At 66.1% G+C, this 86980-nt stretch carries 85 protein-coding genes, 1 tRNA gene and 1 pseudogene; 39 read left to right on the forward strand and 48 right to left on the reverse strand.

Annotated features, from left to right (window positions below):
• The 7 genes from ABY44_RS30785 to ABY44_RS30815 all read left to right on the forward strand — a co-directional run.
• The coding region (locus ABY44_RS30785) for a hypothetical protein (protein ID WP_431643074.1) at positions 1 to 1086 on the forward strand (1086 nt) is incomplete at its 5' end.
• 194 nt (positions 1087 to 1280) lie between these two features.
• Positions 1281 to 1859, forward strand: coding sequence for a YqgE/AlgH family protein (locus tag ABY44_RS30790; RefSeq protein ID WP_027788202.1), 579 nt, complete (start codon positions 1281 to 1283; stop codon positions 1857 to 1859).
• Positions 1856 to 2305 (forward strand): Holliday junction resolvase RuvX, encoded by a 450-nt coding sequence (gene ruvX / locus ABY44_RS30795; RefSeq protein WP_027788201.1) that lies wholly within the window; start codon positions 1856 to 1858, stop codon positions 2303 to 2305. The genes ABY44_RS30790 and ruvX overlap by 4 nt, the downstream gene beginning before the upstream one ends.
• A complete protein-coding gene (pyrR, locus tag ABY44_RS30800; RefSeq protein ID WP_059695976.1) occupies positions 2292 to 2804 on the forward strand; it encodes a bifunctional pyr operon transcriptional regulator/uracil phosphoribosyltransferase PyrR in 513 nt (170 codons plus the stop codon). The genes ruvX and pyrR overlap by 14 nt, the downstream gene beginning before the upstream one ends.
• A gap of 73 nt (positions 2805 to 2877) precedes the next feature.
• On the forward strand, positions 2878 to 3909 hold the full coding sequence (locus tag ABY44_RS30805; protein WP_006476735.1) for an aspartate carbamoyltransferase catalytic subunit: 1032 nt from the start codon (positions 2878 to 2880) through the stop codon (positions 3907 to 3909).
• 61 nt (positions 3910 to 3970) lie between these two features.
• Positions 3971 to 5260 (forward strand): dihydroorotase, encoded by a 1290-nt coding sequence (locus ABY44_RS30810; protein ID WP_431643077.1) that lies wholly within the window; start codon positions 3971 to 3973, stop codon positions 5258 to 5260.
• A 19-nt stretch (positions 5261 to 5279) separates the two neighbouring features.
• Positions 5280 to 6137, forward strand: a complete 858-nt coding sequence (locus ABY44_RS30815) for a lysophospholipid acyltransferase family protein (RefSeq protein ID WP_059695972.1) — start codon at positions 5280 to 5282, stop codon at positions 6135 to 6137.
• Between the two features lie 45 nt (positions 6138 to 6182).
• On the opposite strand, the gene ABY44_RS30820 is transcribed toward ABY44_RS30815, so the two are convergent.
• Entirely contained in the window at positions 6183 to 7022 is an 840-nt protein-coding gene (locus ABY44_RS30820) for a symmetrical bis(5'-nucleosyl)-tetraphosphatase (protein WP_060084000.1), read from the reverse strand.
• 340 nt (positions 7023 to 7362) lie between these two features.
• Between ABY44_RS30820 and rfbB the strand changes: the two genes are divergently transcribed.
• Genes rfbB through rfbD form a run of 4 tightly spaced genes read left to right on the forward strand, consistent with a single transcriptional unit; the run spans position 7363 to position 10757 of the window.
• On the forward strand, positions 7363 to 8424 hold the full coding sequence (rfbB, locus tag ABY44_RS30825) for a dTDP-glucose 4,6-dehydratase (protein ID WP_060206475.1): 1062 nt from the start codon (positions 7363 to 7365) through the stop codon (positions 8422 to 8424).
• 11 nt (positions 8425 to 8435) lie between these two features.
• Positions 8436 to 9329 (forward strand): glucose-1-phosphate thymidylyltransferase RfbA, encoded by an 894-nt coding sequence (gene rfbA / locus ABY44_RS30830; RefSeq protein WP_027788194.1) that lies wholly within the window; start codon positions 8436 to 8438, stop codon positions 9327 to 9329.
• Complete coding sequence (rfbC, locus tag ABY44_RS30835) at positions 9314 to 9865, forward strand: dTDP-4-dehydrorhamnose 3,5-epimerase (protein ID WP_027788193.1); 552 nt, start codon at positions 9314 to 9316, stop codon at positions 9863 to 9865. Before rfbA ends, rfbC begins: the two co-directional genes overlap by 16 nt.
• 7 nt (positions 9866 to 9872) lie before the next feature.
• Positions 9873 to 10757 (forward strand): dTDP-4-dehydrorhamnose reductase, encoded by an 885-nt coding sequence (gene rfbD / locus ABY44_RS30840; RefSeq protein ID WP_027788192.1) that lies wholly within the window; start codon positions 9873 to 9875, stop codon positions 10755 to 10757.
• 165 nt (positions 10758 to 10922) lie between these two features.
• Here rfbD and ABY44_RS30845 read toward each other — a convergent pair whose 3' ends face one another.
• The 8 genes from ABY44_RS30845 to ABY44_RS30880 form a co-directional block, all read right to left on the reverse strand.
• Positions 10923 to 12041: a glycosyl transferase gene (locus ABY44_RS30845; RefSeq protein WP_027788191.1), complete on the reverse strand. Its 1119-nt coding sequence runs from the start codon at positions 12039 to 12041 to the stop codon at positions 10923 to 10925.
• Entirely contained in the window at positions 12032 to 13132 is a 1101-nt protein-coding gene (wecB, locus tag ABY44_RS30850; RefSeq protein ID WP_431643078.1) for a non-hydrolyzing UDP-N-acetylglucosamine 2-epimerase, read from the reverse strand. The genes ABY44_RS30845 and wecB overlap by 10 nt, the downstream gene beginning before the upstream one ends.
• 14 nt (positions 13133 to 13146) lie before the next feature.
• Positions 13147 to 16824 carry a polysaccharide pyruvyl transferase family protein gene (locus ABY44_RS30855; RefSeq protein ID WP_431643080.1) on the reverse strand — a complete coding sequence of 1226 codons (3678 nt, stop codon included), beginning with the start codon at positions 16822 to 16824 and terminating at the stop codon, positions 13147 to 13149.
• Positions 16821 to 18128, reverse strand: coding sequence for an ABC transporter ATP-binding protein (locus ABY44_RS30860; protein WP_059695960.1), 1308 nt, complete (start codon positions 18126 to 18128; stop codon positions 16821 to 16823). Before ABY44_RS30860 ends, ABY44_RS30855 begins: the two co-directional genes overlap by 4 nt.
• Positions 18129 to 18260: 132 nt before the next feature.
• Positions 18261 to 19499 (reverse strand): glycosyltransferase family 4 protein, encoded by a 1239-nt coding sequence (locus ABY44_RS30865; protein WP_059695957.1) that lies wholly within the window; start codon positions 19497 to 19499, stop codon positions 18261 to 18263.
• A 1-nt stretch (position 19500) separates the two neighbouring features.
• Positions 19501 to 20109, reverse strand: coding sequence for an acyltransferase (locus ABY44_RS30870; RefSeq protein ID WP_027788186.1), 609 nt, complete (start codon positions 20107 to 20109; stop codon positions 19501 to 19503).
• A gap of 116 nt (positions 20110 to 20225) precedes the next feature.
• Positions 20226 to 21653: a mannose-1-phosphate guanylyltransferase/mannose-6-phosphate isomerase gene (locus ABY44_RS30875; RefSeq protein ID WP_059695955.1), complete on the reverse strand. Its 1428-nt coding sequence runs from the start codon at positions 21651 to 21653 to the stop codon at positions 20226 to 20228.
• A 117-nt stretch (positions 21654 to 21770) separates the two neighbouring features.
• On the reverse strand, positions 21771 to 22598 hold the full coding sequence (locus tag ABY44_RS30880) for an ABC transporter permease (RefSeq protein ID WP_027788184.1): 828 nt from the start codon (positions 22596 to 22598) through the stop codon (positions 21771 to 21773).
• 745 nt (positions 22599 to 23343) lie between these two features.
• On the opposite strand from ABY44_RS30880, the gene ABY44_RS30885 reads away from it, so the two are divergent.
• From ABY44_RS30885 to ABY44_RS30900, 4 genes are read left to right on the forward strand one after another with little or no spacing between them, the layout of a single operon-like run.
• Positions 23344 to 24198: a glycosyltransferase family 2 protein gene (locus ABY44_RS30885; protein WP_060372249.1), complete on the forward strand. Its 855-nt coding sequence runs from the start codon at positions 23344 to 23346 to the stop codon at positions 24196 to 24198.
• Positions 24195 to 25157: a UDP-glucose 4-epimerase family protein gene (locus ABY44_RS30890; RefSeq protein WP_059695994.1), complete on the forward strand. Its 963-nt coding sequence runs from the start codon at positions 24195 to 24197 to the stop codon at positions 25155 to 25157. Before ABY44_RS30885 ends, ABY44_RS30890 begins: the two co-directional genes overlap by 4 nt.
• A 5-nt stretch (positions 25158 to 25162) precedes the next feature.
• A complete protein-coding gene (locus tag ABY44_RS30895) occupies positions 25163 to 26179 on the forward strand; it encodes an MraY family glycosyltransferase (protein WP_176113580.1) in 1017 nt (338 codons plus the stop codon).
• 12 nt (positions 26180 to 26191) lie between these two features.
• Complete coding sequence (locus ABY44_RS30900) at positions 26192 to 28075, forward strand: polysaccharide biosynthesis protein (protein ID WP_027788180.1); 1884 nt, start codon at positions 26192 to 26194, stop codon at positions 28073 to 28075.
• An 86-nt stretch (positions 28076 to 28161) separates the two neighbouring features.
• Here the strand turns inward: ABY44_RS30900 and ABY44_RS30905 are convergent, their stop codons facing one another.
• Genes ABY44_RS30905 through ABY44_RS30925 form a run of 5 tightly spaced genes read right to left on the reverse strand, consistent with a single transcriptional unit; the run spans position 28162 to position 33599 of the window.
• Positions 28162 to 29268 carry an MraY family glycosyltransferase gene (locus ABY44_RS30905; RefSeq protein ID WP_027788179.1) on the reverse strand — a complete coding sequence of 369 codons (1107 nt, stop codon included), beginning with the start codon at positions 29266 to 29268 and terminating at the stop codon, positions 28162 to 28164.
• A gap of 27 nt (positions 29269 to 29295) precedes the next feature.
• Positions 29296 to 30318, reverse strand: coding sequence for a UDP-glucose 4-epimerase GalE (gene galE / locus ABY44_RS30910; RefSeq protein WP_027788178.1), 1023 nt, complete (start codon positions 30316 to 30318; stop codon positions 29296 to 29298).
• Positions 30319 to 30333: 15 nt separating this feature from the next.
• Complete coding sequence (locus ABY44_RS30915) at positions 30334 to 31470, reverse strand: glycosyltransferase family 4 protein (protein ID WP_059695949.1); 1137 nt, start codon at positions 31468 to 31470, stop codon at positions 30334 to 30336.
• Positions 31471 to 31521: 51 nt separating this feature from the next.
• Positions 31522 to 32346 carry a glycosyltransferase gene (locus ABY44_RS30920; protein ID WP_027788176.1) on the reverse strand — a complete coding sequence of 275 codons (825 nt, stop codon included), beginning with the start codon at positions 32344 to 32346 and terminating at the stop codon, positions 31522 to 31524.
• Positions 32343 to 33599 (reverse strand): lipopolysaccharide biosynthesis protein, encoded by a 1257-nt coding sequence (locus ABY44_RS30925; RefSeq protein WP_060174661.1) that lies wholly within the window; start codon positions 33597 to 33599, stop codon positions 32343 to 32345. The genes ABY44_RS30920 and ABY44_RS30925 overlap by 4 nt, the downstream gene beginning before the upstream one ends.
• A 263-nt stretch (positions 33600 to 33862) precedes the next feature.
• Between ABY44_RS30925 and ABY44_RS30930 the strand changes: the two genes are divergently transcribed.
• The 3 genes from ABY44_RS30930 to ABY44_RS30940 all read left to right on the forward strand — a co-directional run bounded on the left by ABY44_RS30930 (position 33863) and on the right by ABY44_RS30940 (position 38358).
• Positions 33863 to 35257 (forward strand): phosphomannomutase/phosphoglucomutase, encoded by a 1395-nt coding sequence (locus ABY44_RS30930; RefSeq protein ID WP_021161706.1) that lies wholly within the window; start codon positions 33863 to 33865, stop codon positions 35255 to 35257.
• A 922-nt stretch (positions 35258 to 36179) separates the two neighbouring features.
• Complete coding sequence (locus ABY44_RS30935; RefSeq protein ID WP_431643084.1) at positions 36180 to 37058, forward strand: class I SAM-dependent methyltransferase; 879 nt, start codon at positions 36180 to 36182, stop codon at positions 37056 to 37058.
• 253 nt (positions 37059 to 37311) lie between these two features.
• Positions 37312 to 38358: an acyltransferase family protein gene (locus tag ABY44_RS30940; RefSeq protein ID WP_431643086.1), complete on the forward strand. Its 1047-nt coding sequence runs from the start codon at positions 37312 to 37314 to the stop codon at positions 38356 to 38358.
• Positions 38359 to 38360: 2 nt separating this feature from the next.
• Here the strand turns inward: ABY44_RS30940 and ABY44_RS30945 are convergent, their stop codons facing one another.
• Both ABY44_RS30945 and ABY44_RS30950 read right to left on the reverse strand, forming a co-directional pair.
• Complete coding sequence (locus ABY44_RS30945; RefSeq protein WP_431643105.1) at positions 38361 to 38567, reverse strand: hypothetical protein; 207 nt, start codon at positions 38565 to 38567, stop codon at positions 38361 to 38363.
• 168 nt (positions 38568 to 38735) lie between these two features.
• Entirely contained in the window at positions 38736 to 40385 is a 1650-nt protein-coding gene (locus tag ABY44_RS30950; RefSeq protein WP_081084643.1) for an FAD-dependent oxidoreductase, read from the reverse strand.
• 251 nt (positions 40386 to 40636) lie between these two features.
• Between ABY44_RS30950 and ABY44_RS30955 the strand changes: the two are divergent.
• The 4 genes and pseudogenes from ABY44_RS30955 to waaA form a co-directional block, all read left to right on the forward strand.
• Positions 40637 to 41347: pseudogene (locus tag ABY44_RS30955) on the forward strand (DDE-type integrase/transposase/recombinase); the annotation flags it as partial.
• A 151-nt stretch (positions 41348 to 41498) separates the two neighbouring features.
• Positions 41499 to 42494: a lipopolysaccharide heptosyltransferase I gene (gene waaC / locus ABY44_RS30960; RefSeq protein WP_021161705.1), complete on the forward strand. Its 996-nt coding sequence runs from the start codon at positions 41499 to 41501 to the stop codon at positions 42492 to 42494.
• 57 nt (positions 42495 to 42551) lie between these two features.
• Positions 42552 to 43436 (forward strand): Kdo hydroxylase family protein, encoded by an 885-nt coding sequence (locus tag ABY44_RS30965; RefSeq protein WP_021161704.1) that lies wholly within the window; start codon positions 42552 to 42554, stop codon positions 43434 to 43436.
• A 37-nt stretch (positions 43437 to 43473) separates the two neighbouring features.
• Entirely contained in the window at positions 43474 to 44832 is a 1359-nt protein-coding gene (gene waaA, locus ABY44_RS30970) for a lipid IV(A) 3-deoxy-D-manno-octulosonic acid transferase (protein ID WP_431643088.1), read from the forward strand.
• A 63-nt stretch (positions 44833 to 44895) separates the two neighbouring features.
• On the opposite strand, the gene ureG is transcribed toward waaA, so the two are convergent.
• The 16 genes from ureG to hemN form a co-directional block, all read right to left on the reverse strand.
• Positions 44896 to 45543 (reverse strand): urease accessory protein UreG, encoded by a 648-nt coding sequence (gene ureG / locus ABY44_RS30975; RefSeq protein WP_027788168.1) that lies wholly within the window; start codon positions 45541 to 45543, stop codon positions 44896 to 44898.
• A 14-nt stretch (positions 45544 to 45557) separates the two neighbouring features.
• The gene (locus ABY44_RS30980; RefSeq protein ID WP_060174740.1) at positions 45558 to 46238 is read right to left on the reverse strand and encodes an urease accessory protein UreF; all 681 of its coding nucleotides are present in this window, start codon (positions 46236 to 46238) and stop codon (positions 45558 to 45560) included.
• Positions 46225 to 46854 carry an urease accessory protein UreE gene (gene ureE, locus ABY44_RS30985; protein ID WP_431643089.1) on the reverse strand — a complete coding sequence of 210 codons (630 nt, stop codon included), beginning with the start codon at positions 46852 to 46854 and terminating at the stop codon, positions 46225 to 46227. The genes ABY44_RS30980 and ureE overlap by 14 nt, the downstream gene beginning before the upstream one ends.
• A 24-nt stretch (positions 46855 to 46878) precedes the next feature.
• Positions 46879 to 48585: an urease subunit alpha gene (gene ureC / locus ABY44_RS30990; RefSeq protein ID WP_431643092.1), complete on the reverse strand. Its 1707-nt coding sequence runs from the start codon at positions 48583 to 48585 to the stop codon at positions 46879 to 46881.
• 28 nt (positions 48586 to 48613) lie between these two features.
• The gene (locus ABY44_RS30995) at positions 48614 to 48919 is read right to left on the reverse strand and encodes an urease subunit beta (RefSeq protein WP_021161917.1); all 306 of its coding nucleotides are present in this window, start codon (positions 48917 to 48919) and stop codon (positions 48614 to 48616) included.
• Positions 48920 to 48927: 8 nt separating this feature from the next.
• Entirely contained in the window at positions 48928 to 49230 is a 303-nt protein-coding gene (locus ABY44_RS31000; RefSeq protein WP_006491064.1) for an urease subunit gamma, read from the reverse strand.
• Positions 49231 to 49466: 236 nt separating this feature from the next.
• Positions 49467 to 50342 carry an urease accessory protein UreD gene (locus tag ABY44_RS31005; protein ID WP_060174666.1) on the reverse strand — a complete coding sequence of 292 codons (876 nt, stop codon included), beginning with the start codon at positions 50340 to 50342 and terminating at the stop codon, positions 49467 to 49469.
• Positions 50343 to 50506: 164 nt separating this feature from the next.
• Positions 50507 to 51199, reverse strand: a complete 693-nt coding sequence (gene urtE, locus ABY44_RS31010; RefSeq protein ID WP_060174667.1) for an urea ABC transporter ATP-binding subunit UrtE — start codon at positions 51197 to 51199, stop codon at positions 50507 to 50509.
• Positions 51200 to 51203: 4 nt separating this feature from the next.
• Positions 51204 to 52061 carry an urea ABC transporter ATP-binding protein UrtD gene (gene urtD, locus ABY44_RS31015; RefSeq protein WP_027788161.1) on the reverse strand — a complete coding sequence of 286 codons (858 nt, stop codon included), beginning with the start codon at positions 52059 to 52061 and terminating at the stop codon, positions 51204 to 51206.
• Positions 52058 to 53245 carry an urea ABC transporter permease subunit UrtC gene (gene urtC, locus ABY44_RS31020; protein WP_021161913.1) on the reverse strand — a complete coding sequence of 396 codons (1188 nt, stop codon included), beginning with the start codon at positions 53243 to 53245 and terminating at the stop codon, positions 52058 to 52060. The genes urtD and urtC overlap by 4 nt, the downstream gene beginning before the upstream one ends.
• Before the next feature lies 1 nt (position 53246).
• Entirely contained in the window at positions 53247 to 54866 is a 1620-nt protein-coding gene (gene urtB / locus ABY44_RS31025) for an urea ABC transporter permease subunit UrtB (protein WP_059695927.1), read from the reverse strand.
• 139 nt (positions 54867 to 55005) lie between these two features.
• Positions 55006 to 56313, reverse strand: coding sequence for an urea ABC transporter substrate-binding protein (urtA, locus tag ABY44_RS31030; RefSeq protein WP_059685649.1), 1308 nt, complete (start codon positions 56311 to 56313; stop codon positions 55006 to 55008).
• Between the two features lie 437 nt (positions 56314 to 56750).
• Positions 56751 to 57074, reverse strand: a complete 324-nt coding sequence (locus ABY44_RS31035) for a rhodanese-like domain-containing protein (protein WP_011351193.1) — start codon at positions 57072 to 57074, stop codon at positions 56751 to 56753.
• Between the two features lie 14 nt (positions 57075 to 57088).
• Positions 57089 to 57745, reverse strand: a complete 657-nt coding sequence (locus ABY44_RS31040; protein WP_021157052.1) for a protein-L-isoaspartate O-methyltransferase family protein — start codon at positions 57743 to 57745, stop codon at positions 57089 to 57091.
• A gap of 104 nt (positions 57746 to 57849) precedes the next feature.
• Positions 57850 to 58107, reverse strand: coding sequence for a hypothetical protein (locus tag ABY44_RS31045; protein WP_060174668.1), 258 nt, complete (start codon positions 58105 to 58107; stop codon positions 57850 to 57852).
• A gap of 70 nt (positions 58108 to 58177) precedes the next feature.
• On the reverse strand, positions 58178 to 59569 hold the full coding sequence (gene hemN / locus ABY44_RS31050; protein WP_027788157.1) for an oxygen-independent coproporphyrinogen III oxidase: 1392 nt from the start codon (positions 59567 to 59569) through the stop codon (positions 58178 to 58180).
• Positions 59570 to 59741: 172 nt separating this feature from the next.
• Here hemN and ABY44_RS31055 point away from each other — a divergent pair, with 172 nt between their 5' ends.
• The 3 genes from ABY44_RS31055 to ABY44_RS31065 all read left to right on the forward strand — a co-directional run bounded on the left by ABY44_RS31055 (position 59742) and on the right by ABY44_RS31065 (position 61549).
• The gene (locus tag ABY44_RS31055) at positions 59742 to 60059 is read left to right on the forward strand and encodes a YkgJ family cysteine cluster protein (RefSeq protein WP_034195806.1); all 318 of its coding nucleotides are present in this window, start codon (positions 59742 to 59744) and stop codon (positions 60057 to 60059) included.
• Positions 60056 to 60637, forward strand: a complete 582-nt coding sequence (locus ABY44_RS31060) for a DUF1439 domain-containing protein (RefSeq protein ID WP_060174669.1) — start codon at positions 60056 to 60058, stop codon at positions 60635 to 60637. The genes ABY44_RS31055 and ABY44_RS31060 overlap by 4 nt, the downstream gene beginning before the upstream one ends.
• 81 nt (positions 60638 to 60718) lie before the next feature.
• Positions 60719 to 61549, forward strand: coding sequence for an undecaprenyl-diphosphate phosphatase (locus tag ABY44_RS31065; RefSeq protein WP_060174670.1), 831 nt, complete (start codon positions 60719 to 60721; stop codon positions 61547 to 61549).
• A 111-nt stretch (positions 61550 to 61660) separates the two neighbouring features.
• Here ABY44_RS31065 and trmB read toward each other — a convergent pair whose 3' ends face one another.
• Together trmB and ABY44_RS31075 are read right to left on the reverse strand one after the other, a co-directional pair.
• Positions 61661 to 62428, reverse strand: a complete 768-nt coding sequence (trmB, locus tag ABY44_RS31070) for a tRNA (guanosine(46)-N7)-methyltransferase TrmB (RefSeq protein WP_021157058.1) — start codon at positions 62426 to 62428, stop codon at positions 61661 to 61663.
• A gap of 133 nt (positions 62429 to 62561) precedes the next feature.
• Positions 62562 to 62636, reverse strand: a tRNA-Gly gene (locus tag ABY44_RS31075).
• A 256-nt stretch (positions 62637 to 62892) separates the two neighbouring features.
• Between ABY44_RS31075 and ABY44_RS31080 the strand changes: the two genes are divergently transcribed.
• The 3 genes from ABY44_RS31080 to ABY44_RS31090 all read left to right on the forward strand — a co-directional run bounded on the left by ABY44_RS31080 (position 62893) and on the right by ABY44_RS31090 (position 65910).
• Complete coding sequence (locus tag ABY44_RS31080; protein ID WP_060174671.1) at positions 62893 to 63798, forward strand: Imm72 family immunity protein; 906 nt, start codon at positions 62893 to 62895, stop codon at positions 63796 to 63798.
• A gap of 235 nt (positions 63799 to 64033) precedes the next feature.
• Positions 64034 to 64378, forward strand: a complete 345-nt coding sequence (locus ABY44_RS31085) for a cupin domain-containing protein (RefSeq protein WP_027788152.1) — start codon at positions 64034 to 64036, stop codon at positions 64376 to 64378.
• A 371-nt stretch (positions 64379 to 64749) separates the two neighbouring features.
• Complete coding sequence (locus ABY44_RS31090; RefSeq protein WP_060174672.1) at positions 64750 to 65910, forward strand: enolase C-terminal domain-like protein; 1161 nt, start codon at positions 64750 to 64752, stop codon at positions 65908 to 65910.
• An 11-nt stretch (positions 65911 to 65921) separates the two neighbouring features.
• Here ABY44_RS31090 and ABY44_RS31095 read toward each other — a convergent pair whose 3' ends face one another.
• The 3 genes from ABY44_RS31095 to ABY44_RS31105 form a co-directional block, all read right to left on the reverse strand.
• Positions 65922 to 66548 (reverse strand): LysE/ArgO family amino acid transporter, encoded by a 627-nt coding sequence (locus tag ABY44_RS31095; protein ID WP_060174673.1) that lies wholly within the window; start codon positions 66546 to 66548, stop codon positions 65922 to 65924.
• A 124-nt stretch (positions 66549 to 66672) separates the two neighbouring features.
• Entirely contained in the window at positions 66673 to 67014 is a 342-nt protein-coding gene (locus tag ABY44_RS31100; protein WP_027788149.1) for a DMT family transporter, read from the reverse strand.
• Positions 67015 to 67137: 123 nt separating this feature from the next.
• Positions 67138 to 68058, reverse strand: coding sequence for a LysR substrate-binding domain-containing protein (locus tag ABY44_RS31105; protein ID WP_060174674.1), 921 nt, complete (start codon positions 68056 to 68058; stop codon positions 67138 to 67140).
• Positions 68059 to 68228: 170 nt separating this feature from the next.
• On the opposite strand from ABY44_RS31105, the gene ABY44_RS31110 reads away from it, so the two are divergent.
• The 3 genes from ABY44_RS31110 (at position 68229) to scpB (ending at position 71642) form a co-directional block, all read left to right on the forward strand.
• Entirely contained in the window at positions 68229 to 69551 is a 1323-nt protein-coding gene (locus tag ABY44_RS31110) for an MFS transporter (RefSeq protein WP_021157066.1), read from the forward strand.
• Positions 69552 to 69612: 61 nt separating this feature from the next.
• Complete coding sequence (locus ABY44_RS31115) at positions 69613 to 70836, forward strand: CaiB/BaiF CoA transferase family protein (protein ID WP_060058332.1); 1224 nt, start codon at positions 69613 to 69615, stop codon at positions 70834 to 70836.
• Positions 70833 to 71642: a methylmalonyl-CoA decarboxylase gene (gene scpB, locus ABY44_RS31120; RefSeq protein ID WP_060174675.1), complete on the forward strand. Its 810-nt coding sequence runs from the start codon at positions 70833 to 70835 to the stop codon at positions 71640 to 71642. The genes ABY44_RS31115 and scpB overlap by 4 nt, the downstream gene beginning before the upstream one ends.
• Positions 71643 to 71725: 83 nt before the next feature.
• On the opposite strand, the gene ABY44_RS31125 is transcribed toward scpB, so the two are convergent.
• The 3 genes from ABY44_RS31125 to ABY44_RS31135 all read right to left on the reverse strand — a co-directional run bounded on the left by ABY44_RS31125 (position 71726) and on the right by ABY44_RS31135 (position 73782).
• Positions 71726 to 72268 carry a chromate transporter gene (locus ABY44_RS31125; protein WP_060174676.1) on the reverse strand — a complete coding sequence of 181 codons (543 nt, stop codon included), beginning with the start codon at positions 72266 to 72268 and terminating at the stop codon, positions 71726 to 71728.
• Positions 72265 to 72876 (reverse strand): chromate transporter, encoded by a 612-nt coding sequence (locus ABY44_RS31130; protein WP_060174677.1) that lies wholly within the window; start codon positions 72874 to 72876, stop codon positions 72265 to 72267. Before ABY44_RS31130 ends, ABY44_RS31125 begins: the two co-directional genes overlap by 4 nt.
• A gap of 150 nt (positions 72877 to 73026) precedes the next feature.
• The gene (locus ABY44_RS31135; protein ID WP_059685625.1) at positions 73027 to 73782 is read right to left on the reverse strand and encodes a DeoR/GlpR family DNA-binding transcription regulator; all 756 of its coding nucleotides are present in this window, start codon (positions 73780 to 73782) and stop codon (positions 73027 to 73029) included.
• Between the two features lie 81 nt (positions 73783 to 73863).
• Here ABY44_RS31135 and ABY44_RS31140 point away from each other — a divergent pair, with 81 nt between their 5' ends.
• The 5 genes from ABY44_RS31140 (at position 73864) to ABY44_RS31160 (ending at position 76824) form a co-directional block, all read left to right on the forward strand.
• A complete protein-coding gene (locus ABY44_RS31140) occupies positions 73864 to 74463 on the forward strand; it encodes an NUDIX domain-containing protein (RefSeq protein WP_060174678.1) in 600 nt (199 codons plus the stop codon).
• A complete protein-coding gene (locus tag ABY44_RS31145; protein WP_060174679.1) occupies positions 74460 to 74840 on the forward strand; it encodes a hypothetical protein in 381 nt (126 codons plus the stop codon). Before ABY44_RS31140 ends, ABY44_RS31145 begins: the two co-directional genes overlap by 4 nt.
• 189 nt (positions 74841 to 75029) lie before the next feature.
• Complete coding sequence (locus tag ABY44_RS31150) at positions 75030 to 75902, forward strand: SIR2 family NAD-dependent protein deacylase (protein WP_059695910.1); 873 nt, start codon at positions 75030 to 75032, stop codon at positions 75900 to 75902.
• 161 nt (positions 75903 to 76063) lie between these two features.
• Positions 76064 to 76450 carry a fluoride efflux transporter CrcB gene (gene crcB, locus ABY44_RS31155; RefSeq protein WP_027788140.1) on the forward strand — a complete coding sequence of 129 codons (387 nt, stop codon included), beginning with the start codon at positions 76064 to 76066 and terminating at the stop codon, positions 76448 to 76450.
• A gap of 23 nt (positions 76451 to 76473) precedes the next feature.
• A complete protein-coding gene (locus ABY44_RS31160) occupies positions 76474 to 76824 on the forward strand; it encodes a DUF190 domain-containing protein (RefSeq protein WP_059695990.1) in 351 nt (116 codons plus the stop codon).
• A gap of 12 nt (positions 76825 to 76836) precedes the next feature.
• On the opposite strand, the gene ABY44_RS31165 is transcribed toward ABY44_RS31160, so the two are convergent.
• Together ABY44_RS31165 and ABY44_RS31170 are read right to left on the reverse strand one after the other, a co-directional pair.
• Positions 76837 to 77400: a YggT family protein gene (locus ABY44_RS31165; protein ID WP_027788138.1), complete on the reverse strand. Its 564-nt coding sequence runs from the start codon at positions 77398 to 77400 to the stop codon at positions 76837 to 76839.
• 75 nt (positions 77401 to 77475) lie between these two features.
• Positions 77476 to 78405, reverse strand: coding sequence for a Rossmann-like and DUF2520 domain-containing protein (locus tag ABY44_RS31170; RefSeq protein ID WP_027788137.1), 930 nt, complete (start codon positions 78403 to 78405; stop codon positions 77476 to 77478).
• A gap of 527 nt (positions 78406 to 78932) precedes the next feature.
• Between ABY44_RS31170 and ABY44_RS31175 the strand changes: the two genes are divergently transcribed.
• Complete coding sequence (locus tag ABY44_RS31175) at positions 78933 to 79235, forward strand: hypothetical protein (RefSeq protein ID WP_021157078.1); 303 nt, start codon at positions 78933 to 78935, stop codon at positions 79233 to 79235.
• Positions 79236 to 79359: 124 nt separating this feature from the next.
• Here the strand turns inward: ABY44_RS31175 and ABY44_RS31180 are convergent, their stop codons facing one another.
• On the reverse strand, positions 79360 to 80028 hold the full coding sequence (locus tag ABY44_RS31180) for a LysE family translocator (RefSeq protein WP_059695907.1): 669 nt from the start codon (positions 80026 to 80028) through the stop codon (positions 79360 to 79362).
• Between the two features lie 58 nt (positions 80029 to 80086).
• Positions 80087 to 81643: a UbiD family decarboxylase gene (locus ABY44_RS31185; RefSeq protein WP_027788135.1), complete on the reverse strand. Its 1557-nt coding sequence runs from the start codon at positions 81641 to 81643 to the stop codon at positions 80087 to 80089.
• Between ABY44_RS31185 and ABY44_RS31190 the strand changes: the two genes are divergently transcribed.
• Both ABY44_RS31190 and ABY44_RS31195 read left to right on the forward strand, forming a co-directional pair.
• A complete protein-coding gene (locus ABY44_RS31190) occupies positions 81615 to 81809 on the forward strand; it encodes a hypothetical protein (protein WP_124535574.1) in 195 nt (64 codons plus the stop codon). The two genes, ABY44_RS31185 and ABY44_RS31190, sit on opposite strands and share 29 nt — an antisense overlap.
• A 430-nt stretch (positions 81810 to 82239) precedes the next feature.
• Positions 82240 to 83349: a lytic transglycosylase domain-containing protein gene (locus ABY44_RS31195; protein ID WP_060083971.1), complete on the forward strand. Its 1110-nt coding sequence runs from the start codon at positions 82240 to 82242 to the stop codon at positions 83347 to 83349.
• A gap of 128 nt (positions 83350 to 83477) precedes the next feature.
• On the opposite strand, the gene ABY44_RS31200 is transcribed toward ABY44_RS31195, so the two are convergent.
• The 4 genes from ABY44_RS31200 to ribBA all read right to left on the reverse strand — a co-directional run bounded on the left by ABY44_RS31200 (position 83478) and on the right by ribBA (position 86896).
• Positions 83478 to 84674 carry a pyridoxal phosphate-dependent aminotransferase gene (locus ABY44_RS31200; protein ID WP_027788133.1) on the reverse strand — a complete coding sequence of 399 codons (1197 nt, stop codon included), beginning with the start codon at positions 84672 to 84674 and terminating at the stop codon, positions 83478 to 83480.
• Positions 84675 to 84747: 73 nt separating this feature from the next.
• Positions 84748 to 85185 carry a transcription antitermination factor NusB gene (gene nusB / locus ABY44_RS31205; protein WP_027788132.1) on the reverse strand — a complete coding sequence of 146 codons (438 nt, stop codon included), beginning with the start codon at positions 85183 to 85185 and terminating at the stop codon, positions 84748 to 84750.
• Positions 85182 to 85700: a 6,7-dimethyl-8-ribityllumazine synthase gene (gene ribH / locus ABY44_RS31210; protein ID WP_011351235.1), complete on the reverse strand. Its 519-nt coding sequence runs from the start codon at positions 85698 to 85700 to the stop codon at positions 85182 to 85184. Before ribH ends, nusB begins: the two co-directional genes overlap by 4 nt.
• A 53-nt stretch (positions 85701 to 85753) precedes the next feature.
• Entirely contained in the window at positions 85754 to 86896 is a 1143-nt protein-coding gene (gene ribBA / locus ABY44_RS31215; protein ID WP_027788131.1) for a bifunctional 3,4-dihydroxy-2-butanone-4-phosphate synthase/GTP cyclohydrolase II, read from the reverse strand.
• Positions 86897 to 86980 lie beyond the last annotated feature (84 nt).

The raw sequence follows: 86980 nt of genomic DNA on the forward strand, positions 1-86980 counted from the left end.
CCGCTCGTCTCCGTCGAGCCGACTTCGGCCGGCTGGCGGGCCGCGCTGCGCGATTTCCGCGCGGCCGTCGGCCGCCACAACCTGCGCGAGCTCGCCTGCTCGCCCGTTCTCTTCGAGCATTTCCGTGCCTTGCGCGCGCAAAGCGCCGCCGACCTGCGCGCGAGCGCGCCGCTCGACGCGCTCGCGCTCGTCGGCCGTGCGGTGCCGCCGGCCACGCTGCGCGCGTTGCCCGATGCGTTTGCGACCCGGATTCGTGCCCGCTACGAACAGGCGCTGCTTGGCGTGCTGCGCGCGGGACACGGCGCGCCTGATGCGGCACTCGCCGAACTCGACGCGATGCTGGCCGTGCTGGCGAGCGACGATCCCTACGATTTCTGGCGGCTCGCGGCCGCGTGCGTGCGCGCGCTGCGCGCCAGCGGCGCGCCGGAGCTGAAGCGCTTTCTCGCGCGGACGAATTTGCTGCTCGGCGAGCACGCGCAGGGCCGGCGCAGTGCGCCGCCGGAACTCGTGCGCGAGACGGTGGCGCTGCTGTGGCGCGATTTCGCGCTGTTCGGCGCCGCAGCCGAGGATGTCGCACTCGTCGACGTACTGCACGACTACGGGCTGACGGTCGACTGGCACGTCGCCGGTACGCCCGCATCGGAGGCGCTGTGGGAGGCCGATGCCGCCCGGGCCGAGCACGATGCGGTTGCCGCCGCGCCGACCCGCGCGCTTGGCGTCGTGACGGTCAATGCGCATGCCTATGAGGATTTCCTGCAGACGGCCGATGCGTCCATGGCCGACCTCGCTGCCGATCCGGCCGCGGCCGACGCGGGGGCCGCATGGCACGCGTCCGGCGCTGCCTACCGGGTCGGTACGGCCGCATGCGCGCTCGGGCTCGGCCATGCGGCGCTCCTGGCCGACACGCTGGGCCTGGCGTGGCGGCGTGCGGCGCACGGCGTGCCGCTCGCCGACGGCGGCCTCGATGCGCACGGCCACGCGTCCGACATGCTTCGCGCGGCGCTGCTGAAGATCGCCGCCGGCGTGGCGCCGCCGGACCTCACCGCGGCGTCCGGCGCGCTCGGCGCGGCGCTCGGCCGGGCCTGACGAACAGGGGGGCGAGCAAGGGGACGAACACGCGGCGGCGGCCCTTGCCGCGCGGGCCTGCAACACGCTGCCGACAGCGCCCGCGCGCGTGTTAGAGTGCCGTGTGATCCGCGCGCGCCGTTGCCAGCGCGGCGCGGCGTTGCTTGTTGATCGCGGCCCGGTCAGGCCGCGGCGTCTTTGCTAAAATTCAAACCATGTCAAAGCCTTCCGATCGCATCAATCTCACCAACCAGTTCCTGATCGCCATGCCGAACATGGCGGATCCGACGTTTTCAGGAACGGTGGTCTATCTTTGCGATCACAGCGAGCGCGGTGCGCTCGGCCTCGTCATCAATCGTCCTACCGACATCGACCTCGAATCGCTGTTCAACCGCATCGACCTGAAGCTCGACATCGAGCCGCTGCTGCACATCCCGGTGTATTTCGGCGGCCCGGTCCAGACCGAGCGCGGTTTCGTGCTGCATGAACCGGTGGAGGGCGCGAGCTACAACTCGTCGATGTCCGTCGAGGGCGGGCTGGAGATGACCACGTCGAAGGACGTGCTCGAGGCGGTCGCGACGGGCAACGGCCCGAAACGCTTCCTGCTGACGCTCGGGCATGCGGGCTGGGGGGCCGGGCAGCTCGAGGAAGAAATTTCCCGCAACGGCTGGCTGACCGTGGCCGCCGATCCGCGCATCGTGTTCGACACGCCGGCCGAAGAGCGCTTCGAAGCCGCGCTCGGCCTGCTCGGCGTCAGTTCGTCGATGCTGTCCGGCGAAGCAGGGCACGCATGAGTGGCGCGAGCGCGCGCGATGCGACGCTGCTCGCGTTCGACTACGGCGAAAAACGTATCGGCGTCGCGATCGGCAATGCGCTGACGCGCTCGGCCCGTGCGCTCGTCGTGATCCAGAACCTGAACCGCGAACACCGCTTCAAGGCGGTCGGCGACCTGCTGGCCGAATGGCGGCCGGACGCGCTCGTCGTCGGCCTGCCGATGCATCCGGACGGCACGCCGCACGACATGACGCAGCAGGCGAAGCGCTTCGGCAACCAGCTGAACGGCCGCTTCGGGCTGCCCGTCACCTGGGTCGACGAGCGTTATTCGTCGGTCGAGGCCGAGGCCGGGCTGCGCGAGCGCAACGTGCGCGGCCGTGCCCGGGCCGAGATGCTCGATGCCGAAGCCGCGCGCGTCATCCTTCAACAGTATCTCGATCAATTGTCCGACCATGAGCACCATTGACGCCGAGGCGCTTTACCGCGTCCTGCTCGACCAGATCCGCGCCGCGTACGGCACGGCTTTCGCCGAACCGGGCGGCCCTCGGCTCGCCGGCATTCACAGCGGCGGCGCATGGCTCGCCGAGCGCCTCGCGCGCGATCTCGGCGCGCCGGCGTTCGGCGTCGTGAACGTCGCGCTGCACCGCGACGATTACGCGAAAAAGGGGCTGCACAGCCAGGCCAGCCCGACGTCGCTGCCGTTCGAAATCGACGGCGCGCGCATCGTGCTCGTCGACGACGTGTTGTATACCGGGCGCACCGTGCGCGCGGCGCTCAACGAGCTGTTCGACTACGGCCGTCCGGCCGCGGTCGAGCTCGCGGTGCTCGCCGATCGCGGCGGCCGCGAGCTGCCGGTCGCCGCGCGCTTCGCGGGCGGCACGCTGGACGTGCCGGCCGGCGCGACGCTCGTGCTCGCGCGCGACGACGCGCAGTTCACGCTGCGCGTCGAGGCGCACGGCGCCTGAACGGCACGCGAACCGTATCCCGGGCCGCTGGTTTGCACCGCGGCCCGTTTGCATAGTTGGAATCACGCACACCATGACCACCGACACCACTGGCCGCACCGGCAATCCCGCTGCGGCCGCGAGCCCCGACCGGTTCCGCTACGGCTTCCTGAAGGGCAATCCGCAGCTCACGAAAAACGGCGAGCTGAAGCACCTGCTGTCGATCGAGGGCCTGCCGCGCTCGATCGTCAATCACATCCTCGATACGGCCGAGCAGTTCGTCAGCGTGACGGACCGTGAAGTGAAGAAGGTGCCGCTGCTGCGCGGCAAGTCCGTGTTCAACCTGTTCTTCGAGAACTCGACGCGTACCCGCACGACCTTCGAGATCGCCGCGACGCGCCTGTCGGCCGACGTGCTGAACCTGAACATCAATGCGTCGTCGACGAGCAAGGGCGAATCGCTGCTCGACACGATCAACAACCTGTCGGCGATGCATGCCGACCTGTTCGTCGTCCGTCACGCGTCGAGCGGCGCGCCGTACCTGATCGCCGAGCACTGCGCACCGCACGTGCACGTGATCAACGCGGGCGACGGCCGTCATGCGCACCCGACGCAGGGCCTGCTCGACATGTACACGATCCGTCACTACAAGCGCGACTTCACGAAGCTGCGCGTGGCGATCGTCGGCGACATCCTGCATTCGCGCGTCGCCCGCTCCGACATCCACGCGCTCACCACGCTCGGCGTGCCGGAAGTGCGCGCGATCGGCCCGCGCACGCTGCTGCCGGGCGGCCTCGAGCAGATGGGCGTGAAGGTGTTCCACAACCTCGACGAAGGGCTGAAGGGCGTCGACGTGATCATCATGCTGCGCCTGCAGAACGAGCGGATGAGCGGCGCGCTGCTGCCGTCGGCGCAGGAGTACTTCAAGACCTGGGGCCTGACGCCCGAGCGCCTCGCGCTCGCCGCGCCCGACGCGATCGTGATGCACCCCGGCCCGATGAACCGCGGCGTCGAGATCGACTCGCAGGTCGCCGACGGCCCGCAGTCGGTGATCCTCAACCAGGTCACGTTCGGCATCGCCGTGCGGATGGCGGTGATGGGCATCGTCGCCGGCAACAGCGACTGAGCCCGCTTTCGCACATCCTGATCCAGGCACTCAACGCAATCAACGCATTCACAGACAGCGCATGAAGATTCATATCAAAGGCGGCACGCTGATCGACCCGGTCGCCGGCACCGACCGGCAGGCCGACGTTTTCGTCGCGGACGGCAAGGTCGCCGCGATTGCCGACGCTGGCACCACCGCGCCGGCCGGTTTCAACGCCGAGAAGACCATCGACGCATCGGGCCTGATCGTCGCGCCCGGCCTCGTCGACCTGTGCGCGCGGCTGCGCGAGCCGGGCTACGAGCACAAGGCGACGCTCGCGTCCGAGATGGCCGCGGCCGTCGCGGGCGGCGTCACGACCCTCGTCTGCCCGCCGGATACCGACCCCGTGCTCGACGAGCCGGGCCTCGTCGAGATGCTCAAGTTCCGCGCACGCAACCTCCACCAGGCGAACGTGCATCCGCTCGGCGCACTGACGGTCGGCCTCAAGGGTGAAGTGATCACCGAGATGGTCGCGCTGACCGAGTCCGGCTGCGTCGGCTTCACGCATGCCAACGTGCCGGTGCGCGACACGCAGGTGCTGCTGCGTGCGCTGCAGTACGCGAGCACCTACGGCTACACGACGTGGCTGCGCCCGCAGGACGCATTCATCGGCCGTGGCGGCGTTGCCGCGAGCGGCGCGCTTGCGTCGCGGCTCGGGCTGTCCGGCGTGCCGGTCGCGGCCGAGACGATCGCGCTGCACACGATCTTCGAACTGATGCGCGTGACGGGCGCACGCGTGCACCTCGCGCGGCTGTCGTCGGCGGCCGGCCTCGCACTCGTGCGCGCGGCGAAAGCCGAGGGGCTGCCCGTGACGTGCGACGTCGGCGTGAATCACGTGCACCTGATCGATGTCGACATCGGCTACTTCGATTCGCAGTTCCGGCTCGATCCGCCGCTGCGCAGCGAGCGCGATCGCGAAGCGATTCGCGTGGCGCTCGCCGACGGGACGATCGACGCGATCTGCTCCGACCACACGCCGGTCGACGACGACGAGAAGCTGCTGCCGTTCGGCGAAGCGACGCCGGGCGCGACGGGGCTCGAGCTGCTGCTGTCGCTGACGCTGAAGTGGGCGGATGAAACGCGTACGCCGCTCGCGCAGGCGCTGCGCCGCATCACGTCCGCGCCGGCCGACGTGCTGCAGCTGCCGGCCGGCCGCCTCGCCGAAGGCGGCGCGGCCGACCTGTGCGTGTTCGACCCGCGCGCGCACTGGCGCGTCGAGCCGCGTGCGCTGAAGAGCCAGGGCCACAACTCGCCGTTCCTCGGCTACGAACTGCCCGCCTGCGTGCGCACGACGCTCGTCGCCGGACAGATCGCGTTCGAGCGCCCCTGAACCACGCCGGACCTTCGCCATGATTGCCCTTCGCAAGCTGCGTCTCGTCTTTCACCTGTTGCGCGGCATGGCGATCGTCGCGCTGCGTTTTTCGCACGTCACGCCCGCGCGGCGTGCCGAGATGACGCGCCGCTGGTCGCTCAAGCTGCTGCGGATCTGCGGGATGCGCCTCGTCGTCCACAACGACGGCGCGCGGCTTGACGCGAGCGCGCTCGTGGTCGGCAATCACGTGTCCTGGCTCGACATCTACACGATCAACGCGTGGCGGCCGACGCCGTTCGTGTCGAAGGCCGAGGTGCGGCAATGGCCGGTCGTCGGCTGGCTCGCCGAGAAGCTCGACACGGTGTTCCTGCAGCGCGAGAAGCGCACCGAGGCGATGCGGGTCATGCACGAAATGGCCGAGCGCCTGCGCAACGGCGGGCTGATGTGCGTGTTTCCGGAAGGCACGACGACCGACGGGCAGGAGCTGCTGCCGTTTCATGCGAACCTGTTCCAGGCCGCGGTATCGGCGGGCTGCGCGGTGCAGCCGATCTGCCTGATGTACGAGGACGCGCAGCGGCGGCAGTCGGTCGCGCCGGCCTACACGGGCGAGCTGGCGCTCGGCAAGTCGCTCGACATGGTGTTGCGCGGTGGCCCGATCGTCGCGCATCTTTACGTGTGCGAGCCGATCGCGCCGGGCGGCGACCGGCGGGCGACGTCCGCCGCGGCGCGCGATGCGATCGCGGCCGCGCTCGCGACGCTGCAGGAGAAGGTCGGCAAGCCGTCGGCCGAGTCGCTCGCGGAACTGGCGAAGCATGCGTATCCGGCGACCGAGGTCGGCACCGGTGCGGCGCGCAACGAGGCGGCCGACGCACCCGTGCCGGGGCGAGAGGGCTGACGCGTTGGGGCCGACCCACCTCCGGCCCCGCGAATCAGTCTCTCGTCACTCTCCGCCCGGCGAGCGGCACGCTTCGCACTGCACCTGCGTGACCGTGCGCTGCGCCGGATCGGCCGTCAGCCGCACGGCCGACAGCTGGTTACCCCACACACATCCCGAATCGAGCGCGACGAGGTTCTCTCGCAGCATCAGGCCGAGCGCGGCCCAGTGCCCGAACACGACCGTGACGTCCTCCGTGCGGCGCCCCGGTACGTCGAACCACGGCAGGTAGCCGGGCGGCGCGCTGTCGGGGCCGCCGTTCGCCTTGAATTCCATCGCGCCGTCGGGCGTGCAGAAGCGCACGCGCGTGAATGCGTTGAACGCGACGCGCATCCGGTCGCGTTTCTTCAGATCCGGGCTCCATCGATTCGGCTCGTTGCCGTACAGCTGCTGCAGCGTGTCGCGCCAGTCGGGCGCGCGCAGCGCGCGCTGGAGTTCGTCGGCGAGTTCGAGCACCAGCGTGGTGTCCCACTGCGGCAGCACGCCCGCGTGCACGAGCAGCATTCCGTTTTCCGCATGCACGAACGGGCGATGGCGGACCCAGTCGAGCAGCGCGTCGGCGTCGGGGTCGTCGAGGATTTCGCCAATCGTGTCGCCCGGGCGCTCGGTGCGCAGGCCGGCGGAGACCGCAAGCAGGTGGAGGTCGTGATTGCCGAGCACGACGGTCGCGCGCGGGCCGAGGTCGACGAGCGCACGCAGCGCGGCGAGGGAGCCGGGGCCGCGATTGACGACGTCGCCGGCGATCCAGAGCGGGGTGTCGGCAGGCGGGGACAGCTTGTCGAGCAGCGACTGGAGAGCGGAATGACAGCCCTGGATGTCGCCGATTGCGATGGGGGTGCGGGTCATGAGAGGTAGGTTGTTACAAATCCTGACGCGGGTCGAAAAAGGATGCGATCGCTGCAACTCAACTGCGAGCGTATTCGGGGAATTTTAACGTATTGATTTGAATGAATATTTTTTCGGGGGAGGGTCCGGGGCGCTGTTTCAAGTTGTTAGCGACGTGGATTTTGACCCAACCCGCTTCTTATAATTGGTGGCCCCTCAACAAAATTAGCATTTCATGGTTTTGAGGGTTACGGTCAGCAGTTAGAATGCCCGCCTTGGGGGGACGTGCACGTCATCGTCGCGTCCGGAGTTCGTGGCGGCTCGCGCTTGAGGCACGCCATGCATGACTAGAGGGAGCCTCATGATTCTGGTGACGGGCGGCGCGGGTTTTATCGGCGCCAATTTCGTAATCGACTGGCTTAGTCAATCCGACGAGGCCGTGCTCAATGTCGATAAATTGACCTATGCAGGCAACCTTCGCACGCTGCAATCGCTGAACGGAAGCCCGAAGCACGTATTCGCCCGCGTGGACATCTGCGACCGCGCGGCACTCGACGCGCTGTTGGCCGAGCACCGGCCGCGCGCGATCCTGCATTTCGCGGCGGAAAGTCACGTCGATCGCTCGATTCACGGTCCGGCCGAGTTCGTTCAGACCAACGTCGTCGGCACCTTCACGCTGCTCGAGGCCGCGCGCCAGTACTGGAGCGCGTTACCCGACGCGGAGCAGGCCGGCTTCCGGTTCCTGCACGTGTCGACCGACGAAGTGTTCGGTTCGCTGTCCGCGACGGATCCGCAGTTCTCTGAAACGACACCGTACGCGCCCAACAGCCCGTACTCGGCGACGAAGGCGGGCTCCGATCACCTGGTGCGTGCGTATCACCATACGTATGGCCTGCCGACGCTCACGACCAACTGCTCGAACAACTACGGCCCGTACCAGTTCCCCGAAAAGCTGATTCCGCTGATGATTGCGAATGCACTCGCGGGCAAGCCGTTGCCGGTCTACGGCGATGGCCAGAACGTGCGCGACTGGCTGTATGTCGGCGATCACTGCAGCGCGATTCGCGAAGTGCTCGCACGCGGCACGCCGGGCGAGACCTACAACGTCGGCGGCTGGAACGAAATGACGAACCTCGACGTCGTGCATACGCTGTGCGATCTGCTCGACGATGCCCGACCCAGGGCACAAGGCACGTATCGCGACCAGATTACGTACGTGAAGGATCGTCCGGGGCACGATCGCCGTTACGCGATCGATGCGCGCAAGCTCGAGCGCGAACTCGGCTGGAAGCCGGCCGAGACGTTCGCAACCGGCCTCGCGAAGACGGTCTCCTGGTATCTCGACAACCAGGCGTGGTCGGACGAGGTGGCTTCGGGCGAATACCGCAAGTGGGTCGAGACCAATTACGCAGCACGCGTTTGACAGGAGAGACGATGGCACGCAAGGGCATCATTCTCGCCGGCGGTTCAGGCACACGGCTCTATCCGATCACGCATGCAGTATCGAAGCAGCTGCTGCCGGTGTACGACAAGCCGATGATCTACTATCCGCTGTCGACGCTGATGATTGCAGGCATCCGGGACGTGCTGATCATCTCGACACCGCAGGACACTCCGCGCTTCGAGTCGATGCTCGGCGACGGCAGCCAGTGGGGGATGAATATCCGGTATGCGACGCAGCCGTCGCCGGACGGGCTCGCGCAAGCGTTCGTCATCGGCCGGGACTTCGTTGGCAACGAGCCGTCGGCGCTCATCCTCGGCGACAACATTTTCTACGGGCACGATCTCGCGAAGCAGCTCGAGCGGGCCAGCGCGAAGGATACGGGCGCGACCGTATTTGCGTATCACGTTCAGGACCCCGAGCGGTATGGCGTGGTCGAGTTCGACCGCGAATTCCGCGCGATATCGATTGAAGAGAAGCCGGCAAAGCCGCGTTCGAGCTATGCGGTCACGGGGCTGTATTTCTACGACAGGCAGGTTTGCGACATTGCAGCCGACATCAAGCCGTCGGCGCGCGGCGAGCTCGAGATCACCGATGTCAATTCGCGCTACCTGGCGGCGGGCCAACTCGACGTCGAGCTCATGGGGCGCGGTTATGCGTGGCTCGATACGGGTACGCACGATTCCTTGATCGAGGCGGCGACGTTCATCGCGACGCTGCAGAAGCGTCAGGGGCTCATGGTTGCGTGCCCCGAAGAGATCGCGTACCGCCGCAACTGGATCGACGCGGAGCAGGTGCTGAAACTGGCACAGCCGCTCGCGAAGAACGCCTACGGGCTGTATCTCCGGAACCTACTCACCCATCAGGTCGCATGGCAATCCACGTAACGTCAACGGCACTGCCCGAAGTCAAGCTTATCGAGCCGAAGGTATTCGGAGACGCGCGCGGGTATTTCTACGAGAGCTTCAACGCGCGCGAGTTTGCGGAGCACGTCGCTCCGGGTATCGAGTTCGTGCAGGACAATCACTCGCGATCCGCAAAAGGCGTGCTGCGCGGGCTGCACTACCAGATCGAACACACGCAGGGCAAGCTGGTGCGCGTGGTTGAGGGCGAGGTGTTCGACGTCGCAGTCGATGTGCGCCGCAGTTCGCCCAATTTCGGCAAGTGGGTCGGCGTGACGCTGTCCGCCGACAACCATCGGCAGCTTTGGGTTCCGCCGGGGTTCGCGCATGGCTTCCTTGTGGTGTCCGAGTCTGCTCAGTTTCTCTACAAGACGACCGATTATTGGTTTCCCGAGCACGAGCGCAGCATTGTCTGGAACGATCCGGACATCGGGATCGCGTGGCCGCTGGATGGCGAGCCGCTGCTGGCCGTCAAGGATGCCGCGGGCATGCGGTTGATGGACGCTGATCTTTTTGAGTGAGGTCGTGATGAATTCCGAGTCGACGATCCTCGTAACCGGTGTCACGGGTCAGGTAGGCTTTGAGCTGCTGCGCTCGCTGCAGGGGCTCGGCCGTGTGGTGGAGTGCGACCGCTCGATGCTCGATCTGTCTGATCTCGACCGGATCCGTGCTGTCGTGCGGGCGTTGCAGCCGGCCTTCATCGTGAATCCGGCTGCCTATACGGCCGTTGACAATGCCGAGGACGACGTCGATGCGGCAAGACGCATAAATGCCGATGTGCCGCGGGTCCTGGCGGAAGAGGCTGCGCGCAGCGGTGCGGTGCTGATTCACTACTCGACCGATTACGTGTTCGACGGAGCCAAGGCGGGCGCGTATACCGAGACCGATGCAGTGAATCCGCTGAACGTGTATGGGATGACCAAGCTTGAGGGCGAGCGTGCGATCGAGAACGCAGGGTGCGCGTACCTGACCTTGCGAACCAGCTGGGTATACGGGCGACGTGGCAGGAATTTCTTGCGCACGATGCTCAAGCTGGGCGCGGAGCGACCCGAATTGCGTGTGGTTGCCGACCAGGTCGGCGCGCCGACCTGGTCGAAAACAATTGCAGCCGCGACTGCGCACATCCTCTCCAAAGGGCTGGCGGCCCATGATGAGGCCTGGTGGCAGGCGCGCTCCGGAACCTATCATCTGAGTGCGGCCGGCGAGACGTCCTGGCACGGTTTCGCCAAGGCGATTCTCGGCATCGCGATGGGGGATGACGCACCCGCTGTGGTGCCGATTTCCGCGAGCGAGTTTCCGGTGCGCGCACGTCGCCCGGCGAATTCGCGCTTGTCCCACGGCAAACTCGCCGAGACGTTCGGCTTGCACCTGCCCGATTGGGAATACGCGCTGGGCCTCTGCATGGCCGACTGAAAGGGATCGCCGGTGGTCGGACCCCTGCATCGCCAGGTATTGACCGGGCGCGTCAGGGTAACGGGCAGTCGAGCAAGCGGCGGATCCCGTCACCGAGTTTTATCGTCTTGTCAGCCTTGCGTGCCGAAGCGAACCGCGATCGAGCGGGGATAGAACGATAGAACACTAGCCGAGAATGCCAGTTGCCGCGAAACGGGCGGCCCAGCTGTTTGCGCTCCGGATCCGCGATACCTCGTCGTGCGTCGTCCGGTATTCGAGTGCCTCGACAACGATTGAAGACAGGTTCTCGGATCCGCTCGAGAGGAATGTACCGGGTTCGTCGCACCGTGTTGCCATTTCTCCGAAGGGGGTCGAGATGACCGGTAATCCGAGCGCTCTGTACTCGTAATACTTGATCGGATCGACACCGTCCGTGAGCGGGTTGCGCAGGAACGGAATCAGGCCGACGTCGAAGTCCGACATCGCGGCGAGAGCGGCGGCGTGTTTCAGCGGCGGAAGAATCTGCACGTTCTCGGGCAGCGCGATTTGCGGGGGATGGAATAACGGCCCGATCAATCGAATCGTGTCCGCGGGGCGGCATTGCGCAAGCGCAGCGAGCCATTGCCAGTCGAACCAAGGCCCCATGGTGCCCAAGTAACCCAGTACATGCGGCCCGGCATGATCCGACGTCTTTTCGCGGAACGCCGGAAGGACGGCTGGATCGAGCCCGTTGTGGACCAGCCTGGCGTCAGGCCGAATACTGCTCCAGCTCGAGCGCAAGCCCGACGACGATACGAAAACCGTGTCGACCTCGCGCGCGACAGCGAGTTCGGTGCGTTTCATCGCCGAGCGCGAAACGCCTCGATAGAACGACGGGAAGTCGTCCATCCTGTCGTAGAGCGACCGGGCGGGACGAGCCGCTCGTAACAAGTCGAGCGCGAGCCCGGACGGCTTCCCGACCGCGAGAAGCGTGTTGCGCTCGGCGCAGAATTGCACGACGCGACGCGTGATGTCACGCCATCCGAATCGATTGATTGCGGTGCCGAGGGGCAGTGGCTCAAGCGGAAGGCTGCGGATGCGGACGACGTCGAGCCAAGGCGGCGCGGCGGTATGCGCGTCGGACTTGCCTTCGCCGGATGGACGGCGCAAGTCTTGAAGCATGGGCAGGCGGGTTGGATACGGATCGATCCAGAGCACACGGCCATGGGTTTCTTGATGAAACCACTCGACGAACTTGTGAGGTCGCTGTGCAAAGCTGCTCCATGGCACCGGCGACAGATAGACGAGTTGTTCGATCACACGCATTGTTCCCGGATGACGTCGAAAATCCGCTGGGCTGCCTTTCCGTCACCGTAGGGCGAGACGCCGCGTGCAACCTTGCCGTATTCGTCGGCGTTGTCGAGCATCAGTTGGACCGCATTGACGATCGTATCGGTTTGAGTGCCGACGAGCCTGACGACACCGGCTTCGACAGCTTCCGGGCGCTCGGTCTCGTCGCGCAACACCAGGACCGGTTTGCCCAGAGCTGGCGCTTCTTCCTGCACGCCGCCCGAGTCGCTGAGGATGAGGTACGAGCGCTGCATGGCGGCGACGAACGGCACATAGTCGAGCGGCGGGCAGAGTCGGATCCGGGCGTGGTGCGACAGCAGTTCGCGCGTCGTACGCTGGACGTGCGGATTGGGATGTACGGGAAACAGCACCTCGATGTCGTCGTTGGCGTCGACAATCTGGCGAATGGCATGGCAGATCCGTTCGAGCGGGGCGCCGAAATTCTCCCGGCGATGCGCGGTGACCAGAATCAGCCGTTTCGTGTCGTCGATATCGACGCCGCAGGACGGATGTGTCTGCAAGACAGTGTGAAGCGCGTCGATGACGGTGTTTCCGGTCACCCAGATCTGGTCGCTGGGGATGTTTTCATGCAAGAGGTTGTCGCGCGAACTCGCTGTCGGCGCGAAATGCAGCCTTGCGAGGCGCCCCGCGAAAACGCGGTTCATCTCTTCAGGAAACGGATTGCCGAGATCGCGGGTACGCAGGCCCGCTTCAATATGACCGAACGGTATATGCCGATAGAAGCATGCAAGCGCCGTGGCCATGACCGTCGTGGTGTCGCCTTGTCCCAGTACGAGATCGGGACGCTTGTCCACGAGCACGGCATCGATACCGTCAAGCAGACGCGACGTCAGGCTGGCAAGCCCCTGATTCGGACGCATGATGTCGAGATCGACATCCGGTTTGATATCGAAACAGGTCAGGATCTGGTCGAGCAGATCGCGGTGTTGCGCGGTCGCGAGCACGTGCACCTTGAATCCCGGATCTGCTCGCAAACGCAGGATGACCGGCGCCATCTTGATGGCCTCCGGTCGCGTACCTACGACGCACAGTATGGTTCTAGACATGCTGTCGCTACGAATCAATCGATGTAGTCCAGATAGAAATGCGAGTAATCGCGCCACTTCTCCTTGAAGTAGTTCGCGTTGCGAAGGAATAGCTTGCGATAGGCCTCGCTGCCGCTGTCGGCGCCGGTCGTTTGATGGGGCTGATGGCGGATTCCGGACAAATCCCGGTAAGTGACCTTCATTCCGAGTGCCTTGACCTGGAAGCACAGGTCCGTATCTTCAAAGCAGGTCGGGTCATAGAAGGTATCGAATCCTTGCGTCGCATCGAACGTGCGCCGACGCATGAAGAAGCCGCTGGTGCCGAGGAAGCCGATGTCGGCACGATAGCCGTCGCGGATTGCCGCCGCGTTCATCGCCCGATTCGGACAATAGTCGGCGATCATGCCGCCGAGATCGGTGCGCGTGGCGTCGAACCAGCCTGCATTCCATCCGATGACACCGACGCTCGCGTCGTTTTCCAGGACGTGCAGCGCTTCCTCGAAACCCGACGCGCCCACAAACCACTGATCGCTGTCGAAGAAGACGATGTACTTGCCCGTGCTGTGCTGAACGCCGAGATTACGTCCCGACGAGCAGCCATTCTCCGGGTTGCGGACCAGCCTGACGTTGGGAAATTCGCGCTCGACGAGTTCTGCACCACCATCGGAACTTGCGTTGTCGACGACAATCACTTCCGCTATGTACGGCGCAGCATGCTGGAGCAGGGTTTGCAGGCAGCGTGCGATGATGCCCGCGTTGTTGTGAATCAGGATAACGACGCTGACGTCGTGCCGGGGCTGCGGCGGGCACAGCTGCTCGACGCGGCTGAGCCAACTGTTGCCCGCAACGAAGATGTCGTCGTTTTGTATGACGGGTTCTGCCGCAGCGAGTGCGCCGCATTGCGCCGCGAACGACGCAAGGTCCGTGCGAACGTGTAACAGCGGGGTGGCTGTCACGCCAAGTTCCATCGAACACACGACCGGCTTGCGCTGAAGCAGCGCTGCATAAATACCTGCGGTGGAGTCGGCGCTGCGCAGGCTCCGCGCGCCAAGCGGGAAGAACATGAAATCCGCATGGGCGATGTAGGCCGGCACTTCGCTCGTGTGCCGCATGCCAAGCATGACGACGTTATCCGGCAGGCCCGGCGTCAGTTGCCCGTCGGCGATCACGCAGAACGTGACGTTGACGTTGCGCTCCGCGGTTTCCTTGAGCCACTGGTAATCCACCGAGTCGAGTCCGTCGACCGAGTAGAACAGTGCGACGCTGCGGCGCTTGGACGGCATGTCGCCCGGACGGTTGTACTGCTTGTAGACGTCGAAGACCGTATGAACCGCGGCACCGGGCAGCAGCTCGATTTTTTCCCGGGCACGCTGCGGGATGGTGTCTGCAAGTGCCGGCATGCCGACGGTGCATCGATCGGCATCGACGGCGATTGACTCGAGGATGCGCATGGCCTGGCCATCGTGGCTCCAGTCCTGTGCGATGTCGAGGATTGTTTCGAGCCCGCGATTGCGCGCGAACTCGAAAAAGGGTGTGACCCGGGAGTCGGGCACGCCGATGATCAATTTCGCGCTTTCCGATACCTGACCGAAAATGTCCTCGATCTTCGTCGGATCGATATATTCGTGAATCAATCCGGGAATGCGGGGCGTGAGCGGCGCGGGCGTCGATCCCGTATCCGGAGGCGCGACCAGATAGACAACGCGATGGCCCGCGGCGAGCGCCGTCGTGGTCAGTTGTGCGTAGCGATGCCCGGAACCAGCCCAGTCGTACGCGTGAGCGGCGATGACGATGATTTCTTCGCGTTGCAGCTTGGCTGCTGCGCGGAACGAGAGGCGTTGATCTTCCGCAGTCGGCGTGCCGCTTGCCACTTCGATGGCGGCCTGCTGGATCTGCTGCTGTGCTTGCTGATACCGGTAATGGCGTCGTGCAGCAGACACGAGCGCGCGTACGCCGCCATTGCGCAGAATATAGGCGGCACGGCTCATGTAGGTGAGAGGGGCGGACATGTACCGGCGAAAAAGCATAGAGGATCCCGAAGTGGAGTGAATTGCGGCTGCGGCCACATTGGGTTGCGGGGGTGCTTCGGACTCGGCGTGACCCTGCTCGAATTGCCGGATCGTTGCCTTGAGGCTTGAAATTTTATCAGCTTGTTCCTCCGCCGCTTTTCGAGCGGAGTCCTTGAGCGTCGTCGTTTGCGCGGCATGCACTTGTGACGCGTGCTTGACGAACGCTTCCGCCGCGAGCAGTTTATGGTTCGCCAGTTCCAATCGGTTCTGAAGCTCGGCGACCTGTTCTTCCTGTTGCGCAAGCTGTGCGTCGCGGAAATGCAGCAAATCCACTGTTTTCCCGAGTTCCGTCTCAAGCTGGCCGACCCGTGCGTCTTTCTCGGCGAGTTGTGAATCGCGGTAGCGCAGCAGGTCGAGCGCCTTCTCGCTCATGCGAGCGGCGCCATTCTTTTGCCAGACGAGCTGCTCGAGCCATGTGCTCATCCAATCCAGCTGCTGGCTGCTCCAGCGGCGCGGGGCTCCGTCCGACGCGGCGCGAACGGCCGCAAAAGCGTGGTCCAGGACGGTTGAATGTACGCAGGCCGAAGCGTTTAGCGCATCGAGCTTTTCCTGCGCGATGATCCAGGGCGCGCCATCCGGGTGTGTCAGCCTGCGCACCGCGGCAGTGAAGTCTGCTGCGTCGTCGTTCAGTTGAAGGCGCAGCGATGCCGGAAGGCCCGCCATATCGTGCGCACGCGCCATCTTGACGTCATATTCCAGTGCCGCGACCGGGATCGATTTTCCGAGTGCGAGGATGCTTCCGTGCAGGCGCATCGAGAACGCGGCGTCGCACTCGCCGATAACCGCGAATGCCTCGTCGGGCGTGATCCCGTCAATGATGACACTTTCGATATGGGGCGACACCGCGAGCTTGAGGTGCTCGAGAAAGGATCGATCGGTGAGGCGCTCGTGGTCGCCGACGCTCCATTGGAAGCCGAGCCACACGATCGACCAGCTGTCGTCCAGCGCTTCATTCAACGCGGAGACGAGTTTTTCTTCCCAGTTCCGGTTGAACTCCCACGATCGGGCAATGACCGCCAGCTTCTTCTTTGTCCCCAACGGGGCGAGTGTGCCGGAAACGTCGACTTCGGCGGGCGGGCGGCTGACGAATGCCCAGCCCGGATCGGCGCCGACGGGAATGTCCCGACTTACGCCGATATCGTGCAGAAGCGCCTCGGAGTCCGTATCGCGCAGCGAAACGTGATCCACATGCGTGAACACGTCGCGCGTGATGTCGCGGCTGTCCGGGTTGACCAGCGGTCCGACGCCGTGTGCCCAGATGACCGTGCGGACCCCGAACTGCCGAGCCATGTAAAAAATCCGCGCATAGCCCGCGATATCGTTTTGGGTCGGGTCGTAAAGTGCCTCGACGTTGAACGGATGATGATCCTGAAAGATGCCGCCACCGCCGAATACCAGCAGATCGGCGTCGGACAGTGCGCGGCCGACGGCACCGAGATTGAAATAGTCGACGGCGGCGATGCCGTGGGCATGCGTCGTATATTCGGGGTTGATGCTCAGTGCGACGAGCTCGCCGCCGCGCTCCCGAACCTGGCGAGCGAGCAGGCCCAGCAACAATTCGTCGCCGACGTTGGGTGCGCCGTAATAGCCGACCGCGACGACCTTGATGCTGCGCGCTTGCATGGTGTCGTTCTCCGTCATCATTCGAACTCGAATACCGGACACGGCGCGAGCCACCCCGATCCACTGTTGTTTTCCGGAAGCACGTCGATGTGGCCACCATAGGGCAGGCGCGCGTGCCGCTTGTATTCGCCGGAGGCGATATCGCCTACGCCGACCGCCAGCACATAGCGGTTGCCGGAGAAGCTCGCGCGCATCTTCCAGGTGAACTGGTACGTTCCGGCGGACAGGGGCGGCAGCGCAATATTCATGTGCTGGGTGGTCGCGCTCCACAGCACGATATCGTCGATGCTTTTGATCTGAAGTCCGAAGCAAGGCTTCGGGTTCGGCTCGGACACGCTGATCGATACGACGACGCGGAACGCTTCATTGAACGAGAAGGTCGTGCGTTCCTTGCCGTTCGCATCCTCGATCTTCACGTCGAGAATCGACGTCCGGTCCGACATGGCCGTCATGGCATCGCTTACCGCCGAGCTGGCGGGGGAATCGGTGTCGGTGTGCTGTGTCGGCACCTCGATGTCGATCGCGCTCCCGCCTTCTTCGTCGACGAGGTCGTTCGCATAGAGCTTGACCACGTCGCGGCACGGGCCGTCCTTTACCAGCCGGCCCCGCTTCAGGTAGATGGCCCGGTCGCAGTACTCGACGAGGGTGTTGGTGGAGTGTGTTACCAGCAGGATCGTGACGCCTTCCTTCTGCATCTTCCGGATCCGCGTCAGGCATTTGGTCTGAAACGCGGTATCGCCGACCGCAAGTGCCTCGTCGACCACCAGGATATCGGGGGAGACGTGAATGGCTACCGCGAATGCGAGCCGGACGTACATGCCCGACGAGTAGGTCTTGACGGGCTGGTCGATGAATTCGCCGATGTCGGCGAACGCTTCGATTTCGTGAAAACGCGCGCGGATTTCTTCCGACGTGATGCCCATGATCCGTGCAGACAGCATCACGTTCTCGCGGCCGCTGAATTCCGGATTGAACCCGGCGCCGAGTTCCAGCAGTGCGGAGATCCGGCCGTTGACCGTGACCGAGCCGTCGCTCGGCGACAGCGTGCCGGCAATGATTTGCAGCAACGTCGACTTTCCGGAACCGTTTCTGCCAATGATTCCGATGGTCTCGCCCCGCCGGACGGGGAAAGAGACGTCGTGCAGCGCCCAGAAATCGCGACCGTATTGCCGGGAATTGCTCCCAGGGAGCTTGATGCGAGTCGCGAGCGAGTGCCGCAGCCGGTCCGCCGGTTTGTCGTAGATACGGAAGCACTTGGAAAGGTGCTCGACGTTGACGAGCAGCTGTTCCGTTTGGCTTGTAGGTTCAGGCTCGCGAGTTTGCATGAGAGGGAGCGAGTTAGCTTTCACGTGTTCAGCGCAGGCGGAAAAAAGACGATCGCACAGTAGGCTCAGGGGTCGGATGCTGACTTGCCTCGCGGCCACCACGGTGGCACGGCGAGGTCAGCATTCGTTCGGTTACCGCGAATGCATCAGCCTATTGTAGAGGTCCCGTTTGGTGCGAACGCACGCATCGAGATCATACTTGTCCTTCAGGAGCTGACGGGCGTTCGTGGACAGCGTCGCCAGCATCTCGCGATTCTGGGCGAGCTCGATGATCGAGTCGGCAAATTCAGCCGCCGTATCGCAAATGACGATATCCCGACGGTTGACGGCGCCCAGCCCCTCGCAGCCCTTTGCCGTGCTGAGAACGGGAATGCCGTTGCTCATCGCTTCCAGAATCTTGACGCGCACGCCGCCGCCTGAAAGCAGGGGAACAAACAGTAGATGTGCATCCGCCAGAATCGGGTCGAGCGACGGCACGAAGCCGTGAACGAAGATGTGTCGTCCGTCGTGCAGCGCCTTGAGATCGTCCGGCGGGTTGCCTCCAGTGAAATGGAGCTTGATGTTGTGCGTCTCGAGCTTGTCGCGTACCAGTGGGAGAATGTCGCGGACAAACCACGCAACACCTTCCGCATTCGGATACCACCAGAAGCCACCCATCCAGAGCAGGTTGACCTCGTTGGTCGGCTTCGCTCGGTAGTCGGTGTCCTTGATCGGGAAGCACAGCGGCAAATAGTGCTTCTCCACGGGCGCCTTCACGCGCTCCATGTCTTCGCGTGAAATGAACGTCATGGCGTCGAAGCGCCAGACGTTGTCGATTTCGACGCGTCGGGCGTTGCGGCGGCTGATCTCGGCGATGCGCGCGACCGCTGCTTTTTTCCAGCCTGTCAGCTGCGCGGGAATCCAGAACGGGAAGAGATCGGATTCGATGTTGTGACTGACCAGGACGGCCGGCAACGCCGGGAAGAACTTGCGGAAAAAGGCCAGATGACTGCTGTGCACCTCAAGCATGTCGATCTTCTTTTCCTTGACGATCCGGCGGGCACTGCGAATTGCCGCAGGGCTGAAGTAGCTCGCATCCATGAACGGAAGGCCATGGAAGCAGTGGACCAGTGAATGCCATGCTCGTCCGGGCGTACCCATGTCGGCAGGCATGGCAGCCCGCGGCTCCACGTGGACCGATTTGAAATGTCGTTCATATAGTGAACGATTTTCCTCGATCTTCTTTTTTTCCTCGTCTCCACCGATGGTGAACAGATGGAAATCATACTCGTCGACCAGCGGCGCGAGCGTATTCATCACGTAGATCGGGCCCCCCGCGCTGGCAGGAAGCGGCGGGGACAGCGTAAAAACGAGGATGCTCTTTTTCTGCATATTAGCCACGGGATTCGTCAAACACGTCGGTGTCGAAGAAAGGAGAAAAGTCGGTCAGATAGGCAATGTCGGGATTGCGTTGACCGATGATTTTTGCGGGCACACCACCGACCACGGTGAAATCCGGGACGTCTTTCGTGACGACCGCGCCGGCCGCGACGACTGCGCCTTTGCCGATCGTCACGCCTGGCAGGATAATGGCGCGCGCGCCCAGCCATGCGTGGTCGTGGATGGTCACGACGCCGCCGATCGACATGAAACCCGGGTGGTTGTGATCGTGATGCAGGCTGAGAAGGCAGCACTGGAACGAGATGTTGACGTTGTTTCCGATCTCGATGCCCGTGCGACCGTCCAGGTAGATCTCACGATTGAGCACGCAGTTGTCGCCGATGCGCACGTTGCAGCGTGTGTGGTACCCGGTGAAGAACTGCCGCATGCTGACGTGCGTTCGTTGGCCGATGACGATACCCAGCACGCGTCGATAGTAGAAGTTGCGGACTCTTTCAATCGGCATGCGCGCAATGAAGTTGTTGCCGATGTAGTACTTGAGCGCGGCCAGAAAAAAATACGTCGACGACGCTAGCAGGCGGGCCTTGATCCTGCTTTTCATGCGGCCTCGGAAGCTTGCATTGGTCATGATGTGAGGGAGCGGTTGATCAGACGGTTGCTGTCGTCGCGCGCCGGAAAGGACGACGACTGCAACCGCCTTTGCGCGATGGCAGAAGGCTAGCTTCGACCGTAGTTGTCGTCGAAGCGGACGATGTCGTCTTCGCCGAGGTAGTCGCCGCTCTGGACTTCGATCATCACGAGGTCGACGACGCCCGGATTGGTCAGACGGTGCTTGTGTCCGGCCGGGATATAGGTCGATTCATTGGTGCGCAGGTAAAACTCCTCGTCGTTGTTGACGACGAGGGCCATGCCGCTCACCACGATCCAGTGTTCGCTGCGATGATGATGCAACTGCAGGCTGAGGCTTGCGCCCGGTTTGACCTCGATTCGCTTGATCTTGAAGCGGGTGCTTTCTTCGAGAACCGTATACATGCCCCACGGACGGCCTACCGTTCGATGTACCCGGAAGGTTTCGTGGCCTTGCGACTTGAGGGCCGCGTAGACGTGCCGAACGTCTTGCGCGCGATTGCGATCGGCAATGAGGAGTGCGTCGGGGGTGTCGACGACCAGGAGGTCCTTGACGCCTACGGCGCCGACCAGCCGGTTGTCGCTACGGATGTAGCAATTGCTGACATCGTGGAGCAGCGCTTCGCCGTCCACACGATTGCCGTGGTCGTCCGGCTTCAACAGGTCGCCGAGCGCATTCCACGAACCGATGTCACTCCAGCCGATATCGCAGCGCACGACCTCAACCTTGTCGGAGCGCTCCATCAGCGCGTAGTCGATCGAAATATCGGGTGTGCGATTCAGCAGGTCACCGTTCAGTTCGACCAATGAAACGCCGCCGCCTTCCGACTGACGAGACTGCGCGATGCATGCACGCGTGGCTTCGAGCACGTCGGGGCAATGTTTTGCCATTTCCGCCAGCAGGAATGCGGCGGTAAAGCAGAACATGCCGGAGTTCCACAGGAACGATCCCGACTCGACGTATTGCCTGGCCACGTCCACCGTCGGCTTTTCCACGAATCGCTTGACCCGCGTGCCGTCTGCCTCGATGTATCCGTATGCGGTTTCCGCAAACGTCGGCGTGATGCCGAAGGTGACCAGCGCACCCTTGAGCGCCAAGGCGGCAGCTTCCTGGACGGCGGTCGCGAAGGCGGCATCGTCTGTCACGAGGTGGTCCGCGGGAAGCACCAGCAGGATTGCATTTTCGCCGAGCGTTGCGGCAACACGCAGCGCGGCGGCGGCGATCGCGACGGCCGTATTGCGGCCGAACGGCTCGAGGATGAACGACGTCGACAGATGCCCGGTATTGACGGTGCTGAATTCGTCGCTCGTCTTGAAGTACAACTCGCGATTCGTGACGGTCACGACTTCGGTGACGCCCGGAAGCTGGGCGCCGCGCTTGAATGCCTTTTGCAGCAGGCTCTCGCCATCTTCGAGGCGGATGAACGGCTTCGGATGGGATTCGCGCGAAACGGGCCACAGGCGAGAGCCTGCGCCGCCACACAGGATGGTGGGAACTATTTGGGGCTGCGTCGACATGTGCAGAATATCTCCGGTGATTGCTCTATCGCGTCATGATCCGATCGGTCGGCGATCTATCCGCGTGCACGGCAACTGCCACTGATGCAAGGCGGCAGGCGAGCGCGCTGGCATGGATTACAGGACGTCTGCGAATCCCTTTCGGGTCCGCTGGAACCACCAGAATCCGAACCACGCGAGAAGCAGCGATGCGATCATGCAGGTTAACCAGTTCGTCCAGTCGGGGGGGTGCCCGAAGATCAGCGTGTTGCGTCCCTCTTCGATGATGAACGTAAGGGGGTTGAGTTCGATCCACGATCGATACTGTGGCGGCAGATTCGACACGGGGTAGAAAACCGGCGACAGGAACATCAGCACTGACGTGATGACACCGGTAATCTGCGAAATGTCTCGAATGTAGACGCCCAAAGCCGACAGAAACCATGCGAGCCCCAGTGAGCCGACGATCAGCGGCAGCATGACGACGGGGAACAGGATGGCGGTCCAGGGCAGCGAGTGGATAAGGATGCACTCGGCGATGATCAGGACCAGCAGGCTGATCGCGCTGTGGAACAGCGCTGACGCGAGCGCGACCACCGGCAGTATCTCGAGCGGGAAAATAACCTTCTTGACGTAGTTGACGTTTGCAAGGATCAACGTCGGCGCCCGGTTGATGCACTCTGCCAGCAGGCTGTGGAGGATCAGGCCGACGAACAGGACGATCGCGAAGCTTGCCTTGTCGTCGCTCGTGGTACCCCACCGCGACTTGAAGATGACGGAGAAGAAGAAGGTGTAGACGACGAGCATCAGCACGGGATTGAAGAACGACCACGCAAGACCCATTGCTGACCCGCGATAGCGCCCGACGACCTCGCGTTGAGTCATTTGCAGAATCAGTCCGCGATTACGGTAAATGCTACGGGCGATCGCCATCGGCGATGCCGGGTGCTTCGAGTTCGGATTCATCAAGTTGCGTGTCGTTGCATTCGGATCGGTGATGGAGCCCCCAACCCCTCGCCCACGTGGCGCAGCCATTGTTGCGGGGTGTCGTGAGTCTGAAAAAGGCGGCAATCCAGTTGGCCGCGACGTTTCAATGTGCTCCCGACTTCAATCCTGAGCGATCGGGCAAACAAGGTGCCATCGCCCGCAACGTATTCTAATGCAGGCCATCCGTCCAGCCCTGGACTGAAGCGCTCTCTGCCTTGATTGGCGGCGCTTGGTGACGCTGGGTTGAGACCGGACCGGTACCGACTGACGACGGCTCGCCCATGGAAACCAAGCATGATCGCCGGAATGCCGATGACGCGCAATAGATGTTAATGTTTTCACATCTTTTAACAACTAGGCGTCCGGCGGGGGATTGACATGCTCAGGCCTCCTGGTGTTTATGAGATACGGCATTCGACGCCGCGAGAGAGGCGCGTCCTGGAAGGGGGCGTATCTCGTGCTGGAACCCGTCCGGCCGTGGCTCGCCCTGGTCGCCGATCAGGGCCGAACGCGTTGGGCCGGCACGGATCGAGGGCAGCGGCATTGCACGGCGTCCCGGGACGGGCGCGTCCGGCAAGGGTGCGAGCAGTTAGAATTGCACCCGTATCGCGAGCACGCGGCAGGCATTCCCTGCACGCCTGACAAATGAGTAAGCCCGCTGTCTCCCAGACGGGCCAGCCAACCCATCGCGCTTGCTGCAGTCAAGCGCTTAGCCGAATTCCGGATGAATGTCATAAGCGCCCCACAACGTCAGTCCGATGACGTCGATGGTCTCTCCATTTCCCTGGTCGTATACCGCCCCGATATCGCGCAGCTGCGGCAGACGCTCGACAGCCTCGGCGCAGCGTGCGAGAACCTGCGGGTGGTTTCACCTGAATACCCCGTCGAGCTGTTCCTGGTCGACAACGGCGGACTCTGCGACATTTCGGGGGCGGTCGACCGGCTCAGCACGCAAGGCGTGGCATGCCGAATATTGACGGGGCATGGCAACGTCGGTTACGGGCGTGGCCACAATCTTGCGATCGAGCATTCCAGCGGGTCGTTGCACTTGATCCTGAATCCGGATATCGATCTGGATCCGCAGGCATTGGTGTTGGCCCGTACGTTTTTCAAATCGCACGCCGATACAGGCTTGATCGCTCCCTGGGTCGGGGACGGAGCAGGCGGGTTTCAGTATCTCTGTCGCCGGTTTCCGTCGATCGTCGACCTGCTGGTTCGCGGCTTCTTGCCGACCTGGGCCAGACGGCCGTTCCGGAAGCGACTTGCCCGCTATGAAATGCGCGATACCATCGACGGCATGTCCGTCGTCTGGGATCCCCCAATCATCAGCGGTTGTTTCATGCTGTTTCGAACGAACGTGCTGAAGACGCTAGGGGGCTTTGACCCTCGTTATTTCCTGTATTTCGAGGACTATGACTTGAGCTTGCGCACCCACAATGTCGCGCGTGTCGCCTATGTCCCGTCCATCCGCGTGATTCACCACGGCGGAGGCGCCTCGCGCAAGGGCTTCGCGCACATTCGGATGTTCGCAGTGTCCGCGCTGAAGTTCTATAGCCGGTTCGGCTGGAGGTTGTGGTGAGCCGCATTGTCGTAACCGGTGCGAACGGTTTCGTCGGCCACGCTGTGTGCCGACTTGCGCTGGCGGCGGGGCATACCGTCACGGCGCTGGTGCGCCGGCCGGGTGGGTGTATCGAGGGCGTGCGAGAGTGGGTGCACGACGCACCTGACTTCGAGGGAGTCGCTGGTGCGTGGCCCGATGATTTGCAGGCCGATTGCGTGATCCATCTGGCCGCGCGGGTACACGTGATGCACGACAAATCCTCCGATCCGGACGCCGCCTTCGATGCGACCAACGTAGCGGGCACGTTGCGGGTTGCCGATGCCGCGCGCATGCATGGTGTGCGCCGGTTCGTCTTCGCGAGCAGCATCAAGGTAGTCGGCGAGGGCGACGCGGGCGTACCGCTCGCGGAGGATGCCGTCCCGGACCCGCAGGATGCATACGGGCGCTCGAAGCTGCGTGCCGAGCAGCAACTGGCCCGGCTCGGTGAGGCCGGTCTCGAAGTCGTCGTCGTCCGTCCGCCGCTCGTCTACGGGCCGGGGGTACGCGCCAATTTCCTCCGGATGATGGATGCCGTATTCCGCGGTGCGCCATTGCCATTGGCCGCGATTCCTGCTCGTCGCAGCGTTGTCTATGTCGACAACCTTGCCGATGCCCTGCTGCACTGCGCAATCGATCCGCGTGCGGCGGGCGAGTGCTTCCACGTCGCTGACGACGATGCGCCCTCGGTTGCCGGATTGCTGCGGATGGTCGGTGACGCGCTCGGCAAGCCGGCAAGGCTGTTCCCGGTGCCGGCAGGTGCGTTGCGCGCGCTCGGTCGGCTGACCGGTCGAAGCGCCGTCGTCGATCGCCTGACGGGCAGCCTGCAGCTCGACACGGGGCGCTTGAGGCGGGTACTGAATTGGCATCCGCCCTATACGACGCGGCAGGGCCTCGAGGCGACGGCCGCATGGTATCGTTCGCGCCACTTACAGAAATAGGCAACATGCACTTCACGATTAACACGTGGTTTGCCGCGGTAGCAGTGGCAACGGGCGCGGCCGTCGCCACGACGACGATCCTGCGCGTGCTGCTCGCCACCGGACTGGCGTGGCGACTTGCCACCGACATCCCAAATGAGCGCTCGCTGCATACGCGCCCGACGCCGCGCGTCGGTGGCTGGGGCATCGTGCCGGTCTGCGTTGTCGCATTGCTGTGGCTCGCGCCACAGATGTGGTTCATCGCCGTGGCGGCGGCGGGGCTGGCGGCCTTGTCGCAGCTCGACGATCGGCGCGGGCTACCCGCTCGTGTGCGGTTTGCGGCGCATTTGACCGCGGTCGTGGCGCTGATCGTCATCTACCCGGCCGCCGCCCCATGGTGGCTGCTCGTGGGGATTGGTTTCGCGATGGTCTGGCTGACCAATCTCTACAATTTCATGGACGGAGCGGACGGCCTCGCCGGCGGCATGGCGCTGTTCGGCTTCGGAGCCTACGCCGTTGCGGCACTGTCCGGCGCGCAACCGTCCCCGGATCTCGTCGTCGCGGGCGGGGCGATCGCGGGGGCCGCGTTCGGCTTTTTGCTGCTGAACTTCCATCCGGCGCGACTGTTTCTTGGCGACGCAGGTTCGATCCCTCTCGGATTCATGGCCGGCGCGCTCGGCTATTGGGGCTGGCACGGTGGCATTTGGCCGGTCTGGTTTCCGGCGGCGGTGTTCGCTCCGTTTATTGCCGATGCATCTGTAACGCTTCTGAGACGTTTGTTACGCGGAGAAAAGTTCTGGCAAGCGCACCGGGAGCACTATTATCAGAGGATGGTGCGTTCCGGCATGAGTCACGAGCGTACTGCCGTTTATTGGTACCTCATCATGCTCCTGGGCATCGTCGTCGCTTTCTGGGCGCTCGGTCGTCCTGTCCTGCTGCAATGGTTGGTGTTCCTGGCGTGGTATGGCGTGCTGATGTGTATCGGCGTGGCGATCGACATGCGCTGGCGCCGGCTGCGGACGGTCATTGATAACAATTCGTGAGGTCTCTCGCCGATGTTGCGATCCAAAGCATCATGGCTGTCACTCAGTGCTTTCCTGTTCGATCTGCTGGCGGTTGTCGTCGCGTGGTTGTTCGCCTATCTCGTTCGCTTCAACGGTAGCGTTCCGCCCGATTTCCTGAGGGGCTCGCTGACTGCGCTCGCCTGGGTGCTTCCCGTCTATGCGCTGACGTTCCACCTGTTCGGCCTGTATCGCGGACTGTGGGTGTTCGCGAGCCTGCCGGACCTGGTGCGGATTTCGAAGGCGCTTGCGGGCGGCGGCGTGATTGTGATGATCGGCGCCGTGATGTTCCAGCCGTCGCCGATCATCCCGCGTTCCGTGCTGCTGGTCTCCCCGCTGATGCTGTTCCTGATGATGGGCGGCGCTCGTGCGCTGTATCGCGCGATGAAGGAGTTTTACCTGTACGGCGGCCTCGTCGGGCAGGGCAAGCCGGTGCTCGTGATCGGCGCGGGCACGGCAGGCGCGAACCTGGCGCGCGAATTGTCGCGCTCGGGCGAATGGCGTCTCGTCGGCCTGCTGGATGACGACAAGACGAAGCAGGGCCGCGAAATCTATGGCTACAAGGTGCTCGGCTCGCTCGACGACGTCGCGCACTGGACCGAGGCACTGAAGATCGAATACGCGATCGTGGCGATTCCGTCCGCGTCGGTCGAGGTGCAGCGCCGGACGGCGACCCTCTGCGTGCGCGCCGGCTTGAAAGTGATGGTGCTGCCGTCGCTGACCGCACTGATGCCGGGGCAGGGCTTCCTGTCCCAGATCCGCGAGATCGACCTCGAGGATCTGCTCGGCCGCGACGCCGTGACGATCGACACGCCGCACGTCGAGGCGCTGCTTCGCGGTCGTGTCGTGATGGTGACGGGCGCTGGCGGCTCGATCGGTTCCGAGCTGTGCCGGCAGATCCTGCGTTTCGCGCCGGCGCAACTCGTCGCGTTCGACCTGTCCGAGTACGCGATGTACCGCTTGACCGAGGAACTGCGCGAGCGCTTCCCCGATCAGCCGGTCGTGCCGATCATCGGCGACGCGAAGGATTCCCTGCTGCTCGATCAGGTGATGTCCCGCCACGTACCGCATATCGTGTTCCATGCGGCGGCCTACAAGCACGTGCCGCTGATGGAGGAGCACAACGCATGGCAGGCGCTGCGCAACAACGTGCTCGGCACGTATCGCGTGGCCCGTGCGGCGATCCGCCACGACGTCCGTCACTTCGTGCTGATCTCGACCGACAAGGCGGTCAATCCGACCAACGTGATGGGCGCGAGCAAGCGCCTCGCGGAAATGGCCTGCCAGGCGTTGCAGCAGACGAGCGGGCGCACCCAGTTCGAAACCGTGCGTTTCGGCAACGTGCTGGGCAGCGCGGGCAGCGTGATTCCGAAGTTCCAGCAGCAGATCGCGAAGGGCGGCCCGGTGACGGTCACGCATCCGGAGATCACACGCTTCTTCATGACGATCCCCGAGGCGTCGCAACTCGTGCTGCAGGCGTCGAGCATGGGGCACGGCGGAGAGATCTTCATTCTCGACATGGGCGAGCCGGTGAAGATCGTCGATCTCGCATGCGACCTGATCCGCCTGTACGGTTTCTCGGAAGATCAGATCCAGATCGAGTTCACCGGGCTGCGGCCCGGCGAGAAGCTCTACGAGGAGCTGCTCGCGGACGACGAGGCGACGACGCGCACTCCGCATCCGAAGCTGCGGATCGCGCGTGCGCGGGAAGTACCGGACAATTTCCTCGATGAGCTGCTGCCGTGGCTGATGCAGCATCGTGTCCTGCCCGATGACGAAGTGCGGCGAGACCTGCGGCGCTGGGTGCCGGAATACCAAACGGCCGTTACCCCGACGCTGCAGAGCGTGCCGTCGGTGCGCGTCGTATCGAACGGGTAACTTGGCCGGGCGGCGGTTCGAACCGCATGGCAATGACGAAAAAAACGCCCCGTGGGGCGTTTTTTTGATGAAGCCGGCAGGCCGTTTCAGTGGCTGCGCCGCTCCTTCCTCACCACCATCCACCGCGGCACGCGGAACCGCACGATGCTGAGATACAGCCACACGTAGGTCAGCGCGAACAGCAAGACGAACACGAACAGGTGCACCGTGTGCCGCCAGAACAGCGTCGCGGGTATCACCGCGACGAGACACAGCAGCCACAGGTACGGCGACGTCAGCGAATTGCGGCGCGTGAGGTCGTGCGCGTGTTTCGTGCCGACGGCCCAGCGCATCAGCCGCTTGTACACGAGCATGTGCAGGTGCACGCCGTCCGGAATCCCCGGCGACATCCCGCGAATGAATTTCTTCCGGTAGATCGAGAAGCAGGTCTCGAAGATCGGGTACATGAACAGCAGCACCGGGTACCAGGCCGACACTTCGCGGTTGCGCATCACGAGCATGATCGCGAGTTCCGCGAGCATGAAGCCGATGAAATACGCGCCGCCGTCGCCGAGGAAGATCAGCCCGGCCGGGAAATTCCACAGGAAGAAGCCGAGCACGGCACCCATCATGATGATCGACGCGGACATGACGACCGGGTCGCGGACCTGGAACGCCACGTAAGCGAGCGATGCGAACATCATGAAGCTGACCATCGACGCGAGCCCGTTGAAGCCGTCGATGATGTTGACCGCGTTCGCGAGCGCCGCGACCGCGAGCACGGTGATGAACGCCGAAATGGCCGCGTAGTGGAGCAGGAAGTCGAGCGGCGGCACGCTGATGCGCGTGACCGCGATACCCATCAGCCAGAACGCGAGCGCGGCCGCGCCCATCGTGCAGAGCAGCCGCGCGCGCGGCGACACGCGTTTGGTCAGGTCCTCGACGAGGCCGGACAGAAACGCCGGCAGCCCGCAGGCCGCGATGCCGAGAATACTGCCCGCGATCGTCGGATAGTGCCGGGACAGAATCAGCGCGGCCACGACGACCCCGGCGAGGATCCCGATGCCCCCCACGCGCGGCACGGGCCGCACGTGGAATTTCTGCACGCCGGCCAGGTCGCTGTCGACCGAGAATTTCTCGTGAAGGTGCGCGTAGCGCACGATGAACAGCGTGACGAGCAGGGAGACGATGAAGCCGGACGCGAAGCTGAGCATGGGATCGCTCGAAAAATGGACAGCGGATTATACAAAACCGCGCGGGTTCCCCTCCTGCCATCGCCAGTGGTCGACACACATTTCCTCGATGCCGAGCGTCGCGCGCCAGCCGATGATGTCGGCCGCGGCCTGCGGGTTCGCGTAGCACTCGGCGATGTCGCCCGGGCGGCGCGCGACGAGTTCGTACGGCACCGGGCGGCCCGATGCCTTCTCGAACGCGCGCACGACTTCCAGCACGCTGTAGCCCTGGCCCGTGCCGAGGTTCACGACGAAGCTCGCGTCGCGTTTCGCGAGCGCGTCGAGCGCGGCGATATGCCCCTTCGCGAGATCGACGACGTGGATGTAGTCGCGCACGCCCGTGCCGTCCGGCGTCGGGTAGTCGGAGCCGAACACGCGCAGTTTTTCCAGCTTGCCGACGGCAACCTGCGCGACATACGGCATCAGGTTGTTCGGGATGCCGGCCGGATCCTCGCCGATCAGCCCGCTCGCATGCGCGCCGACCGGGTTGAAGTAGCGCAGCGTCGCGATGCGCCACGTCGGGTCCGACACCTCGAGATCGCGCAGGATCTGCTCGGCGATCAGCTTCGACTGGCCGTAAGGATTCGTCGCGGACAGCGGGAACGACTCGTCGATCGGCGAGCGCTCGGGCACGCCGTACACGGTCGCGGACGAGCTGAACACGAACTGCTTCACGTTGCGCTCGCGCATTACCTTGAGCACGGCGAGCAGGCCGCCGAGGTTGTTCTGGTAGTACTCGAGCGGCTTCTCGACCGATTCGCCGACGGCCTTGAGCGCCGCGAAATGAATCGTGCCGGTGATCGGATGCGCGTCGAACACCTTGGCGAGCGCGGCTTCGTCGCACACGTCGACCTGATGGAACGCGGGCGTCTTGCCGGTGATCCGCTCGATGCGGCGCACGGATTCGGCCTTGCTGTTGACGAGGTTGTCGACGATCACGACATCGTAGCCGTTGTCGAGCAACTCGACGGCCGTGTGCGAGCCGATGTAGCCCGCACCGCCGGTAACGAGGATGGTGCCTTTAGCGGTCATTGCAGATGCGCTCCTTCAGAGGGTGATGCCGGTTAGCGAATGGATGGTTCGCCGGTAGCGTTCGACGACCTGCTGTTCGTCGAATTCCGCCACGACCTTCTGCCGGCCGCGCGCGCCCATCGCGTCGCGTCCGGCCGTTCCGAGTTCGATCATGCGGAGCAGCTGCTCCGCGAGGCTCGCGCTGTCGCGTGCGCGGCACAGGAAGCCCGTGTCGCCGTCGGCGACGACGTCGCGGCAGCCCGGCACGTCGGTCGCGACGATCGGGCGCCCCATCGCCGATGCTTCCATCAGCGTGCGCGGCACGCCTTCGCGGTACGACGGCAGCACGACGCAGTCGGCCGCCGCGATATGGGGGCGCACGTCGTGCGCTTCGCCGAGATACTCGACGACGCCTTCGCCGACCCACGCATCGACATCCGCGCGGCCGATCGCGCTCGGATTGTCGACGCCGAGCGGCCCGAGCAGCTGGAAGCGCGCGTTCGGGAAGCGCTCGCGCACGACACGCGCGGCCTCCACGTATTCGCGCACGCCCTTGTCCCACAGCAGGCGGCCGATCAGGATGAAGACGGGGGCGCTGCCGGCCGGCAGCGGCACCGGCGCGAACTGTTCGAGATCGACGCCTTCGCCGTGCAGCAGCCGCGCGCGATCGGGATGCGCGAGCAACTGCTCGTCGGTGAAGGTGGCGAGATCGTCGCGGTTCAGGAACCACACTTCACGCGGGAAGCGGAACGCGAACCGGTACAGGCGCTTCGCGACGCTCGCCGCGCGGCTCTTCTGGATGAAGACGTAACCGAGCCCGGTCGTCACCGCGATCGACGGCACGCGCGCGAGCCACGCGGCGACCGAGCCGTAGATGTTCGGCTTGATCGTGTAGTGAAACACGAGATCGGGCTGCAGCGCGCGGTAATGACGGAACAGTGCGGCAAGCGTGCCGAGATCCTCGCGCGGGCTCGTGCCTTTCGACGCGACCGCGAGCGCCACGTAGCGGCAGCCCATCTGCTCGAGCAGGGGCACCGTGCGGTCGTGCGGTGCGATCACGATGACGTCGGCGCCGCGCGCGACGAGCGCGCGGATCAGCCCGTGGCGATACGTGTAGATCGCCCAGGCCGTGTTGCAGACGAGCGCGATGCGCAGCGGGGAGGTGGCGGACATGAAAAAAAGAAAAAATAAAGCGTCGAAATGGCCGAAAACGCCGGCTGCGCGTCAGGCGGACGGCCGAGCGGCGAACAGCGTCTGCTTGATCCGCTGCAACGTACGGTACGGCGTCACGAAATGCAGCAGGTTCTTGGCGAGGCCGGCCCAGTCGTACGGGTTCAGCGCGTTGAAGTGGCTCAACAGCAGCGTGAGCGTCGACACCAGCTGGCGCCGGCGCTTGGTCGCACTGATCCCGCCCTCGTTCAGTTCGTAATAGAGGCCGAGTTCCGGCAGGTTCGCGCAATCGTAGCGTTGCATTAACCGCAAAAAAAGATCGAGATCCTCGGCCGCACGGTATTTCGCACGATAGTTCCCCACTTCGCGCACGGCGTCGATGCGCAGCATGACCGACGGATGCACGAGCGGCGAGCGCAGAAAGCGCGTGCGGCGCAGCGTGCGCGGATCGGCGGGCGGCGTCAGCATGAAGCGCGGTTCGCCGGCGCGCGACACGACCTGCGTCCACATGCCGACACAGGCCACGCGCGGGTGGGCGCCGAGATACGCGCGCTCCTTCGCGAGGCGCTGTGGCGCAGCGAGATCGCCCGCGTCGATGCGCGCCGCGAAGCGGAAGCCGCGCGCGGCGAGCGCGTCGATGCCGGCCGCGAGCGCGCGCTCGATGCCGCCGTTCTCCGGCATGCGCAGCACGTCGATCGTGAGGCCGGGCAGGTCGGGCGCGACGATCGGCGGCGTGCTGCCGTCATCGACGACCAGCACGTGCACGGGCGTGTCCTCGCGAAACGATGCGAGGGTCCGAACGACGTCGTCGTGCCCGTTGTAGGCCGGCATCAGCACGGCCACGTCGTCGAGCGGGGTCGGGCAATCAGGGGACGTCATGGTCGCAGCTTGAAACGGATGTAATAAAAGTTGACGGCGGCGGCGGCCAGATAGCCGGCCGCCAGCCCGACGAGCGCGCCGTACAGGCCGAGCCGCGGGATCGCGAACAGGTTGACGAGCGCGGCGATCGCGAGCGCGAGCAGCCATTTCGACAGCAACACGAATTTTGCTTGATATTTGAGAACGATAAGATTGCCTATCGCCTCGATGCCGGCCGGCACCGACAGCCAGACCGCCCAACGGAAGATGTCGACCGACGCCTCGTAGCCGCGGCCGAACACCTTGCCGACGATCAGCGGGGCGGCGGCGTCGAGCACGAGCGCGCCGGCCGTCATCAGGCAGGCCGTCATCGCGATCAGCCGGACGATGTTGCGGCGCAGCCGCGCGACGTCCTGCACGCGATAGACGAAGGCGGGCGCGATCGTCTGCGCGAGCATCAGCGCGAGCGTGATCCAGTTCTCGTTGAGCTGCTGCGCGGCCGAGTAGCGGCCGAGATCGGCGAACGACACGTGACGCTCGAGCATCAGGCGGTCGAGCTTCAGGAACAGGTACATGCAGATGAGGCCGAGCCAGAACACGGTGCCGGCCGTCGCAAAGTGCCTGCACAGCGGCTTGTCGAACGTCCAGCCGAGCGAGCCGCCGTTACGATGCCGGTAGTACAGCATCAGCGCGAAACCGATGGCGGCGGCCTCGAGCGCCCACAGCCATGCGAAGCGGGCAGGGCCCGCGGCCGCACGGACGAGCAGCCAGACGAGCAGCGCCTTCGCCAGCGCGGTGACCATGCTGGTGACGAGCTGCGGCTTGCTGTAGGTCATGCTCTGCAGCCACGCGTTGATGACGCCGACGAACGGCTCGCGGAACACCATCGTGACCGCCAGGCCCGCGAGCATCGCGCCGACCAGCGGATCGAAGGCGCCCGCGGCGATCGCGATCCAGGTCGCGACGAGCGCGGCGGCGGAGACGGCGATGCGCAGCGCGAATGCGCTGCCGAGTACCGCGCCGAGCTGGGCGGGCGGGCGCTGGACGATGGTCGGGACGAGGATTTCCGCGCCGCACACCCAGGTGAGCGGCGCCAGTACCAGGAGGAGCGTATTCGCATACTGCCATTTGCCGAACACATCCGGCCCGAAATAACGGGCCAGCAGGCCGCTGATCGCGATCGCGACGCCGATCTGCGTGAGCCGTTCGAGCCCCAGCCAGACGAGATTCGCGACGGCCTTCGCGACGTCCGGGTTGCCGAAGCGCTTCAGCATGCGCTGTGGCGGCGTGCGCGCAAGGGGGCCGGCTGGGCGCCCGAAGGCTGCAGGTCGGCGGCGGCGGGACGGCTAGGCATTAAAATGGGCGGCATGCGCGTCATCAAAACCCGCGATTATAAGTGGGATCGGGGTGGCTTCCGCCGTTCTGCGCCAGCGGGTGCGCTCCTCGCCGGGCGGGCATGTATCATGCGCGGCACCGGCGAGCGGCGGCCAGGCAAGCCAGACAATTTTCCATGCACGCAACTGAGAGAAGTGAATCGATGATCTCCCAATCCATCTTCAAGGCATATGACATCCGTGGCGTGGTCGGCAAGACGCTCGACACCGACACGGCGCGCGGGATCGGCCGGGCATTCGGCAGCGAAGTGCGCGCGCAGGGCGGCGATGCGGTCGTCGTCGCGCGCGACGGCCGCCTGTCCGGGCCGGAGCTCGTCGGCGCGCTTGCCGACGGCCTGCGTGCGGCGGGCGTCGACGTCGTCGACGTCGGCATGGTGCCCACGCCGGTCGGCTATTTCGCGGCGAACGTGCCGCTCGCGCTGAAGGACGGCGAGCGCCGCGTCGATTCGTGCATCGTCGTCACGGGCAGCCACAACCCGCCCGACTACAACGGCTTCAAGATGGTGCTGCGCGGCGCCGCGATCTACGGCGAGCAGATCCAGGCGCTGTACCGCCGCATCGTCGACGAGCGCTTCGAAACGGGCAGCGGCTCGTACGAACAGTTCGACGTGGCCGACCAATACATCGCGCGCATCGTCGGCGACATCAAGCCGGCCCGTCCGATGAAGCTCGTCGTCGACGCCGGCAACGGCGTGGCCGGCCCGCTCGCGACGCGCCTGTTCAAGGCGCTCGGCTGCGAGCTCGTCGAGCGCTTCACCGACATCGACGGCACGTTCCCGAACCACCACCCCGATCCCGCCCACCCGGAAAACCTGCAGGACGTGATCCAGGCGCTCAAGGACACCGACGCCGAGATCGGCTTCGCGTTCGACGGCGACGGCGATCGCCTGGGCGTCGTCACGAAGGACGGCCAGATCATCTATCCGGACCGCCAGCTGATGCTGTTCGCGGAAGAAGTGCTGTCGCGCAACCCGGGCGCGCAGATCATCTATGACGTGAAGTGCACGCGCCACCTCGCGCAATGGGTGAAAGCGAAGGGCGGCGAGCCGCTGATGTGGAAGACGGGTCACTCGCTCGTGAAGGCGAAGCTGCGCGAGACGGGTGCGCCGCTCGCCGGTGAAATGAGCGGCCACGTGTTCTTCAAGGATCGCTGGTACGGCTTCGACGACGGCCTCTACACGGGCGCACGCCTGCTCGAGATCCTCGCGAAGACGGCCGACCCGAGCGCGCTGCTCAACAGCCTGCCGGACGCGATGAGCACGCCCGAACTGCAGCTCTGGCTCGACGAAGGCGAGAACTTCCGCCTGATCGACAAGCTGCAGAAGGAGGCGAAGTTCGACGGCGCCGAAGAAGTCGTGACGATCGACGGCCTGCGTGTCGAGTACCCGGACGGCTTCGGCCTCGCGCGTTCGTCGAACACGACGCCGGTCGTCGTGATGCGTTTCGAGGCCGAGACGCAGGAAGGGCTCGAGCGCATCCAGGAAGACTTCCGCCGCGTGCTGACGGCCGCGAAGCCGGACGTCAAGCTGCCGTTCTGAGTGCCGGTGGCGGCGCGGCCGCCACTGGTGCTAAACGCCCTCAGGGCTGGGTCCGAAAAGCGGCGCACGCGCATCGCGTGAGGCCGCTTTTCGCACTGTGTGCGGCTAGACTGCAATTCCAGTCGCAACGGGGCGGGTTTGTCCTTGTGCCGCAAGCATTCGATGTGATTTTGAGGTCCCGGTTTCTGTCTACGGCCAGGCCTGCCTGATCAGATCGAGTGCGTTTGTTTGGGCGTGGTGGCAATGTCGAAGGTCGGCGCCCGGTCCGGGGGGCGACAGATGTGGCGCACGCTGCCGCCCAGCTCAGCCATCAGCGTGGAGAAGCGGTGGACGGGCGTTGTGGTTGACCATCTTGTCTTGCAGCTTGCCGCGAACGCTGCGCCGGTGTCACCGGGTTGCATGCGGCCTTGGCTGCTTGCTCGGTGTCGGCGAACGTCAGCTCACGCCGGAGCGTGTTACGAACCTTGCTTCAGATGGTGCGTGACCGGCGAGAACAGCTGCGTGTGTGCGATGAATGCAAAGCTCAACCCAGTGCAATGATCCCGGACAGCTTCGCGTTTCGTGTTGCTGCCCAGACATTGGGTAGTCGAGTGCAGCTTCGCCTGTCGGATGCACACCCAAATCATCGACTTCATTTATATAGGTTCATATCGGATCCAGAATCCAAGCGGGCTAGATAGCGCGCAAATACGGGAAAATCTGCGTATTCGACGAGCCTAAAGGCTCCCGGGCTGGCGTTCATGGCTATTCCGAATATCTGACTCATCCGGTCGATGTGGAATATGCCGATAAGGCGGCTAACGCAGAGACGGGTTTGCGCCCTGTCATCACTCCGTTGGTTGGTGCAATTCGGAAATAGCGGAGGATGCTATACAATGTCCTGACCGAACATTCCCACCAGCTGTCAACAGAGCATTGACATATGGAAACCATTGCCGCAGGAATGAGGTTTGATTCGCCATATATAAATCAGGAGACAATCACCGAAGCGACGAGGCGCGTCGACGAGGAGGGCCGACGTCTTGGCGTCGGCGGCGGAGGTCTTCATTTCGATACGAGGCGTTTCGCGCTGACGGTCGAATACATGAAAGCGTTCGAGCTTCACCGAGGGTATTGTGTCGAAATCGGTAGCCTCGAATACTTGAGCTCCAAAGTGATATGGTCGTTCTTTCCAGGCTCAACCGTCCGCGGGACCAAAAGCGATCTGCGATATGATCCGCTTCCTTTTGCCGATAATTCAGTCGACAACGTAATCTGTACCGAAGTCATCGAGCATATTTCGGACATTTCTTATCGGCAGGCTACGACGCTGAACGGAATATTCTTTTTCCTCGATGAGGTCTACAGGGTTCTTCGAGTTGGGGGGCGTGCGCTGATCTCAACTCCGAATGCGACCAGCCTATGGGCAATTCAGCGGGCGATGATGCAACAAGCGCCATTGATGTATGACTGGCACTTCCGTGAATTCACGAAACACGAAATGCATCAGATCGTTGAATATGCCGGATTTGAGGTCGTTGAACATAACGCCGAGTTTGTATGGCATTTGTGGGATTTCAGTCCGGTTGAAGAGTTCATGAGGAACTCAAACTACGAATTGTCCGACCGGGGGGATGATCAGTTCATGATCATCGAGAAGCCGGCCCAGCGAATCCGGAGGCCGCACAATCTCAACCTGCCGTCCGAGAAAATCTGGAAAGAGGGTGGCCTACGGCTGGTCAAGAATCAAATTCGACGGAAGTTATATAACCTCGACCTTAGGCTAAAGCTTGCAGCGAGGCGATTCACTGGGCGTAATTAATTTACGAAACCAAATGTCCGGCGGGGAGAAAATCGGCGTAAGCATCCCGCCGCTCGCCAGTGTCTGATCGGGCCCCTTGATACGGCCACGTCTCGAGATCCAGCACGCAACCGAACGAGACGGTATGCCGAAACGGTTCTGCGGCCGATTGTGATCAGCGCACTACGAGCGAACCAGGGGCGATTCGCGATGTGAGAAAATTGGCGCAACCCGCAACATGCGATTGCGCCCCTTCCCGATTCGACCCGTCAACATGCTCGGAGCACTCCGCACTTTTCTAGCGCTGATCGTCATGGCCGCCCATCTTGGGCGATGGACTGATCTCACGGCAACCTATGCTGTGTCGACGTTCTTCGTGATCAGTGGCTATCTGATGACCGCAACGCTCCATCGCAATTATGGGTTCGGGTCATCGGGATTCTTTCGATTCTTCCTGAACCGCTTCCTGAGGCTCTATCCGATGTACTGGATTGCAGCTGGCATGTCGGTCTTGCTGATTGCCCTTGAGCCCACGCTTGCGGAGGCATATCACCGAAATTTTCTGCTGCCCGATTCGCTGCGATCGTGGGCTTGCTTGGCCATGAACTGGTACTGGCGCCCGGATTTCCCCCTGCCCGGCAAGCCGAGCGTATCGCACGTCGTGCCGCCGGCATGGGCGCTAGCCGTTGAATTTGCCATGTACGTGGTGCTCGCATTGGGTGCTGCGCGCAACATCAAAACCGGCGTGCTGTGCCTGCTTGTCGGCGTGTTGTTCCATGTTGCGATGGCTCATGACGTGAACGAGCGGATATATGCGATACCTGCGGCTGCACTTCCGTACGGCATCGGAATATGCCTCTATTTCGCAGTCAAGGCATGTCGGGCTTCCGTCACTACGTATGCCTCGGTTACCGCTACGCTCCTGTACGCAGGATTTATATGCGCGCTGCATTTCCTCCCGCTCGATGCTGCAGGAATCCCTTACTACCTGAATCTGGCGGGATTCGCGGTGGCATTCTTCTTCATCGCATCCGCGACGGAAGGGCGCTATTTCAGATGGATCGATCGAAATATCGGAGGCCTGTCTTATCCGATCTATCTCATCCACTATCAGGCTGCCTTCGCCATCCAGCTCCTTCTTTCTACGAAGGCAGCTGGCTGGACGTTGTTCTGGTTCACGCTCCCCTTGGCCGTGGCTTTATCGGCGGCGCTCGAATACTTGAACAGGCAGATAGTTGACCCTTGCAGGAATGTGGTTCGCGCAAAAGGTGGCATCGTGTCTGGCGGCGCACCGAGCATGAGCCAATCAGGCACCAGATGAATTTAATGTGTCTGGCGGAAACTGGGCAGCGTAAGACGTCCATCGTGGATCAGCTGGCGCAGGATCATCCGCAGGTTGTGCGTGGCGCCGCACGGCACTGCGTGGATCGCGTCACCCAGCGCGCCCTTGAGCCGGTTCCGATCGAGTTTGCCGTCGATGGCAACGTCCTTGTCGTCGCCTTGTAAAGAGTTGCAGGTTTTACGCGCCAAATTGCCCGTTCACTGCAACTCCCGTATTGTCTCGACCTTGCAGCCTTGCTGTATATGCCTTCAAGGATTGTTCAGGGTCGACTACTTTCTCGGTTGAGTCGGTGAAGGCGACCAAGAATTCCATCGGGATCCTCAGAAAGTACAAGCAGCCATGCTGTCCCGTCGGCGTCATCTGTTCGCCAACACCGCACCTTCGCTCACCAGTGTCGCGGACAGCTTTGCATAGTCGATGTTTTGAACACTGCTTCGCGAATCTATGGCGAGCGCTGCGGCGGCTCCGGCCGCCTGACCGGTAATCATGAATGTCGGCTCGACGCGTATCGATGAATACGCGACGTGCGACGCGGACAGTGCAACCGGCACGAGCAAATTCCGGATCTCGCTGTACTTGGGGACGATCGATCGATACGAGATCGGGTACGGACGCGGCAGCGGCTGCCAAATGGCGCCTTCGGTACCGACCTGTCCGTCTACCGCAATGCGATTGACCGTATGCTGATCGATTGGGAATGCACCAAGACCGATGGGATCCGGGATCCTGGTTTCCGTGTACAGATCGTGCTGTGTCATCACATAGCTACCGACCATCCGGCGACTTTCCCGTACGTAAAGGCGCCATGGGAACCCACCGTTATCCTGGAACTCGTCCTTGCAGAATCCCCACGAGCGAACGTCATCGCGTACGTTTGGCGGAATGCGGGGATCCGTCGCGAGAAACGTCAGGAGCGCCAGCGTATAACGCTTGTGCTCCGCCTCGATTTGGCGACGACCGTTCGCATTCGCATTGGCATACTCCGCGCTTCCCTCGATCTCGTCCGTAGAGAGCAGGCCGAGGCTATTGACGTCGAACTTGTTGTTGGGAATCGGAACGTTCGCGATGTAGTTGAACGTCTTGACGATTTCCGGGTGAGCCAGGGCGACGCGCCCCAGCAGTTCGAATTCCTTGGGATCGTAGTTGGCCGGTTTGACGACGGGAATCTGGTTTCCCTTATCCGCAGTGAGGCAAAGCCGATAGCCATATGCCTGCACGGCCGAGTCTGCCGTGCCCGGTGCGCCGAGATTGTTGGGCGCCACATGCGGAAGCAATCCGCTGTTCGGTTGACCTGGCACAACGTAGGGATCCACACGCGCGCCGTCCTTGATGGAAATGGGGCCGACGCCGGCGAGGGGTTCGCCATATTGTGATTTCGCTTCGCGCCCGAGCGTATGGTCGACGCCGGCCTTCTCGAGCAAATCGCCTTCGTAGCTCGCATCGATGAACATCTTCGCCGCGTAACTATGTCCGTTGCTCGTCTGGACGACCTTGATCTCGTGATTATTGGTTTGAACGCTCGCCAGTTCGGCACCGTATTCGACGGAAACGGACGGGGCGTCGGCAAGCATCTGCAGCAGAATGCTCTCGGCGACATGCGGCTCGTGAAATATGCCGCCCATCGTCCAGGTCTTCCCGTAGCGCGTGTTTACCGCGTCGACGAAACGATGCGCGAAACCGCCCATTGCCCATAGACGATCCTGGGGATAGGCGTCTGTCACGCCGATCCCGCTCGTCGTCATGCCACCGACGTGTTTCGTCGGTTCCAGAATGACGACCCGCTTTTTCAGTTTCGCGGCTTCCAGTGCCGCGGATATACCGCCCGGCGTCGCACCGTAGACGAGGACATCCGCAGGGTCGGATCCTGGCGCGGGCACCGGCATGGCGACGGGCGGAGCGGGCGTCCCTTGTGGTTCCTCGTCGGTACCGTGGCCGCACGCCGCGAGAATGAGCACCGAACCGACCAGCAGCAATCTGCTTGCAACATTATCGAATACTACGAACATGTGACCGCGAGTGTTAGAGAAACAGGGTTAGATGAATCGAGCGACGAGGAACCAGGCTCGGCGAGCGCCTTTAATATTACGACGTATTAAAAACGTTACGATGTATTACGAAAGGTTCGCGGAGTTTATCACTTGCGGATGACACAAAACTATCGACTGGAACCCTGCGGATCCTTGCCGCGCGAGGAGCGGCGAAACGGGGCAGGAGATGGTGAGGGTCAGATCAAGATGCTGGCAAACCGGGGGCGGGGGCGACGAAGGCCGGCAAGCTGAAAGATGTCGTCGACCGACACCGGAAGCCACTGACAGAAACGGAGGCCGAGCTGGCACAGGCCAGGCGTTGGCTGGTCGAGGTCAGAACGGAGCGCGCTCTCCTCAAAAGGTTCGCGACGTACTTCGCGAAGGCGTCGAGGTGAGGTGCGGATTGAACAAATGCGACGAGACTACCCCGTGCCGCCAATGTGCCGAGTGCTGGGCGTACCGATGAGCGGCCACCATGTAGGAACCTCGCCAAGGAAGCGGAGGTGCTCACGGTCCACCGGCGAATCCGGGAAAGTTTCAGGCCGGAGCGCCTGCGGCGACATCTGGAGGAGCGTGGCGTGCGAATCGGCTTGCACCGGGTCAGGAGGCGGTGCAGAAAATCGGGATAGCGATGCAAGCAGAAGCGCCGGATCAAGGCCACGACGAATTCGAAGCACGACCTGCCTGTCGAGTCGAATCCGCTGAACCAGGATGTCTCGGTGACGATGCCCAATCACGTCTGGTGTGGTGACGTCACCTCTATCGCGATCGATAAGGGTTGGTTGTGTCCTGCCGGCCAGAGGTACCTGCACCGCGGTGAAATCGTCGGTTACGCGATGAGCGAACGGATGACGAAACATCTGGTCACGCAGGCCTTGTTTCGCGCTGTCGCGATTCGCAGGCCACCAGCAGGTCTGATTCGCCACACCGAGCGCGCGTCGTAACACTGTGCGTTGGGCTATCAACTGCTCGTGAACCGGTTGACTGCTACTAATTCAGTCCGACCTCAGTTTTTCGCCTGATCGGCCCCCCGGGCGCGATAAAATCGCGTCTTTATGCCTGTCGCCGGCTGCCAGCCGGCGTTTTTTCAGCGTGCAAAAGATCCTGATCGTGCGCGTGTCGTCGCTGGGCGACGTCGTGCACAACATGCCGGTGATCGCCGATATCCGGCGCCGCCATCCCGATGCGCAGATCGACTGGCTCGTCGAGGAAAGCTTCGTCGATCTCGTGAAGCTCGTCGACGGCGTGCGCAACGTGCTGCCGTTTTCGTTGCGGCGCTGGCGCAAGAAGCCGTTCTCGGGCGCCACGTGGCGCGAGATCCGCGCGTTCCGCCAGCGCCTCGCGGCCGAGCAGTACGACCTCGTGATCGATTGCCAGGGTCTCATCAAGACGGCCTGGGTCGCGAGCTGGGCGCGCGGCCCGCTCGTCGGGCTCGGCAACCGTACCGACGGCGCCGGCTACGAGTGGCCCGTGCGTTTCTTCTACCGCAAGCGGGTGCCGATCGCGCCGCGCACGCACGTCGTCGAGCGCTCGCGGCAACTCGTCGCGGCCGCGCTGGGCGACCCGGCGCCGACGCCGGCCGATCCGGTCGACTTCGGCCTCGATACGCGCGCGGCGGCGCTCGCGGTGGCCGCGCTCGGCCTGAACCTGCCGGTGCCGTACGTGGTGTTCGTCCACGCGACGTCGCGTGCCGACAAGCAGTGGCCGGACGCCGCGTGGATCGAGCTCGGCCAGGCGCTCGTGCGGCGCGGCGCATCGCTCGTGCTGCCGTGGGGCAACGACGCGGAGCGCGCGACCAGCGAGCGGCTCGCGAAGGAATTCGGCGCGGCGGCGATCGTGCCGCCGAAGCTGTCGCTGCCGGCCGTGGTCGGCCTGATCGACGGCGCGGCCGCCACCGTCGGGGTTGACACAGGTCTGGTTCACATCGCGGCGGCGCTGAAGCGTCCGACGGTCGAACTGTACAATTTCGCGACGGCCTGGCGGACCGGCGGCTACTGGTCGCCGAACGTCGTCAATCTCGGCACGGCGGGGCAACCCCCGTCGATCGCGCAGGTGAAGTCGGCGCTCGCGGGCTTCGGTCTCCTGTAACGCCCGCGCCATACGCACGAACCCGCACGCACCCGCGCGAACCCAAGCGAACCGATCATGAGCGAATCCCAGATCATCGAAGTCCCGTCCGCCGACTGGAGCGGACACAACCTGTCGGCGCCGCGCGAGCAGCTGCTGGCCGCCGTCGAGGAAGGCAAGGTGCTGTATTTCCCGCACCTGCGCTTCGCGATCGAAGGCGGCGAGGAAGCGCTGCTCGATCCGGCGCTCGCCGACCCGAAACGCAAGAACATCAGCCTCGCGCCGAACGGCGGCGCGCTCGCCGGCGTGCTCGGCGACAGCGTCACGCAGTCGGCGGTGCGCGCGCTCGTCGCGCGTTTCCAGCAGCAGGCCGGCACGCTCGTCGACGGCCTGTTTCCCGAATACCGCGGCAAGCTGCGCGTCGCGCCGACGAGCCTGCGGCTGATGCAGGTCGAGACGCGCCAGACATCCTGGCGCAAGGACGACAGCCGGCTGCACGTCGACGCGTTCCCGTCGCGGCCCAACTACGGCGAGCGCATCCTGCGTGTGTTCACGAACGTGAACCCGGCCGGCGTGCCGCGCGTGTGGCGCGTCGGCGAGCCGTTCGAGGACGTCGCGAAACGCTTCCTGCCGCGCATCAAGCCGCAGCTGCCGGGTGCCGCGTGGCTGCTGAACCTGCTGCACGTGACGAAGTCGCCGCGCAGCGCGTACGACCACCTGATGCTGAACCTGCACGACAGCATGAAGGCCGATCTCGACTACCAGAAGACCAGCCCGCAGGAGACGATGCCGTTTCCGCCGGGTTGCGTGTGGATATGTTTCTCGGATCAGACTTCGCACGCTGTGATGTCCGGCCAGTTCATGCTCGAACAGACGTTCTTCCTGCCGGTCGACGCGATGGTTCGCCGCGAATGCGCGCCGCTCGGCATTCTCGAACGCCTGAAGGGCAGGGCGCTGGTTTGAGCGCGCCTCTTCTCCGAAGCAACACGAGGGCCGCCGCATGCTGCGGGTGATCTATCGCGCGCTGTGGTGGCTCGTCGCGCCGGCCGCGGTCATCCGGCTCTACGTGCGCTCGCGCAAGGAGCGCGGCTATCGCGAGCACATCGCCGAACGTTTCGGCCACGTGGCGGGCCGCTCGCGCGACGACCGCGCGCCGCTGATCTGGGTGCATGCGGTGTCGGTCGGCGAGACGCGCGCCGCGCAGCCGCTGATCGACGCGCTGATGCGCGCGCGTCCCGATGCGCGCATCCTGCTCACGCACATGACGCCGAGCGGCCGCGCGACCGGCGAACAGATCTTCGGCGATCGCGTGCTGCGCTGTTACTTGCCGTACGACATGCCCGGCGCGGTGCGGCGCTTCCTGCGTGCGTGGCGGCCGACGCTCGGCCTCGTGATGGAAACCGAGGTGTGGCCCACGCTGATCGACGAGTGCCGCCGCGCGGACGTGCCGCTGGTGCTGACCAATGCGCGGATGTCCGCGCGTTCGTTCCGGCGCGCGGCGAAGTTCGGCGCGGCGACGCGCGACGTGTTCGGCGGCTTCTCGCGCGTGCTCGCGCAGAGCCCGGCCGATGCGGAGCGGCTGACGTCGCTCGGCGCGCGCAACGTGACGGTGCTCGGCAACCTGAAGTTCGACATGACGACGCCGCCGGAACTGGCGGCGCGCGGCCATGCGTGGCGCGACGCGATCGGCGCGCGGCCGGTGTGGGTCGCCGCGAGTACGCGCGAGAACGAGGAGGTGCTGGTGCTGCAGGCGTTCGCCGCGATGCGTACGCCCGGCGCGCTGCTGGTGCTCGTGCCGCGTCATCCGCAACGTTTCGCCGAGGTCGAGGCGCTCGTCGGGCGCAACGGGCTCAAGTGCGTGCGACGCTCCGCATGGGCGGCCGACGCGGCGGCACTCGCAGCCGGCCGTCCGGCCGCCGAGCCGCTGCCGGACGACGTGACGGTGCTGCTCGGCGATTCGATGGGCGAGCTCGGCGCGTATTACGCGGCCGCCGACATCGCGTTCATCGGCGGCAGCCTGCTGCCGCTCGGCGGACAGAACCTGATCGAAGCGTGCGCGGTCGGCGTGCCGGTACTGATCGGGAAGCACGTATTCAACTTCACGCAGGCGACCGCCGACGCGGTCGCGGCCGGCGCGGCACTGCAGGTCGAGGATCCGCTCGATCTCGCACACGTGCTCGACGCGCTGTTTGCCGACAACGCGCGGCGCATCGCGATGGGTGCGGCCGGCGCGGCGTTCGCAGCGCGTCACCGCGGCGCGACCGCGCGCACGGTCGACGTGCTCGCGGCACTGCTGCCGCCCGCCGAAGCCGGCGCGCATGCGCCGCCGGGCGTGCAGGACGCTGCCGACGACGCATAGACGGCGGGCGGCGCGATGCCGCCCCGGCACGCGTGGCGGCGTCGCAGGGCGCCGCCACGCCGCTCACACCGTCAGCAAACCCTTCTTCTCGATGAACGCGATCACGTCCGCGACACCTTCGAGCGCTTTCAGGTTCGTCATCACGTAGGGCCGCTCGCCGCGCATCTTCTTCGTGTCGGACGCCATCACGTCGAGGTTCGCGCCGACCAGCGGCGCGAGGTCCGTCTTGTTGATCACGAGCAGGTCGGACTTCGTGATGCCGGGGCCGCCCTTGCGCGGAATCTTTTCGCCGCCCGCGACGTCGATCACGTAGATCGTCAGGTCCGACAGCTCGGGGCTGAAGGTCGCCGCGAGATTGTCGCCGCCCGATTCGATGAACACGATGTCGGCGTCGGGAAAGCGCGACAGCATCCGGTCGACGGCCTCGAGGTTGATCGACGCATCCTCGCGGATCGCCGTGTGCGGGCAGCCGCCCGTCTCGACGCCCATGATGCGCTCCTCGGGCAGCGCGCCGGCAACCGTCAGCAGCCGCTGGTCTTCCTTCGTATAGATGTCGTTGGTGATCGCGACGAGGTCGTAGCGCTCGCGCATCGCCTTGCACAGCATTTCGAGCAGCGTGGTCTTGCCGGAGCCGACGGGGCCGCCGATGCCGACGCGCAGCGGCGGCAGTTTCTTCGTGCGGCGGGCGGGGGACGGAGCGGGTGCGTTCATGGCGTGTGTCGTGTTCAGGAGCGGAACAACCGCGAATACTGGGTTTCGTGCCGTGCGGACAGGATGCCGAGCTGCGGCGCGAACGTGTTGACGGCGTCGGGCGGCGTCGCGAGCGCGCGGCGTACGGCCGCGTCGATCGCGCCGCGCAGCGCGACGATGATGCGTTGCCCGGCGAGCTGGCCGAGCGGCACGGCCTTCAGCGCGGCGGACGTCTGGTTCTCGACCCAGCCGAATGCGTACGCGGCGAGCACGGCGTCGGCGCTCGCGTCGTGCGCGGCGGCCGCGTAGGCGAATGCGGTCGGCAGCGCGATCGGCGACATCGCCGCGAGCGTCGCGCGGCGCGCGGCATCGCCCCATTCGAGCGACGCGCACAGTTGCGCGAGCGACCAGCCCATCTGTTCGGTCTCGCGGCGCAGTTCCGCCGATTCGCGGCTCGCGACGAACCATGCATTTTCGGCGACGAGCGTGTGCGTGTCGTGCGCGTGCCAGCGTGCGAGCTGGTGCGCGAGGAACGGCAGCTCGCCATGCGCGAGCACGTCGGTCAGGCCGCTGGCGATCCAGTCGCGCGCGGAATCGGCGTCGTGGATCAGGTTCGCGTCGAGCGCGGCTTCGAGGCCCTGCGAATAGCTGTACGCGCCGATCGGCAGCGCCGGCGACGCGAGATGCAGCAGCGCGACGAGTTCAGTGGTGGTCATGGCCGTGGCCGTGCGTGCATCCGGGACCATGCTGATGATCGTGATCGTGATCGTGATCGTGATCGTGATCGTGATCGTGATCGTGCGAGTGCGAATGGCCGTGATGCTCGCCGAACACCTGCTGCGCAAGCGCGTAATCCTCGGCGAACGTCGCATCGTGCCCGTGCTTGTGTCCGCCGCCGTACGCGCCGGCTTCCGGCTGGAACGGCGCTTGCGTTTCCTCGACCTGCGTGCCGAGCCGGCGCAGCATGTCCGCGAGCACCGGGTCGGCCTCGAGCTTCAGGTAGCCGTCGCCGATCTCGACCGGCGTATGACGGTTGCCGAGGTGATACGCGGCACGCATCAGCGTGAGCGGATCGGCCGCGCGCACGCGCAGCACGGTTTCGGGCGCCGCGGCGACGCGCACGAGCGCGCCGTCGTCGGCGACGAGCACGTCGCCGTCGCGCAGGATCGTGCCGCGCGGCAGCAGCACGGCGACGTCTTCGCCGGTGTCGAGCGTCGCCGCGAGGCGGCTCTTGCAGCGGGCGTCATAGGCGAGCGTGAGCGTCGGCGCGCGCGCGACGAGCGACGCGGCGAGTTTCACGTTCGGGGCAATACGTTTGTCGAGGGTGCGCATGAAACAGGAACCGGAAACCGGCAATCAGAACAGGAAATAACGCTGCGCCATCGGCAGCACCGTGGCCGGCTCGCAGGTGAGCAGCTGGCCGTCGGCGATCACGTCGTAGGTTTCGGGATCGACGCTGATCGACGGGCGCCATGCGTTGTGGATCATGTCGGCCTTCGTCACGTTGCGGCAGTTGCGCACGGGCACGATCCGCTTCGCGAGGCCGTAGCGTTCCGCGATACCGGCATCGGCCGCCATCTGCGACACGAAGGTCAGCGACGTGCGCGCGAGCGCACCGCCGCGCGTCGCGAACATCTCGCGATAGTGGACCGGCTGCGGCGTCGGGATCGACGCGTTCGGGTCGCCCATCTGCGCCATGGCGATCATCCCGCCCTTCAGGATCATCGTCGGCTTGATCCCGAAGAACGCCGGCTCCCACAGCACGAGGTCGGCCCACTTGCCGGGTTCGATCGAACCGACTTCGTGCGCGATGCCGTGCGTGAGCGCCGGGTTGATCGTGTACTTCGCGACGTAGCGCTTCGCGCGGAAGTTGTCGTTGCGTGCGCCGTCTTCCGGCAGCGCGCCGCGCTGCACCTTCATCTTGTGCGCGGTCTGCCAGGTGCGGATGATCACTTCGCCGACGCGGCCCATCGCCTGCGAGTCGGACGACAGCATCGACAGCGCGCCGAGATCGTGCAGGATGTCCTCGGCCGCGATCGTCTCACGGCGGATCCGCGATTCGGCGAACGCGAGATCCTCGGCGATCGACGGATCGAGGTGATGGCACACCATCAGCATGTCGAGATGCTCGTCGAGCGTGTTGATCGTGTACGGGCGCGTCGGATTGGTCGACGACGGCAGCACGTTCGCCTCGCCGCACACCTTCAGGATGTCGGGCGCATGGCCGCCGCCCGCGCCTTCGGTGTGGTACGTGTGGATCGTGCGGCCCTTGAACGCGGCGACCGTCGATTCGACGAAGCCGCCTTCGTTCAGCGTGTCGGTGTGGATCGCGACCTGCGTGTCGGTGTCGTCGGCGACCGACAGGCAGTTGTCGATCGCGGCGGGTGTCGTGCCCCAGTCCTCGTGCAGCTTCAGCCCGATCGCGCCGGCCGCGATCTGCTCGACGAGCGGCTGCGGCAGGCTCGCGTTGCCCTTGCCGAGGAAGCCGAGGTTGATCGGCCAGCCGTCGGCGGCCTGCAGCATCCGCTCCATGTGCCACGGGCCCGGCGTGCAGGTCGTCGCATTGGTGCCGGTGGCGGGGCCGGTGCCGCCGCCGAGCATCGTCGTCACGCCCGACGCGAGCGCCTCGTCGATCTGCTGCGGGCTGATGAAGTGGATGTGCGTGTCGATGCCGCCGGCCGTCACGATCAGCCCTTCGCCGGCGATCACCTCGGTGGCCGCGCCGATCGCGATCGTCACGCCCGGCTGAATGTCGGGGTTGCCGGCCTTGCCGATCGCGGCGATGCGGCCGTGCTTGATCGCGATGTCGGCCTTCACGATGCCCCAGTGATCGAGGATCACCGCGTTCGTGATGATCGTGTCGGGCACGTCGGCGGCCACGCGCTGCGACTGGCCCATGCCGTCGCGGATCACCTTCCCGCCGCCGAATTTCACTTCCTCGCCGTAGGTCGTGTAATCGCGTTCGATCTCGATCAGCAGTTCGGTATCGGCCAGCCGGACGCGGTCGCCCGTCGTCGGCCCGAACATTTCCGCGTACGCGCGGCGGCTCAAGCGTAATGTCATGTGCTGTTCCTGAAGAGCGGGGCGCGGCTTACAGCGGCCCCATCACCTTGCCCTGAAAACCGTAGACGGCACGATCGCCCGCGAGTGCGACCAGCTCGACGGTGCGCGTCTGGCCCGGCTCGAAGCGCACGGCGGTGCCGGCCGCGATGTTCAGGCGGAAGCCGCGCGCGGCCGCGCGATCGAACGACAGCGCGTCGTTGACTTCGAAGAAGTGGTAGTGCGAGCCGACCTGCACCGGGCGGTCGCCGGTGTTCGCGACGACGAGCGCGAGCGTCGCGCGGCCTGCGTTCAGTTCGTGTTCGCCGTCGTCGGTGAGGATTTCGCCGGGGATCATGCGGGGCCTCACGGAATCGGGTGATGGACGGTCACGAGCTTCGTGCCGTCGGGGAAGGTCGCCTCGACCTGGATGTCGGGAATCATCTCCGGCACGCCGTCCATCACGTCGTCGCGCGTGAGCAGCGTCGTGCCGTAATGCATCACCTCGGCGACCGTCCTGCCGTCGCGCGCGGCTTCCATCAGCGCGGCGGTGATGAAGGCGACTGCCTCCGGATAGTTGAGCTTCAGGCCGCGTGCGCGACGGCGCTCGGCCAGCAGCGCCGCCGTGAAGATCAGCAGCTTGTCCTTCTCTCGGGGAGTCAGTTTCATGAAGGCAAACGTTCAGTAAAACGTAATTTTTATCGGTGCGTGGGCGACGGGGCGAACGCGCGGGTCATCGTAGCACCGCGTCGTTTTGCGTGCGTCGTGTATCGGTTATGTAAGCAGCAAGGCGCGTGCCATGTGCATGGAACGCGGCGCGATGCGCGCTTCTGGTGCGCGATGCATGGGCAACGTGCAGCGCGGGCCGCGGCGCTGCATCGAAACGGTGCGTGGTGCGACCGTGCTCAGGTTTGCCAGAGGCGCAGCGGCCGTGCGTCGACGCCGTGCACGATCGGCCGCAGATGCAGCCAGCAGTCGGTGAAGTGGCGTTGCAGCGCTTCCATCGACGTCGACAGCGCGCGCACCAGCACGACGCCGGGCGTCACGCAGGTCGCGCTCGCGCGCAGCGTGGCATCGAACGGCATCCGCGCGGCGAGCGATTCGGCGAGCGCGGCGTCGCATGCGGCACCGGCGGCCCACAACGTGCCGTACACCGGAAAGCCGGCGAGGCCCTGCAGCGCACCGCGCAGCGGATCGTGCGCGTCGAGCAGCGCGCGTTCGGTCCACAGCGGCCGACCGTCGGCATCGACGAGCGCCGCGCTCGACACGATGCGGCCGGCCGACCAGGTTTCGCCGGCCGCCTGCCGGCCGAGCTGCGTCGCGTCCCAGCCGATCGCGCTTGCCCCCGTGCCGAGCTTCACCGTGAAAGCGAGCGACGCATGCGCCGCGTCGAAGAACAGGTTGTTCTGCGGCAGCCAGTCGAGTTTCGCGTGGTCGCCGACCGTGATGCCGATGCGCTGCGTCGCGTCGAGGCCGTTCGACTTGTACCACTTGGTCGCGCCGGGCGTGGTCAGCACCGCGTGCGTGCCGCTGCCGAGCGCGATGTCGATGTCGAGCCGGTCGCCGCCCGCGACGCCGCCCGGCGGGTGGACGATCACCGCATGGCAGATCGCGTCGCCTTCCGGATACAGCGGCCGTTGCACGCGCAACGGGCCGTCGTGCAGCCGGTGGGCGAGCGTCGTGCGTGCGCCGTGCCGCTCGAAGCCGAGTTCGAGGCGGCCGCGCCACGATTTGGCGACGGCAGGGCGGGACAGCGGGGCGTGGGAATCGGGGGCAGACATCGGCGGGAAGCAGGGGACGGGCGCAGGGATCGAGGATGCTACCGCAACACTATACGCCTGGGTGTTCCGGTTGCTGGACGCGGTGAAGCGGAGAGGCGATGACGCCGGCGATCGCATGACGTGCATCGATCGCCGGCACCGCGCAGCGGCGCAATCGTGCGCCGCTACACGGCGATCAGCTCGCGCACGCCGTTCGCGTCCATGTCCCGCGCGTCGCCGCCCGCGACGATCTCGCCGCGGCTCATCACCCAGTAGCGGTCGGCGATCGACTGGGCGAAGTCGTAATACTGCTCGACGAGCAGCACGGTCATCTTCGCTTCGTCGACGAGCTGGCGCAGCGTGCGGCCGATATCCTGGATGATCGACGGCTGGATGCCTTCGGTCGGCTCGTCGAGGATCAGCAACTGCGGTTCGCTCATCAGCGCGCGGCCGATCGCGAGCTGCTGCTGCTGGCCGCCCGACAGGTCGCCGCCGCGCCGCGTGCGCATGTCCTTCAGCACCGGGAACAGGTCGTAGATGCGATCGGGCACCTTCGACGGTGCTTTCCGGCTCGCCGCGCCGACGAGCAGGTTCTCCTCGACGGTGAGCCGCGGAAAGATGTCGCGGCCCTGCGGCACGTACGCGAGCCCGGCCGCGACGCGCGCGTACGGCGGCATTGCACCGAGCGCGGTGCCGCGCCACGACACGCTGCCGCTTTTCGCGGCGACGACGCCCATTAGGCAGCGCAGCAGCGTGCTCTTGCCGACGCCGTTGCGGCCGAGCAGCACGGTGAGCTTGCCGTCGTCGGCGGCGAGGCTGACGTTGCGCAGGATATGGCTGCCGCCGTAGTACTGGTTCAGTGCTTCGATCTTCAGCATTGCATCAACGTCCGAGATAAGACTCGATCACCGCGTCGTCGCGCTTGACCTGGTCGAGGGTGCCTTGCGCGAGGACCGCGCCTTCGGCCATCACCGTCACGCGGCCCGTGTCGCCGGCGAGTGCCGCGACGAATTCCATGTCGTGCTCGACGACCATCATCGAGCAGGTGCCGCGCAGCGTGTTCAGCAGCTCGGCGAGCTCCATCGTCTCGTGGTCGGTCATCCCGGCCGCCGGTTCGTCGAGCAGCAACAGCGCAGGGCGCTGCATCAGCAGCATGCCGATCTCGAGCCGCTGCTTCTGCCCGTGCGACAGCTCGCCCGCCGCGCGATACGCGTCGCTTTCGAGGCCGATCAGCGCGAGCGTCTCCTCGATCTTCGCCTGCGCGGTGCGGTCGAGCCGCGCGCGCAGCGACGCGAGCCAGCCCTTGTCGGTCTGCATCGCGAGTTCGAGGTTTTCCCACACCGGATGCTGCTCGAACACGGTCGGCTTCTGGAACTTGCGGCCGATGCCCGCGCGCGCGATCTCCGGCTCGTTCATTCGCGCGAGGTCGATGGTCTGGCCGAGAAACACCTTGCCCGCATCGGGGCGCGTCTTGCCGGTGATCACGTCCATCATCGTCGTCTTGCCCGCACCGTTCGGGCCGATCACGCAGCGCAGCTCGCCCGCGTCGATCGCGAGCGACAGCTTCTTCAGCGCGCGGAAGCCGTCGAAGCTCACCTCGATGTCCTCGAGGTAGAGGATCGTGCCGTGCGACGTGTCGATGCCCGGCGGCACCACGCGCCCCATCGATGCGGTGCCGCTGACGGCGAGCAGCTCGTCCTCGGGCGGCGGCGTGAACTGGTAGAGGGCCGTTCCGTTCATGCGCGTTTCCCCTTCGCGAGCACGGTTTCGACGAGGCCCATGATCCCGCGCGGCAGCAGCAGCGGCACGAGCACGAAGATCAGGCCGAGGAAGAACAGCCAGTATTCGGCGAAGTAGGCGGTAAACAGGCTCTTCGCGCCGTTCACCGCGAACGCGCCGACGATCGGCCCGATCAGCGTGCCACGGCCGCCCACCGCGACCCAGATCGCCATCTCGATCGAGTTGCCGGGCGACATCTCGCCGGGATTGATGATGCCGACCTGCGGCACGTACAACGCGCCCGCGATGCCGCACAGCACGGCCGACACGGTCCACACGAACAGCTTGTACGCGAGCGGGCTGTAGCCGAGGAACATCAGCCGCGTCTCGCCGTCGCGCACCGCGGTGACCACGCGCCCGAGCTTGCTGGTGACGATCGCGCGCGCGGCGATGAACGCGAGCACGAGCGTCGCGAACGTCAGCAGCAACAGCACCGTGCGCGTACCGGGCGACGTGATCGCGAAGCCCGCGATGCGCTTGAAGTCGGTGAAGCCGTTGTTGCCGCCGAAGCCCGTCTCGTTGCGAAAGAACAGCAGCATCGCGGCGAACGTCAGCGCCTGCGTGATGATCGACAGGTACACGCCTTTCACGCGCGAGCGGAACGTGAAGAAGCCGAACACCCAGGCGAGCACGGCCGGCACGAGCACGACGAGCGCGAGCGCCCACGCGAGATGCTGCGTGCCGCTCCAGTACCACGGCAACTGGTGCCAGTCGAGAAACACCATGAAGTCGGGCAGGTCGCTGCCGTACTTGCCGTCGCGGCCGATCTCGCGCATCAGGTACATGCCGATCGCATAACCGCCGAGCGCGAAGAAGAGGCCGTGGCCGAGGCTCAGGATGCCGCAGTAGCCCCACACGAGATCGAGCGCGAGCGCGGCGATCGCGTAGCACATCAGCTTGCCGGCGAGCGTCATCGCATACGCGGACAGATGGAACGCGCTCGACTCGGGCGCGACCAGCGCGGCGAGCGGCACGCCGATGCCGATCGCGATGCACAGCGCGATCAGCGCGAGCCACGCGCGGCGCGACAGCAGCGCGGGGCGGGGCGGCAGGCCGAGCGCGAAACCGTTCTCCGCACGCGCGGCGGCTGCGGGCTTCGGCGCGTCGGCGAGCGGCTTCGACAACGAATCGGTGATTGAAGTCATGTCACGCCTCCGCGCTGCGGCCCTTCGGGGCGAACATGCCCTGCGGACGCTTCTGGATGAACAGCACGATCATCACGAGCACCGCGATCTTCGCGAGCACGGCGCCCCAGAACGGCTCGATCGCCTTGCTGACGAGACCGAGCCCGAAGCCGCCGAGCACGGTGCCGGCGATCTGCCCGACACCGCCGAGCACGACGGCCATGAACGAATCGATGATGTAGTTCTGGCCGAGATCCGGGCCGACATTGCCGATCTGCGACAGCGCGCAGCCGCCGAGGCCCGCGATGCCGGCGCCGAACGCGAAAGCGTACGCGTCGACGCGTGCGGTCTTCACGCCGACGCACGCAGCCATCCGGCGGTTCTGCGTGACCGCGCGCACGAACAGCCCAAGGCGCGTCTTCGTCAGCACGGCCCACGCGACGAACACCACCGCGAGCGCGAACGCGAGGATCACGAGGCGGTTGTACGGCAGGATCAGGTTCTGCATCACCGTCACGCCGCCGCTCATCCACGACGGGTTCACGACCTGCACGTTCTGCGCGCCGAACAGCATCCGCGTCGCCTGGATCAGGATCAGGCTCACGCCGAAGGTGGCGAGCAGGGTCTCGAGCGGGCGGCCGTACAGGTGCCGCAGCACGAGCCGTTCGAGCACGATGCCGACCAGCGCGGCCGTCACGAACGACACCGGCACGGCGACGAGCGGATACCAGTCGAACGCGCCGGGTGCGTAGCGCTGGATCAGCGTCTGCACGACATAGGTTGCGTACGCACCGATCATCAGGAATTCGCCGTGCGCCATGTTGATCACGCCGATCAGCCCGTACGTGATCGCGAGGCCGAGCGCGGCGAGCAGCAGCACGCTGCCGAGCGACAGCCCCGCGAACAGCGTGCCCGCGATCTCGCCGCGGCGCTGCAGCGAGTGCAATGCGTCGAGCCCTTGCTGGGCGGCGTCGCGCACACGCGCGTCGGGCTCCGCGTAGCTGCCGTCGGCATTCTTCGCGACGAGCGGGCGCAACTGCTCGATCATGTCGAGATCGCGGCGCGCGGCCACCACCTGCACGGCTTCGAGGCGCTTCGCCGGATCGGCGTCGTGCAGCGCGGCGATCGCCCACAATGCATCGAGGCGGCGCTTCAGCGTGGGATCCGTTTCCTTTGCGCGCGCTCGGTCGATCATCGGCTTGAGTGCCGGGTCGGGCGACTTCAGCAGCGCATCGATCGCGTCGCGGCGCGCGGCGACGTCGGGCGACGCGAGCGCGAGCCCCGACAGCGCGCCAGCGATTTTCGTGCGCAGCAGGTTGTTCAGCATCACGGGCTGAGCGTCGCCGGCCGGCGTCGCGGCCTGCGAGAGCGCATCGTGTGCGGTGTCGCCGGACTGGATCAGCAGGCGGCCGTCGCCGGTCGCGAGCGCGTCGCCGCTCGACAGCGCGTTGAGCAACGCGACGGCGCGCGGATCGGGATCAGCGGCGAGCCGTTCGACCGCGGCCGTCTTCGCGTCGAAGTCGTCGCCGGCGAGCGCGGCGGTATCGGCAGCCGTCAGCGCGAACGCGGCGCGAGGCAATCCGCCCGCGAGGGCGGCGCACGCGACGATCGCGACGGCGGCTCGGCGAAAGCGTGTAGGCATCGGGAAATCCTGTCGGACGTGGAAGGCGGATGCAGGCGGCGATGCGCGGGCGCGTGCGGTGCGTCGGCAAGCGCGCCTGGTACAGCGGCGCCTGCAAGCGGGCGGAGCATCGCGCCGGTGCGCGACGCCCCGCGTCGCGTCAGGCGAGCGCCGTGCGCTGCCGGCGCAGGAACGCCGGGATCGACGTGACGATGTCCGGCTTGCCCTGGTTACCCGCGATGTACGGGCTCCACGGTTGCGCGCGCACGGCCGTCTTCGTCTTCCACACGACGTTGAACTGCCCGTCGCCGCGGATCTCGCCGATCATCACCGGCTTGTGCAGGTGATGGTTGCCGTCCATCGCGAGCGTGAAGCCCGACGGCGCGGCGACCGTCTGGCCGATCATCGCGACGCGCACCTTGTCGACGTCGGTGCTCTTCGCCTTCTCGACGGCCTGCTTCCACATGTGGATGCCCACATAGGTCGCCTCCATCGGGTCGTTGGTCACGCGCTTCGCGCCGCCCGGCAGGTTGTTCGCCTTCACCCATGCGGCGAACTGGTCCTTGAACTTCGTGTTGGTCGGGTTCTTCACCGACATGAAGTAATTCCACGCGGCGAGGTGGCCGACCAGCGGCTTCGTGTCGATCCCGCGCAGTTCCTCCTCGCCGACCGAGAACGCGACGACCGGCACGTCGGTCGCCTTGATCCCCTGGTTGCCGAGCTCCTTGTAGAACGGCACGTTCGAGTCGCCGTTGATCGTCGAGATCACGGTCGTCTTGCCGCCCTGCGAGAAGTTCTTGATGTTCGCGACGATGGTCTGGTAATCGCTGTGGCCGAACGGCGTGTAGACCTCCTGAATGTCGGCGTCCTTCACGCCCTTCGATTTCAGGAACGCGCGCAGGATCTTGTTGGTCGTGCGCGGATACACGTAGTCGGTGCCGAGCAGGAAGAAGCGCTTCGCGCTGCCGCCTTCCGCGCTCATCAGGTACTCGACGGCCGGGATCGCCTGCTGGTTCGGCGCCGCACCCGTATAGAACACGTTGCGGGACATTTCCTCACCTTCGTACTGCACCGGGTAGTAGAGCAGCCCGTTCAGCTCCTCGAACACCGGCAGCACCGACTTGCGCGACACCGACGTCCAGCAGCCGAACACGCACGCGACCTTGTCCTGCGTGAGCAGCTGGCGCGCCTTCTCGGCGAACAGCGGCCAGTTCGACGCGGGATCGACCACCACGGGCTCGAGCTTGCGGCCCATCACGCCGCCGCTCTTGTTGATGTCGGCGATCGTCATCAGCGCGGTGTCCTTCAGCGACGTCTCCGAGATCGCCATCGTGCCCGACAGCGAGTGCAGGATGCCGACCTTGATCGGGCCGGTGCCCGCGTCGGCCGCGTGCGCGAACGGGCTCTTGCCCGCGAGCGCAAGCGCGCCGGCCATCGAACCGAACTTCAACAGACTGCGACGTTTCATCGGGTTCCCCTTGACGTGTTGGATATGCGTGCGCCTTGACGGCGTCGGCCAACGGATAACGCAAGGCATGTGCCAGTCGTGCGGATGCACGCCCGGCGTGCCTGCGCGGGGCAGGGCGGGGCGTCGCGACGGGGCGCATGACGCGTCGTGCAGCATGCGCGGTCCGTCGCGGTGCAGGGTCGCGGGCGGAAATGGTGCACGGTCGGGGTTCCCCGTTCCGGTGCCCGCGTGCGGTGCGGGAACGGTCGTGCACCATGACTTCGCGGCAAGCGGGGCGGCGCGGGCGCGGCGCGGTGCCGTCGCAGGTCGGATGACGCCGAGACGAACCGGCGCGGGAATGAAAAACGGGCGCGCCATGCGCGCCCGTTCGGCGGGTCGGTATGACCGGCGGCGATGTGCCGGCCGGTGCGGCGGCGCGCGATGCGCCACCGGCGGGATCAGTAGCGCGGTACGGACGGATCGACGTCGCGCGACCACGCGTCGATTCCGCCTTGCAGGTTGTACAGCTTCGTGAAGCCGCGCGACTCGAGGAACATCGCGACCTGCGCGCTGCGCATCCCGTGATGGCACACGCAGACGATTTCCGCTTCGTCGTCGAGTTCTTCGCTGCGCGCGGGAATCTGCTGCATCGGGATCGACACGCTGCCGGCGATGTGCGCGGTCGCGATTTCCCACGGTTCGCGCACGTCGAGCACGACCGGCGCGGGGCGCGCCTTGTCGCCGAGCCATTCCGCGAGCATCGCGGCGGTCAGGATCTGCATGGAGGCTCCGCCGCTCAGAACTTGAAGCGCGACGGCTCGATCGCGTTGACGAGGTGGTCGATGTAGGTTTCGAACACGTCGGCGACGCGGTACTGCTTGTCGTCGATGCGCGTGATGATCTGCGCCTTCATCACCGGACGGCCGCCGACGAATGCCGACAGGCGGCCGCCGACCTTCAGTTGCTCGAGCATTTCCTGCGGCACGACGGGCAGGCCGCCCGCGACGCAGATCACGTCGTACGGCGCCTTGCCGGCCCAGCCGCGCGAACCGTCGCCGAGGACGACTTCCGCGTTGGTCACGCCGTCGTTGCGCAGGTTGTCTTCCGCGAACTTCGCGATGGCCGGATCGATCTCGACGGCCGTCACGTGCCGGGCGCGATGCGCGAACAGCGCGGCCAGGTAGCCCGAACCGGCGCCGATCACGAGCACGTTCTCGTGCTTCTTGACGGCCAGCTCCTGCAGCACGCGCGCTTCGACGCGCGGGAACAGCATCTTGCTGGTGCCGCCCGGCAGCGGCAGTTCGAGGTCGGCGAACGCGAGATCGCGATATTCGGCCGGAACGTAGTTTTCACGCTTGACGATCGACAGCAGGCCCAGGACGTCGAGATCCAGCACGTCCCACGGCCGGATCTGTTGTTCGATCATGTTGAAACGCGCGTTTTCGATATTCATGGTGTGGTCACGCAGCCTGGTCGGCCATCAGCGGGGATAGAGAAACTTCGTGATTGTACCAAACGGGGCGGCTGCAAAGCCTTCAGGCGGCCTGCAACAGACCTTTACCCCTTGCTCTTCCTGATCTGCGCCTCGAATGCGAGGTCGAGCTTGCTCGCCTTGCGCGGTTTCTTGGGGCCGAATTCGTCGACGAACTTGACGAACGCGTCGAGCGGCAGCGGCTCGCAGCGCTTCTCGGCGGTGCCGCCGGAGCGGTCGACGAGATAGAACAGGCCGCCCGCCATTGCGACGGCCGCGAAATGCGGGTTGCCGGAGCGGGTCTTCAGGCGTTCGACCGCGTGGGTCGCTTTGGTGGTGCGCATCGTGCGGATTCTGGCGGGGCGTAAGCCCCACACTGTATCAAACCGGCCGTCCGCATGCGCCCGGCCGACCCTAGACCGTGCGTGAATACCGCTGCTGCTGCGTTTGCCCGAGATACGCGTCGAACGCCATCGCGATGTTGCGCACGACCATCCGGCCGGCCGGATGGATCGTCAGGCGGTCGCCCGCGATCGTCAGCAGCCCGTCGCGCTCGAACGGGCGCAGCGCGTCGAGCTCGCGCGCGAAATGATCGGCGAAGCGGATGCCGTGTGCGGCCTCGACATGCGAGAACGGCAGTTCGAGGTTGCACATCAACTGCGTGATCACGTCGCGGCGCAGCCGGTCGTCGGGCGTGAGCCGCACGCCGCGCGCGATCGGCAGGCGGCCCGCGTCGAGCGCGGCGCCGTAGGCGGGCAGGTCCTTCGCGTTCTGTGCGTAGACGTCGCCGACCTTGCCGATCGACGACACGCCGAAACCGACGAGGTCGGTATCCGCGCGCGTGCTGTAGCCCTGGAAGTTGCGTTGCAGCGTGCCGTTGCGCTGCGCGCGCACGAGCTCGTCGGACGGCCGCGCGAAGTGATCCATCCCGATGTACACGTAGCCGGCCGACGTCAGCATGTCGATCGCGAGGCCGAGCAGCGCGATGCGCGTTTCCGGCGGCGGCAGCGTCGCATCGTCGATCTGCCGCTGCATCTTGAACAGGTGCGGCATGTGCGCGTAGCCGAACACCGACAGCCGGTCGGGCGCGAGTTCGATGATCGTTTCCAGCGTGCGCGCGAAGACGGCAACGGTCTGGTGCGGCAGCCCGTAGATCAGGTCGACGCTCACCGAATGAAACCCCGTCGTGCGCGCGGCGGAGAGCAGGTCGGCCGTCATCGCGCGCGGCTGGACGCGGTTGATCGCCTGTTGCACCGCCGGGTCGAAATCCTGCACGCCGAGGCTCAGCCGGTTGAAGCCGATATTGCGCAGGTGGACGAGCGTGGCGGGCGTGACCGTGCGCGGATCGATCTCGATCGAGAATTCGGCGTCGGCATCCGGCGCGAGCGCGAAGTGCTCGCGCGTGGCCGCCATCAGTTCGGCCGTTTCGTCGTCGGACAGGAAGGTGGGTGTGCCGCCGCCCCAGTGCAGCTGCGTGACCGGGCGCGCGGGATCGAACAGCGCGGCCTGCAGCGCCATCTCGCGCTTGAGCTGCTCGAGATACGGGCGCGCGCGGCGGCGGTTGTTGGTCGCGATCTTGTTGCAGCCGCAGTAGAAGCACGCGGTATTGCAGAACGGGATGTGGAAGTACAGCGACAGCTCGCTCGACGAGGCGCCGGGGTCGCTCGCCGCGCGCAGGTAGTCGGCCGGGTCGAAATCGTCGCGGAACTGCAGCGCGGTGGGGTACGACGTATAGCGCGGCCCGTTCGCGCCGTATTTCGCGAGCAAATCGGGACGGAACATTGAGTCGGCAGAACCGGAACGCATGATGGTCTCGCGCTTTTTAGATGCTTTCGAGTATATAAACGCGCGATTGGGCTGCATTGTGTAATAACGTCGCAGCCGGCGATGGCACAATGCGGGGTGGGGCTGCCGGCACCGCGTCCGGTTGCCGCACCGTTTTTTGTTGTTCGTTCGAGAGAGCCGAGTGTCCGTCGAAATGCCTGTCCGCCCGGCGCCTGCCGATGTCCCGCCTCCGCATGCGTGCCGCGAGGGCTGCGGCGCGTGCTGCATCGCGCCGTCGATTTCCAGCCCGATTCCGGGCATGCCCGACGGCAAGCCGGCCGGTGTGCGCTGCGTGCAGCTCGGCGACGACCTGCGCTGCCGGATCTTCGGCCGCCCAGAGCGGCCCGCGTGCTGTTCCGGGCTGCAGCCGGCCGCGGACATGTGCGGCGCGTCGCGCGACGACGCGCTCGCGTGGCTCACGCGTCTCGAGGCCGCGACGCGGCCGTCGCAACCAGGAGAGTGTTCAGCATGACCGCACCTTGCGCGCCGGGCCGGCGCCGTTTCCTCGCCGCAACCGTCGGCGCCGTCGGCGTGACGCTGTCGCTCGCCGCGTGCGCGTCGACCTTCCCGTTCATCCCCGATCACTACACGTTCTCGCGCGGCGACGTGCAGAAGGCCGTCGCCCGCAAGTTCCCGTACCAGAAGACGGTCGCGCAGGTCGTCGACGTGTCGCTCGCGAACCCGGCCGTCAACCTGCTGCCCGACCAGAACCGCATCGCCGTGCAGCTCGACGCGCATTTCGCGAGCCCGTTCCTGCGCGCGCCCGTCAGCGGCAAGTTCACCGTGTCGGGCCAGCTTGCTTACGATGCACCGAGCCGTTCGGTGGTGCTGAAGTCGCCGGCCGTCGACAGCCTCGCGCTCGACGGAGACGCGCAGATGTACGCGCAACAGGTCGGCGCGGCCGCGGGCCTGCTCGCGACGCAGTTGCTGACCAACTATCCGATCTACACGTTCAAGCCCGAACAGCTGCAATTTGCCGGGGTGAACTACGAACCCAGTACAATTACGATTCTTACAAACGGCATACGCGTGGCGATCGTCGAAAAGTGATGACGAACCGCGCCCGGCCGGAGGGGGGCCGCGCGCGGAAGAGTGGCCCATTCATTCGACCATTTCGGAGTTGGGCCACGGATGGACTGGATCCTGATCTGCAAGGCTTTGATCCTCGGCGTCGTCGAGGGGCTGACGGAATTCCTGCCGGTGTCGAGCACCGGTCACCTGATCGTCGCGGGCAGCTTCCTGAATTTCAACGATTCGCATGCGAAGACTTTCGACGTCGTGATCCAGTTCGGGGCGATTCTCGCGGTCTGCTGGGAATACCGGCAACGGATCGCGTCCATCGTATCCGGGCTGCCCAGCCGGCCCGATGCGCGGCGCTTCACGCTGAACGTCGTGATCGCGACGATTCCCGCGATCGCACTCGGCCTCCTGCTCGAGAAGAAGATCAAGGCCGTGCTGTTCTCGCCGGTACCCGTCGCGTTCGCGCTCGTCGTGGGCGGGGCGATCATCCTGTGGGCCGAGGCGCGGCAGCGTGAACGCAGCGAGCCGCCGCGCGTGGTGTCGGTCGACGCGCTGACCCCGCTCGATGCGCTCAAGGTCGGCATCGCGCAGTGCTTCGCGCTGATTCCCGGCATGTCGCGCTCGGGCTCGACGATCATCGGCGGGATGCTGTTCGGTCTCGACCGGCGCGTCGCCACCGAATTCTCGTTCTTCCTCGCGATTCCGATCATCTTCGGCGCGACGCTCTATGAAACCGTCAAGGACTGGCAGGCGTTCACCGTCGATTCGCTCGGCCTGTTCGCGCTTGGCCTCGTCGCCGCGTTCGTCAGCGCGTTCGTGTGCGTGCGCTGGCTGCTGCGCTACGTCGCGACGCACGATTTCACGGTGTTCGCGTGGTACCGGATCGCGTTCGGGCTGTTCGTGCTGCTGGTCGGGTACAGCGGCTGGCTGAACTGGACGTGACGCGGACACGGAGGCGGGCGCACCTCCAATGAGAAAAGCCCGATCGGCAGATAACCGATCGGGCTTTTTTAATCCGGATCCGGGCGGCGTGCGCCGCCGCAGCGGGAAGGCTCAGCCTGCGCGCTTGCGGAACACCAGGTCCCACACGCCGTGGCCGAGGCGCAGCCCGCGCCGTTCGAACTTCGTGACCGGGCGGTAGTCGGGGCGCGGCGCGTAGTCGGCGGCGGTGTTTTCGAGCGTCGGTTCCGCGCCGAGTACTTCCAGCATCTGTTCGGCGTAGTTCTGCCAGTCGGTCGCGCAGTGAATGTACGCGCCGGGCTTCAGGCGCGACGCGAGATGGGCGACGAGCGGCGGCTGGATCAGCCGGCGCTTGTGGTGGCGCGCCTTGTGCCACGGGTCGGGGAAGAAGATGTGCACGCCGTCGAGACTTTCCGGCGCAAGCATGTGCTCGAGCACCTCGACCGCGTCGTGCTGGATGATGCGGATGTTCGGCAGATCCTGCTCGCCGATCAGCTTCAGCAGCGCGCCGACGCCCGGCTCGTGCACTTCGACGCCGAGGAAGTCGTCGCCGGGGCGGTTCGCGGCGATTTCCGCGGTCGACGCGCCCATCCCGAAGCCGATCTCGAGGATGCGCGGCGCGCTGCGGCCGAACACCGCATTCCAGTCGGGCAGCTCCGGCGCATACGGCACCACGAAGCGCGGGCCGAGTTCGTCGAGCGCGCGGCGCTGGCCGGTCGACACGCGGCCGGCGCGCGTCACGAAGCTGCGGATGCGGCGGTGGTGCAGCGGATTGACGGCGTCGGCGCCTTCGGCGGCTTCGTCGGGAATGGCGTCGTCGTGCGGCGGCAGGCCGGCTTCGTTCGGATCGTCGTGCATCATCGGTACAGAGAAAGGCTCGGTTGCGGGCGAGGGCCCGTTGCGCGCAGCAGTGCGCCGGGTGAACCGGCACATGGTACAAAAAAGCCGCCTTCGACGAGGCGGCTTTTGCGCAGGCTGCGATGCAGCCGGAAAGTGGAGCGGGCGATGGGAATCGAACCCACGTCATCAGCTTGGGAAGCTGAGGTAATGGCCATTATACGACGCCCGCAGAACGCGCAATTCTACAGGGGTTCGGGTGGGGATGGCAAGCGGGTGATTTGGCGCAGGGCAACTGACAGGGCTCGATGCCGGACCGGCGGCGTCGCGCGCAGTGGCGGGGTGAGCCCGCGCTATCCACGGGATCTACCGTCCAGGCTGAAGGCACATCCCATCGGCGCGCTGTAGCATCGGAGCCGAATTTCAACGGCCCGATGGATGTGCCGCATAGCCGATGGCGGCAAACAATCGACGGACGAACAGGTTCAATGATGTTGAATATTTTGACCATGACCCCCGAGCAGGAACAGGATGCGCGGGCAAAGGCTTTTTATCTGCTCAAGAAATGGACGAGTGTCACGTTCCTGGAATACGCCGTTGGACTTTATCGGGACTTTCTCGGCGCGTACGCAAAACAACTGGACACACCGAGCCCAAATCAGGTCGAGCTTGAGGAAGCCTACACGCATGATTTCTCGGGGGCACTGGTGCGCATGGATCTGGGCATCGATGCATTGCGGCGAGGTCTCGACAAACGAGCCGCATACGACGCGTTGGTTAGAGGAAGCCAGCACGGTGGCGACCTGTTGTTTGGACGGAGTGCGCTTGAAATCGGTCGTAAATACGATCCGTTTTTTCATTCGCTGGGACTGAAGGACACCAATTTTTCGGACCCGGTGTATGCCACCGGGTTCGTGGAGGGGGTATGGATCGAGAGATTGATTTGCTACGCGCTCAAGTGCACGGTCGGATTCGGTTATACCGGGATGCTCGCATACGGAACACGTGCGGATGGCGGGACCCGCGTATTTGAGCACTGGACCTATGAATCCATGTTCGAAAACGCGCCCCTTCCTGCTTGGCGATATTGGCCACCCGGTCGCACCTATCCTGCATCGCTTCCTCCCTGTCCGCCGAAGAACGAATCCGCAAGCGGCGAGGTTTGCAGCGACCAGGAGATTCCTGTCGAGGGGATCTGGGAGCCGTGGTTTGCGTCCGGCAAGGTGGGCTGTCTGAGCTACTTCCTCAAAGGCAGTGTTGCCCACAAGTACCTGTTGGAAGGTACGAACGACGAACATGCGGTGCGCTGGCGGCTGCTGTGGGAAGACAAGCGTTACCGGGACGGCAGCATTCCGGCGGAGGAGGAAACTTACTTCCCCAAGCCTGTCGCCTGACCGACGCTATGGGGCCTGCCAGGAGAGCCTTGTCCGCGCACCGGTTACTGACAAAGCCCGACCGCATCGTCAGGCAGCACCGCAGCGCCAACGTCGAACGAAACGCGCCGGCCGTGCGCGTGCCCGCGGGCCGGTGTCGAAAATAGACGAGTCGGTGTCGGAAGCATGCAAGTCCCGACCACGCTTTCGCACTAACGTGACAAGCCTCTTACACGAACGTTAGTCTGGAGCTGACATGTCCGATTTCATCACCGTTTTGCGCGAAACCTGCCCGACGCCGGTCCTTGACGCGACCAAGTGGAAGCGTATCGGCGGCGATCCGCACACCGTGAACCTCAACGCATACCTCTCCAAGGACGGCAGCAAGATCATGGGTACCTGGATCTGCACGCCGGGCAAGTTCGAGGTGAACTACGAAAAATGGGAGTACTGCCACTTCCTCGATGGCTACTGCATCATCACACCGGAAGGCGAGGAGTCGGTGCACCTGAAAGCCGGCGACGTGTTCGTGATCGAACCCGGCATGAAGGGGACCTGGGAAGTGGTGGAGACGGTGCGCAAGTACTTCGTCTTTGCCTGAGCGGGCCGGTAGATTCGAGCCACGCGTACCGTCGTCGTCCGGATACCTTCGAGGTTCGCGCCCTCCGGGCGACTGCACGTTTTCGCGCGACAGCGTAGCCGATGCGGTGTGCGCGGTGGGCCGGGGCATTCGTATCGAGGGGCGCGGTCAAAGCGCCAGCCCCGGCGACGCGGTCGACCGCGTGCTCGTTCAAGCCGGCACACACCGGCGCATTCCGTCCAGCCGGTGCGCCGGCCGATTCGAAAAGGCGATCGCCGCGCCGTCCTGCGCGTCATCGCCCAAACCCCTATGATGCAGCGATCCGCCCACCGTTCCGGTCGCATCGCGTACCTCGTTCGCTTGCGCCGGTCGCCACCCCCGGAATCCCGACCATGCGTATCACCGACATCCGCGAACGCACGATTCCCGTCTCCCGCTATGCCGACCCGGCCATTCCATCCGGCGGCCTGACGACGAGTGTCGTCGCGCTCACCACCGACGTCGTGCGTGACGGCCGCCCCGTGACGGGCTACGGCTACGCATCGGTCGGCCGCTTCGCGCAGGGAGGCCTGATCCGCGAACGGTTCGCGCCGCGGCTGCTGGCCGCCGCCGACGCGCTCGCCGACGAAGCCGGCACGAACCTCGACCCGTTCCGCGCGTGGCGCGCGATGATGGCCGGCGAAAAGTCCGGCGGACACGGCGAACGCTGCGTGGCGATCGGCGCGCTCGACATGGCGATCTGGGACGCCGCCGCGAAAATCGCCGACCTGCCGCTCAATCGCTTTCTGGCCGACCGGCTTGGACGCACGGCGGCACCGCGCGTGCGTGTGTACGCGGGCGGCGGCTATCGTTATCCGCACGACGATCTCGCGCGCCTGTCGGACGAGATGCGCCGCATTGCCGACCTTGGCTACACGCACGCGAAGATCAAGATCGGTGGCGCGGACGTCGCTCAGGACAGCAGGCGCATCGAAGCGGCCGCCACGCAGTTGGCGGACAGTTCGCATCTCGCGGTCGACGCGATGAACACGTACGACGCGACGACCGTCGATATTGCCGCTGCGATGCTCGAGCCGTTCGGCCTCTGGTGGTTCGAGGACATCTGCGATCCGCTCGACCTGCCGCTCCAGGCAGGCGTCGCCACGCGCTACGCGCCGCCGATCGCGGCCGGCGAAGCGCTGTTCTCGCTCGCGGAAGCGAAGCTGCTCGACCGCTACGGCGGCCTGCGTCCCGACCGCGACGTGCTCGTGTTCGACCCGGTGCATTGCTACGGGCTGCCGGGATACCTGCAGATCGTCGAGCACTTCGCATCGCGCGGCTGGCGGCGCGACGCGTTCTGGCCACATGGCGGCCACCTGTTCTCGCTGCATGTCGTCGCAGCGCTCGGGCTCGGCGGTGCGGAAGTCAATCCGTTCGCGTTCGATCCGTTCAGCGGGCTCGCCGATGGCGAAACCGTCGACGCAGGTTTTGCGCGCACGCCGCAGGCGCCGGGCATCGGTTTCGAACTGCATGCCGACGCGCATCGCGCGTTTCGCGCGGTATCTGGCCGTTGACACCCGAAGCGCTAAAGCGCATCGATCGCGAAACGCACCGCGAAGCCGAGCATCATCGTCGCGACGAACAAATCGAGCACGCGCCACGCCAGCGTACGGGCAAACCACGCACGACACGCGCGTGCGCCATAGGCGAGCATCAGGAACCACGCGAGCGAAGCCGCCACCGCGCCGAACGCGAACGGCGCGCGTTCGGCGGGCGCGTGACTCACGATCACGGTGCCGAGCAGCAGCACGGTATCGATCCACGCATACGGATTGAGCAGCGACACGGCGGCCGTCGCGAGCAGCGTGCGCGACAGCGCGGGGGCGTGGCGCGCGTGTGAGTCGTCGACGTGCTCCGGCTGCCGCCGCCGGATCGCCGAGCGCAGCGCGAGCAGGCCATAACCGGCGAGATAGGCGATACCGGCCCACAGCGCGGCCGATACCACACCGGGATGCCGCGACAGCAGTGCCGACAACCCCTGCGCGCCGAGCACGATCAGCAGCGCGTCGCTGCCTGCGCAGACGAGGGCGATGGAGAGGAGATGGGGGCTCGAGATCGAGCGCTTGATGACGAAGGCGTCCTTGGGGCCGACCGACGTGAACAGGCCGGCGCCAAGCAGCAGGCCTTCGATGAAGGCGGAGGTGTCGAGCACGAGCGGGCCGACAACCTCTTAAGCTGAACCGGTGATGGTTACGATGAACGAAACGTTAAGGGGCGCGCGGGGGCGGTGTCAATGCCCCCTGGCGCCCATGCGTCGACGACCGGCAGGCCACCGGTCAGTGCGTCGCCGCCTCGCCGAGGTTGAGCGCGACGAGCGCACAAACGGTCAGCGCGATGCCGGCGAGCTTCAGCGACGACACCGCTTCGTCGAAGCAGACGATGCCGATCACGGCCGTGGCCGCGGTGCTGGCGGCAGCCCAGCTCGCGTACGCGAGCCCCATTTCGAGCCGCTTCGTCGCGAGCGCCATCAGCCAGACGGCGCAGGCATAACAGACGACGGTGAGCGCGGACGGGAGCGGGCGGGAAAAGCCGGCCGAGTATTTGAGGCCGACGGAGCCGAGCACTTCGGCGAGGACACTGACGCCCAGCAGAAGCCAGGCAGACTGGAGCGGGGACACGAACGGCCTCCTTCCCCCGACGCTTATACCGAGCGGCGAGGAGAAGTGGAGGTGTCAGCGGTACCCAGGATGAAAGGAGCTTAGTCCACACGGCGCGGCAGGGCAACGCATGCCGCCTGCCCGTCACGCCTGCCCGGCCGCCCACTCCGGCCGCTGCCCGAGCGTGTCGAACAGCCGGACGATCTCGGCTTTCACCTTCTGCACCGCGTTGCTGACGAGCGCCGTATCGTGCCAGCACAGCGACAGGTCGCGCGCGAACAGCCGATGCGCGACCGTCGACAGCTTGAGCTTGCGCTCCTCGATCTCGACGTGCGCGGCCGTCCACGGCAGGATCGTCACGCCGAGCTGCGCCATCACGGCCGCGAACAGCAGCCCGGTCGAGCTCGCCTCGAAGCCGATCTCGTACGACAGCCCGGCCTCGCGCATCGCCCATTCGACACGGTTGCGGATCGTGTTCGGCGCGCTCGGCAGGACGAGCGGCATCCGCGCGATCGCGTCGAGCGGCACGGGATCGTCCGGCACCGGGAATTCGGGCCACGTGATCAGGTACAGCGTTTCCGTCAGCAGCCGGTGGATCGCGATGCCGCGCGTCTCGACCGCGTCGACGACGATCGCGAGATCGAGCCGCGCGCGTTCGAGCAGCGTGTCGAGATCGGCGCTCGGCGCCTCGATCAGTTCCAGCATGATGCCCGGGTAGCGGTCGCGCACCGCGCGGGCGAGCGGAATGGCCAGCACGCGCGCGGTGCTCGACGGCATCCCGACCGTCACGCGGCCCTGCGGCGTGTCGGCGTCGCGGCGCAGCAGCTCGCGCGTGCCGTCGGCCTGGCGCAGCAGTTCGAGCGCATGCCGGTACAGCGTGCGGCCGGCGGCGGTCGGCGCGACGCCGCGCACGCTGCGTTCGAGCAGCTGCATCCCGAGATCCTGTTCGAGATTGCGCATCTGCTGGCTCACCGCCGGCTGCGCGACATGCAGCGCCTCGCTCGCATGCGTGACGTTGCCGCATTCGACGACCTTCACGAAATAGCGCAACTGCCTCAAGTCCATCGCCGTCGTCTCCCGATTCAAGCCATAAGCCAATCCGATCGAGCAAGATGAATATCATATTTTTCCCCGATCGATGGGGTTTCTATACTCGTCTCACACAAGAGCCAGCCTGCCGGCCATCCCGGACCGGACGCGGCAAAAGTGCCGGCCCCGCCGGCAAGGAGACGAAGATGTTCAAGGCGATCGACGCGCCGGCGGCCGGCGCGAAGCCGCGGCGCACGCCGCTCACGCGCGAGCAGGTCAAGGGCTTCTGGGCCGTGTATGCGGGCTGGGTGCTCGACGGCGTGGATTCGGTGATCTACGCGCTCGTGCTGATTCCCGCGCTGACCGAACTGCTGCCGGCGTCCGGCATCGCGGCGACGCCCGCGAATCTCGGGATGTACGGCTCGATCCTGTTCGCGCTGTTCCTGATCGGCTGGGGGCTGTCGTTCATCTGGGGGCCGCTCGCCGACCGCTTCGGCCGCGTGCGCACGCTCGCCGCGAGCATCCTGATCTACTCGGTGTTCACCGGCGCGGCCGCGTTCGTGCACGACGTGTGGGCACTGGCCGCGTGCCGTTTGATCGCCGGGATCGGCGTCGGCGGCGAATGGGCGCTCGCGGGCACCTACGTGGCCGAGAGCTGGCCGGAGGACCGCCGCAAGATGGGCGCCGGCTACCTGCAGACGGGCTACTACTTCGGCTTCTTCATCGCGGCGTGCCTGAACTACACGATCGGCGCGACCTACGGGTGGCGCGCGATGTTCCTGTGCGGGCTCGCGCCCGCGCTGCTCGCGGTGTTCACCGTGATGCGCGTGAAGGAGCCCGGCCAGTGGCGCCGGCACGACGCACGCGACGGCGACGTGGCCGACGCGCGGCGCGCGCATCCGCTGCGCGAGATTTTCGCGCCGGCCTTCCTGCGCCGCACGCTGACGAGCGCGAGCCTGGTCGGCGTCGCGATCGTCGGGCTGTGGGCCGGCTCCGTGTACGAGGCGAGCGCGGTCACGACGCTGGCGGCGCGTGCTGGCATCGATCACATCGGCGCGCTGCGGCTCGCGTCGATCGGCGCGGCGATCCTGTCGTGCGCGACGATCGCCGGCTGCCTGGTTGCGCCGTGGCTCTCCGAACGGCTTGGCCGGCGCACGGCGCTCGGTGTGTATTTCGCGGGCATGGCCGGTTCGATCGTGTTCGCGTTCGGCTGGGCGTTCTACCAGCCGAACGGGCTCGCGGCATTCATGGTGTCGCTCGCGTTCCTCGGTTTCTTCGGCGGCAATTTCGCGATCTTCTCGTTGTGGCTGCCCGAGCAGTACCCGACACGCGTGCGTGCCACCGCGTTCGCGTTCAACGCATCGGTCGGCCGCTTCATCGGCGCAGGCGTGAACTTCCTGCTCGGCGCCGCGATTCACGGTTACGGATCGCTCGGCGTGCCGGTCGCATGGACCGCGGCCGCGTTCGGGCTCGGCATCCTGATCCTGCCGTTCGCGGTCGAAACGCGCCATCAGACGCTGCCCGAATGAGCGGTGCGCCGCGATCGTTCGGAAACAAGCCACACCCAGTCATCAATATCAGGAGTCCGGAATGCAGGCATTACAAGGAATCAGGGTCGTCGATCTGAGCCGCGCGCTGTCGGGGCCGTTCTGCTCGATGGTGCTCGCCGATCTCGGCGCCGACGTGATCAAGGTCGAGTCGGGGCCGCACGGCGACATGAGCCGCGCGTGGGGGCCGTTCGATCGCGGCGTGAGCACGTACTACCTGTCCTGCAACCGCAACAAGCGCGGCATCTGCGTGGATTTCCGGCAGCCGGCCGGCCTCGACGTCGTGCGCCGGCTGATCGGGCAGGCCGACGTCGTGATCGAGAATTTCAAGGCCGGCACGATGGACGCGATGGGGCTCGGTTACGCCGCGCTGAGCGCGCGCGATCCGCGGCTCGTGATGGGCAGCGTCACCGCGTTCGGCCCGCGCGGCCCGTTGCGCGACTGGCCGGGCTTCGACCAGATCGCGCAGGGCTACGCGGGGCTGATGAGCCTCACGGGTTTTCCCGACGGCGAGCCGACCCGCACGGGCACCGCGATCGGCGATCTCAGCTCGGGGATGTGGGTCGCGACCGGCGTGATGGCGGCGCTGTTCGAGCGTGAGCGCACGGGGCGCGGGCAGCATGTCGGCACGTCGCTGCTCGAAAGCCTCGTGTCGCTGCTGAGCGTGCACGGGCAACGCTACCTGAGCCTCGGCGACGTGCCGCGCCGCACCGGCAATGCGCATGCGGTGATCGCGCCGTACGGCGTGTTCGAGACGGCCGACGGGCCGCTCAACCTTGCGCCGATCACGACCGACATGTGGCTGCGGCTGTGCCAATTGCTGGATCTGCCCGAACTGCCGGACGATCCGCGCTTCGCGACCAACGATGCGCGTGTCGCGCACCGTGACGAACTGAAAGCGCTGCTTGAAGGCCGGTTGCGCACGCGCGGCAAGCGCGAATGGACGCAACGCTTCGTCGACGCCGGGCTGCCGGCGGGGCCGATCAATACGCTCGACGAAGTGTTCGACGATCCGCAGCTCGCGCATTGCGGGCTGGTCGAGCCGGTCGTGCATCCGACGCTCGGCACGCTGCGCCAGGTCGTCACGCCGCTCGGCGGGATGGGGGACGCGGTGCCGGCGCCGCGCACGCGCCATGCGCCGCCGCTGCTCGGCGAGCATACGGTCGACGTGCTGCGCGAAGCGGGCTACGACGACGACGCGATCGACACGCTGCTGGCCGGGCGCGCGATCTTCCAGGCGGAAGCGGTGGCGGAGGCCGTGCAATGAGCGACACGACGAAACACGATGGCGCGTCGCGCGTGACGGTCGACATGGTCGGCGAACGGATCGCGCGCGTACGGTTCGCGAATCCGGCGCGACGGCACGCGCTCGACGCGCCGTTGCTCGATGCGCTCGTCGCACGCCTCGATGCGCTGGCCGGACACCGTCCTCCGCCCGTCGTGATCCTGTCGAACGACGGCAGCGGCGACGTGTGGAGCGCGGGGCACGATCTGCGCGAGCTGGCCGACGATCGCGATCCGCTCGCGTACGGCAAGCCGCTCGAACGGGCGCTGCGGCGCGTGCGGACTTATCCGGGCGCGGTGATCGCGGCGGTGTCGGGGTCGGCGTGGGGCGGGGCGGTCGATCTCGTGATGAGCTGCGACCTGGTGGTCGCGGCGCGCGATGCGCGCTTTGCGATGACGCCCGCGAACATCGGCCTGCCGTATTCGACGAGCGGCCTGCTGCGCTTCCACGACAACCTGCCGATCCATGTGCTGAAGGAGATGTTCTTCTGCGCGCAGCCGCTCGATGCGGAACGCGCCGCGCATCACGGGCTCGTGAACCGGCTGGCGGAAGCAGGCGGTGTCGACGAGGCGGCGCTCGACGTCGCGCGCACGATTGCCGCCAAGGCGCCGCTCGCGGTGCACGCGGTGAAGGAGCAGTTGCGCGTGCTGCAGGACGCGCGGCCGTTGCCGGCCGACGCGTTCGAACGGATCGCCGAGTTGCGCCGGCACGCGTGCGAAGGCGAGGACTTCGACGAGGGGCTGCGCGCGTTTGCGGAGCGGCGCGCGCCGGTGTTTCGCGGCGGGTAGGGCCGGCGCAGGCCCGCCATTGGCGTGAACAGGCTCCCTGCGTTCACGTGCCCGAGCGGTTCCGCGATGCGAGGCGGCGTGCGTTACGCGCCGCCGATCGCGTGCACGCCGACGAGCAGCAGCGCGCCGATGGCGATCAACAACAGCGCATGGACGCGCGTAAACATCACGCACAGCGTCGACGCGACCGCGATCGCGCGCGCGGCCCAGCCGCCGTCGAGCGCCTGCAGCAGCACCCACACCGACGCGAGGATCATGCCGGCCGCGACCGGGCGCAGGCCGGCCTCGAGCGCGATCTGCCAGCGCGCGCCCTGGTGCCGCCGCCACAGATGCGCGACGCCGTAGATCAGGAACGCCGTCGGGCCGAACAGCGCGAGCGTCGCGATCACCGCGCCCCAGAAACCGGCCACCTGCCAGCCGATCAGCGTCGCCAGCAGCGAGCCGGGGCCCGGCGCCATCCGCGCGATCGCGAAATCGTTCACGAATTGCGTGGCGGTCATCCAGTGATGCACGTCGACCACCTGCCGCTGGATGTCGGCGATGATCGCCTGCCCGCCGCCGATCGTCGCGATCGACAGCGGCGCGAACACGCCGAACAGCGCGGCGTAGCGTTGCGATGCGGTCATCGTGTGTCACGCCCGGCCGGGGTGGCGGCCGCGCGGCGGTATTCGAGCGCGACGCTCAGCGTGCCGCCGACCAGCACGGTCCACACCAGCGGCCAGTGCAGCACCGCAACCGACACGAAGGTGAGCGCCGTCACCGCGAACGGCAGCGCGCGGCGCGGCAACCGACGTACGGCGGTGATCGCCATCGAGATCGACAGCCCGATCGCCGCGGCCGCCGCGCCGGCGAGCGCGACGTGCGTGAGCGGGAAGCGTGTGAGGGTCGAGAACGCGATGCCGAACAACACGATCAGCACGGCCGGCGGCGCGACGATGCCGGTGAAGCCGGCCACGGCGCCGCGCCATCCGGCGAGCCGGTAGCCGATCCAGATCGCGAGGTTCTTCACGTTGACGCCCGGCAGCGCCTGCGACAGCGCGAGGCCGTTGAGGAACGCCTCCTCGTCGAGCCAGCGGCGCTCGTACACGAAGTCGCGCATCATCCGGCCGCTGAGCCCGCCGCCGAAGCTGGTCAGGCCGATCTGCGAGAACGCAATGAACAGCGCGAGGACGCCGGGCGGCGGCGCATTGCCTGCGGGCGGCGCCGATGAAGAGGTGGCGGAGGGCGGTGGCATCGGGCGTGCGGTGCGTGGCGATTGGGCGGGCGCCCATGTTAGCAAGCGGACGCTGTCAGCACGCTGACATCGGCGAGGGGTTGGCGTGATGAAAGCACGCAGGTGATACGACGGACATATCCGGCCCATCCGCCACGGCCACAACCGACGCTACGCGCGCACGACCGTCACGCCCGCTGCTTCGATCGGCTTCGTCAACGCGGCGTCGGTTTCCTTTTCGACCACCACGGTGTGCGCCAGCGTCAGCTCGCCGATCACGAACTGCGACGCCGCGCGCAGCTTCGACTGCGACGCGAGCACGACGGTCTCGGCCGCGCGTTCGGCCAGTGCGCGCTTGATCGCCGCTTCCTCGAAATCGCCGGTGCTGAGCCCCGCAACCGGGTGCACGCCCGTCACGCCCATGAAGTAAAGATCCGCGTGGATGCGCGCAATGCCTTCCATGGCCGCCGCGCCGACGGCGACGATCGAATGCTTGTAGAGCCGCCCGCCGATCAGGATCACCTCGATCGACGGATGCGCGGCGAGCGCCACCGCGACACTCGGGCTGTGCGTGACGATCGTCGCACGCAGGTCGGCAGGCAACTGGCTGACGAGCAGCGCCGAGGTGGTGCCGCCATCGACGATCGCCACCTGCCCGGGCGCGATCATCTCCGCGGCGCGGCGCGCGATGCGCCGCTTTTCCGCCGTCTCGAGCGTTTCGCGCTGCGCGAACGGCGCAACGGCCGGCGACGCCGGCAGCGCACCGCCATGCACGCGCTGCAGCAGGCCCTCGGCCGCGAGCTCGCGCAGGTCGCGGCGGACGGTGTCTTCGGATACGCCGAATTGCGCGCTCAGCTCGACCGCCAGCACCTGGCCGTCGCGCGCGAGTGCGTCGAGGATCGCTTTCTTGCGTTGTGTCGTCAGCATCGGGTTTGCACGAATTTTCTTGAAATTGCACGAATCTGCACGTTACCATGGGCGCCGTCTTTTGTCGAACCGGAGGCTGCGATGGCTGCAATGCGGGACCGTGTCCGCATCGTCGATACGACGGTGCTGTCCGATGACTGGTATGTGCTGAAGAAGGTGACGTTCGATTTCCTGCGCCGCGACGGAACGTGGCAGCGCCTGAGCCGCGAGACCTACGATCGCGGCAATGGCGCGACCATCCTGCTGCGCAATGCCGATACCGGCGACGTGCTGCTGACGCGGCAGTTCCGGATGCCGGCGTTCGTCGGCGGACACGACGGCATGCTGCTCGAGGCCGCCGCCGGCCTGCTCGACGACGCGACGCCCGAAGCGCGCATCCGCGCGGAGGCCGAGGAGGAGACCGGTTACCGCGTGCGCGGCGTGCGCAAGGTGTTCGAGGCGTTCATGAGCCCGGGCTCGGTGACGGAGAAGCTGCATTTCTTCGTCGGTGAATACGATGCGTCGCTGCGCACCGGCGACGGCGGCGGCGTCGCGGAGGAGGGCGAGGATCTCGAGGTCGTCGAGATGCCGCTGCAGGCGGCGCTGGATGCGGTCGAGCGCGGCGAGATCGTCGACGCGAAGACGATCATGCTGCTCCAGTACGTCGCGCTGCGGGAAACCGCCGGCGCGCGCACGGCATGACGCCGCTGCTCGTGCTGGTCGCCGGCCCTTACCGCAGCGGCACGGACGGCGACCCCGCGCGCATCGCCGCGAACCTGCACCGGCTGGAGGAGGCGGCGCTCGCCGTGTATCGCCGCGGGCATGTGCCGATGATCGGCGAGTGGGTGTCGCTGCCGCTCGCCGTCGCGGCCGGGTCGCGACAGGTCGGCGATGCAGTCAGCGAGGCGTTCCTGTATCCGGCCGCGCACCGGCTGCTGTGCCGCTGCGATGCGGTATGGCGGATCGACGGCGCGTCGCGCGGCGCCGACGCGGATGTCGCCCTCGCGCGGCAGCTCGGCAAGGCCGTCTACTTCTCGGTCGACGACATACCGGTCGTGCAGGACGATCCGGATCGCTGAACAGGCGGGGAGGCGCCCGGCCATGGCGATGCAGGCGGCTTCGCGGATCGCTCGCCCGCACCGCCCGCGGCCGTGCGAGCGTCGCGTCATGCCGTTGCATCGTGCATGTCATGCATGCCGCGCCGCGCGCGAACCGGCGTATGATCGCGACGCCACCCGCGCACCGTCCGACGCCACCGACGCCCCGTCATGCCGCTCTCCGATTCCGCCGATTTCACTGCCGCCGCCGCCGCCGCGCAACTGCCCGCCGATCTCGTCGCCTCCGCCGTTGCCGCGCTCGCGCGCGCCGACGCATTGCTCGTGACGGCCGGCGCCGGTATCGGCGTCGATTCCGGGCTGCCCGATTTTCGCGGCACGGACGGGTTCTGGCGCGCGTATCCGGCGCTGCGCCACGAGCGCTTCGAATTCCACGAGATCGCGTCGCCGCACGCGTTCCGCGCGCGTGCGCCGCTCGCATGGGGCTTCTACGGGCACCGCCTCGCGCTCTACCGTGCGACGGTGCCGCATGCGGGCTTCGCGATCCTGCGCCGCTGGATCGACGCGATGCCGAACGGCGGCTTCGTCCTGACGAGCAACGTCGACGGCCAGTTCCAGAAAGCCGGCTTCGATCCGGCGCGGATCGTCGAGATCCACGGTTCGATCCACGCCATGCAGTGCCTGCGCCCCTGCTCGGACGACACGTGGGATGCGGCGCCGTTCGTGCCGGACGTCGACGAAACCACCTGCCGCCTCGTCGGCGAAATGCCGCGCTGCCCGCGCTGCGGCGGCCTCGCGCGGCCGAACATCCTGATGTTCGGCGACACCGGCTGGCTCGGTGCGCGCTACGACGCGCAGGAACGCGCGCTGGAAGACTGGATCGCGCGGGCCGGGCGTGTCGCCGTGGTCGAGATCGGCGCGGGCACCGCGATCCCGACCGTGCGCCTGCTGAGCGAACGGCTCGGCGCCGACGTGATCCGCATCAACGCGCGCGAAGCGCATGCGCGCCGGGCGGATGTGATCGGCCTGAAGGGCGGCGCGCTGGCGACGCTGGGCGCGCTCGACGCCGCCTGGCAACGCGCGTGACCGTGTGTGAACGGGCGGGCATCCCGGCGGCGGCGGCCGTTGCAGGCGCGACGCGAATCCGCATACAGTTCAGCCAGTGCCGCCCGCGTGCGGCCCGGACATCATCCCGGGCGACCGGGGCCGGCGGCTGAATCCAGCCGCTTCATCGAACGGGAGCGCCCTTGTTCTATTCGATCGTCGCGATCTTCGTCGGCGCCGGGCTCGGCGCATTGCTGCGCTGGTTCCTGAGCCTCGCGCTCAACGAATTCTTTCCCGCCGTGCCGCTGGGCACGCTCGCCGCGAACCTGATCGGCGGCTACGTGATCGGCATCGCCGCCGTCGTGTTCACGACCCGCGTCGGGTTGCCGCCCGAGTGGCGGCTGTTCGTGATCACGGGCTTTCTCGGCGGCCTCACGACGTTCTCGACCTATTCGGTCGAAGTGATGACGCATGCGTTGCAGGGCGAATTCGGATGGGCGTTTGCGGTGGCTGCCCTACACTTGACTGGATCGTTCGCGCTGACGGCGCTCGGCATGTGGACCGCGCGCGCATGGCTCGCGGCGGCCTGAGCGTGCCGCCATCGGAGGGAGCGATGGACAGGGTCTTCTTGCGTTTCTACGTGCACGAGCAGCACCGGCTGCACTGGAAGCCGCTGTGGGAATGGCTGCTGGAGGAGGCGAACCGGATGGGCGTCGCCGGCGGTTCCGCGTTTCGCGCGATGGCCGGCTTCGGCCAGCATCGCGTGCTGCACGAGGACCGCTTCTTCGAACTGCAGGGGTCGCTCGCGATCGAGGTCGAATTCATCGTCACCGAGGACGAGGCGCAGCGCTTGCTTGCGAGGCTGTCGCAGGAAAAGGTGCGCGTGTGCTACGCGATGATGCCAGCGCAATTCGGCGTGATCGACACGCTCGGCGCACCGCCGGCGCAGGGGCCGGCGGTGTAGGGTGCGACGGCGTCAGATGCCGAACATCGTCAGCGACACGGCGGCGCGCGTGACGATCATCAGCAGCACCTGCACGATCACGAACAGCAGGATCGGCGACAGGTCGATGCCGCCGAGATTCGGGATCACGCGGCGCAGCGGGTTCAGGAACGGCGCGGTGAGCTGGTAGAGGATCGGCATGGCCGGCGAGCGCGGGTTGAGCCACGACAGCAGCGCCATCAGGATCGTCATCCAGATCACGAGATTGAGCGCCCACTTCACGACGGTGAGCAGCGCGACCACGACGAGCGTCGCGATCACCGCGGCCGGGTCGAAGCCGGCCATCACGACCATCAGCACGACATAGACGAGCGCGGTGAGGAGGGCGGCGACAACGCTGGCCCAGTCGATGCCGCGCACGCCCGCGATCACGCGGCGCAGCGGCAGCACGAGCCAGTTGGTCGCCTGCAGCACGGCCTGCGTGACGGGGTTGTACGGCGGCACGCGGACGGCCTGCATCCAGACGCGCAGGATCAGCGCGGCGCCGAACAGCGTGAAGATGGTATTGAGCAGAAAACGGGCGATCTCGCCGAACATCGTTGGCATCCTTTTTATACGGTCAGTAGCGTGCGGCCGCCAACGCCGGATGGCGGCGCATCGGCCGACACCTTATCACGCCTCGTCTCGCGACGGGGAGGGGTGCGCGGCGGTGCGCGCGAGCGACGTTTCGACGGCTTCGGCGAGTGCCGGCAGCGACGCCGGCGGCGCCGCGCGCTGCGCCGCGAGCGCGACCGCGCGGCGCGTCAGCAACGCGTACAGCGTCGCGTGATCGCCGCCGAGCGTTTCAAGCAGTGCCAACTGGCGTTCGACGATGCCCGTATCGCCGCGCGACACGGGGCCCGAGAGCGCGTTCGCGAGCCCCTTGTCGCGTGCGGTCTCGATCGTACCGGCCAGCATCGGCAGCAGCGCGCGCAACGCGGCTTCCTCGTCGAAACCGAGGCCGCGCCACAGCTCGACCGCTTCCGCCAGCCCGCACAGCGCGAAGCTCGCCGCGTAGTGCGCGGCCGCGTGATAAAGCATCCGGCCGCCGGCCGGAATCGACAGCGGATGGCAGCCGAGTGCGGCGGCAAGTCGCATCAGCGTCGCATGCAGCGCGCCGTCGGCTTCGATCGTGACCGAGCAGCCGTCGATGCGGGCGAGGTCGGCGTCGGTGCCGCCGAACAGGTAGAGCGGATGGAAGCCGCCGGTGGCCGTGCCTTGCTGCTTCGCCGGATCGAGCAGCGCGACGGCCGACGCGCCGCTGCAGTGAACGACGGCCTGCCGCGCGGCGCGCGATGCGTCGAAGCGCAGCGCCGCGGCGGCGGACGCGAGATGGTCGTCGGGCACCGTCAGGAAGATCAGGTCGGCGGCGTCGGCGACCTGCTGCGGCGTGTCGACCGCCTGGCAGCCGTCGATGCGCGCGGCGAGGGCCGCGGCCGATGCGGGCGTGCGGCTCGCGATCGCGACGACCGGAAAGCCGGCCTGCGCGAAGCGCTGCGCGACACAGCGTGCGAGACGGCCGGCGCCGATGAAGCCGAGGCGGGGTGTGTCGGGGACGGACATGGCAGCGAACGTAAGCGAAAACGAAGCAACCGCCAGTATCGCAGGAATGACGGCGGGGCCGCGAAAGGGCAATTTCCGTGCGGACACGTGCGTGGCCGGCCGCTACGCGGCGCGAACGACGCATTTATCGATGCGTGTATCGGCGCCCGGCGCCACGGTCGATTCACGATCGTGGAATCCGACCCCGAAACATATCGCACCCGCGTCCGGCTTGAAACGTCGGCATCTTGTCTCAAATTTGTAATCGTTCATTACGATCGCGTGCCCGCCGCACGCGCCGTATCCGGTAAGACTGACCGGCCATGATGTTGCGACCCGACTCGTCGGACGGAACCGCGCGGCCCGCAAGGGTCGCCGAAGGTGCTGCGAGCCGCGCCGCACGGCGGTTCCGGCCGCGTGCGATTGCAATTTGCAACAAATGCCCGATACGTGAGGGACGGGTTTTCGCTACATTGCTTCCATGCGACGTGCATGCCCGCCGTTGCCGACAGGGGCGCATAAAATACCGCTCCAGCAGGAGAATCGAAGTGAAAAAGCTCATTCCGTTCATCGCCGCCGCCGCGCTGGGCCTGGGTGCCGCAAGCGCTGCGCAGGCTCACGTGTCGATCGGGGTCGGCATCGGTATCCCGGTCGCACCCGCGTATCCCGTCTATGCACCGCCGCCGCCCGTGTACTACGCGCCGCCGCCTCCGCCCGTCTATTACGCACCGGCGCCGGCCTACTATGCACCGCCGCCCGCCGTGGTCGTCGGCGGCTATGGTGGCTACTACGGTCGCCCATACTGGCGCCATGGTTACGGCGGCTGGGGCCATCACGGCTGGCGTCGCTGATTCGTCCCGCGCGGCCTGACCGCGCGTGGCAAAACGGCGCAGCGTCCCGAGCGGGGCGCTGCGCCGTTTTTCTTTTCGGGCTGCCGCCCGGCCTCGGTGCGCGGCCCGTGCAGGCCGGCTGCGATTACACCGCGTTCACGATCAGGTCGCGGTAGCCGCCGACGATCACGCTATACGAGAAATACGCGAACAGCAGCGCCGACGCGATGTGGCACGCGCGCATCAGCCCCGCGCCCGCGCGCTTGCGGCCCTGGCTCGCGAGCGTGCACATGAAGAGCGTCCATGCGAGGCCGCCGAGGAAAAAGCCCGACAGGAACACCGACGCGGTGGCCGGCGTGGTCGCGCCGGCTTTCGCGATCAGTGCGCCGCCGACCGCCGCGAACCACAGGATCGCGCTCGGCGACGACATCGCGAGCAGCATGCCGCGCAGGAAGCTGCGCCGCGCGCTCGCGCGCGGCTGCGGCGTCTCCTCGGCATCGTCGCCCGCCGCCTTGGCCGGTGCCAGCGCTTCCCGCGCCATCTTCCACGTGAGGAACAGCAGCACCGCGCCGCCGCCGATCCACACGATCCAGCGCACCGGCTCGAACTGCAGCAGCACGGCCATCCCGGCGAGCGCGAGCGCCGCATAGACGAGATCGCCGACGCACGATCCGATGCCGAGCCAGAAGCCCGGCCGGAAGCCGTGTGACAGCGTCAGCGACAGCATCGCGACGTTCACGAGGCCGATGTCGAGACAGAGCGACAGCGACAGAAAGAAGCCGTCGGACAGCATGGAGGTGGGCGGAAAGGTCATCTTCGTTGTTCTTGTTGCAATGGCAATCCACGGGCCGGCGGGCGCCGGCCGCGTGGCGTCAGAGTCCGATCTCCTGCCAGAGCCGATCGACGCGCGTCTTCACGGCGGCATCCATCTCGATCGGGCGGCCCCATTCGCGGCTGGTCTCGCCCGGCCACTTGTTGGTCGCGTCGAGCCCCATCTTCGAACCGAGGCCGGCCACTGGCGATGCGAAGTCGAGATAATCGATCGGCGTGCTGTCGACCATCACGGTGTCGCGCACGGGGTCGACGCGCGTCGTGATCGCCCAGATCACCTCCTTCCAGTCGCGGATGTTCACGTCCTCGTCGACGACCACGATGAACTTCGTGTACATGAACTGCCGCAGGAAGCTCCACACGCCGAACATCACGCGCTTCGCGTGGCCCGCGTAGCTCTTCTTCATCTGGACGATGGCCATCCGGTAGCTGCAGCCTTCGGGCGGCAGGTAGAAGTCGGTGATCTCCGTGAACTGCTTCTGCAGCAGCGGCACGAACACCTCGTTGAGCGCGACGCCGAGCACCGCGGGCTCGTCGGGCGGCTTGCCCGTGTAGGTCGAGTGGTAGATCGCGTCGCGGCGCATCGTGATGCGCTCGACGGTGAACACGGGGAACCACTCCTGCTCGTTGTAATAGCCGGTGTGGTCGCCGTACGGCCCTTCGAGCGCGTGTTCGTACGCGGCCGACGCGTTGCCGGCCGGGCGCGGCGGCGCGCCGGCCGGAGCAGGGGCGGGGGTGCCTTCCTGCGGATAAATGAAGCCTTCGAGCACGATCTCCGCGCGCGCGGGCACCTGCAGCGTGTCGACGCCGGGCGTCAGGCACTTCGCGAGCTCCGTGCGGCTGCCGCGCAGCAGGCCGGCGAACTGGTACTCGGACAGCGAATCGGGCACGGGCGTCACCGCGCCGAGCGTCGTGGCCGGATCGGCGCCGAGGACGACCGCGACCGGATACGGCTTGCCGGGGTTGCGCAGCGCGAATTCGCGGAAGTCGAGCGCGCCGCCGCGATGCGCGAGCCAGCGCATGATCAGCTTGTTGCGGCCGATCAGTTGCTGCCGGTAGATCCCGAGGTTCTGCCGCGACTTGTTCGGCCCGCGCGTGACCGTCAGGCCCCACGTGACGAGCGGCCCCGCGTCGCCGGGCCAGCAGGTCTGGATCGGCAGCCTGTTCAGGTCGACGTCGGCGCCTTCCCAGACGATCTCCTGGCAGGGCGGCGACGACACCGACTTCGGCGCCATGTCCCACACGGCCTTCGCGAGCGACAGCAGCTTGCCGGCATCCTTCAGGCTCTTCGGCGGATCGGGTTCCTTCAGCGCGGACAGCAGGCGCCCGAGATCGCGCAGCGAATCGAGCGCGGCGTCGTCGCCCGCGTCGACGCCCATCCCGAGCGCGACGCGGCGCGGCGTGCCGAACAGGTTGCCGAGCACCGGGAAATCGTAGCCGGTCGGTGCGTTGAACAGCAGCGCAGGGCCGCCGGCGCGCAGCACGCGGTCGCACAGCTCGGTCATTTCCAGCACGGGCGACACGGGCTGCGTGACGCGCCGCAGTTCGCCGAGCGCCTCGAGGCGCTGGATGAAATCGCGTAAGTCTTTGTATTTCATGAAGATGGTCCGGGCCACCCGGGTGGCGGGCAGCGATGGGCGGGCGCAGCGGCCGGCTGCGGCCCCGAATCGACCGACGATTTTACCCGCGCCGCCGCATGCCCGCCCGGCGGAGAAAAAAGTCGACCGCGCGCAAACCCCCTACGGCACGGGGCTCGCGATCTGAAGAGTGTCCGTAAATTACTTTTTGTTATAATTTCAAGGTTTTATAGTGTTGACGATCTATAAAACCCTGCTAGAATCCGCTCACATTGGCTGCAGGGTAAAAGGCTTCGAGCCGCCAATCACCGATCTTTGACGCAGCGCGTCACCGTCCGCCGATACCTGCACGGCGTATCCGACGGCCTTAGTCGTAGTCTCAGCCAGCGCCACCAGACGCTGGTTTTTTGCGTGGGTGCCACCGCGTATGCCCGCCTCGCCCAGTGTGCGAAGGTGCCGGCCCTCTTACACCGTGGCCTCGAACGGTACTTATACCGTTTCCCCGATGTCTGCACGTCCCAACCAAGGCGTGCGGCGTCGTGATTCCGCGGCGCGTTACCTGTCTCGCCATCGAGCTGAGCGAGCCGCACGAGTCATGTTCATGGGAGATGATCTGAATGAACGCTTGGTTATCGTGGCGTCCTAGTGAGCAGCATGCGCAATTCGTGCGCAGCATGCTGCGTCGCGGGACGCGTGTCAGTCACCATCTATTCAGCGTTGTCGGCTGTCTCGCGGTCGCGGTTGCACTCGCACTGTGGCTGCTGCCAACCGTGCGCGGCACGCTCGCCGCGAAGCTGATGCCGGTCGTATCCGCGGCCGTGCAAGCCGGCCCGGCCCGTCTGCTGACCGGCCATCCGCTGCCGAACTTCGCGCCCGCCGGCGCGCAGCCGCAGCAGGAAGACAGCCCTGAAACGGACGCGCTTGCGGTCGGCCTCGACGTCGCACCGGAAGCCAACGCGCAGGGCGATGCATCCGATCCGGCCCGCAACGGCCCGTCGCCCGTCGCGCTGGCGAAGCTGATCCCGACCCAGCGCGTGGCGGCCGATGCGCGTGACGACCGTGCGCTCGCGTCGAATCGCGAGCAGGCGCTGGTCGCGACCTACCTGTCGCGCCGTTACCGCGTCGCGCAGGAGCCGCTCGGCCAGCTCGTCAAGGCTGCGTTCCAGACCGGCCGTGACGTCGGCCTCGATCCGCTGCTGCTGCTGTCCGTGATGGCGATCGAATCGGGCTTCAACCCGTACGCCGAAAGCGGCGTCGGCGCGAAGGGCCTGATGCAGGTCATGTCGAAGGTCCATTCCGACAAGTTCGAGTATTTCGGCGGCACCGATACCGCACTGCAGCCGCTCGCTAACCTCCAGGTCGGCGCGCTCGTGCTGAAGGACTGCATTGCTCGTGGCGGTTCGCTCGCGAACGGCCTGCGCCTGTACAACGGCTCGACGAACCCGGACGACACCGCATACGGCGCGAAGGTGATGGCCGAGCGCGGTCGCCTGCGCGACGTGTCGCACGGCCGCAGCGTGCCGGTCAACGCGCCGCAGGCGCCGGCGAAGCCGATCGTCACGGCCGCCGCCGTGACAGCGGCAGCGGGCGGCGCGAAGCGCGTGCATGCGACGCTCGAAACCACGACGTCGGCGAAGTCGGCGGCATCGAAGGAAGCCGCGCCGCAGGACGACGCGAGCGTCGATACCGCGAAGTCGCACGGCGACCATTCGGAGCTCGGCGCGTAACGCACGACGGTAGCGCAGCACTGCACGGCTTCGGCCGGCAGGACATGAAAAAGGCACCCGATCAGGGTGCCTTTTGCTTTTTGCGGCGCGAGAAGCCGCCGGCGTGCCGGCCGAGGCTCAGTCGTGGCTCAGTGCTGCCCGAACAACGTCGCGAGCCGTTCGACCGCTTCCTCGAGCCGCGAGTAGGCCGTCGCATAGGACAGGCGGATATAGTCGCGCGGCGCATGGACACCGAAGTCCATGCCGGGCACCAGCACGACGCCCGCGTCGTGCAGCATCGCCGTCGTGAGCGCGGCGCTGTCGCCAGCCGCCGGGTGGGCGACGCCGCCGCAGTGCGCATACACATAGAACGCGCCGTCCGGCATCACGGGCACCGTGAAGCCCAGCCGTTCGAGCGCCGGTGCGATGAAATCGCGGCGGCGCTTGAATTCGAGCCGGCGCGCTTCGTAGATGTCGAGCGCCGCCGGCTCGAAGCAGGCGAGCGCCGCGTGCTGCGCGAGCGCGGACGGGCAGATGAACAGGTTCTGCGCCAGTTTCTCGAACGTGCCGACCAGCGCGGGCGGCACGACCAGCCAGCCGAGCCGCCAGCCCGTCATGCTGAAATACTTGGAGAAGCTGTTCACGGTGACGACGTCGTCGCCGAATGAAAGCGCCGACACGGGCGCCGCGTCGTAGCTGAGCCCCTGGTAGATCTCGTCGACGATCGTGAAACCGCCGCGTGCGCGCACGGCTTCGACGATCCGCTTCAGTTCGTCCGGTTCGAGCGACGTGCCGGTCGGGTTCGACGGCGATGCGAGCAGCACACCGCGAGTGCGGTCGCCCCAGCGCGTGCGGACGTCGTCCTCGGTGAGCTGGAAGCGCGCGTCCGGGCCGCTCGGCACGAGCACCGCGCGGCCTTCGGCCGCCGCGACGAAGTGCCGGTTGCACGGATACGACGGGTCGGGCATCAGCACCTCGTCGTCACGCCCGACGAGCGCGAGGCACGCGAGCAGCAGCGCAGCCGACGCGCCGGCCGTCACGACGATCCGCTCCGGGCTGATCGTGAGGCCGTAGGCACGCGCGTAGTGCGCGGCGATCGCCTCGCGCAGCGGTGCAATGCCGAGCGCGCTCGTATATTGCGTGACGCCGCGGCGCAGCGCGGCCGCAGCCGCTTCGACGACCGGCTCCGGCGCGGTGAAATCCGGCTCGCCGATGCCCATGTGGATAACATCGCGCCCGGAGGACTCGAGACGCTGTGCCTCCTTCATCAGTTCCATCACGTAGAAGGGCTGGATCGCGTCGACGCGTGCGGCGAGCTTGACGAGCGAATCGGTGGCGGTATTCATCGGGCGGGCAGGGGGAGGGGGCGTGACGAAAGAAAAAACGGGCGCATGCGCGCCCGTTCCGGACCAAACGGTATCAGCCGTTGCGGCGCGCCTGCGTTTCGGCGGGGCGCAGCTTCGCGGCGAGCTTGTCGAGCACGCCGTTCACGTACTTGTAGCCGTCGGAGCCGCCGAACGTCTTCGCGAGTTCGACGGCTTCGTTGATGATCACGCGGTACGGCGTTTCGACGTGGTGCGTGAGCTCGAACGTCGCGATGAGCAGCACGGCGCGTTCGACCGGCGACAACTGGTCGATCGGGCGGTCGAGCGACGGCGTCAGCGCTTCGACGAGCGTGGTGTGCTCGCGGATCACGCCGTGCAGGATCGCGTCGAGCAGCTCCTTGTCAGCCTTGTCGTAACCGAGCGCGCCGCGCAGTTGCGCGTCGATCTCGCCGGAGGACGCGTTCGACAGCAGCCACTGGTACAGCCCCTGCGTCGCCAGCTCGCGCGATTGTCGGCGGGCGCTCTTCTTCATGCGCGCTCCTCTTCGTCGTCTTCGTCTTCCTCTTCGTCCTCGTCGTCATCGCCGAGCTGGTCGAGCGCCATCGTCAGGTTGGCCATCTCGACGGCGACGCGTGCGGCGTCACGACCCTTTTCGGTCATGCGCGCGACGGCCTGCTCGTCGTTTTCGGTCGTCAGGACCGCGTTGGCGATCGGCAGGTTGAAGTCGAGGCCGATGCGGGTGATGCCCGCGCCGCTCTCGTTCGACACGAGTTCGAAGTGGTAGGTCTCGCCGCGAATCACCGCGCCGAGCGCGATCAGCGCGTCGAACTGGCCGCTTTCCGCGAGCTTCTGCAGCGCGAGCGGGATTTCCAGCGCGCCGGGCACCGACACGAGCAGCACGTCTTCACCGGTGACGCCGAGGCGTTCCAGTTCCTCGACGCACGCGTCGGCGAGGCCGTTGCACACCGGCTCGTTGAAGCGCGATTGCACGATGCCGATCCGCAGGCCGTCGCCTTCGAGATTCGGTTGGTATTGTCCGATTTCCATGATCTTGTCCGTGGTGTGGATGAACGGTTATAGGGCGAAAGCGTCGTGGCGGGTTACGCGTTGGACGCCGGGCAGGACTTGGCTTCGCCGCCGGGCATCGGAATGAAGCCCGTGACTTCCAGGCCGTAGCCGGACATGCTGCCCAGCTTGCGCGGATTCGACAGCACCTGCATCTTGCCGACGCCGACATCGCGCAGGATCTGCGCGCCGATGCCGAACGTCTTGAAATCGACCGGCCGGCGCTTCAGCACAGCGGCCTTTTCTTCCTCGTCGAACGCCTTGAAGACGTCGATCAGGTGTTCCTTCGTGTCGCCGCAGTTGAGCAGCACGATCACGCCGAGGTCGCGCTCCGCGATCTCGCGCATCGCGGCGTCGAGCGTCCACGAGTGCGTCGACACGCCCGTTTCGAGCAGGTCGAGCACCGACAGCGGCTCGTGCACGCGCACCGGCGTATCGACGTCGGGCGCGGGTGCACCGCGCACCAGCGCGATGTGCGGCGAGCCGCTCGGCTGGTCGCGGTACAGCACCGCGCGGAACGTGCCGTGCGCGGTCTGCATCGTACGCTCGGCGATCCGCTCGATGATCGATTCGGTGCGGCTGCGGTACTGGATGAGGTCGGCGATCGTGCCGATCTTCAGGTTGTGCTCCTGCGCGAATTCGATCAGGTCGGGCAGGCGCGCCATCGTGCCGTCGTCCTTGATGATCTCGCAGATCACCGCGGCCGGCGTGAGGCCGGCGAGCGCGGTGAAGTCGCAACCGGCCTCGGTGTGGCCCGCGCGCACGAGCACGCCGCCCGGCTGCGCCATGATCGGGAACACGTGGCCCGGCTGCACGATGTGCTCGGGGCGCACGTCGTGCGCGACCGCCGTGGCGATCGTGTGCGCACGGTCGGCGGCCGAGATGCCGGTCGTCACGCCTTCGGCCGCTTCGATGCTGACCGTGAACGCGGTGCCGTACTGCGTGCCGTTGCGGTAGGTCATCAGCGGCAGGTGCAGCTGCTTGCAGCGTTCCTGCGTCAGCGTCAGGCAAACCAGGCCGCGGCCGTACTTGGCCATGAAGTTGATCGCTTCCGGTGTGACGAATTCGGCGGCGATCACGAGGTCGCCCTCGTTTTCGCGGTCTTCTTCGTCGACCAGGATCACCATCCGGCCGGCTTTCAGCTCGGCGATGATGTCGAGCGTGGAGGCGAGCGTCATAAGGGGGCGAGAAAGAGGAAAGTGCGTATTTTACGCCAGCCGGGCGGCGTTTCGGCTGGCAGGGGCCGCGCGCCGCCGGCAAGC

It is taken from the genome of Burkholderia sp. ZZQ-2 (assembly GCF_050768715.1).
In the GTDB taxonomy this organism is placed as follows: Bacteria; Pseudomonadota; Gammaproteobacteria; order Burkholderiales; family Burkholderiaceae; genus Burkholderia; species Burkholderia cepacia.

Bases quoted from the DNA above. Each gene is read 5' to 3' on its own strand.
- ABY44_RS30865 (WP_059695957.1), bottom strand. From the start codon at position 19,499: ATGCAGAAAAAGAGCATCCTCGTTTTTACGCTGTCCCCGCCGCTTCCT.
- ABY44_RS30920 (WP_027788176.1), bottom strand. From the start codon at position 32,346: ATGACGTCCCCTGATTGCCCGACCCCGCTCGACGACGTGGCCGTGCTG.
- urtE (WP_060174667.1), bottom strand. From the start codon at position 51,199: ATGCTGAAGATCGAAGCACTGAACCAGTACTACGGCGGCAGCCATATC.
- ABY44_RS31105 (WP_060174674.1), bottom strand. From the start codon at position 68,058: ATGGACTTGAGGCAGTTGCGCTATTTCGTGAAGGTCGTCGAATGCGGC.
- ABY44_RS31045 (WP_060174668.1), bottom strand. From the start codon at position 58,107: ATGCGCACCACCAAAGCGACCCACGCGGTCGAACGCCTGAAGACCCGC.
- ABY44_RS30820 (WP_060084000.1), bottom strand. From the start codon at position 7,022: ATGACCCGCACCCCCATCGCAATCGGCGACATCCAGGGCTGTCATTCC.
- ABY44_RS31130 (WP_060174677.1), bottom strand. From the start codon at position 72,876: ATGCCACCGCCCTCCGCCACCTCTTCATCGGCGCCGCCCGCAGGCAAT.
- ABY44_RS30790 (WP_027788202.1), top strand. From the start codon at position 1,281: ATGTCAAAGCCTTCCGATCGCATCAATCTCACCAACCAGTTCCTGATC.
- nusB (WP_027788132.1), bottom strand. From the start codon at position 85,185: ATGAAGAAGAGCGCCCGCCGACAATCGCGCGAGCTGGCGACGCAGGGG.
- wecB (WP_431643078.1), bottom strand. From the start codon at position 13,132: ATGTCTAGAACCATACTGTGCGTCGTAGGTACGCGACCGGAGGCCATC.
- urtC (WP_021161913.1), bottom strand. From the start codon at position 53,245: ATGACTTCAATCACCGATTCGTTGTCGAAGCCGCTCGCCGACGCGCCG.
- urtD (WP_027788161.1), bottom strand. From the start codon at position 52,061: ATGAACGGAACGGCCCTCTACCAGTTCACGCCGCCGCCCGAGGACGAG.
- waaA (WP_431643088.1), top strand. From the start codon at position 43,474: ATGCTGCGGGTGATCTATCGCGCGCTGTGGTGGCTCGTCGCGCCGGCC.
- ABY44_RS31190 (WP_124535574.1), top strand. From the start codon at position 81,615: ATGAAATCGCGTAAGTCTTTGTATTTCATGAAGATGGTCCGGGCCACC.
- ABY44_RS30885 (WP_060372249.1), top strand. From the start codon at position 23,344: ATGAATGTCATAAGCGCCCCACAACGTCAGTCCGATGACGTCGATGGT.
- ABY44_RS30810 (WP_431643077.1), top strand. From the start codon at position 3,971: ATGAAGATTCATATCAAAGGCGGCACGCTGATCGACCCGGTCGCCGGC.
- rfbD (WP_027788192.1), top strand. From the start codon at position 9,873: ATGAATTCCGAGTCGACGATCCTCGTAACCGGTGTCACGGGTCAGGTA.
- ABY44_RS31000 (WP_006491064.1), bottom strand. From the start codon at position 49,230: ATGAAACTGACTCCCCGAGAGAAGGACAAGCTGCTGATCTTCACGGCG.
- ABY44_RS30940 (WP_431643086.1), top strand. From the start codon at position 37,312: ATGCTCGGAGCACTCCGCACTTTTCTAGCGCTGATCGTCATGGCCGCC.
- ABY44_RS30875 (WP_059695955.1), bottom strand. From the start codon at position 21,653: ATGTCGACGCAGCCCCAAATAGTTCCCACCATCCTGTGTGGCGGCGCA.
- ABY44_RS31040 (WP_021157052.1), bottom strand. From the start codon at position 57,745: ATGAATATCGAAAACGCGCGTTTCAACATGATCGAACAACAGATCCGG.
- ABY44_RS30860 (WP_059695960.1), bottom strand. From the start codon at position 18,128: ATGCAAACTCGCGAGCCTGAACCTACAAGCCAAACGGAACAGCTGCTC.
- ABY44_RS31055 (WP_034195806.1), top strand. From the start codon at position 59,742: ATGCCTGTCCGCCCGGCGCCTGCCGATGTCCCGCCTCCGCATGCGTGC.
- ABY44_RS30815 (WP_059695972.1), top strand. From the start codon at position 5,280: ATGATTGCCCTTCGCAAGCTGCGTCTCGTCTTTCACCTGTTGCGCGGC.
- ABY44_RS30880 (WP_027788184.1), bottom strand. From the start codon at position 22,598: ATGAATCCGAACTCGAAGCACCCGGCATCGCCGATGGCGATCGCCCGT.
- ABY44_RS30855 (WP_431643080.1), bottom strand. From the start codon at position 16,824: ATGATGACGGAGAACGACACCATGCAAGCGCGCAGCATCAAGGTCGTC.
- ABY44_RS31170 (WP_027788137.1), bottom strand. From the start codon at position 78,405: ATGTCCGTCCCCGACACACCCCGCCTCGGCTTCATCGGCGCCGGCCGT.
- ureE (WP_431643089.1), bottom strand. From the start codon at position 46,854: ATGCGCACCCTCGACAAACGTATTGCCCCGAACGTGAAACTCGCCGCG.
- ABY44_RS31145 (WP_060174679.1), top strand. From the start codon at position 74,460: ATGACGCCGCTGCTCGTGCTGGTCGCCGGCCCTTACCGCAGCGGCACG.
- ABY44_RS31185 (WP_027788135.1), bottom strand. From the start codon at position 81,643: ATGAAATACAAAGACTTACGCGATTTCATCCAGCGCCTCGAGGCGCTC.
- ABY44_RS30965 (WP_021161704.1), top strand. From the start codon at position 42,552: ATGAGCGAATCCCAGATCATCGAAGTCCCGTCCGCCGACTGGAGCGGA.
- ribH (WP_011351235.1), bottom strand. From the start codon at position 85,700: ATGGAAATCGGACAATACCAACCGAATCTCGAAGGCGACGGCCTGCGG.
- ABY44_RS31200 (WP_027788133.1), bottom strand. From the start codon at position 84,674: ATGAATACCGCCACCGATTCGCTCGTCAAGCTCGCCGCACGCGTCGAC.
- trmB (WP_021157058.1), bottom strand. From the start codon at position 62,428: ATGATGCACGACGATCCGAACGAAGCCGGCCTGCCGCCGCACGACGAC.
- rfbB (WP_060206475.1), top strand. From the start codon at position 7,363: ATGATTCTGGTGACGGGCGGCGCGGGTTTTATCGGCGCCAATTTCGTA.
- urtA (WP_059685649.1), bottom strand. From the start codon at position 56,313: ATGAAACGTCGCAGTCTGTTGAAGTTCGGTTCGATGGCCGGCGCGCTT.
- ruvX (WP_027788201.1), top strand. From the start codon at position 1,856: ATGAGTGGCGCGAGCGCGCGCGATGCGACGCTGCTCGCGTTCGACTAC.
- ABY44_RS31135 (WP_059685625.1), bottom strand. From the start codon at position 73,782: ATGCTGACGACACAACGCAAGAAAGCGATCCTCGACGCACTCGCGCGC.
- rfbC (WP_027788193.1), top strand. From the start codon at position 9,314: ATGGCAATCCACGTAACGTCAACGGCACTGCCCGAAGTCAAGCTTATC.
- ABY44_RS30935 (WP_431643084.1), top strand. From the start codon at position 36,180: ATGGAAACCATTGCCGCAGGAATGAGGTTTGATTCGCCATATATAAAT.
- ABY44_RS31180 (WP_059695907.1), bottom strand. From the start codon at position 80,028: ATGACCTTTCCGCCCACCTCCATGCTGTCCGACGGCTTCTTTCTGTCG.
- ABY44_RS30895 (WP_176113580.1), top strand. From the start codon at position 25,163: ATGCACTTCACGATTAACACGTGGTTTGCCGCGGTAGCAGTGGCAACG.
- ABY44_RS31165 (WP_027788138.1), bottom strand. From the start codon at position 77,400: ATGTTCGGCGAGATCGCCCGTTTTCTGCTCAATACCATCTTCACGCTG.
- ABY44_RS31085 (WP_027788152.1), top strand. From the start codon at position 64,034: ATGTCCGATTTCATCACCGTTTTGCGCGAAACCTGCCCGACGCCGGTC.
- ABY44_RS30995 (WP_021161917.1), bottom strand. From the start codon at position 48,919: ATGATCCCCGGCGAAATCCTCACCGACGACGGCGAACACGAACTGAAC.
- hemN (WP_027788157.1), bottom strand. From the start codon at position 59,569: ATGCGTTCCGGTTCTGCCGACTCAATGTTCCGTCCCGATTTGCTCGCG.
- ABY44_RS31080 (WP_060174671.1), top strand. From the start codon at position 62,893: ATGATGTTGAATATTTTGACCATGACCCCCGAGCAGGAACAGGATGCG.
- ABY44_RS31160 (WP_059695990.1), top strand. From the start codon at position 76,474: ATGGACAGGGTCTTCTTGCGTTTCTACGTGCACGAGCAGCACCGGCTG.
- rfbA (WP_027788194.1), top strand. From the start codon at position 8,436: ATGGCACGCAAGGGCATCATTCTCGCCGGCGGTTCAGGCACACGGCTC.
- ABY44_RS30915 (WP_059695949.1), bottom strand. From the start codon at position 31,470: ATGTCCGCCACCTCCCCGCTGCGCATCGCGCTCGTCTGCAACACGGCC.
- ABY44_RS31060 (WP_060174669.1), top strand. From the start codon at position 60,056: ATGACCGCACCTTGCGCGCCGGGCCGGCGCCGTTTCCTCGCCGCAACC.
- ABY44_RS30950 (WP_081084643.1), bottom strand. From the start codon at position 40,385: ATGTTCGTAGTATTCGATAATGTTGCAAGCAGATTGCTGCTGGTCGGT.
- ABY44_RS31090 (WP_060174672.1), top strand. From the start codon at position 64,750: ATGCGTATCACCGACATCCGCGAACGCACGATTCCCGTCTCCCGCTAT.
- pyrR (WP_059695976.1), top strand. From the start codon at position 2,292: ATGAGCACCATTGACGCCGAGGCGCTTTACCGCGTCCTGCTCGACCAG.
- ABY44_RS30930 (WP_021161706.1), top strand. From the start codon at position 33,863: ATGATCTCCCAATCCATCTTCAAGGCATATGACATCCGTGGCGTGGTC.
- ribBA (WP_027788131.1), bottom strand. From the start codon at position 86,896: ATGACGCTCGCCTCCACGCTCGACATCATCGCCGAGCTGAAAGCCGGC.
- ureC (WP_431643092.1), bottom strand. From the start codon at position 48,585: ATGACATTACGCTTGAGCCGCCGCGCGTACGCGGAAATGTTCGGGCCG.
- ABY44_RS30925 (WP_060174661.1), bottom strand. From the start codon at position 33,599: ATGCTGAAGCGCTTCGGCAACCCGGACGTCGCGAAGGCCGTCGCGAAT.
- ABY44_RS30980 (WP_060174740.1), bottom strand. From the start codon at position 46,238: ATGACCACCACTGAACTCGTCGCGCTGCTGCATCTCGCGTCGCCGGCG.
- ABY44_RS31110 (WP_021157066.1), top strand. From the start codon at position 68,229: ATGTTCAAGGCGATCGACGCGCCGGCGGCCGGCGCGAAGCCGCGGCGC.
- ABY44_RS31115 (WP_060058332.1), top strand. From the start codon at position 69,613: ATGCAGGCATTACAAGGAATCAGGGTCGTCGATCTGAGCCGCGCGCTG.
- ABY44_RS30805 (WP_006476735.1), top strand. From the start codon at position 2,878: ATGACCACCGACACCACTGGCCGCACCGGCAATCCCGCTGCGGCCGCG.
- ABY44_RS31125 (WP_060174676.1), bottom strand. From the start codon at position 72,268: ATGACCGCATCGCAACGCTACGCCGCGCTGTTCGGCGTGTTCGCGCCG.
- ureG (WP_027788168.1), bottom strand. From the start codon at position 45,543: ATGAACGCACCCGCTCCGTCCCCCGCCCGCCGCACGAAGAAACTGCCG.
- ABY44_RS31195 (WP_060083971.1), top strand. From the start codon at position 82,240: ATGAACGCTTGGTTATCGTGGCGTCCTAGTGAGCAGCATGCGCAATTC.
- ABY44_RS30905 (WP_027788179.1), bottom strand. From the start codon at position 29,268: ATGCTCAGCTTCGCGTCCGGCTTCATCGTCTCCCTGCTCGTCACGCTG.
- ABY44_RS31150 (WP_059695910.1), top strand. From the start codon at position 75,030: ATGCCGCTCTCCGATTCCGCCGATTTCACTGCCGCCGCCGCCGCCGCG.
- scpB (WP_060174675.1), top strand. From the start codon at position 70,833: ATGAGCGACACGACGAAACACGATGGCGCGTCGCGCGTGACGGTCGAC.
- galE (WP_027788178.1), bottom strand. From the start codon at position 30,318: ATGACCGCTAAAGGCACCATCCTCGTTACCGGCGGTGCGGGCTACATC.
- ABY44_RS30870 (WP_027788186.1), bottom strand. From the start codon at position 20,109: ATGAAAAGCAGGATCAAGGCCCGCCTGCTAGCGTCGTCGACGTATTTT.
- ABY44_RS30845 (WP_027788191.1), bottom strand. From the start codon at position 12,041: ATGCGTGTGATCGAACAACTCGTCTATCTGTCGCCGGTGCCATGGAGC.
- ABY44_RS30900 (WP_027788180.1), top strand. From the start codon at position 26,192: ATGTTGCGATCCAAAGCATCATGGCTGTCACTCAGTGCTTTCCTGTTC.
- urtB (WP_059695927.1), bottom strand. From the start codon at position 54,866: ATGCCTACACGCTTTCGCCGAGCCGCCGTCGCGATCGTCGCGTGCGCC.
- ABY44_RS31005 (WP_060174666.1), bottom strand. From the start codon at position 50,342: ATGTCTGCCCCCGATTCCCACGCCCCGCTGTCCCGCCCTGCCGTCGCC.
- ABY44_RS31065 (WP_060174670.1), top strand. From the start codon at position 60,719: ATGGACTGGATCCTGATCTGCAAGGCTTTGATCCTCGGCGTCGTCGAG.
- ABY44_RS31035 (WP_011351193.1), bottom strand. From the start codon at position 57,074: ATGCAGATCCTGACCGCCGCGATGCTCGCGGAATGGCTCGGCGACAAG.
- ABY44_RS31140 (WP_060174678.1), top strand. From the start codon at position 73,864: ATGGCTGCAATGCGGGACCGTGTCCGCATCGTCGATACGACGGTGCTG.